Here is a 112,675-nt window from a genome sequence, read left to right as displayed (position 1 = left end):
GGATGAGGAGCTTCGTCGGCGCGGTCGCCCGCACGTCGGCGGAGCGCAACGTTTTGTGCAGAACGGCGATCTCGCCGAAGAACTGCCCTTCGCCGAGCGTGACGTTTTCATGCGCCAGCTCGACTTCAACCTCGCCCTCGGCGATGAAATACATCGAATGGGCGGGATCGCCCTTGCGCACGATCATTGCTCCCCGGGGTATGGACTGCGCCCGAAGGTAACGCATGATCTCGGCGATCCCGGCCGCGTCGAGACCGCGAAACAGCGGCACGCTGGCGACCATCGTCCAGGTGACGACGAATTCGCGGCGGTGAATCTCTTCGGCGAAGGCGGTGGCGAGAATGCCGACCGGCAGGCCCAGCAGCAGAAAGCCCGTCACCATGGCGAAGGAGGCGATGAGCTTGCCCGCCAGCGTGAGCGGGATGACTTCGCCATAGCCGACGGTCGTCACCGTTTCGATCGCCCACCACATGGCGTCGGGGATCGTGCCGAATTTTTCGGGCTGCGCCTCATGTTCGGCGATATGCATCGCCGTCGAAAAGAACAGCACCGCGCCAAACAGAATGATCAGCCAGGCGAGCAGCGCCTTGCGCTCAGCCTCGATCACCGCGAGCAAGGTGCGGATGCCGGGAGAATAGCGCGCGAATTTGAAGAATCGCAGCAGGCGCAGCATCAAAAAGACGCGCAAATCCGCTGAGAAGTAGAACGAAAGATAGAAGGGCAGGAAGGCGGCGAGGTCGATCAGCGCCCAGCCTGATGCGATGAAGGCGAGCCGCGCCGCCGTCGGCGAGCGGCCCGCGTAGAGCGCATGTTCGGGCGCGCACCAGACGCGCAAGACATATTCGAGCGTGAAGGCGGCGACGGCGACATATTCAATGAGGTTGAAGATGTCCTCATAGCGGTCGCTATATTCCGGCACCGATTCGAAGATCACCGAAACGACCGACAGCACGACGAGCCCAATCAGCCCGCGATGGACGACGCGCGCGAACCGATCATGACTGCCGCCGTCAAGGACGACGTGGACGCGCCGCCGCAACAAAGCCAGACCGCGCCGCCGGTCCGGCTCGTTCATGGCGCGGCTGCTTTTCCGCGCAACGCGTCCTCGACGGAAGCGAGCGCCTGATCGATGGCGGCGGCGTTGGGGCCGCCCGCCTGCGCAAGGTCGGGGCGGCCGCCGCCGCCCTTGCCGCCGAGCATGACGCTCGCGACGCGCACGAAATCCACGGCGCTGTATTTTTCCGTGAGATCGTCGGTGACGCCGACGACGATGCCGGCCTTGCCGTCGGGCGAGGCGCTGGCGAACGCGACGACGCCCGAGCCGATCGCCTTCTTGGCGTCATCGACCATCGACTTCAAATCCTTGGCCTCGATGCCTTCGACGGCGCGCGCCAGGAGCTTGACGCCGCCGATGTCGCGCGGCTTCTCGGCGGCGCCGTCGCCAGCGCCGCCGCCCATCGCCAGCTTGCGCTTGGCGTCCGCGAGTTCGCGCTCCAGCCGCTTGCGCTCGTCGAGAAGCGCGGCAAGCCGCGCCGGCGCGTCCTCGAGCGGCGCGCGCATCAGCGCCGCCATGTCGCGCAGCGCGCGCGACTGCGAGACGAGCTGGCTGCGCGCGCCCTCGGCGGTGCGCGCCTCGATGCGGCGCACGCCGGAGGCGACCGCGCCTTCCCCGACAATGGCGATGAGGCCGATATCGCCGGTGCGCGAAACATGCGTGCCGCCGCACAGCTCGACAGAGAAGGGATGCGCGGCGCCCGGACTCACCGGGCCCATCGAGACGACGCGCACTTCGTCGCCATATTTCTCGCCAAAGAGCGCGCGCGCGCCAGAGCGGATGGCGTCGTCCTGAGCCATCACCCGCGTCTCGACGGGCGCATTGTCCTGAATGATTTCATTGGCGAGGGTTTCGACGCGGGCCAACTCCTCATCGGTGAGCGGCTTGGGATGGGTGAAGTCGAAGCGCAGCCGTTCGGGCGCAACGAGCGACCCTCTTTGCGCCACATGCTCGCCGAGCACCTGCCGCAGCGCCTCATGCAGAATATGCGTGGCCGAATGGTTGGCGCGCGACTGGGTGCGGCGCTCGTGGTCAACGTCGAGTTCGAGCGCGAGACCGGGCGTGATCTCGCCCTCTTCGACGACGCCCTCGTGAACGATGAGGTCGCCGAGCTTTTTGACGGTATTTTCGACGCGAAAGCGCAGGCCGCGGGCGCGCATCACGCCGACGTCGCCGACCTGACCGCCCGATTCGCCGTAGAAGGGGGTCTGATTGAGGATCAGCGCCCCGCGCGCGCCTTCCTTCAGCGAAAAGGCCTCGCCGCCGTCATGAATAATGGCGGTGACGACGCCCTCGCTTCTTTCAGTTTCGTAGCCGAGGAATTCGGTCGCGCCGAGACGTTCCTTCAGCGCGAACCAGAGCGCTTCGGTCGCGGTTTCCCCGGAGCCGGCCCAGGCCTTGCGCGCGTCCGCTCGCTGGCGCTCCATCGCCGCGTTGAAAACCTCCTTGTCGACGCCGATGCCGCGCGGACGCAAGGCGTCCTCGGTGAGATCGAGCGGAAAGCCGTAGGTGTCGTAGAGCTTGAACGCGGTTTCGCCGGAAAGCTTGTCGCCCTGGCCGAGCGCCGCCGTCTCTTCGTCGAGGATCGCGAGGCCGCGCGCCAAGGTCGCGCGAAAGCGCGTCTCTTCGGAGAGCAGCGTGTCGGCGATGAGCGACTGCGCGCGCACCAGTTCCGGATAGGCCTGCCCCATCTCGGCGACGAGCGTCGGCGCCAGCCTCCACATCAGCGGCTCCTTCGCGCCGAGAAGCTGCGCGTGCCGCATGGCGCGGCGCATGATCCGGCGCAGCACATAGCCGCGGCCTTCGTTCGACGGCGTGACGCCATCGGCGACGAGGAAGGAGGAGGCGCGCAGATGGTCGGCGATGACGCGATGGCTCGCGCCCTGCGGGCCGTCGACCGGCGCGCCGGTGAAATCGGCGACCGCGCCGGTCAGCGCGCGGAAGAGATCGATGTCGTAATTGGAGGTCACGCCCTGCATCAGCGCGGCGATGCGCTCCAACCCCATGCCGGTGTCGATCGAGGGGCGCGGCAGCGGCGCGCGCTGCCCCGGCGCCACCTGCTCATATTGCATGAAGACGAGGTTCCAGAACTCCAGGAATCTGTCGCCGTCCTCGTCCGGGCTTCCGGGCGGGCCGCCTTTGAGCGTCTCGCCCTGATCGTAGAAGATCTCCGAGCAGGGGCCGCAGGGCCCCGTGTCGCCCATGCTCCAGAAATTGTCGGCGCTGGCGATGCGGATGATGCGGCTGTCATCGAAGCCGGCGATCTTTTTCCACAGATCATAGGCCTCGTCGTCATCGTGATAGACCGTGACGAGCAGCCGATCGACGTTGAGCCCGAATTCGCGCGTGATGAGGTTCCAGGCGAGCTCGATCGCGCCTTCCTTGAAATAGTCTCCGAAGGAGAAATTACCCAGCATTTCAAAGAAGGTGTGATGGCGCGCGGTATAGCCGACATTGTCGAGGTCGTTGTGCTTGCCGCCGGCGCGCACGCATTTTTGCGCCGATGCGGCGCGCGCATAGGCGCGCTTTTCGACGCCGGTGAAGACGTTCTTGAATGGCACCATGCCGGCGTTGGTGAACATCAACGTCGGATCATTGTGCGGCACAAGCGACGAGGAGGCGACTTTCTCGTGCCCATTATGCGCGAAATAGTCGAGGAAGGCGGTTCGGATCTGGTTGACGCCACTCATGCGGTCACGGCTCGCGAATGCGTCTCTGTCGCCGAAGCGGCTTTTGCGCCGATGCGGGAGACGCGTTTAAAACAATAACCTGGAGCGGCCTTTCGTTTCAACGAAACAGGCGACGGCCCGAGGTTGCGGCGAAGGCTGCGGCAGGCGGCGCCGTCGCGCGCTTCGTCATGCGCGATATGACAGTTTCGGGGGGAAACGGCAATGGCGAGGGGACCGCCAGGCAGGGCGATCGGGCGAAGGGCTTCCCCATCCTTGTAACTTAAACCGTGCCGGATCAGCTGACATTGCCGCTGCGGCGGCGGCGAGCCGACGACAGAGCGCGAGCCGCTCCTCTCAGTCGCCTCTGCGCCGAACGCGGGAAGACAGGAGGCCGCCAAGCGGTCGCCGCGCAGCCTCAACGATCAGCGCGCCGACGACGCCGAGCGCGCCCATCAGCAGGAAGAAATACACGCTGGCGACGCTCGACCACAAACTGCCGAGCCATCCCGCCAGGAGATTGCCGAGAAACATCGATGTGAACCACACGCCCATCAGCGCCGAGCGCGAACCTTCCGGCGCGACATGCGACACGAGCGACAGGGCGATCGGCGAGAAATGCAGCTCCGAGACGGTGATGACGGCAAAAAAGGCGAGGAGCCAAAGCCAGCTCGCCTTACCGCCGTCGCTCGTCCATGCCGCAAGCGCCATGACGCCGTAGCTCACGGCGACGCCGAGACAGCCGAGCGACATTTTACTGATCGTCGAGGGCTCGCGCCCTGCCCGAGAGAGCCGGCTCCAAAAGGAAACGAGCGGCGGCGTGAAGAGAAAGATCATCAGCGGATTGAAGGCCTGAAACCACGTCACCGGAATTTCGGCGCGCCATCCGAAAACATCGACGCCGCGGTCGGTGGATTGCGCCGCCCAGAGCGCGATCGTGTTGCCCTGCTGCTCGAAGGCCGCCCAGAACAGCGCGGAAGGCGCAAAGAGCAGCATGAGGATGATGAGCGACCGGCGAAACTGCGCGCGCGCCTGCGCCGTCGGGGCGCGCCTTACGCCGCGCATCGGCTCGGGCGGCAGACTCGGAAGGCCCATCACATACGCCGCGAGGCCGATCGCCATGCCGACGCCCGCGCAGGCGAAGCCATAATGCCAGCCGATCGTCTCCCCTAATGTTCCGCAAACCAGCGGCGCGAAGAACGCGCCGATATTGATCCCGACATAGAAGATCGAATAAGCGCGGTCGCGACGGGCGTCGGTCGGCGCATAAAGCTCCCCGACCTGGACGGAGATGTTCGGCTTGAAGCCGCCGCAGCCGAAGGCGATGCAAAGCAGCGCGATCAGAAAGAGGCGATCATAAGCCATCATGAAATGGCCGACGGCCATCAACGCCGCGCCGATGACGATCGTGCGCGCGCGCCCTAACCAACGATCGGCGATCGCCCCGCCCAGAATCGGCGCGAGATAAACGAGGCCGGTGTAGAGCCCGTAGATTTGCGAGGCGAAAGGTTGCGGACCGAGCGGGCCGGAAAGCGTCTCGAGCCCGCGCTTCAAGGCGTCTAGGCCGAGCGCCGCGTCCATGCGCGCCGGCGTCAGCAAGTAGTCGACCATGTAGAGGACGAGAAGCGCCCGCATGCCGTAATAGGAAAAGCGCTCCCACATTTCGGAAGCGAAGAGAAAGGCGAGCCCGCGCGGATGGCCGAGAAAATCGTCGCTTCGCTGCATTCGCCCTGCCGGACCATCGTTCGCGCCGGCCTGCGGCCCGCGCGGCTGCTATAGACGATGGCTTGATCGGCTCAAATCGCCCCCACGTCGAGGCCTGCCGCGACGAGCATGCCCAGTTCGCGGCATTCATCGACGAAGTCTTCCCGCCATTCGCCCCGGCAAATGAGCGGCTCGCGAATCGCGCGCCAGCGCAGGCCGGTCACGATCGTCTCGACGCCGCGCCGCGTTCCCGTTCCGTCATGGCCGGCGCGAATGTAGAGCGCGTATGGCAGGCCCTGCGTGCGCTCCAACAAGGGAGAGTAGCAACGATCGAAGAAGTCCTTGAGCGCTCCGCTCATGTAGCCGAGATTTTCGGTGGTTCCGAGAATGACCGCCTGCGCGGCGAGAACATGCTCGGGCGTCGCCGCGAAAGGGCTGAGCGTCTCAACCTCGACGCCTTCGATCTCGGGCGCCCGCGCGCCGGCGGCGACCGCGTCCCGCAGCCGCTCGGTATTGCGCGACGGCGCATGCGCGACGATGAGCAGGCGCTTTGGCAAAATGAGCGCGGCTACCAGGGATGAAATTCTGGCACGTAAATAATTTTCATGAAGATCGCCAGGCCGATGATCGCGAGCAGGACCAGCAGCCCGCTGTAGGCGATCACCGCATAGACCGAGGCGTTGTAGACCGAATCCACCAACCGCAGCGCATAGGCTCTCAGCGCGCCGTCTGTTTCCGTTACCTGCTTCGCCATAAGCTCTCCTCCTCAAGGAGGCGGTCAAAACTCATTTCGTATAAATCGATATAGAGCGCGCAATGTCGTCGTCACCACTATTCGCTCGACGCGATAAGAGGTTGGGGCTTGCTTTTGTCGCTGGCGCTCATCGCGCGCTTGCGCTTGTCCGCCCGCTCGACGACCTGGACTTTTTGCGCATCCGACATCGACATCCAGCCGGCGATCTCGGCGCGCGTGCGGCCGCAGCCGACGCACACGCCGTCCTGATCAAGTTCGCAGATCTTTATGCACGGACTGTCGACCATCGGCTCCACTTTTGACTGCGCGGCGCCCGGATGACGGCGGATGCGTCCCGCCGCGCTATAGGATGGCGCGCCGCGCGCGTCAAAAACCCCAGAGGTTCTTCGCGACAATCCTTTTTCTCCTTCGCCAAATCGACTAGATGCGGGCCATGACCACAAAAACGAAAATCTTCATCGACGGCGACGCCGGCACCACGGGGCTCGAAATCCGCGAGCGGCTCTCCGGGCGCGCGGACATTTCGATCCACGCGCTCCCACAGGAGACGCGCAAGGACGTCGCCGCGAAGCGCGACATTCTCGCTTCCGTCGACATCGCGATTTTGTGTCTGCCGGACGACGCGGCCAGAGAAACCGTCGCGCTCTGCGACGCGCTTGGCGACGAGAGCCCGCGATTGCTCGACGCCTCCACGGCGCATCGCGTGGCGGATGGTTGGGTCTATGGATTCGCAGAGCTTTGCAAGGGACAGGCGGCGGCGATCGCCCGCGGGCGCCGGATCGCGAACGTCGGCTGCTACGCCACGGGCGCGATCGCGCTCATCCGTCCGCTCGTCGACGCCGGGCTTATCCGGTCGGACCAGCCGCTGACGATCAACGCCATCTCCGGCTATTCGGGGGGCGGACGGCAGATGATCGAAGCCTATGAGCGCGGCGAAGCGCCGGCGTTCGAGCTCTATGCGCTCAGCCTCGAGCACAAACATGTGCCCGAGATCATGGCCTATTCGAAGCTTTCCGAGCGTCCGCTTTTTGTGCCCTCGGTCGGCAATTTCAGGCAGGGCATGCTGGTCTCGATGCCGCTCGCGCTCGACGCGTTGCCCGGTAAGCCCAAAGCCGGGGATTTCGAAGGCGCCTATGCGGGTCACTACGCCGAGGCGAAACATGTCCGGCTCGCGGCCGCGCCGACAAGCGGCAAGCTCGACCCGCTGGCGCTGAACGGAACCGACGATTTGGAACTCTTTGTCGTCGCAAACGAAGCGCGCCGCCACGCCCTGCTCGTCGCGCGGCTTGATAATCTCGGCAAAGGCGCGGCCGGCGCGGCGGTGCAAAATCTCGACCTGATGATGGGGAAGACCGCCGTCTCAGCCTAACGCCGGCGAAGCTTCGCACGCCTATTCGGCATAGGCGGTGGCGCCTCCCGGCAGTTTCGCCGCGACGTCCTCATAGCGGCTGGTGCGCTTGTCCATCATCGTCTCGAAGGCTTCATGCACCTCCTGGACCGAGCGAACTTTGAGCCGGCGGCCCTGCTGCTCGTAGAAGATCGGCTTATTGGCGCGCGCCGGCCTCGGCAGTAGCGACGCCGCCGACGTGTGCGGCGCCTCGTCCATGGTCCGCATGAAGCGTTCGGCGTCGTCCGGGCCCAGGAAGTGGATGAGGTAGGTTTCGCCGCGGGTCAGAGGACGGCCGATCTTCTCGGCGATCCTGGAACTGTCCTTCTTGAGCATTTCGGCGGCGAGAACTGCGGAAAGATAGGGATCGTTGCGCAGGCCCAGGATTTGCGCCCGCTTCTGTCCGCTGACGCGCGCCGAATCGTCGCTCGCGATCACCGCCGCCGTCTCGCCGTGACCATGGCGCCAACCGAAGGTTTTCATCGCCTTAAGCCAGGTCTTCTCGACGAATTGGAAGAGCCCGCTGGCGGAAGACGTCCGTGCTTTCGCCGTCGAGGAGAAATTCGACTCCTTGTCGGCGATGGCCATGAGCAGCGCCGGGTCCATTTCAGTCGTCTGCGCCGCTTTAACAACGCGCTCGACGATCGATTGCTGCACCTTGACGGACCCGAACCGCATCACGCCCGGCGCATCGAAGGCGTCGTCACTCCCGAGCCGATGCGACCAGGTGAGCGCCGCCTGGTCCAAAGAGAAATCCGAGTCGAGCGCCGTATCGTCATCGGCGGCGGATTGCGTCAGCGTCGTCAGCGGAGAGGCGGCGACGCGGACGCGTGCAGCGCGCGCGGTCCGCTCCGGACGACGAGTCTCGTCGCGCTCAGCCGTCATCGCCAGGACAGCCAGCACCGAAAGCAAGGTCGCGACGCAAAGCGCCCGCAACAAAGGAGAACAGGATTGATCAAGCAGTAAGCCCGGCAAGGTCGCGTGGGGCGACGCCTTGGACTGCCGGCCTGAGCGAGGCGACGCGACCTTCTCATCCTTCGAAGGCGGCGGGGCGTTCGTCAGCGTGACGGTCATGCTTCGCGGTTTCTCCACAATTACGCAAAGTTTGCGTAAACAGAAGGTTACCTGCGAGGCGGGGCGAAAGATCGACGGCCGGAGCCATGCTCGCGCCACAATTACGGCCGCGCCACAGACGCGCGGCAGCCGAAAACTCATGAGTTACAATAGATTACGCCGACAGGCACATCGCTGTCGCCACAATGACGCCACTAGTCGAGACGCGAACTTGCTGCGGCCGGCGTCTCGAAACGAGAGCGGGTGTCTCTAAAAGAGATTCGACACCTTGGAGAGCATGCCTTGGAGCAGATGATATTCGGGGCCGGCGGTCGGCGTCGTGCGGGTGATGAAGTCGATCGGCTTGCCGTCCTCCATGCCGTAATCGGCCACGCGCTGAACTTTCTTCGACTTGTCGAAGTAAACCGCATAGACGCGCTGATCGGTAATATTCTGTGGCATGAAGGCGAATTTGCGCTCAATACGCTGGCTGACGTAATACCAGGCGTCACCGCCGACCGTCGACGTTGTGGAGGGGGTGCCAAGGGTCGCCATCACCTGCTGCGCCGGCATGCCAGGCTTGATCTGCCCGGTGCTGCGCGAATCGAGCACGGCGCCGCGGTTGACGACGCCCTCGTACCCGAGACAAGCGGAAAGCGAAGCAGCGAGGCCGGCCACGGCCGCTATACGAGAAACGACGCGCAAAGCCTGCGCCATGAATGTCTCCGAAATCATCCGCCGCGGCGCGCCTGCGCCCGGTCGATAGTCCCTCGCCAAATCCGTAATCTTCGAACGCAGCGAATGCAAGACGCTCTTCTTGCACTGCGCAGCGCTGGCGTCCGTGCGCCGACGCACATATCTGGTTCTATGGAACGCCCGCGACATGGAGACAGCGACATGGAGACAGCGCCATGAACAACACTTTCGACTCGCATGCGCCGCTTTCGCGCCGTCTCGCCCTCTCTGAAGTGCCCCCTGAAGGTCTCGACGTCGACATCCGCGCGACGCCGCTCGAATGCGCCGCACTGGCGCAGCTCAATGCGCTGCCCGCCGTCCATTCGCTCCAAGCGAAACTGCGGGCGCGGCAACGGCGCGGCGACGGATTGGAGATCGAGGGCGAGTTGCGCGCGCGCATTCGGCAAATCTGCGTCACGACGCTCGAGGAGTTCGACTCGGAGCTCATCGAACCCATTCAGATGCGCTTTGCGCCGCCGCGGGACGAGGCGCCGCGCAACCGAAGGCGACATGAAGAGACGACTGAAATCACGTTGGATGAGGATCCGCCTGACCCGTTGATCGGCGGCGTCGTCGATCTCGGCGCCGTCGTTTCCGAGTTCTTCACGCTGGCTCTTGATCCCTATCCTCGCAAGCCAGGTGCGAATTTCGTCGAACCGCAACCTGGCGACGGAGCTCAGGCCGTCTCGGCTTTCGCCGCCCTGGGACGGCTCAAACCGCGCCGCGAGGCTTGAGGCGAGACAGAATAGGCACTTGCGCCTATGGCCAGCAAATGGCAAGTCGCCCGCAAGGGCGGGAGCGCGAACGCGCTTCTCGGACGCGTCACACGAAGGCCGGCCAAGAATTAAGGCGGCGGAACCAGGCGCGCAGTCGGGAGAAACGGGTTAAATGCCGCAAACTATTCGGATCGCGCTCGACGCGATGGGCGGCGATTTTGGTCCGAAGGTGACCATCGCGGGCGCCGCCAACGCGCTCGAACGGCGTCCCGAGAGCCGCTTTCTGTTGATCGGCGACGAGCCGGCGATCCGCGCGCAACTTCAACGCTATCCGCGCCTCGCCGAATGCGCCGACGTGCGCCACTCTTCGGTGTCGATCCGTATGGACGACAGGCCGAGTCAGGCGCTGCGCTACGGGCGGCGGGTCTCGTCGATGTGGCTCGCGATCGAAGCGGTCAAGAAAGGCGACGCCGACGTCGCGGTTTCGGCCGGCAACACCGGCGCGCTCATGGCCATGGCGAAAATCTGTCTGCACACGATGGCGCGCGTCGATCGTCCCGCGCTCGCCTGCCTTTGGCCGACGCTAAGGGGGCAGTCCGTGGTGCTCGACGTCGGCGCCTCGATCGGCGCCAACGCCAGCCATCTGGTCGATCTTGCGATCATGGGCGCGGCGATGGCGCGGGTCATCCTGGGTCTTGAGCGTCCGACCGTCGGCCTGCTCAACGTTGGCACCGAAGAAATCAAGGGCATAGAGCAGGTGAAGGCGGCGTCGACCCTGCTGCGCGACCTCAATCTGCCCGGTTTCGATTACCGCGGCTTTGTCGAGGGCGACGGAATCGGCAAAGGCGTCGTCGACGTCGTCGTGACCCCCGATGGCTTTACCGGCAACATCGCCCTCAAGACGGCCGAAGGGACTGCCGAGCAGATCTCGGCTTATCTTAAACAGGCGATGGCCGGATCGCTGCTCGCCAAGCTCGGCTATCTTCTGGCGCAGGGCGCCTTCCGCGAGCTTCGCGCCAAGGTGGACACGCGGGCGACAAATGGCGGCGTGTTCCTTGGGCTTGAGGGAATTGTCATGAAGAGCCACGGCGGCGCCGATCCAATCGGCTTTGCGCGCGCGATCGAGATCGGCCACGAGATGGCGGGCAGCGACCTTCTCAATCGTATTCGCGACACTGTCGCGCTGGCGCACCGCCTCGAGGGGCAGGACGGCGCCGATTCGACCAGTCCTCCCCGGGAAGCCGCTCAGTGACCACAAGCATGCCTCAACTGCGTTCCGTCGTTCTTGGCGTGGGCGCCTATTTGCCTGCGAAGACGCTCAGCAATGCCGAGCTGTCCAAGCTCGTCGACACGAGCGACGAGTGGATTGTGCAGCGAACGGGAATCAAGGAGCGCCATATCGCCGCGGAAGGCGAGACGACGTCGATGCTCGGGGAGATGGCCGCGCGCGATGCGCTCGCCAACGCGGGAATCGCCGCCGCCGACATCGACCTGATCATTGTGGCGACATCGACCCCCGACTGGACCTTCCCGTCAACAGCGACGCAGATTCAAGCGGCCCTCGGCATTACGCATGGCGTGGCGTTTGATCTGCAGGCCGTCTGCTCCGGATTCGTTTTCGCCATCGCCACGGCGGAAAAATTTCTACGCTCGGGCTCGCACAAGCGCGCGCTTGTTATCGGCGCCGAGACATTCTCCCGGATCATCGATTGGACCGACCGCACCACATGCGTGCTGTTTGGCGACGGCGCCGGCGCGATGGTGCTCGAGGCGCGGCCGTCGCAAGGCGAATCCGACGAGCGCGGCGTGCTGACGACTCATCTGCGCTCTGACGGACGCCATCGCGCGAAACTCCATGTCGACGGCGGCCCGTCCGCGACTCAAACCGTCGGTCATCTGCGCATGGAGGGGAAAGAGGTGTTCCGCTTCGCGGTCGGTCAAGTCACCGACGTCGTCAAGGACGCTTTCGCCGCGACGGGACTGACCCCCGAGGATCTCGACTGGTTCGTGCCGCATCAGGCCAATCGCCGAATCATCGATATGTCGGCGCAAAAGCTTGGGATTGCGCCGGAAAAGATCATCGCCACCGTGCATTTGCACGGCAACACCTCCGCCGCGTCGGTGCCCCTGGCCTTGGCGGTCGCCGCGGCGGACGGACGAATCAAACAAGGCGATCTCGTCATGCTTGAAGCTGTCGGGGGCGGCTTTACCTGGGGATCTGCGCTGATACGCTGGTAAGCTGGCGTAATACAACAACTATTTCAATGTAAGCAAATATTGGCAGGAAATATTACACGCGCGGTTAGAACCTGCGCTTGATTTCCGCATTCAATTCTGAAAAATTCTGACAATAGCCGGTGGCGAAGACCCGCTGTGGGCGGGTTTCGGAGCGCTAACGCGCCGCCCTGATCGCGCCCCGTCGTCCCTCCCGGCGCGCTCCGAACAGCCCACGACCGTCGTTTTTGATGAATTGTAAGGCAGAAGATGGCCAAGGGGGACGCGACCGCTAAGCCAAACGGCGAAGCGGCAGACGAGCGCATGGCGAGCGGGGGCACCGTGACCCGTTCGGACCTTGCAGACGCAATCCATCGGAAAGTCGGAGTGCCGCGGGCGGAGTCCGCGAAATACGTCGAAATGGTGCTGGAAGAGATCTTCGAGCGCATCATCGCGCGCGAAGACGTCAAGCTCTCTTCCTTTGGCGCCTTTGTTGTGCGCTCTAAGAAGGAGCGGCTGGGACGCAATCCGAAGACTGGCGCAGGCGCCAAGATTTCGGCGCGGCTGGTCGTCTCCTTCAAGCCGTCCAACATCATGCGCGCAAGAATCAACAGCGACGAGTGACGCTTGCGCCGTCCTGCGCGCTGACCCGCTTGACAAGCGTCGGCGCGCCATGCGCCAAGCAGTGATGGCCAAAAGCCGCGCAGTCTACGTCTGTCAGAACTGCGGCGCCGTCGCGTCGCGGTGGCAAGGTCGCTGTGACTCCTGCGGCGAGTGGAACAGCCTCGTTGAAGAGTCGGAGGCCGGCGCACCCGCCGTTTCCCGCCGCGCCGCGCGCGGCCGCGTCTTCGAACTCGAGGGGCTGGCTGGCGAAGGCCGGGCAGCGCCAAGAATTGCGACTGGAATCGACGAATTCGACCGCGTCACCGGCGGCGGCTTCGTGCCGGGCTCGGTGCTGCTGCTCGGCGGCGAGCCTGGCATTGGCAAATCCACTCTGCTCATCCAGGCCTGCGCGACTCTGGCGCGCCGCGGCGCGCGCGTCGTCTATATTTCGGGCGAAGAGGCCGTCGCCCAGGTGCGCCTGCGCGCAACCAGGCTCAATCTCGCCGATGCGCCGGTGGAGCTGGCCGCCGCAACTCAGGTCGAGGACATTCTCGCCACCTGTGCGACAGGCGCCCGCCCGGCGTTGATCGTGATCGATTCGATACAGACAATGCACACCAACATGGCGGAGTCGGCGCCTGGAACGGTGACGCAGGTGCGCGCAAGCGCCCAGGCGCTCCTGCGCCACGCCAAGACGACAGGCTCGACGATCGTTCTCGTCGGCCATGTCACCAAGGACGGGCAGGTCGCAGGTCCGCGCGTGGTCGAACACATGGTCGACGCCGTCCTGTCCTTCGAGGGCGACGGCGCGCATCATTTCCGCATGCTGCGCGCCTCCAAGAATCGATTTGGCGCGACCGGCGAAATCGGCGTCTTCGAGATGACCAGCCTCGGCCTCGCCGAAGTCGCCAATCCATCGGCGCTTTTTCTCGCCGGCCGAGACTCTGGCGCGCCGGGCGCCGCGGTCGTCGCCGGCATGGAGGGGCAGCGTCCGCTGCTGATCGAAATCCAGGCGCTCGTCGCGCCGAGCTCCCTCGGCACGCCGCGACGCGCCGTCGTCGGTTTCGACCAGAATCGGCTCTCCATGATCCTGGCCGTGCTCGAAGCGCATGGCGGGCTGAAGCTGGGCATGCACGACGTCTATCTGAATGTCGCGGGTGGATTTCGAGCCCACGAGCCGGCCGCCGATCTCGCCGCGGCCGCCGCCCTCGTCTCGTCGCTCACCGGCGCCGTCCTGCCGCCCGACATGTGCTTTTTTGGAGAAATCGGGCTCTCCGGCGCCGTGCGGCCCGTCATTCACGCCGGCATGCGATTGCGCGAGTCAGGGAAACTCGGGTTCCATCTCGCCGTCGTCCCGCAATCCCAACAAATCTCCGATGATGGGCGCGGCGCCGGCGTGACGATCCGTCCCTGCGCGGACGTCGGCGGCCTCGTCGCCGCCATCGCCCGCATATCGACGCGCGAAAGAACCATCGCGCGCGGCTAAAGAGGTCGCGCATTAGTGTTTCCGGCTGGCCTCAAGATGCGTTAGAAGGCTGCCAGTGCGAAAGCGAGACGCCTGCCGGACCGACGCTTGGCTGCCCGCGGCGGCGCAAAGTTGACACAGGTTCTGGAGAGGGTCGTGCGGATGCCGCCCGGAAGGCGGCCAACAGCCCATTCAGAAGCGTTCAGAGCTCGGGCGAACAAGCAAGGGGCTAGCGATGCCATCATATCTTGATTTGGCTGTGATTACCGTCGTTCTGATTTCGGGGATGCTCGCACTTTTGCGCGGCTTCACCCGCGAAGTCCTTGCAATCCTGTCCTGGGTTGCGGCGGCGGCGGCGGCGTATTTCTTTTATCCGCTCGCCCTGCCCTACATCAAACCATACGTCAGCAAGGACGAGATCGCTCTCGCGGCTTCCGTGGCCTCCGTGTTCTTCGTCGCTTTGATCGCTGTTTCTCTCATCACGGTGAAGCTCTCGGACGTCATCCTCGATTCGAAGGTCGGCGCCCTCGATCGCACGCTCGGCTTCCTGTTCGGCGCCGTTCGCGGCGCGCTGCTCGCCGTCGTCGCCTTCGTCTTTTACAGCTGGCTGGTGCCCGAAACGAATCAGCCAGAATGGATCAAGGACGCGCGCGCTAAACCGTTCCTGACGGCTGGCGGCGAGAAGCTGCGCGAAATGCTGCCCGACGACATCGACAGCCTCGTCGCCAAGATCAAGGCGAAGAAGGGCGCTCCGACGAATGAGGAGCCACCGGCCGACGTCGAGCCGGACAAGATTCAGCCTGCGCCGACCGACGCAAGCACAGAGGCTCCGGCCGAGGCGGCGCCTCAATCGGGCGACAAGCCTGAATGATGGTCTTGCGGTTGGGCCCCGCCGCTGGCACATATGACGGGAATGCGACGGCCGAGCGCTTGGGAGTGCTGAGCGGCGCGTCACGGGGGACGAAGCATGACGGAGGCCGCCGAGGATCTTCAACGATCCTCATCCCGCGAGATTGACGCGAGAGACGATCTCGACGGCGACAGGCTTCGCGAATATTGCGGCGTATTCGGCGTCTTCGATCTGCCGGACGCCGCAGCGATCGCCGCCTTGGGCTTGCACGCCCTGCAGCATCGCGGCCAAGAGGCGGCCGGCATCGTCAGCTTCGACGGCGGCCGCTTCCATGGCGAGCGCCGACTGGGCTTGGTCGGCGATCACTTTTCTCAGGAAAACACGATCAAGCGCCTGCCCGGCGCCACAGCGATCGGACATGTGCGCTACGCCACCACCGGCGAAACCATGCTGCGCAACGTGCAGCCGCTGTTCGCGGAACTGAACACGGGCGGCTTCGCGGTCGCCCACAACGGCAACCTCACCAATGCCCAGACGCTGCGCCGCGAACTGATCCGCGAAGGCGCGATTTTCCAGTCGACTTCGGACACCGAGGTCATCCTTCATCTCGTGGCGCGCAGCCGCAGGCCGCTGCTCATCGACCGTTTCATTGAAGCGCTTCGCTCGATCGAAGGCGCCTATTCGCTCGTCGCGCTCACCAACAAGAAGCTGATCGGCGCGCGCGATCCGCTCGGCATCCGGCCGCTCGTCATCGGCGAATTCAACGGAAAATATATTCTCGCGTCGGAAACTTGCGCGCTCGACATTATCGGCGCGCGCTTCGTGCGCGACGTGATGAACGGCGAGATCGTCATTATCTCCGAGGACGGAATTCAGAGCTTGCGGCCGTTTCCGCCGCAGCCGATGCGCCCCTGCATCTTCGAATATATCTATTTCGCCCGCCCCGATTCCATCGTCCATGGCCGTCCGGTCTATGAGGTGCGCAAGGCGATGGGCGCCGAGCTCGCGCGCGAGCGCCTGATCGAGGCGGACGTGGTGGTGCCCGTGCCGGACTCCGGCGTGCCGGCGGCGCTCGGCTATTCGCAGCAATCCGGCGTGCCGTTCGAGCTCGGCATTATCCGCAATCACTATGTCGGGCGCACCTTCATCGAGCCGACGCAAATCGCCCGCGATTTCGGCGTGCGCATGAAACACAGCGCCAACCGCTGCGTCGTCGCCGGGAAACGCGTGATCCTCATCGACGATTCCGTCGTGCGCGGCACGACGTCGGTGAAAATCGTGCAGATGATGCGCGACGCCGGCGCGACGGAAGTGCATTTCTTGATTTCGTCGCCGCCGATCACCAATCCGGACTACTACGGCATCGATACGCCGCAGAAGGAGAATCTGCTCGCCGCGACGCATACGCTCGATGAAATGCGCGAATATATCGGCTGCGACTCGCTGGGCTTCCTGTCGGTCGACGGCATCTATCGCGCCATGGGCTACGAGCGCCGCGATCCCATCCGGCCGCAGTTCACCGACCACTGCTTCACCGGGGAGTATCCCACGTCGCTGACCGACCTTGTCGGCGAAAACCGCGCGCAACTGTCGCTGCTGGCGGAGGCAAGCTGATAGGCGGCCGACGCGAGATCCGCGTGCTATGAGAGGCCACGCGATTATTTTCGGCTCGCGAGCGTCAAGCATTATCTCGTCGTGGACCTTAGCCGACGGCTGATCTTGCACTACCGCCGGCAAGTCGATCAGATCGTCGTCGGAATCGTCAAGGAAGGCCGCATGACGCTCGATCCTCCAGGCCTGAATGTCGCTGTTGACGAGATGATTCCCGAGATCCCTGCGTGAAGCCTCCCCGCATCGCCCTCGTCACCGGCGCGTCGCGCGGCATTGGACGCGCGCTCGCCTTGGAACTCGCCCGCGACGGCGCGCATGTCGTGGCCCTTGCGCGCACGCAGGGCGCGCTCGAAGAACTCGACGATGAAATCCGCGCGCAGGGCGGACAAGCGACGCTCGTTCCTTGCGATCTGGCCGACTTCGACGCGCTTGACCGTCTTGGCGCCGCATTGTTTGAACGCTGGGGCAAGCTCGACGCCTTCGTTGGCAACGCGGGAATTCTCGGACCTCTGTCGCCGCTCGCCCACGTCGATCCGAAGGACTGGAACCGCGTCATCGCGGTTAACGTCACCGCGAACTGGCGGCTGATCCGTTCCCTTGATCCGCTGTTGCGCGCGTCAGGCGCCGGACGCGTCCTCTTCATCACCTCGGGGGCGGCGCATCGCGAGACAATGAAGCCGTTCTGGGGCGCTTATGCGGTCTCGAAGGCGGCGCTCGAGGCGATGGCCCGCACCTATGCGTCTGAAAGCGCCGGCGATGGCGTGACCGTCATGCTCGCCAATCCGGGTCCGCTGCGCACGCGCATGCGCGCTCAGGCGATGCCGGGCGAAGATCCGATGACGCTCAAAACGCCTGAAGAATTCGCAAAAAAATGCCTCGCGCCGCTGGCGCCGGAATGGCGCGAGAGCGCGAGGCTTTATGATTTTCCCACCGACCGGCTGCTGAGGTTTACCGCGCCGGTCTGACGTGGCCACCCCTTAGTGGTGGTGATGGCTCGTGTGATGGTGGGTGTGGCCCTGATGCACGTGGTGATGATGGTGGACATGGCCGCGGCGCAGCGCGGGCGGCGGAGGCGGCGGGATATAGGCCAGCGTCAGGCTCTCGACGCCGGCCGTCCACCCCACTCCAGAGCCGGCCTGGACGTTAAAGGGCTGCAGCGAGAAGATGTTGTCGGATCCGCCGACGAGCGCCGCGCCCCCGCCCCCGACCCCGAACTTGGCTGAGACTCCCGGGCCGAAATAGGAGCCCGCGAGAGCGCCGGGTCCAAGGTGGTCTGTCGCCGCGACGACGCCCCAGGACAGTTGGCCAGGACCATTGATCGTCACATTTGCGCCGACCTTGGTGAGCGCGCCCACATAGTGGGCCGGAGCCGCGCCTTCGGCGTCATCGCGATAAATGCAGTCCATCTGCTGATTTTCGACTAGAACGCTGATGCCATTGCCTAGAAGCCGGCACTGCAACATCCCGACGCGGTCGCCCGCGAAGGCGCTCGCGGGCGCCAGTAGGGCCAGAGCGAAAACGCCGCTCAGCGCGCGACCCAAACCAAACTTCAGCATTCAGTGCTCCTCTTCCTAGTCTGTGGCCGCCGGCACAAAACGAAGCCGGCAACACCCGCCCTGCAGTACAGGACGAGCCCCGAAATGCAATAGCGCCGCTTCAGCCGTAGCCGAAGTTACTTCGCCTCGACGGGCGCGTCATGTGCGCCAGCGCACGAGCGAGCGTCGCGCATTTGCGTCTCGCCACACCTTTGCCGCGCTTGCAAAGACCTTGGAAGAGTCCGACTTTTAAAGGGTAATCAAAAATCCGAGGCGTCCGTGTCGCATTCCTATCCGCTGCCCGTTCTCGTGGACCAGGGCTTGTCTCAGTCCGATATCGAAGCGCTGCGCTCCGCCGTCGCGGCGTTGGAAAGACATAGCTTTGCGACGCGGCTGGCGGGATTGGCGAGCCGGCAGCTCAGTTTTGGCTCGCTGACGCTGCCGCCGCGACTGCAGGCGGCGGTCGCCGCCGCGACCCAAAAGGCGCTCGCCGCGGCGATGAAGATGGCCTTGGCGAGCCTCGACGCTCAGCCGGCGAAGGACTCCATACGGATTCACCGTCGTCTCGCGGCGCTCACCGGAGGCGTCGGCGGCGCCGTTGGCCTCGCGAGCCTGCCGCTGGAGCTGCCGGTGTCGACGACGATCATGCTGCGCTCGATCGCGGAAATCGCACAGGCGGAGGGAGAGGACCTGCGCCACCCGGGCGCCGCCCTCGCCTGCCTCGAAGTTTTCGCCCTGGGCGGCCATTCCGCCGAGGGAAATGTGCTGGAGGGCGGCTATCTTGCGCTGCGCGCCGTGCTCGCGAAATCCGTGTCCGACGCCGCACGCTTTATGACTGTCCGGCAGGTCTCCAATGAGGCTGCTCCGGCTCTGGCGCGTCTGATCGGCGCGATCGGAGCGCGTTTCGGCATGGTCGTTTCGCAAAAGACCGCGGCGCAGGCCGTCCCGATCATCGGCGCGATCAGCGGCGCGGCGATCAATGTCGCCTTTACGGAACACTTCCAAAGTCTCGCCCGCGGCCATTTCGTGGTTCGCCGATTGGAGCGGCTCTACAGCCCGGCCCTGGTGCATGCCGAATACGCGAGGATCGCCCGTTCCGAGGGATATTGGGATGATCCGCCGCAGGCGGCGTGAGCGGCCGCGAGCGTGCTTGATCACGCCGCATTTGAGTGATGTCTCAGTTTGAATTTCACCTTTGGGTGGAGCGCGGTAACATTTGGCTGGCAGGCGGGATGTTCGCTGCGCGCCAAAAAAAGCAAAGTTCCATAATGGCGAAATTATGCGAATAACGTGTGATACAGCATGGGGTAAATTCCTCACTCGGAAAACGACTTAGCTTCCGGAATTCGGGGCGGTTCTTGACGGCGCGACCGTCGATTTGATGTGGGTCGATAAATCCTCAGATATTTTCGCTCTCAGTGTCACGCCCGAACCGGGGTATCTCGAACGCATCGCCCCTGACCAAAGAGCATCCCATGCAAGGCAACCACTACCCCGATTTGCAGGATGGCTTGAGAGAGCAAGCTCCTAAGCAGTTGGCGCTCTACGAGAAATGGTTCCGCGCAAACGATTTACCTGAAGGGCGGTTCATCGCATTGCGTGACGCCATTGAGTTGTGCGCTTGGTATCGCGTGCCACCACCAAAGTGGGTTGCCGACGCGGTTACCGAACTCTGCTATTCGCAAATAGAAGCGGATCGTCGGCCTGGACGGTTAGGAAGTTATCATGCGCGGTTTCGGCAACATCGAATCCATCTGATTAGGTGGGCAGCAGTACGGCATTTGAGGTACAATTGTCGTGACCGCATTCGAACGTGGCATGATGCTTATGCGGAAGCTTCGCACGAACTACGGAAGACGATTGCGCGAGGCAGCGAGGAAGTTATGGCGACCAGCTATAAGCGACACAATAGGAATCCATTTTTGAAAATCCTGAAAGATAACGGCGGAGAGGAGGCATTGGCCGATACTGCTCGGAGTTACTTTGAGGAGCGGGAAATGTTGCTGGATGTTGACAGATTGTTTCGTAAGTAAGTGGACACGCCCGCGTGCAAAAAAAACTTTCGCAACAAACGCCGAAGCCCTGAAAATCAGGGTCTTGGCGCGTGCAAAAGGCTGTTGCAAAAGTTGAGCGGTATTTCATCCAAGATTGCGCGCTTAAGAATGACCGCTTCGGGTCAAATCGAGCCAATCATCATCCGCTCGGCGGGGCGACTGCTACGGGTCGTAAGCTGAAATTCAAACCGAGATACGACCGGCATTCGCACGAACTCGCACAAATGCTGATGACGCGATTGATCTCAAAAGCGTAGAGCGCGCTTTGCGCGAAAAACCGAGCTCCACTATTTCGTGAGCCGCGCGCTCTACGGCAGACGGCGCAGCGCCTCGGCGAGATGGCCGATCTGCTTCGTCGTGGCGACGCCCGCTTCGTTTTCTTCGAGCAGCACGAAATCGGCGCCGGCGAGATTTTCGTCGAGTTCTGCCGATGTCGCCGGCAGCCGTTCGCCGTTCGAGGCGTCGCCGGGCGCGCGCCGGTAATGACCGAGTTCGATATTGTTGTTCTCGGTTCGCATATAGAACCAATAGTCGATTTGCGGCGGACAGGGCGCGAGCGTCGCCGCCGCCAGCACTTGATGCAGAAAGCTGCCGCCAAGCGCGAGCAGCCGCGGCGAGCGCGCGCAATCGCCCTTCTCCCCGGCCCTTCCGATCGTCGCCGTCGGATAATGCGCGTCGGGCCACAGGAGATTCAAAAGGTCCAGCAGGTCGCGGTCGGTGCCGACGGCTTCGGGCGCCGGCGCTGAGGTAAAGTCGAGCACGCCGATCGGCGTCGCCGGCGGCGCGCGCGTCACGTCGCGCATGGCGAGCGCCCCACCGACGCTGTTCCAATGCGAGCCCCCGCGCGGAAAAAGCGCGATCGGCTGCTTGGATTTTTCCGCCGCAATGAGCGCCGCGCCGTCCACATAGCGCACATGCGATTCATCGAGCGCCGCGCGATAGGGCGCAAGCTTCTCCGGCATTATTGTCGCACGCGCCGCGCATGGTGCGGACTTCGGCAGATCTTCCGGGTAACGCGCCGCCTTGGACGGCGAAATCAGGAACACGAAGCTCTTTCCGCGCGCCTGCGCCATCTCCTGAATGTCGCGCAAGGTCGAGGACCAAGCGCTCAGGCGCGACGGATCGAAGCCGCCGTCACGCGCGCAAAATTTGTCGATATAGAGCTGCTCGAACAGCTGGCCGTCGCGGCCGATCGCGACTCCCGGCGCCGCCGAGCCGCCGAAAAGCGAAAAGACGAGCTGATTTTTCGCGCGCACGGAGATCGGAAAAACCGGCGACATTCGGCCAAGATTTATTGAAACCGCCTTTTGCGTTTCTCCTGAAAGAAAGGCGTCGAGAGTCCAGGGCGCGGGCTTTGGCTTCGCGACGCCGGCGAGCGGCGAGGCGCTGCGGATGCGCAGCTTCGGCCAATCGCGCTCGACGGCGAAATTCCACAAATTGGCGAGGAACAAAAACGCGATGAAGCCCGCGCAACCGAAAATCGGCAGACGCGCGAGCGTCAGCGACTTCAAAAAGGCGATGACGCCCTCGGCCTGACCGCGCGAGCGCGACGCCGCTCCAAATTCCGCCTCATGTTTCTCGATGCGCTTATCCATTTCGGCTAAAATCGCTCATCCGATTTAAAACCGGAAGTAGATGAACGGCTTGAAGGGATCGGCAAGTCCCTTCGCCAAAGCCGCAAGAAAGAGCATGGACAGCGCGCTGTTCGACGCCAATGCGTAGTGCTGCGCCGCGCGTCCCCAATTGAAGTCCTTGACATAAAGCGACAGGCGCTGCGCGACGCAGATTGCCGCGGCGGTCAGCGCCACGACCACATATTCGGGAGGAATGGCGACAGGCGCGCTGGCGTGCGCCCATGGATTCGCCATCAACGCCAGCAACGCGCCGGCCTGCGACAGAGAGGTTGCGCGAAAGAATGTCCAACCGACGATCACGATGATCATCGCAATGACGTTAGCGAGCCAGTCCGGCAACCGCTGCAGGCGGTTGACCAGGAATAGCCGGTCGAGCACGAGGAACACGCCGTTATAAGCGCCCCAAGCGATATAGGTCCAAGCCGCGCCGTGCCAGAGTCCCGAAGCGAAGAAGCAGATCCACAGATTGAGATAGGTGCGCGCTTCGCCGCGCCGATTCCCGCCGAGCGGGAAATATAAATATTCGCGAATCCAGCTCGTCAGCGAGATGTGCCAGCGCCGCCAGAAATCGGTGATGCTCGTCGCGACATAGGGCATGTTGAAATTTTCCAGAAGCCGGAAGCCGAACATGCGCGCGAGCCCAATCGCCATGTCGGAATAGCCGGAAAAATCGAAATAGATCTGGAAGGTGAAGAACAGCACGCCCGCCCAGGCCTCCGCGAAGCCAAGGGAGCTAACGTCATGCGCGAAGATCAGATCCGCGCCGCTGGCAAGCGTATCGGCGAAGAGCAGCTTCTTCACGACGCCGAGCATGAAGCGGGAAAAGCCCACGATAAAGTCGTCGACGTCGGCGTGCGGCATCGCCTCGAACTGACGCGCGATGTCATGGTATTTGATGATCGGGCCGGCGAGGAGCTTGGGAAAGAAAAAGACGTAAAGCCCGTAAAGCAGCGGACTGCGGGCCGGCGCCGTGACGCCGCGATAGACGTCGACGAGATAGGTGATCTTTTCGAAGACGATGAAGCTGACGCCGATCGGCAAGGCGATCTGAGGGATGTTGATCCCCGGCAGCGTCAACGCCTTGAGCAGCGCATCGAAATTGAGCGCCAGAAACCCCGTATATTTGTAATAGATAAGGATCGCGAGATTGCCGACGACGCCGAGCGCCAGCCAGAGCTTGCGTGCGTCATTCCCGGCAGGCCGAAGGCCTGATCGGGAATCCAGAGCAATCACAGCCTCGCTCGCAAGTCTGGATTCCCGATCGCTTCGCTTATGCGAAGCGTCGGGAATGACAGTGGGATCGCCGATGGATAACGCAGCGATCTTCTGCGCCACATAGAGGTCGAGCCCGACCGACGCGAAGACAAGGAAGATGAAGACCGGCTCGCTCCAGGCGTAAAAGGCCACGCTTGCCGCAAGAAGGATGACAGCCCGCCGCGCGCGGACTTCTCCAAAGTACAGATAAAGCAGGTAAACCGCCGGGCCGAACAAAAACAGGAACAGCGGCTCGTAGAAAAGCATGATTGTCCTGCGTTCGACGGCGCGCCGGCGCGAGCGCGAAAGCCTGCGGCTTCTACCAAAAGCGCTCCGGTGGAGCAAGAAACGGCCCGAAGGGGCGGCGCCGCTCTCCCTTCTCCCGCGTTAGCGGGGGAAGGCGACGCGAAACGCCGGAAGGGGGCTAGGCGCGTCCCGACGTGAGATGAAACGCCGGCCCCCTCCCCAATCCTCCCCCGCTTCGCGGGAGAGGGGGCAGGTTGCGCCTCTCATGAGAGTTTCGCCGCTCGCTTGGTAAATCGCGTGGAGGTTCGAGCCTGACCGCGGTCGTCCTGGGCGAGGTAGCGCACGAGGACATTTGTGTCGAGCGCGATCACTTTGGACAGGCTCGGCTTCTGATCGCCGCTTCCATCGCCTCAAGCGTGACTAGCGTCGCGGGCGCCGGAACAACGCCTTTAAGGCGTCGTACGAAGGCTCGACGTACCTTCGCGGGCAGAGTGATCTGGCCCTTGCTGGTTAGAGTCGCCTTCGACATTGAGGACCAGGCTCCATCTCCTTAGAACACCTTACATATCGTAAGGAGCTTCAAATTTTAACCGGAATTCTCGAGCCGGGCTCGCTTGCGCGGGCGCCGCGTTGCGCCTATCACCCCCGCCATGGCCACTGATTTTTCTCCCACGTCCGACTTCCTGCGCGCTCTGATCGAGCGCGGCTTCGTCCATCAATGCTCGGACTTTGCCGGACTTGACGAGAAGGCGCGCTCCGGGACGCTTTCCGCCTATATCGGCTTCGACTGCACGGCGCCCTCGCTCCATGTCGGATCGCTGCTGCCGATCATGATGCTCGCCTGGCTGCAGCGCGCCGGCGGCAAGCCGTTGCCGCTGATGGGCGGCGGCACGACGCGGGTCGGCGATCCTTCCGGCAAGGACGAGAGCCGCAAGCTTTTGACCGTCGAACAGATCGGCGCCAACAAGGCCTCGATCCGGACCGTCTTCGAACGCTTCCTCACCTTTGGCGACGGCGCGACCGACGCGCTGATGCTCGATAACGCCGACTGGCTGGCGGGTTTAAACTACATCGACTTCCTGCGCGACGTCGGCCGCCACTTCTCCGTCAACCGCATGCTGACGATGGATTCGGTGAAGCTGCGGCTCGAACGCGAGCACGAACTCTCCTTCATCGAGTTCAACTACATGTGCCTGCAGGCGTACGACTTCGTCGAGATCAACAGGCGTTACGGGGCGCTGCTGCAGATGGGCGGCTCGGATCAATGGGGCAATATCGTCACGGGCCTCGATCTCGGCCGCCGCATGGGCTGCCCGCAACTCTATGCGCTCACCTCGCCGCTGCTGACGACGGCGTCGGGCGCCAAGATGGGCAAGACCGCCGCCGGCGCCATCTGGCTCAACGCCGATATGCTGTCGCCCTATGACTATTGGCAGTATTGGCGCAATACGGAAGACGCGGACGTCGCCCGCTTCCTGAAGCTCTTCACCTTCCTGCCGATGGATGAGATCGCGCGCCTCGCCGCGCTGCAGGGCGCCGAAATCAACGAAGCCAAGAAGACTCTCGCGACGGAGGCGACGGCGCTCATTCACGGCCGCGCGGCGGCGGATGAGGCTGCGGCGACCGCGCGCACGACATTCGAAGAGGGCGCGCTCGCGCTGTCGCTCCCCAAGATCGCCGTTTCGGCTGAGGAAGTCGCCGAAGGCCTCGGCGTGCTGACGGCCTTCGTCAAAGCCGGTCTCGTCGCGTCGACCGGCGAAGCGCGACGCCAGATCAAGGGCGGCGGGCTGCGCGTCAATGATGCGCCGGTGACGGACGAACGCAGCATTATCGGCGAAGCGGAGTTTGCGAGCGACGGCGTCGTCAAACTCTCGCTCGGCAAGAAGAAGCACGTATTGCTTGAGCGCGCTTAGCGCCCCTGCGGCCGCGAAAACCTACCGCTGCTGCGGCATCCGCGCGGTGCCGTCGATGACGCCCATGATCTTGCGCATCAACCCGGGAGCGATCGCCGAGAGGGGATTGACGTTGATCGAGGGCGATGAGAGCGCGCCATAGAGGCGATAGCTCAGCGCAAAGACGCCTTCATGCTGTCCGCCGGCGAGCACGACGCCGACCACCGGAATATTCGACAACAGATTGTTCAACGCATAGGCGGGCACATATGAGCCCACGAGGTCCAGCCGCTCGCGCGGGAAGTCGATGTAGCCGTCGAAGGTGAGGCCGATCTCGGGACCCGACAGCACGCCTTCGCGCACGGTAAGCTGTCCGGCCGACCAGCTGAAGTCGCTCTCCAATCTGCCGACGCGAACGAGGTCGGGGTCGAAGCGGTAATTGCCGCGATCGTCCGCGCGCGCCGTTCCGCTTTGCGCCATCAGCTGGCGCACGGTCGGTTCGCCGCGCACGAAGAAGTCGCGAATGCGCAAAGCGCCATCGGCGCGGTTTTGACTAAGCTGTACGGTCGCGGTCAGGGCGCCGCTGTCCATCTTCCGATAGATGTCAAAGAAGGAGAGCAGCGAGCCGCCGTCGTTTGTCGCAATTTCGATTTGCGGCTGGTTATCCTGACCGCGCCCCATGCCGACTGTGAGCTGCTCGCGGCCGAAAAAGCCTTTAAGCGCCACCCCGCGGGGCTTGCCGCCGCGACGCTCCAATTTCAGTTCGACGTTTGTGAGAATTTGCTTGCCGTAGCCGGTGACGATCGGCGATTTGAAGTCGAGATCGAGGTCATCAACGCTGCCCTTGCCGCGATCGGCGCGCAGCAACCCCTGCATAATCGGGCGGGCGTCGAAATTCGCGCCGCGCGCGACGATCTTCACCAGTTCGCCGCTACGCTGCACGTCGACGCGCATATCGTCTCCGGGCGAGAGTCGCGCCTGCGCGAGACGGGCCGCGCGGAATGCGCCATCTTTGCCGAATTCGATGACGCCCTGCGCTTGCGTCGGTCCCGCGTCGAACACGAATTGTTCGAGCGACATCGCCTCGCCGTGGCGCGTCAGCGTGAACGAAGACTTTGCCGGCTTTCCCGCCGGCTTCACCAGGCCCGGGAGCGGATTGTCGAAATTCGTCCGGGTGAGATCGAGATCGATCTGCGTGTCGACGTTCTCAACCGGGATTGGCGTGCGTATCGTCGCCAGAATCGGGCCGCTGACGCCGGCGATGGCGTAGCCGGCGCGCTGGCGCGCCGCATCGTCAAAAGTGAATGCGACCTGCGCCTGTGCGGGACCCTTGTCGCCAAAGCCGCGGCGCACGTCGAGGGTCGCCGGCGCGCCAAAGAGTCGGCCGGTTCCGCTCACGCGCAGGCCGGCTCGGTCAGCGATAATATGCAGCGCGCCGTTCTCGAGCTTTTCCCTGCCGATCAGCTTCTCGATCACAAGGTTCGACGTCGTCGCGTCGATGGCGAAAGTCGTGGCCGCGTCGCGCGCGGTCGCCCCTGTCTCGAAATCGACGCGCAGTCGACCCTCGATGGTTCCTTTCAGCGCGCCCGCTTCGACGGGGACAGACGCGTGGTCGGCGATCGCCGGCAATGAAAGCAGGTCAGAGACGGCCTCGACGTCGCCGCCAACAGTGACCTCGACCATCGCGGGCGTCGGGCGCAGCGCGCTGTCGGCGACCAGGAAGCGGCCGGACGACAGTGCAAGGCCTCGACCCGGCCCGGTCTCCATGGCGCCTGAGGTCGCGTCGAAAGACGCCGTCTGTCCGGTGATCCGCAGTCGCCCGTTGATGCCGGTCAGCGGCGCCATGCCCGGCAGGATGTCGGAGACTGTCGCGTCGACGATGTCGCCCTCGGCGAACAGCGAGCGATCCGGCGGCGCCTGCTCGTAGCGCATCGCGTTCAGCGCCGCGCCGTCGAAGTCGGCGGCATATTGGGCGCGCTTCAAGACGCCGACCGGCACATGATCGACGAACCAGGTGCGCACGGACGGCGCGACATGGGTAGGCCACAGGCGCGCGAGCGCGCGTATCTGCGTCTCTTCGATTCCCATCTTGAGTATGACGCGAATGTCGTCGCGCCAACTCACTGCGCCGTTGAGGTCGATGTGCGTGTCGGGACCGTCGAACGCGAATTTGTCGAAGACGATCTGGCGTTCGTCTCGAAACAGGCGCGCATTGAGCAGTCCGTCGTCAATGCGGACATTTTTCTCTCCTGCGCGCTCAGGCGCGACCACGGTTGGCGCTTTCAGGCGCAACGCGATCGTCCATGGCCCATCCAGGCGCGCCGCATCGGCTAAAGTCCTAGCGCCGTCAGGCGGGCGGGCGTCGCCGACGACGGTCATGTCGAAACCGCCGGCCTTGAACACAAGCGGCGCGATTGCGACCTTGCGCGCGGCCCTGTCCCAAACCGCGACGCCGGCGATCTTTTCGATCATCACCGGCTCGTGATCCGGCTCGTCGAAGCGGAAATAGCCCCGGCCGATCTCCATTTGACCCGACGCTTCGAGAACCTCGTCGCCCGGACCGAGCGCGAATCTCAGGTCGAAGGAGAGCGGCGCGTCAGTGTCGAAGCGGGTCGTGCGGAAGCCGCCGGCAAGCGAAATCTCGTCGATCGAAAAATTGCGAAACTGCGCGTGGAAATCGCGTCGTCCTCCCGGCGCGCCCTTTGCGATGGCGACGGCCGTCCAACGCCCCGAGGGGCCATTGGCCGCCGCGGAGAAGCGCATGCCGGCGCCGCCCTTGTCGAGGCTGAGCGTCACGTCTTCATAGCGGATGGCGCGATCGATCGTGCGGTCGTCGATGGTGAGCCGGCCGTGCGCCACGCCGAGGCGATCGAGCGCGGCGATTGGACTGTTCGGGCTCGTGGCCAAGTCCATGAGCCCGCGCAGGGCCCCCGCCGCGTCGCGCAGCAGAGTCACGCGCTCCGACCCGGCGCCGTTCGCCGGCGCGCCGGGCGCAATCGCTGGCGCCGCCGCAGGAACGGGTTGAGCGCCGGCTGAAATCACGACGGCGCCGTCCGGGTTGACCGACAGGCGCAAGTCCAGATCGAGAACCTCGAGCCGGCGCAGCTTGATGCGGCCGATCAACAAGGAGCGAAGGTCGAGCGACAGCTCCGCGCGCGGCGCCGCGACGATGGGACGACCGTCTTTCTTGACAATGAAATTGTCCACGGACAGCGTCGGGCCGTGATCGCCATTGCCGATCGCGGCGGCGCCCAGCGAAAATTCGTACCGGCCGCCCGCGAGTTCGTCGAGCGATTCGACGATGCGCGGCGCGAGCCAAGCAAAGGTGATGGAGCCCTGCGAAAGCAGCAGGAAGAAGCCGCCAAACGTCAGCGCGCACAGCAGCGTTGCGGCAAGTCCGCTGAGCATGAGCAGGCGGGAAAGTCCGCGGCGCGGCGCCCAAAAAAACGGCGGCCGCAACGCCGCGCGACAGGCCCGCTGCATCGCGCGCCGCCCCCTATCGACGACGACTCCGGCGCCGCTAGGCTTGCGCCCCGTCCTGTCGGTCAATTGGCCTCGCTCTCGGCTCGATCGCAGCGCGGACGCGGGCAATTACGCCGGTCTTGCCGGCTGGCGCGCAGTCTGCATTCTACGGACTGATTTTAGCTGCAGATGCGACGAAAGGAAGGCGCCATGAGCACGACCGCTAGCAAGGCCGAAGCTACACTCAAGGAGGGGAAGAAGGAGGGAGGCTTAAAGGAAGGAAGCTTGGCGCCCGCCTTCGATCTCCCAGGGGCCGGCGGCGAACAGATCTCGCTTGCCGCGCTGAAGGGAAAAAAAGTCGTGCTCTACTTCTACCCAAAGGACGACACGTCGGGCTGCACGAAGGAAGCAATCGAATTCAATGCCTTACGCGAGAGTTTCGCGAAGGCCAAAGCCGTGGTCGTCGGCATGTCGCCGGACCCGATCAAGAACCACGACAAATTTCGCGCGAAATACGAATTGTCGCTGCCCCTCGCGTCAGATGAGGGAAAGGACACGCTCGGCGCCTATGGCGTCTGGGTCGAGAAAAGCATGTATGGCCGCAAATATATGGGCGTCGAGCGCACGACGGTGCTCATCGGTCCCGACGGCCGCATCGCCAAGATTTGGCGGAAGGTGAAGGTTCCGGGCCACGCCGACGAGGTTCTGGCGGCGGCCAAGGCGCTGTAACGCGCCTTTCCGCCGCCCGGGGCTTCAGTTGTGGTCGTGTACGGCTTCGGGAGGGGCGGAATCGGCCGGCGTCGCCGCGCCCGAACCCTTCTTGGCGATGAGCCTGGCCATGTCGTCCGATCCCTTCTTCGCCGCGGCCAGATCAGGCTTGGCCGCCAGCGCGGCGTCGTAATCGGCCTTGGCGCGGGCGAAGTCCTTCTTGGCCCGCCAAGCGTTGGCGCGGTTGACAAGCGCGCCGACGTAGCTGGCGTCGATTTTCAGCGCCGCGTCGAAGTCGGCGATCGCCTTATCGAATTCGCCCTTGGCGTAGTGGCAGGCCCCGCGTCCATTGCGCGCCGCGACGAGTTTGGGATCGCGCTTCGCCGCCTCGGAAAACGCCGCGATAGCGCGGTCATGATCGCCTTTTCCGTGATAGAGCGCGCCCGCGGCGACGTCCGGCGCCGTTGATTTTGGGTCGGCTTTCGCGGCGTCCCCGAGATCGGCGAGCGCCTTCTCGACATCGCCTTTGGCGCGCCAAACATAGGCGCGCGCCAGAAGCGCGGCGGCGTTCTTTTTGTCGGCGGCGATCGCCTGATTGTAGTCGGCGAGCGCGCTGTCGAGGTCGCCCTTGGCATGATGCGCGGCGCCGCGTGCGGCCAGAATCACCGATGATTTGGGTTCAAACTCCAGCGCCTTGCCGAAGTCCTCGAGCGCGTGCGCGTAGTCGCCCTTCGCCTGATAAGCGCCGGCGCGATTGACATAGGCCGCCACCTTGTTGTGCGGGGTCTCCTTGTCGATCTCCTGAATGACTTGCGTGCAGCCTGCGATGCGCGCGTCGGGGTCAGGCGCGCGGCACTGACTCCACGCGGGGCTGACGCCGCCCTTATGCGCAGCCATGGCGGGCGCGCTGACGACGAGAAGTGAAGCGGCGATGACGGCCGCCGGAAACCGCGCCCGCGCGGCCGCGCGCGCAGCGAGAGTGAGACGCTCATGCATGAGTTGGACGTGGCTCCCAGGATAGAGTGGCGGCGGCATGCTACCCCATCGGGCATCGGCCGCAACTTGGAAATCATGGAATTCCAGAGGCCGGGGCTGTCTTTTTGCGACAGTTGAGCGGTCCACGCGCATACCCTGCTGAACTGCGTCGCCGCCATGTTGCAGCTTTTCGTTCAGTCCAGCGCGGACGTGGCGTCCGATGGTCTGCGAATTTTCGGCAAAACCGTGTATTTTGGCGGGGCCGAAGCCGGCCGAGCGTGGCTGAAACGTCCAAAGTCGCTCCTTTGGACTTCAGACCGAGACCAAAAACGTTTAGAACCAATTCAAATGAGTCTTCTTACCACCAATCCCGAACTGACGGCGGTCTGCGACCGTTTCGCTCAGCATCCCTTCGTCACGGTCGACACCGAATTTTTGCGCGAAACCACGTTCTGGCCGCAGGTCTGCGTGATCCAGCTGGCGTCGCCGGAAGAGGCTGTGGCGATCGACGCCCTTGCCGGTGATCTTGATCTTTCGCCGTTTTTTGGCCTCATGGCCAATCCCGACGTCGTCAAGGTGTTCCACGCCGCGCGCCAGGATCTCGAGATCATCTGGCGCCTCGCCCGACTCATACCCGCGCCGATCTTTGATACGCAGGTCGCGGCCATGGTCTGCGGATTCGGCGAACAAGCGTCTTATCTCGAGCTGGTGAAGGCGATCACGCGCGCCAGTCTCGACAAATCGTCGCGATTCACCGACTGGTCGCGCCGACCGCTGTCAAACGCCCAAATCGAATACGCCATCGCCGACGTCACGCATCTGCGCGACATTTACATGGCCCTGCGGGCGCGGCTCGAACGTTCCAACCGCCTCGAGTGGCTCGTGGACGAGATGCAGACGCTCACCTCGCCCGCGACCTATGAGCAGCATCCCGAAAACGCTTGGGAACGGCTGCGCCATCGCGCGCGCAAGCCGCGCGATCTCGCCGTTCTGATGGAACTGGCCGCCTGGCGCGAGTTCGAAGCGCAAGCGCGCGACGTGCCGCGTTCGCGCGTCCTGAAGGACGACTTGCTCATCGAGATTGCTCAGGCCGCGCCGCGCTCCGTCGAAGCGCTCGGCAATTTGCGGTCCTTTCCAAAGGGTATGGAGCGCTCCCGCGCGGGAACCGACATCATCGCCGCTGTGGAGCGCGGGCTCGCGCGCGATCCCGCCACAATGCCGCGCATCGAACGCGACCGACGCAACTCAAACGGCGCGACGGTCGAGTTGCTCAAGGTTTTGCTGCGTCAGGTGTCGGAGGAGACGGGCGTCGCCGCCAAGATGATCGCGACGGTCGAAGATCTCGAATCCGTCGCGCATGACGATCATGCCGACGTTCAGGCGCTGAAGGGATGGCGCCGCGCGATCTTCGGCGAGAAGGCGTTGGAGTTGAAGCGGGGCCGCCTGGCGCTCTCAGTGGAAAACGGCCGGGTCGTCACCTTTGACTGGCAGGCGGCGGACGAACCCGCGAACGCCGAATAAGCCTCACGCTTGCGCTGCAGCGCAGCAATGCCGCTGCGCCATTTTTGCGCGCAAGCAAGCGGCTGACGAATATTTGTGCGCCATAAAATACCGTTGAATATCTTATAGATAACGCGACATTACGATAAGTTATTGCACTGCGATATTGTCCTGCTGCAACGCAGCAACTACCTTCCATCCCGAGCGGGGCGCAGTTCGCTGCGACGGTCGTGCGTTACGCCGGCCCTGCTCCGAAACGGAAGGATAAGATATGACTACAGGAAATCGAATTGTCGCGGCGGCGTTCGGCGGAGCGCTGTGTCTTGCAGCAAGCTCGGGCCTGTCCGCAGCTGATGCTTCCCTGACGATGAAGCCGCTTATGGCGGCGAGCTTTGACGCTGGCTCAAAACATGTCGTGAGCTATTTCGTCGGCGGCGCGAACGGCTGCCGTCTCACCATGATGGTCATCGATTCCGCGCTGGAGGAGGATCCGACGCCGGCGACCCAGGCGACGCGTCTCGTCGTCACCGTCACGGACGGAAAAGCGGCGTTTTTCGACTCTGCCGTCGGCACATCCCTGCGCTTCAATTGCGCCGCTGGCGCGCAGACCATGCGCGTGGACAAGATCAATCGAGTCGCGCACGCTCCAGCGGAGTAGCATCAGAAAGCGGCGCGTCCTATGACGCGCCGCGTTGCTCGAAAGGCCCGGAACGCCCGCGCGTCAGTGCGACAGGAATTTGAACGGCTCGGCGGGAACGAATTTGTCTGAAACTTCGCCCGCCAGAATCGGGCTGCCCGCAAGGTCGAGCTTCGCGGGCTTGGCGCCCGGCTCGAGCTTCAATTTCGTCAGCTCGACCCAGAAAATCGAAGGGTTCAGCGTCGGCTCGAAATAATAGAGCCGATCCTTGATGTCGGTGACCGAACGCCACCGCGTCGAGGCGATGTTCGGCTCCTGCGGCGTGGATATCCCAAGCGGCACCGAGACGTTTCGAATGATCGAAAAGACGCTGGCGATCGCCACGCGCTTGTCGTCGACTTTCGGCGTCGCGTTCAAGTTCCAGCTGGCGCGGGCGAAGCGATCGGACGCGCGATGCGTGCCCGGAAGGAAATTCGACCCGCCGATCTCGACCCAATAGGTGTTGAGCGCAAGCTGCTGATCGAAAGGCGGGGAGTTGGTCATCACCGTGTATTTAGGGTTGTGATGAATGACGAGCTTGCCGCCGAGATATTCGAGTATCGCGCTGTCGCCAGATTGATCGGCCAGCGCCATATGGCTCGCCGCTTTGACGCCGCCGGGAAGATCGGGCGCGACGATCGCGAAGGGCTCCTTTTGCAGCGCCTTCACCGCATCAGCGACGTTCGCGTAGTTGTCGAGAACATATTGCGCCCAGCCGCCGACGGACAGCAGCGGCTTCTTGGAGGCTTTCGGGTCTCCGTAATCCGCCTCGGCGAGATAGAGAAGATTCACCGCGAGCCCTGCGTCGTTCATGCCTTCAGCCGTGGCCGCGTCGTAAAAGTCGGCGATGAGCGAACCATGTTTTGAGGTCCATTTGATCGACCCCGGACCGACGCCGCCGTCGCGCGCCATGCCGCGCGGGAAGGACCACAAGTTTGTTCGCGGATCGACGTCCCAGTCCATCGTCCGGCCCACAAGATAGTCCTTGTCGCTGGTCCCATAGAGCACGCGCGTGCAGGCTTCGGCGCTCGCGCTCATCAATGCGATCGCAACGGCGGTCGCCAGAAGCCCTTTTGCGAATTGCCTGTCCATATCGAATTCCTTTCAAATAAGTCCGTTTGGCGAGTGAACCGCTTTTGTGTTCAGGGCGCCACCTCGATCTGCGCGTCGGCGCCCATGAGCTTGCCGAGCGCCTTCAGGCGATTGAGCACGCGCTCGCTCGCGAGGTCGGCGTAAGCGGCAGGCAAAGTGAGCGTCGCCGCGCGATCGCAGACCCGCAAGCGCGTGCGCGGCAGCACGCCGGGCATCGACGCTGACAACAAATAGGCGACCCGCATGAGCGCCCCGAGAATGCGCGCGCGCGCGAAAAGACGTGTCGTCAACAACGTGCGCAGATCCGCAAGGCCTTCCGCCCCGTCGAGCCCTTCGTGACGGAAGACGATCGCAAGCGACAGGAAGGCGCGGCCCGGATGATCAATGGCGACGAACGGCCCCTGCGTGACGATGTTCATGGCGCGCTGCGCGCGATATTCCGGATGGGCGCGCCAAGCGATGTCCGAGAGCAGACAGGCGGCGTGGCGCAGCCGGCGCTCCTCGTCGGTTTCATCAATGCCGCTCTTTTCCATATAGGCGTCCGTCCAATCGATGAGATCGTCGCCATATCCCGGCGCGCGCGCGAAAGTCACTTCCAATTCCCGCGTCGCCGCGAGCAAGGGATCGACGCGACGCTCGGCCGACGACAGGCGCTCATACAACATGCCTTCGCGCACGCCCGCGGCTGAAATGACGATCTCGCGAGGCTTGGCGCGGCGGATGATCTCGTCAAGCACGATCGCGCCATAGGCGAGCAGAGGCCGGCGCGCCGCGGAAACGAAGTCGATGTCTTCGAGCGCCTCGCTGTCGATATGTTCGACAAGCTCAGCGAAGTCGGCGGCTTCGCTCGTCTGGATGCGGTAATGATGCATGACGCCGAGCGCATAGTTGCGCTGACGCATATGGAGTTTTGCGAGCGATCGCCAGGTGCCGCCGACCGCGTAAAAGGTGCGGCCCTTGAGATGATCGAGCGGCTTCGCGTCGGCGATCGCCTTGCGGGCGATGCGCGTCGCCTCGCGCATCGAGCGCCGCGAGGCGTCCATCAAGGCGAGTCCGCCGAGCGGCAGGGTGATCCCCTTGCCGAGCGTCTCCTTGTGGACATCGATCAGTTCGAGCGAGCCGCCGCCGAGATCGCCCACGACGCCGTCCGGCTCATGAATCGCCGAAATGACGCCAAGCGCGGAAAGCTCCGCCTCGCGGCGGCCCGAAAGCAGCGAAATGTCGCGCTGAATGGCGTCGCGCGCCGCGTCCAGAAAAACGTCGCCATTTTTGGCTCCGCGCACCGCCGCGGTGGCGATCACCTCGATGTCGTCGACGCCCATCGTTTCGCAAAGCGTTCGATAGCGGCGCAGCGCCTTCATCGCCTTGTCGACGCCCTCATCAGGAAGTCGGCCTGTGGTGACGACGCCCTTGCCGAGACCGCACATCGCCTTTTCGTTGAAGATCGGGGTCAGCGCGCGCGCGAGCGCCTGATAGGCGACGAGCCGCACCGAATTCGAGCCGATGTCGACGATCGCGACGGGTTTCGGCGCGGAATCGGAGCGCTGCGTCGCGCCACGCGCCGCCGCCTCAAGCATTTTGGCCGCGCTTTAAGAGCGAGCGCGGCCGCCAGTCCTTGAGCGACTTGCCGCGACCCGATAGCGAGGGATTGGTCATGAAATATTTGTGCGCGTTGAACCGCTCCTCGCCTTCGGGCGGAACGATGCGCAGCGACGAGCCGTCCGGCAGGACGCGATAGCTCTGCTCATTGTCAATGAGATTGGCGAGCATGATCTGATCGAGCACCTGCTGATGCACCGTCGGATTGACGATCGGCATCATCACCTCGACCCTTCGATCGAGATTGCGCTGCATCAGGTCGGCGGAAGAAATGTAGACGTGCGCGCGCGGATGCGGCAGCACATAGCCGCCGCCGAAGGCGTAAACACGCGCATGTTCGAGAAAGCGGCCGACGATCGACTTCACGCGAATGTTATCGGACAGTCCGGGAACGCCGGGCCGCAGACAGCAGATGCCGCGCACGATGAGTTCGATCGAGACGCCCGCTTGCGACGCCGCATAAAGGGCGTCGATGATTTCAGGATCAACAAGCGCGTTGCATTTGCCCCAGATCACGCCAGGCTTGCCGGCCTTCACGAAGGCGATTTCCTGGTCGATATGCTCGAGAAGTTTCTTCTTGAGCGAAATCGGCGACACCGACATGCGCTCAAGCCCGGCCGGCTCGGCATAGCCGGTGATGTAATTGAAGATGCGCGAGATGTCCCGTCCGATCACCGGATCGGCGGTGAACACCGAAATGTCCGTATAGATGCGCGCCGTCACAGGGTGATAATTGCCGGTGCCGACATGGCAGTAGGTGACGAGGCCGCCGCCTTCCCGGCGCACGACGAGCGACAATTTGGCGTGCGTCTTGAGTTCGATGAAGCCGAAGACGACTTGCGCGCCGGCGCGTTCGAGATCGCGCGCCCAGCGAATATTCGCTTCCTCGTCGAAGCGCGCCTTCAATTCGACGAGCGCGGTGACGGATTTGCCCGCCTCCGCAGCCTCCACGAGCGCGCGCACGATCGGACTGTTGTTGGAGGTGCGATAGAGCGTCTGCTTGATGGCGATGACATTGGGATCGCGCGCCGCCTGTTGCAGGAACTGCACGACGACGTCGAAAGATTCGTACGGATGATGGACCGCGAGATCCTTCTGCTTGATCGCGAGGAAACAGTCGCCGCCATTGTCGCGCACCCGTTCCGGAAAGCGCGGGTTGTAGGGCTTGAATTTCAGTTCCGGCCGGTCGAGCGCGACGAGTTCGGAAAGATCGTTGAGGGCCAACATGCCGTCGATCTCGAAAGTTTCCGGCTCGTTGACGTCGAGCTCCTCGGCCACGAGCGCGCGCAAGGTCGCCGGCATATCCGCCGCCACTTCGAGCCGGATCACCGAACCGCGCCGACGCCGCTTCAACGCGGTCTCAAAAAGCAGCACGAGATCTTCGGCTTCTTCCTCGACTTCGAGATCGCTGTCGCGGATGACCCGGAACAGCCCCTGCGCCCGCAGCAAATAGCCAGGAAACAGCCGCTGCGCGTTCATCGCGATCAGCGTTTCGAGCAGCATGAAGCGTTCACGGCCGGCGACGCCCGCCGTCGCCGGCAAGCGCACGAAGCGCTCGATCTTCGGCGGCAGGCGAATCAGCGCCTTCAGCGTCTTGCGATCGCCGGGGCGCACGAGTTCGAGCGCCAATGTGAAGCCGAGATTGGGGATGAAAGGAAACGGATGCGCCGGATCGACCGCGAGCGGCGTCAGCACCGGAAACACGCGGCTGAGGAAATATTCCTCAAGCCACTCGCGGTCGGCCTTGGAGACGTCCGCAGGCTCGACGATAACAATGCCGACGTCTTCAATCTCGGCGCGAAGCTCGCGCCAGCGCCGCAATTGCTCGCTCGTCAGCAGCGTGACGCGCTCGGTGATCTTCGTCAGCTGCTCGGCGGGCGTCAGGCCGTCCTCGGAGCGCGCCGTCACGCCGGAGCGCACCTGCCCGCGAAGGCCGGCGACGCGCACCATGAAGAATTCGTCGAGATTATTGGCGGAGATCGACAGGAAACGCAGTTGCTCAAGCAACGGGTGATTGCGGTTGGAGGCCTCCTCCAGAACCCGTCGATTGAATTCCAGCCAGGACAGCTCTCGATTGATGAAGCGCTGTGGAGAGGCCGCGAGCTTGGCGGGATCCTCCACGAGAATCGCGTCGGCGCAATCCATTACGGCGATATCGGCGCCCGTGCGCTGGGCTGCGAGTTTATCCTGAATATGCAGCTTCATTTCCACTTCCCGTCCCGGCCATCATGCCACAGGCCTGTGCGGCGGCGAAATCCTTCGGCCAAATCCTTAAGTAAACTTCTCAATAACCTTAGCCGCGAGCGCCCGTGTGACAGGCCGCCCCTGCGCCAAAGCCTCGCGGTCGAGAGCGGCGACAAAGGCGCGGGCGGCGGCGAGAGAGCGCTCCAGCCTCAGCGCGGCGAAGGCCAGCGCCGGCGGTTCGACGAGGAGCTGCCGATCCGCGAAGAGCTTCACCAGAACCGCGCGCATCAACGTCTCGTCCGGCGCGCCGATTTCGACGATCGGGGCGCGGCGCAAACGCGACAACAGGTCGGGAAGCCGCGTGTCTTCCGCCCGCGGCGGGCGGGCCGCGCTCATCAGCAGGAAGGCGCCGCTTTCGTTCACGAAATTCAGGAGATGGAACAACGTGGTTTCGTCCGCGACGCGCTCTACGTCGTCGATGACGATGGCTCGCGGCGCCTGCGCGACCAGCCCTTCCAGCGTCGGCAGGGCGTCGGGCGCAACGACAAGCGCGTCCGCCCGCGCCGCCCAAATGGCGCAGAGGTGGGACTTGCCCGCGCCGGCGGGCCCGATCAGCGCGAGAACCCGATCCGGCCAATCCGGCCAGCGTTCGATCATTTCGAGCGCCGCCCGGTTCGATGCGGCGGGCAGAAACTCTTCACGTCCGAAGCGCGGCGTCGTCGGCAGGTCGAGCGGCAACTGACGTCCTGGCTCGCGTTTCCCCGGCGCGCCGGCCTTTGTCATGCGCGGTCGGGGATCGGGTGCTGATAGAGCGCGCTCCCACGGTAGCGTTTTGCAAGAAAGCGCATGAAGGCGCCGAGCGCCGCCGCGACAGGCACGGCGACGATAAGGCCCGTAAATCCGAAAAGCGCGCCGAAGGCCAGCAAGGCGAACATGATCCAGACCGGATGCAGCCCGACGGAGGCGCCGACGAGCCGCGGCGACAGCACATAGCCGTCCATGATCAGTCCGGTCGTCACGATCGCCACCGCCTCGATCGGCAGATGGACGTGCGGCCAGCCCTGAACGACCGCGACGATGATCGATAGAACGAAGGCGGTGACGGAGCCGACGTAGGGGATGAAGCTCAGAAAACCCGCGATGACGCCGATGAGGAACCCGAAATTCAGCCCGATCGCCGAAAGCCCGCCCGCATACCAGACGCCAAGGAACAGGCAGACAAGCGACTGTCCGCGCACGAAGCCGGCAAGCGCGCGATCGATGTCGCGGGCGAGCGAGCGCACATCCTCGCGATGGCGCGGCGGGATCAGATCGTCGATGATGGCGACCATGTGATCCCAATCTACCAGCATATAGAAGGCGACGACCGGCGTGATCACGATCAGCGAGATCACGTTGATGAGCGCATAGCCCCGCCACAGCAGCGATTTCACGAAATCGCCGAGCAACGTCGCGCCCTGGCTCGTGAGGTCGTTTATATATTTTTGCGCATCGAAAGACGCCGCAGCGCCGCCGAGCCCGAATTGCTGCAACCAGCCATTAATGGAATCGCTGGTGACGCGCTCGCTCCATTGCGCCAGGAGGCCATGCAGCGTCTGCAAATAGCCCGGCAGCGAGGTGATGAAGCCCGCAAGCTGATGCGAAAGAATCGGAACCAGAATAACGGCCGCAGTCCCCACGACCAGAAGAAAGACGACGAGCAGGAGACCCGCAGCGCCCAATCTCGACAGGCCCAGCCGCTGCAGCCGGTCAGCCACGGGGTCGAGCAGATAGCCGAGCGCGGTTCCGGCGACAAAGGGCGCAAGCACCGGGCTCAAGAAATAAAGCGACAGGCCTAGCGCCAAAAGCGTCAAGCCCCAGAGCCCGAGCTGCCGTTCGAGGCTCAGTCCCGCCCATTGCAGCTGCTGCATCTCGGCGTCGTCGCCAGCGTCGAGAGGCGGCGGAATGACCGCCGGCTGCGCAGTATCGTAGCCGAGCGTCGGTGTTCTCTGTGACATGTCACAGCCTCATATGCTGGACCCAAAGCCACAGATAGACGCAGGCGGAAGCAACGGTCAATGCGGCGACGAGGGCGATGAGCGTTACGTTTAACAGCGGAATATGAAGGCCGTATGCCTGAACGGCCAGAACGACGCCCGCGAACACCAGTTGCGCGGCGGTGGTCGCCTTGGAAGAAAAGTGTGGATGCACCTTCATCGGCCGGCCCATGAGCCAGGACAGCGACACCGCCCCAGTGATCATGACATCGCGAAACACCACCATGATTGTGAGCCACGCCGGCAGCGCGTCGACAATGGCGAGCGTCACGTACATCGAAACGATCAGCGCCTTGTCGGCGATGGGATCGAGAATCGCGCCGAGTTCCGATTGGAGGTGGTAGGTCCGGGCCAGCCAACCGTCGAGGGCGTCGGACAGGCCGGCGACGGCGAATAGCAGGAAGGCGGCGGTCCATTGCCGCTCGACGATCAAGATGATCGCCGCCGGCGTCAGCACGAGACGACCAATGGTGATGAAATTCGGAAGAGAAGCGAACCAATTTTGAGTCATGATGCATTATCTGGCGCGCGCGCCAAGCTTGTCACCACTTGGCTATCGCGCCGCGCGCGCCTGGAAGAAACAAGCGCCGCGAGTCCGAGCGCGACGGCGACGAGCGCCAGAAGCAGCGTCGAAATGGCGTTGATCTGCGGCGAAACGCCCAACCGCACTTGTGAGTAGATGCGCATCGGCAGCGTCGTCGCGCCGGGTCCCGTCGCAAAACTGGCGATGACAAGGTCGTCGAGAGAAAGAGTGAACGCCAGGAGATAAGCGGTGACGATCGCGGGCGCGATCTGCGGCAACGCGACGCGGACAAAGGCCCCGAAAGGCGTCGCCCCCAGATCCATCGCCGCTTCTTCGAGCGCCGGATCGCTATCGCGCAGCGCCGCGAGAATCGCGACCGTCGTGAAACACATTGTCAATGTAACATGACCGATGACCAGTGTGATGAAGCCTCGTCCGACCCCGAACGCGACGAAACACGTCAGCAGCGCGAGGCCGAGCACGACCTCCGGCAGAACCAGCGGGGCATGAACGGCGCCGAAAAACAGCATGCGCGTGCGAAAGCGTCCAAAACGCGCGAGCGATATGGCGGCCAGAAGGCCCAGCAGAGTCGCGATGGTGGCGGAGGCCAGCGCGGCCGCGAGGCTGATCTTCGCGGAATGTAGAAGCTGCTCATTCTCCAGGAGCGCCGCATACCATTTCGTCGAAAACCCGCCCCACACGGAAACGAGACGCGACGCGTTGAAACTCATGACCGCGAGAATGACGATCGGGGCGTAAAGGAAGACAAAGCCTATAAAAAGGGTCGCGCGACGCGCCCATGAGGCTGCCGCGCTCATCGGGCGTCGTCCTCATCTGCAAGCCGCGCCCGTTCCCACAGCAGCAGCGGAATCATCAACACAGCGACGAGCGCGATCGCCGCGGCGGAGGCCGCCGGCCAGTCGTGGTTGGAGAAGAAGTCGTTCCACAAGGTTCGCCCGATCATCAGCGTCTCGGATCCGCCGAGGAGATCCGGAATGACGAATTCACCGACCGCCGGAATGAAGACCAGAAGCACGCCGGCAACGACGCCTTCACGCGAGAGCGGCAGCGTCACGCGCAAGAAAATTTGCGCCGGCGACGCCCCCAGATCCGCCGCCGCCTCGCGAAGGCTGGGGTCCTGGCGCTCCAGCGCCGCGTAGAGCGGCAACAGCATGAAGGGCAGATAGGAGTATACGATGCCGACGACGACGGCGCCGGTTGTCGCAAACATTTGCATCGGCGCGCTAATGAGCCCAAGCGCCATCAGCGCGTTATTGATCAATCCCTCGTCCTTCAAAAGCGCGATCCAGGCGTAGACGCGGATGAGAAAGCTCGTCCAAAACGGGGCCGCGGCAAGGCCGATGAGCATGGGACGCAGGCGCTCGGGCGCGCGCGCCATGGCGAGCGCGAAAGGATAGGCGATAATCAGCGTGATCAGCGTCGAGACCGCGGCGATGGTGAGCGAGGACAGATAGGATTCGAGATAAAGCGTGTCGCTCATCAACGCGCGATAGGCGTCGAACGAAAAGGTCTGCGCCTTGGCCCAGATGGCGGCCAAACTGTCGGAAGGCTCGAAAATCGGCCGATAGGGCGGGCGCGCAAGCACCGACTGCGAAACGGAAATCTTGGCGATGAGCAACATCGGCGCAAGGAAAAAGGCGCCGATCCACAAATAGGGCGCCGCGATCACGAGCCGCTCGCCCAGCGAGAGTCTGCGGCGCGCGCTCATGCCTCGGCGCCGCCGTAAGCGCCCTCATCCTGAGGAGCTTGCGCAGCAGGCGTCTCGAAGGACGAGGGCGCGGCTTCTCGCGCGACTGGATTTCCTCGTCCTTCGAGACGGCCTCTCCGAGGCCTCCTCAGGATGAGGAAGTCCGCATTGCGCCGCGCATTCATTGTTAACCTCACCCTATCTCTCCTCCCTGAGAAGCGTGCCGGCGCCAGGCGGGAAGCTGAGCCTCACTGCGTCGCCGATTGCGTGGCGTTCGCCATGGCCCGCCGCCGCCCGCAAAACGATGTTGCTGGCGACGCGCACCCGCAGCAGCGTCGTTTCGCCGCGAAAGACGAAGTTCTCGACGACGCCTGCGATCCCCTCGCCTTCGCGGGCGACGCCAATGCGCTCGGGGCGCACGCTGAGCGTCGCCTGCGCGCCGTCAGGAAAATGTCCAGGCTCGCAGGGGATTCGTCCAAACTCAGTGATCAGCGCCGCACCGCCTTTGCGGTCCAGGCGCCCCTCGATGAAATTCGTTTCGCCGACGAAGCCGGCGACGAAGCGCGTCGCGGGCCGGTCGTAAATCTCCATCGGCCCGGCGACCTGCTCCACCCTGCCCGCCCGCATCACCGCGATGCGGTCGGCGAGCGCCAGCGCTTCGTCCTGATCATGCGTGACGATCAGAAAACTCGTCTGCGTCAGCCGCTGGATTTCCTTGAGCTGAAACTGCGTCTCTTCGCGCAGCTTGCGATCGAGCGCGGCCAGCGGCTCGTCGAGCAACAGCATTTTCGGACGCGGCGCGAGCGCCCGCGCCAGCGCGACGCGCTGCTTCTGTCCGCCTGACAGCTCGGCGATTCTCCGAGGGCCAAAAGCCGAAAGCTGCGTCATCGCAAGCAATTCATTGACGCGCGCGTCGATGGCGCCTCGCGTCCCGCCTTGCCGGCGCAGACCGAAGGCGATGTTCTCAAAGACATTGAGATACGGAAACAGCGCATAGGACTGGAACATCATATTCACGGGTCGCCGATAGGGCGGCACGCCGGAAAGATCGTCGCCATTCAACGCGATCGTTCCGGCGTCCGGCCACTCGAAACCCGCGATGCAACGCATCAGCGTGGTTTTGCCGCAGCCCGACGGGCCGAGCAGCGCGAAGAATTCGCCGGCGCCCACGTCGAGCGACACGTTCTCGAGCGCAATGACGGCGCCGAACTTTTTGCTGACGCCTTTAATCGACAGCAGTGGCGCGCTCACCCCCCAGCCTCGTCGCGACGAAACTCGGCGCGCCAATGGCGCGCGAGGCCGCCGCTTGCCGGAATATCCTCCAGCGCAACCAGCCGAAGACCGTCGACGGCGAGCGACTCGATGGTGGCTCGCGCGAGCGGCCATGGCGGGCCCCCAAGGTCTTCGCCATTGTCGCGCGCCCGCGAAATGACGAGCAGCGTTCCCCCCGGCGCGACAAAGGAAGCGAGCGCCCGCGCGGCGTCGGGCAGAAGCGTCTCGGGAAGCGCCTGCAGCGTATAAAGCTCGTGCACGAGATCGAAGGCGCCGCGCCATTCCGATGGCGCATTGAAGAGATCGGCGACACGATAGTCGACCTTGGTCTCCGGAAAGCGCTCGCGCGCCCATTGCACGGCGCGCTCGACGAGATCGAAGGCGGTAACGCGCGCGCCGGCTCGCGCTAGCGCTTCGGCGTTGTCACCCAGTCCGCAGCCGACGTCGAGCGCGCGAAGGCCGACGAGCGAGCGCGCGGCCAGCCAATCCTCAAGCAGCGGGCGCGGCTCAAGATGCGCCCAGGGCACGGCCGCCGGATCGTCCTCGGCGAGAGCGTAGACCGCCTCGAACCATTCCTGACGCTTGGGATCGGCCTCGATCCCGCCGCGACGCTTATGCGGATCAACGGCGTCGAGCCTTTCGCGCGCCTTGGCGCGGCGCTCGGCGAAATCTTCGCTTAGAGCGCGCTGCGAAAAAGTGGAATCCGGTTTTTCGCCTGGAGCGCGCTCTTTGCCTTTGGAATCGATCACGTCATCCGCATCTGGGCGATCCCGCCCCGATGCGGCGTGGTCTACGCTTTCGGTTCGCGCGCCTTCTCTTCCCATCCGCCGCTCTCGCTCTGCTGGTGATAGACGAGGCTATAGCCCAGATCGCGCAGTTCTTTCCATTGCGCGCGCGCGTCCGCAAGTTCGGCGTCGTCTCGCCCGTCGAAAAGCAGCGCGGCGCGTTCGCGCGGCGCGCCAGCGCCGGCGAGCGCCGGGGCGATGCGTGCGCCTTCCACGAAGAATCGCACATCGGCGTCATTGGGATTGTCGTTCTCGCAGGTGAGATAGATCGGCTGCGCCTGTGGCGCGCTGTCCGCTTTCCTCCCATGCGGGAGAAAGCTTTCCGGACGGTACGACCAGAGATCGGCGTCAAGTTTCGCAAGGCGCGCATCGCTCATCGCCTGCACGATGGCGCGCCAGCCGCGCGCGCGTGAGCGCTCGAGGAGCGTTGGCAGCGTCTGCTCCACCGTGGCGCGAGTGAGATGGTAGAAGGCGATCTCTGGCATGGCGGGCGCCTTTCGCCCCCGCCTATGTCGGAACTCTCCGCCTCGCGCAAGTTTTATGGCTGGCCGCTCTCCCTACAGGGCGCCTGTCAGCCCGGCGTCCAGGAGGGTGGATCGCTTGCCGGAAAAGATTCGAGGCCGGCCTGGTAGACGTCGTCCTTCGGCGCCTCCCAAATCACGCTGATGGTCAGGGCGTTTTTGACTTTGAGGGGCGAAGAGGCCGTTGAAGCGGCGTATTCCGCCTCCATCCATTCAGCCGCCGAGGCGACGGAGCCCTTCAACACGACTTCTCCCTCAACGATCTCGACCGAGATCGACTTGGCGTCCGCCAGAGGGCTTCTATCGAGGGCCTCGCGGACGGCGTCGCGAAGCCCTACTGTGTCCATACCGGTCATCGCAGCCTCGGCCAAAAGCGCCTCGGCCCGAAGGCTGAGGCGCGCGCTTTGCAGCTCTACATATGGGCTGTGGTGACCGAACGTTCCATGGGCTTCGTAAAGCCGATCGCGAGCAGGACGACAGCGAGAACCGCATGCAGCCAGTGGTCGGCGTGGTTCATCGCGACCAGCCCGCCGAACTCGGCGACGTTCGGCGCAATGAAGCCCAGGATGGCGATCGCTGCATAGAGGATGGCCACTGTGCGAATCATGAGGACCGGGACGCCGAAATAGGGGCTGATCAGCAAGAGCGCTCCGGTGATGAGGTGCACGAAGTTATGGGCTGCATTCACGTGGAAGTAGCCGCCGTCATAGACGATCGGATTGGGGACGAACCCCAGCAGGCCGACCGCCACGAACACGACGCCGAGTATGGTCGCGATGAAATCGGCGTTCCATCGAGATTCGATCATGATGCGTTCCTTTCAGTCCAGGACCAACTGAACTGAGCATCAGATTGGGCGGCGCCAAAGCATTTCCATTAAAAAGCGGACAGAATAACGTATTTACGCATGTATGCTGGAGCTATAGCAGCGCCTCCCGGCGTTAAGGTGGCAAGATTTACTAAATCTCTCGCCCACCTGTTTCTTGACGCTATTTATAAGAAGGCGCGCCTGTCCTGCGGCAGCGTCCAATCTTCTGCTCTGCAGCACAGAATCGAGAGCCAAACAACAGAAGAACTCTCGAGTTTGGGCTGAACTGACTGACAGAGCCTATTGCACCCGCCCAGACCGAGCGCAAAACCCCGCCCCCTCGCCACTACCCCTCATAATAGTCGCGCACCAGCCGGTCGAGCAGCCGCACGCCCCAGCCGGCGCCCCAGCTCTGGTTGGTGTCGCTCATCGGCGAACCCATGCCCGTGCCCGCGATGTCGAGATGAGCCCATGGCGTCTTGCCGACGAAACGCTGCAGGAAATGCGCGGCGGTGATCGAGCCGGCGTGCCGGCCGCCGGTGTTCTTCATATCGGCGAACTTCGAGTCGATCAGCTTGTCGTAAGCCGGACCCATCGGCATGCGCCACAGCTTCTCGCCGATGTGGTTCCCGGCTTTGGTCAGGCGATCGGCAAGCTCGTCATTGTTCGAGAACAACCCGCCATATTCCTGTCCCAGGGCGACGAGAATGGCGCCGGTGAGCGTCGCCAGATCGATGACGGCGGCGGGCTTATGATTCTCGATGACGTAAGTCAGCGCGTCGGCGAGGACGAGCCGACCTTCGGCGTCGGTGTTCACGATCTCGATCGTCTGGCCGGACATGGATTTGACGATGTCGCCCGGCCGCTGCGCCTTGCCGTCCGGCATGTTCTCGACGAGGCCGAGCACGCCGACGACATTGGCCTTCGCCTTGCGCGCGGCGATCGCGTACATGGCGCCGGTCACGGCGGCGGCGCCGGCCATGTCGCCCTTCATATCCTCCATCGAGGCGGCCGGCTTGATGGAAATGCCGCCCGAGTCGAAAACGACGCCCTTGCCGACGAAGGCGATCGGCGCCGCGCCCGCGGCGCCGCCGCTCCAGCGCAGCACGACGAGCCGGATTCCCGCCTCGGACCCCTGCCCGACGCCGAGCAGCGCCCGCATCCCGAGTGCTGACATCGCCTTCTCGTCGAGGACCTCGACCTCGACGCCAAGCTTCATCAGCTCCGACGCGCGGCGGGCGAATTCCGGCGGAGTCAGGACGTTCGCCGGCTCATTGACGAGAGTTCTTGCGAGCATTACGGCTTCCGCCAAATGGCCGCCATCCGACATCGCGGCGCTATGGCTTTCGGGATCGGCCAGGGCGACGACGACCTCCATCGGCGCTTCGCGCTCGGCCTCGTCCTTCTTCTTTGTCTTGTAATGGTCGAATTTGTAAGCGCGCAGCCAGCCGCCGAGCGCGAATTGGCCGACCGAGTCGTGAGCGGCGGAAACCCCTTCCGGCAGGTCGAACAGCACGACCGCCCGCGCCCCCGGACCCATTTTCGCCGCGGTTTGTCCACCAAGCGCCAAGAAGTCTTCGAAGGGCTTGGCGGCTTCGCCGCCCTCTCCCCCGGTCTCGTCCCCGGCGCCGACGCCCATCAGTATCACTCTGCTGGCGGGCGCGCCGGGCGCCGCCAGAATCTCGAGCGACGTTCCCGACTTACCCTTGAATTTCGCCGCTGCGGCGGCGCGCGAAAGATGCGCGGCCGCATCCTTGAGCACGCTGGCGGCGCGCTCGCCCATCGCGAGATCGCGGCCCACGAAAACGACGAGCGTTCGCGGATGCCCGGCGTCCTCGGGCTGGCGCAGCAGCGCTTCGGCGGCGTCGAATGGCTGGAGTTCATATTTGGCGTTGACGAGCATCAGGGCCTCTTGCCTCCTCCGCCGAAGCGGAAGCCGTTCCGGCGCGAATGCGTCGGTTTTTGAGAAAGTTAGCGCCGGCGGCGCGCCAGACGCGCGATTTGACGGGAGCGGCCCGTAATATCTTCCGGCGGGCGGCGGCGGTCAATCGCGGCTACGGTCATTTTTTGAACTATTCCAGATTCTCGTCCCGCCGCGGAATCGCCGCGATCTTTGCGCAGAAATCCGAAGTGGCGCAAAAGCAACGCTCGCGAATTGAATATGTCGGGGCGGCTCGGAGGAGCCGCGCAACGCTTGCGCGCAAAGATGCGAGCGTCTAGCGATCCGTTAACAGGGCCCTTAACTGCTCCCGCCTCGGGCGGCGCGCCAAAACACAAAGGAGGACAGCCGCAGCCATGATCGGGGCGACGATCACGCGCTATTTTGCGCTGCGGTTTATGCGCACGATTCTGGCGATCTTTTTTACGATTTTCTGCCTGATGTTCGTCGTGGTTTTCGTCGAGATGCTGCGGCGCGCCAGCGACAATCCGCAGGCCGGCGCGGCGACCGTCGCGCTGATGACGGCGATGCGGGTTCCGGCGGCCGCCGAGATGATCCTGCCCTTCGCCGTTCTCTTCGGATCGATGGCGACCTTCGTTGACCTCACCAGGAAGCTCGAATTGATCGTCGCCCGCGCCGCCGGCATGTCGGTTTGGCAGTTCATTGCGCCGCCGGCGCTCACTGCTCTGCTCATCGGGGTTGTGTCCGTGGCGATTTACAACCCGCTCTCGGCTTCGATGAAACAGCGCTCCGAACAAATGGAGTGGGATCTTTTCGGCGTGCCCGGCAGTTTGCGCATCGACCATGGCGTTTGGCTGCGCCAGCACGGCGTCGACGGCCTCGCCATCATGCACGCCATGAACTCCTCGAATGGAGGCTCGGAGCTCGCGGGGGTCAGCGTCAACATTTACGCGGCGCGCGGCGGTTTCCTGGAGCGGGTCGAAGCGCATCACGCGCGACTCGAGCCCGGTGTCTGGGTGCTCGAAAACGCGCAGGTCAGCCTGCCCGGAGAGCCGGCGCGCAGCGTCGGTTCTTACATGCTGGCCACCGACCTGACGCCCGAGCAGGTGGCGGCGGCGACGACGCCGCCACAAGGCACGCCGTTCTGGTCGCTGCCGGAAATGACGGCGCGCACCGCCGAAGCAGGTCTCGACGCGACCGGCTATCGGCTGCAGTTTCAGACGCTTCTTGCGCGACCGCTGCTGCTCGTCGCGATGGTTCTCGTCGCCGCTTCCTTTTCGTTAAGATTCTTTCGATTTGGCGGGGTCGCAAAAGCCCTTTCGGGTGGCGTGGCCGCAGGCTTCGTGCTTTACATCGTTACTAAAGTCCTCTCGGATCTCGGCGGCGCAGGCATGATCAGTCCTGTAGTGGCCGCATGGTCGCCTGCGCTTGTCGGGAGCATGTTGGGCACGGTCATTTTGCTCTATTCGGAGGACGGCTGATGGCGCTCACCAGCTCCTCCCGGCGCCTATCCATTCTTGCGGCTGCGCTCGCGCTCGCCGAGGCGGCCTTCGCCGCTCACTCCGCCGCTGCGGCGCCGCCGGCCGCGGGCGCCGATGCGCGCATGGTCGTCGAGGCCAAGGAGCTCGTCTACGACGAGAAAAGCAACACCGTCACGGCGCGCGGGGCCGTCCAGATCTATTACAAGGGCCGGCTGCTCGAAGCCGACCGCGTCACCTATGACCGCAACACCTCGCGCGTCTTCGCCGAGGGCCACGCCACGCTGACCGAAACCGACGGCTCGATCGCCAGGGCCGAGCGTTTCGACTTCACCGACGATTTCAAGAACGGGTTCATCGACAGCCTGCAGGTCGACACCGTCAACAACACGCATTTCACCTCGCCGCGCGCCGAGCGGGCCGGCGAGACGACGACCTTCGAAATGGGCACCTACACCGCCTGCGAGGCCTGTCGAGACGACCCCGCAAAGCCGCGCACGTGGTCGGTCCGCGCCAAACGGATCATTCACGACAACGTCGAGAAGATGATCTATTACGAGGATGCGTCCTTCGAACTTCTTGGCGTGCCGGTCGCCTATGTGCCGTTCTGGTCGTCGGCAGACCCATCGGTGAAGCGCAAGTCCGGTTTTCTATCGCCGGTTTTCATCTATCGCCAGCAGCTCGGCGCCGGCGTGGGCGTGCCTTACTTCTGGGCGATTGCGCCGGATTACGACCTGACCGTAACGCCGATTTATTTTTCCCGGCAGGGCCCGTTCGTCACGGCCGAATTCCGTCAGCGCTTTGACAATGGCGGCTATACGATCCGCGGTCAGGGCACGCATGTGGGAGACACGAGCGCCTTCGCGCAAGCTCCGTACGGCGCCGGCGGCAAGCAGTGGCGCGGCGCCATCCAGTCTATGGGCGAATTCTGGCTCAACGACCGTTGGCGCGCTGGCTGGGACATCACGGCGCTGTCCGATCGTTACTTCCTGCAGGACTATCAGCAATACAATTATCTCCTGCAGAACTATTTCTTCCGCGAAGCGTCGTCGACGATCTATCTGACCGGCCAAGGACCGCGCAGCTATTTCGACATGCGCGGCTACTATTTCCAGCTGCTGTCGCCCAATGACGTGCAGGCGCAGCAGCCCGTCGTCCATCCGGTGATCGACTATAACCGCGTCTTCGACATTGATCCTGCGGCGACGGCAGGCGTTGGCGGACAGGTTGAACTCGACGCCAATGTGACGAGCACTTCCGCCAACGTCGCGAACTTCGAGTCCATCCAGCCGCGAACGCTCGACCGCATCTATAGCCTGTATAACGTTTGCCAGATTTACGGGCGGGCGACCGACCCGGCGCAGAGCGGCTGTCTGTTGCGCGGCGTCGGCGGCGATTACCAGCACGCGACGATCAGCGGCGCCTGGAAGCGTAAAATCATCGACCCGGTCGGCGGCGTGTGGACCCCGTTCGCGTTCGCGCGTTTCGTCGGAAGCTATCTCGATTACGACCGGCAAGGCTTGTTCCCGATCTATAACCAAAGTCTGTCGCCGATCCCCAATGCCGCGCAGGGCCAGTTCTTCAACGGCGCCGACAACCGCTTCCGCGGCCAGGCGCTCCCGGGCTTCGGCGCCGAATGGCGCTACCCGATCCTTGCCAGAAGCTTTATCGGCGACATCGTCTTCGAACCGATCGCGCAGGTCGTCGCGCGCCCCAATCAGACTTCGATTCCGTCGCTGGTGAACATCGACGCGCAAAGCCTCGTCTTCGACGATTCGACGTTGTTCGAATGGAGCAAATTCTCCGGCTATGACCGGTTCGAGACGGGCACGCGCCTCAACTATGGCGGCCAGGCCACCCTGTCGCTGTCCAATGGCGGCTTCATCAACGCGATGATCGGCCAGTCGCGCCAGATCGCCGGCGCCAACTCCTATGCGCAGGCTGACGCGGCGAATGTCGGCCTCGATTCCGGCCTAGACTCGCGCGCGTCGGACATCGTCGGGCGCTTCGCGTTTGCGCCTTCGTCCGTTCTCAGCCTCACCGCCAAGGGCCGCTTTGACAAGGGGAGCTTGCGCGCGCGGCGAGTCGACGTGTTCGCGACAATGAATCTGGATCCGATCTCGCTCCAGCTCCAATACGCGAATTACGCCTCACAGCCGGCGATCGGCTTTGACGTGCGTCGCCAGGGACTCTCCGCGTCCGGAAAATACGACATCACCAAAAACTATTTCCTGACGGGCACCGTCACCTTCGATATGAGCCGCTATCTCTATAACTCCCTCACCAATCCGACGTCCGTCTATTATGCGACGACGCTTACGGGCTCAAATCTCATCGGCTCGGCGCCCCTGTTCTCGGTCGCAACGCTTGGCGGCGGCATCGGCTATCAGGACGAATGCACGACGCTGTCGATCAATTATTCGCAGATCTATCAGCCGCAGTCCTACACGGGCCTGCCGGCCCGCAGCCAGACGGTAATGGTCACGCTCCAGCTGCGCACCCTGGGCGAAGCGAAGTTCAACTACGGCGTCGGTTCGGTGCTGGTGAACGACGGCGTTCGGGCCAATCAGTCGCGCTAAGCCATTCGCGTGAAATGTGCCAACCTCGTGAAAGGCGCCAACCTTACGTCAGGAGGACGCCCGCCGCCCCCTGTGCTAAAAGCGCCGCGACGAAGGGATCCCGACACGAATGCGCTGTCGCGCAAAGGAGAATGCAATGAACTTTTTTATCTCGCTCGCCGCCGGCGCATGTCTCGCTCTAGGCGTCGCGACGCCGCTCTTCGCCGAGGAGCTTTCAGGCAAGCAGAAGGTCGAGATCGAGAAGGTCGTGCACGACTATCTCATTGCGAACCCGGAAGTGGTCCGGCAAGCAATCGACGAACTTGGAAAGCGCGAGAAGGTCGCCGAGGCCGCCACGCGGGAAAAGGCCGTCGGCCAGCACGGCGACAAAATCGTGAACTCGCCCAACCAGGCCGTCGTGGGCAATCCGAGCGGCGACGTCACGCTCGTCGAATTCTTCGACTATAACTGCGGCTACTGCAAGCAGGCGATGGCTTCGGTCGCCAAGTTGATCGAGGCCGATCCCAAGCTGCGGGTGGTGCTCAAGGACTTCCCGATTCTGGGGCCCGACTCCGTCGAGGCGGCGCAGATCGCGACCGCTGCGCGCATGCAGCTCGACAGCCAGAAGTTCTGGGATTTCCATCGCAAGCTGCTCTCGACTCGCGGCCACATCGGCAAGCAGCAGGCGCTGGCGGCGGCGAAGGAGGTGGGCGCCGATATGCCCCGTCTCGAGAAGGACATGTCGAGCGCGGAGACAAAGGCCGCGCTGAAGGAAGTCGCTACGCTGGCCGATGAGCTGCGGTTCGATGGAACGCCCGCCTGGGTGATTGGCAAAGAGGCGATCATCGGCGGCGTGCCCTACGCGCAACTGAAAGCCAAGATCGAAAACATGCGCAAATGCGGCAAGACCGCCTGCTAGCGCGGCGGCGGGCTTTCTTTGCGGCGACAACACGGCTAAGACAGACAGCCTGTCGCCTTTGAGATTTTTCGGGGAACGTTTTCGGAAGCGCTATGTCAGCCGTCCACGTGCTTAACGGTCCCAATCTCAATCTTCTCGGCAAGCGGGAGCCCGCGATATACGGAACGACGTCGCTCGACGATATCCGCGCGACGCTGGAGAAGCGTTGCGCCGAACGCGGCGTATCGCTGGTTTTCCGGCAGTCCAACCACGAGGGCGATCTCGTCGACTGGATCCAGGAAGCCGGCGGCGCGGGCGCGCCGGTCATTTTGAACGCCGGCGCGCTGACGCACACATCCATCGCGCTCTATGACGCGATCAAGGGCGCGGAAGCTGTCGTCATCGAAGTGCATCTGTCCAATGTGCACGCACGCGAAAGCTTTCGGAGCCATTCCTTCATCTCGCCCGCGGCGCGCGGCGTGATCGCGGGATTCGGCCCGCTCTCCTACATTCTCGCCCTTGACGCTGTCTTTGAAAACGAACTGAGAAAGAGCTGAGACACTTATGGCGCGCAAAGCTCAACCGCCTCGCACCGCTTCCTCCCGCAAACCGGCGTCGGTCAAAGCGCCCGCGCCCGCCATCGACGCGGATCTGCTGCGCACGATTGCGGAACTCGTCGCAAACAGCAATTTGACCGAATTTGAGGTGGAGAAGGGCGATTTGCGTATCCGCGCGGCGCGCGCGCCTGCCGCAGCGATCGCGAGCGTCGGCGCCGCGCCGCCTGTCCAGCCCCTGCCGCCGCCGATGGCAAAGCCGGCCACGTCCCCCACTCCCGTCATGGAGCCCGCCGAATACCTGGACGCGGTGAAGTCGCCCATGGTCGGCACCGCTTATCTTCGGCCGAACCCCGACGCAAAGCCCTTCGTCGAGATCGGCGCGCGCGTTTCGCTCGGCGACAAGCTCTTGCTGATCGAAGCGATGAAGACCTTCAACGACATCGTGGCCACCAAATCCGGCATTGTGACGGCCATACTGGTCGAGGACGGCCAGCCTGTGGAATACGGCGAACCTCTCCTCGTGATCGAGTAGGCGGCGGTAAGAGATGTTCGACAAGATCCTTATCGCCAACCGCGGCGAAATCGCGCTGCGCATCCTGCGCGCGGCCAAGGAATTAGGCGTCGCGACAGTCGCCGTGCATTCGACCGCCGACGCCGACGCCATGCATGTCAAGCTCGCCGACGAGTCCGTCTGCATCGGGCCGGCGCCCGCCCGCGATTCCTATCTTAATATTCCAGCCCTGCTCTCCGCCTGCGAAATCACCGGCGCGGACGCCGTGCATCCGGGCTACGGTTTCCTTTCCGAGAACGCGCGCTTCGCCGAGATTCTCGAAGAACATAACATCACCTTCATCGGCCCGAAATCCGAGCACATCCGCCTGATGGGCGACAAGATTGAAGCCAAGGCGACCGCAAGGAAGCTCGGCATTCCTTGCGTGCCTGGCTCCGACGGGCCGATCCTGAGCGAAAAGGAAGCGCTGAAGGTCGCCGAGAGGATCGGCTTTCCGGTTCTGGTGAAGGCGGCGTCCGGCGGCGGCGGCCGCGGCATGAAGGTCGCGCGCGACGCGTATGACCTTCCCATCGCGATCGCCACCGCGCGCACCGAAGCAAAGGCCGCGTTCGGCGACGATACGGTCTACCTCGAGAAATTTCTCGAAAAGCCGCGCCATATCGAGTTTCAGATTTTCGGCGACGGCAAGGGCCAGGCGGTTCACCTCGGCGAGCGCGACTGCTCGCTCCAGCGCCGACACCAGAAGATCTGGGAAGAAAGCCCCTCGCCCGCGCTCAACGACGCCCAGCGTATGGAGATCGGCGAGATCTGCTCGCGCGCCATGCGGGACATGCAATATGCCGGCGCCGGCACGATCGAATTTCTCTACGAAAACGGCGAATTCTATTTCATCGAGATGAATACGCGCATTCAGGTCGAGCATCCGGTGACGGAGGCGATCACCGGCGTCGATCTCGTCTGCGAACAGATCCGGGTCGCGGCGGGCTCGCCGCTCTCCCTGCGACAGGAAGACATGTGGTTCTACGGCCACGCCATCGAATGCCGCGTAAACGCCGAGCACCCCACGAGCTTCAGGCCCTCGCCCGGGCGCATCGCTTATTACCATCCGCCCGGCGGCGTCGGGGTTCGCGTCGATTCAGCGGTCTATCAGGGCTATACGATCCCGTCCAACTACGACTCGCTCATCGGAAAGCTGATCGTTCATGGGCGCAACCGAACGGAAGCGCTGATGCGACTGCGCCGCGCGCTCGACGAATTTATCGTCGACGGCATCGATACGACGCTTCCGCTGTTTCGCACGCTCGTGCGCAACGCCGACGTTCAAAACGGTATTTACGACATTCATTGGCTGGAGCATTTTTTGGCGACGGGCGGCATCGAACCCGATTTTTAGAGCGAAGGGTGGAAAGAAGATGAACCGATCCCTGGTCATCATCGCAGCGGTTCTGGCGGCAGCTGCGCCGCTCTCAACCGCTCACGCAAAAGCCACCGTGCGCGGTCCCTTCGTCTTCACATGTTCGGGCGATCCCAACGCCGCTCTGACGGTCACTTTCCTGGGCGCGAACGCCAATCGCGCCAAACTTGTCTTTAAAGGCGAGACCGTGATGGCCAAACAGGCCATGGCCGCGAGCGGCGCGCGCTACGTCGCAAAGAATATCGAGTTCTGGAACAAGGGCGACGACGCCATGGTCGAGTGGCGCAGCAAGAAGCTCAACTGCACGACGCGCAATTAATTCAACTTTCTTTAAAGAAACTCGCCGCCCGAGGGTGGCGCGGCGTTCTCGCGCCGCTATCCTTGAATAGATGTCTCGCCTCAACGCCCCCTATGCGATCACCCCGCATCTTCTGCTCCGGGCCTATTCCATCGGGCTTTTCCCGATGGCCGAGAGCGCCGACGACGATCAGCTTTACTGGGTCGATCCGGAGCGGCGCGCGATCTTTCCCCTCGATGACTTCGTCGTGTCGCGCTCCCTGGCCAAGACGGTAAGGTCCGATCGGTTCGAGGTCGTCGTCGATCGCGATTTCGACGCGGTGATCGACGCCTGCGCCGCTCCCGCGTTTCGACGTGAGCGGACCTGGATCAACGCCGAAATCCATCGGCTTTATCGCGAGTTGTTCGATATTGGCTTCGCCCATACGGTCGAATGCCGCCTTGATGGGCGTCTCGTCGGGGGGCTCTACGGCGTCGCTCTCGGGAGCGCGTTTTTCGGCGAGAGCATGTTCCATCTGGAGCGCGACGCCTCAAAGGTCGCGCTTGTCCACCTGATGGGGCGGTTACGGGCGGGCGGCTTCCAGCTGCTCGACACGCAATTCATTACGCCGCATCTCGCCTCGCTCGGCGCGATCGAGGTTTCGCGCGAGGAATATCATCGCGCGCTCGAACGGGCGCTCCCAGAAAAGGCCAACTTCAGCGTCTGGCCAAAGAACGCGCCGGTGCGCGGCGCTCAGGCGCTGGCCGCGCTGGCCGATTAGAAGGGGAAAAGCGGGTTGCTGGCCGGAGGCGCCGCAGCGGGGTTGACCTGTTCGGCGCGCCGCTTCTTCTTCTTGCGCCCGCCTGTCGGCGAGGCGGCAGGATCTTCTGCTGGCGCAGGAGCCGCCTCAGGCTCGACGGGCGCCGGGGCCGCCTGATCGGTGGGGCCGATCGGCTGATTTTCCATCGGCGGCGGCGCCGTCGGCTCGACTCTGCGCGAGCGGCGCTTCTTACCGCTGGTCCCTTCTGACGGGGCCGTCGCCTCGGCCTCGGCAGGTGGAGCCGCCGGCGCGGCCGCCTCGGCGGGCGGCGCGATCGTCTCCTTGCCGCCTTTGCAGTCGACCAGCCAGACGTCATAGACGGGATGCTCGACCCCGTGGAGACCGGGACTTGCGGCGAACATCCAGCCCGAGAAGATGCGCTTCGCCTCCTGTTTGGAGTCGGTCTTGACCGTTTCGGGCTTGGCGTCGCCCCGATGTTCCGGCTTGAGGATGAGTTCGTCCACCTCGACGAAGCTCGTCGTCTGCGGCGTTTCGGTCTGCGGTCGCGTATTACACACGCGCGGCGTCACCTGAAGGGCGCCGAACTGCACGGTTTCGTCGATCGCGACGTCGAAATTGATGATGCGGCCAGTGGTCTTGTCGAGGCCGGCGAAGATCGCGGTTGGATGGCGGATCGGCTCGGCGGACGCGGCGACGGCAAAAAAAGCCCACGCGCCGACAGCCGCTGGCGTCAGGGATAAGGGCAACTTCATCCGATCACCGCAGGATTCTCCGCCAGCCTCGAAAACAGGCCGGGGACGAAAGCAGGCAAGAAAGGCCTTTCCAAGGAGAGCGCCGCTCAGCCTTCAGGCCGCCAAGGGGCGTAGTCGCCGCCGGCGGGCGGCCGCTCGCCCAGCGCGAGCTGAGAACCCGGCGGCCGATAGGCCTGCGGCGTTCCGGTCAAATTGGCCTGGTGCGGAAGCTCCCAGGCGCGCGGCCGATAGGTCTCGTCGGTCGGCGGCGTGTCCACCGTGTGGTGCAGCCAGCCGTACCATCCGGGCGGCGTCGCAGAGCCCTCGCAATAGCCGTTATAAATCACCCAGCGCCGTTCAAACCCGAGCGCCGCATCGATCTTGCCGCCGCGCCGACGGTAATAGACATTGCCGAATTCATCTTCGCCGACGCGCTCGCCGTACAGCAGCGTCCACAGGCCGGTGCTCAGCGTCGCGCGGTTCCACCAGGTGAAGAAGCGAACGATATAGGACATGTATCTGGCGTCCTCGATTCTGTGGCCCCTTATTGCGTCTGATGGCGCCAATGTCCAGCCTTGCCGCAACCCGCAATCGAAGCCGCTCGCGCTTCCGCTTGCGACGCCCCCAGACGGAGGACTGCATGTCCGCGACACTATCGACCCAATGCTGCGTCGTCGGCGGCGGCCCTGCCGGGCTCATGGCCGGATTTCTGCTGGCGCGCGCCGGCGTCGATGTGATCGTCCTCGAAAAACACGCCGACTTTCTGCGTGACTTTCGCGGCGACACGATTCACCCATCGACGCTGCGCATCATGGACGAACTCGGCATGCTCGATGAATTCCTGCGGCTTCCCCACCACAAGGCCTATGCGCTTTCGGCTTGGATCGGGGAGCGTCAATATAAGGTCGCCGACTTTTCGAGCCTCCCCGGCAAGTGCAATTTCATCGCCTTCATGCCGCAGTGGGATTTTCTCGACTTTATCGCCGAACATGCGCGCGCGCTGCCCAACTTCCGGCTGTTGATGCAGACTGCGGGCGAGCGCCTCTTGTTCGACGGCGAGCGCGTCTGCGGCGTTTCGGCGAAAGGGCCGGAAGGAGAGCTGAAGATCGAGGCCAAGCTCGTCATCGCCGCCGACGGGCGGAGCTCGCGGATGCGCGAGGAAACGAAGCTCCCCGTCGAGGATTTCGGCGCGCCGATGGACGTGCTCTGGTTCAAGCTGCCGCGCAAGGAGAGCGATCCCGACGAAAGCTTCGGCCGCGTCGCGCCTGGGCGCATGCTGGCGATGATCGATCGCGGCTCCTACTGGCAGTGCGGCTGCGTCATCCCCAAGGGCGACGCCGAAAATTTGCGCGAGAAAGGCATCGAGACGTTTCGCGATTCGATCGCCGGCTTAACGCCGTTCCTTGCCGATCGCGTCGATACGCTCAAGGATTGGACCGACGTGAGCCTGCTGACCGTTCAGGTCAACCGCCTCAAGATTTGGAGCCGGCCCGGATTGCTGTGCATCGGCGACGCCGCGCACGCCATGTCGCCTGTTGGCGGAGTCGGCGTGAACCTGGCGATCCAGGACGCCGTCGCCGCCGCCAATCTCCTTTCCGCGAAGCTGCGCGACAATGCGCTCAGCGATGAGGACGTGCGCGCCGTGCAGCGCCGGCGGGAGTTTCCGACCCGCGTGACGCAGGCCATTCAGCTCGCGATCCAAAATCGCGTGGTGCGTAGCGTCCTCTCGGCAGAGAAGCCTTTTGACGCGCCGCTTGCGCTGCGTCTGCTCAACGCCGTGCCGCTGCTGCGCCGACTGCCGGCGCGGCTCATCGGGCTTGGCGTGCGGCCCGAGCACATCGAAACGTGACCGCGATGCCAATTCCGCCTGATCCATCGGGCATGTCATTCCCGGCGGGCCGAAGGCCTGACCGGGAATCTAGAGCCGATCCAAGAATGCTGGCTTTACTCTGGATTCCCGATCGCGCTTCGCGCGTCGGGAATGACATCCTAACCGTTCAAACGAATGCTGTATGGCTGCGAGATCACTCGGCTTCGCGAATAAAGGCGCCGAAAGCGCGCGGGCCGTCGCCGGTCTCCGCTTTTCCCAGAACTTTCAGCGTCTGCGCGTCGACCGCCCAGAGTTCGTTCGAGAACCAATTGGCGACATAGACGCGCGCGCCGTCGCCGCTGACCGAGAGGCCTTCCGGATATTCGCCGACCTTTATCGTTTCGAGCGGCGCCAAGCTCTCAGCGTCGAAAACGCTGACGCTGTCGGCATGCTGATTGGCGACGAAGACGCGGCCCTTGGCGAGCGCCACCGTGTAAGGCCGGCTGCCGCATTTGAGCGTCGCGACGACTGTGCGGGAAGCGAGGTCGACGACGCTGACATCGTCGGATTCGACATTGGCCGAATAGGCGCGCGCGCTGGACGCGTCGATCGTCACGCCGAAGGGATGCTTGCCGACAGGTATGGTCGCCGCGCGCGAAAACGTCGCCGCGTCGATGAGGGACAGCGCATTGTCGTCGCGGTCGGCGACGATGATCGTCTTGCCGTCTGGCGCCACCGCGACGCCCGACGCCATTGCGCCGACGCCGACGCTGCGCTGCGCGCCGCCTGCGAGGACAATCTCGACGAGGCGCCGGCCATAGAGATCGGCGACATAGACGCGCTTGCCGTCCGGGCTCGCGGCGACGCCGAGCGGCCCGCCTTCGACCGGAATGCGCTTCTCGATCGTGCGGCTCGCCGCGTCGATGACGGTGAGATACTTGCCTTCGGGGCTGGTGATGAAGGCGCGCGCGCCGTCGCGCGACACCGCGACTCCCGCCGGCTTGCCGCCAATGGGCAGCGTCGCGACGGTCTGCATTTTCGCGAGATCGACGATCGAGAGCGCGTCGGCGCCTTGCGCGGTGACGAAGGCCTCGTCTGCGAGGGCGGGCGCGGCGAGAATGGCAAAGGAGAGAAACACGCTCGCCGTCATGGCCGGGCTTGTCCCGGCCATCCACGCGCGCGCAAAGCGCTTGGACGCTTTTCCTTCGACGCATCGCATCGTCTTGGCGTGGATGCCCGCGACAAGCGCGGGCATGACGGATTGAAGCCTCACTTCGCTTCCACCTTCGTCTTCAACGCCGCAAGAAAAGCGCGCTGCAGCCCCGTCACCGCGGCGATGGCGACGTCGTCGTTCAATTCCGGCGGCGGGTCGTTGTTGGGATAGCCGCGGTAGAAGCGCGCCTTCCATTCGACCTGCGTCTTGCCGCCTTCGGCTGGCCGCAGCGTAATCAGCGCGGTGTAATTCGTCGCCGGCAGCCGCTTCACATCATCGCCTTCGCGATGCACGCCAAGCAGCATCCGCTCGGCGTCGCGCTTCGTCAGCAGTTCATCGATGACGCCGCCGTCGGCCATGATCAGCCTGCGCCGCGCCTGATCGGGAATATCGTCGCCCGACGCTTCGACGCGGGCGACGCCCGGCAGCCAGTCGGCGTGAGCGAAGTCAGAGACGACCGCCCAGACTTTGCCCGGCGGCGCATCCACGATCGTCGTCTCGACGACTTTCAGCGGCGAAGCGCCATGCGCCGCGAATGCGGCGATCGGCAGAAACACAGCGAGCCCCGCCGCAGCGCCAAGGATGAGCCGACGCATTGCGGCGATATCGACCCAGGGCGATCGGGTGAAGGGCTTCCTCATCCTGAGGAGCGTGCGCAGCACGCGTCTCGAAGGACGAGGAAGCCCGCTTTCGCGTGTGTTTTCCTCACCCTCATCCTGAGGAGCCGCCGCAGGCGGCGTCTCGAAGGACGAGGGTGAGGAAAACAATTCTTCATCCGATTCCCCTGGATATCGACCGGCGCAATGTTGACCAGTGCTTGGTGCTTTGCGCATGGCGCGGCGCTTACTTGCTCTCCGCCTTGGCCTTCAATGCGGCGAGACCGGATTTGTATATGTCGCTCACCGCCTTCAGCCCCGCCTCGTCGGAAAGTTCCGGCGGCGGATCATTGTTCATGAAGCCGCGATAAAACGCGCCCTTCCATTCGACGACGCTCTTGCCGCCCTCTTCCTTCACGCTGATCGTCGAAGCATAGTTATTGACCGGCAGGACTTTCACGTCGACGGCGTCGATCTTGTAGCTCAGCGACTTGCCGTCGGCGTCATATTTGGTCAGCGACTCGTCGATTGTGCCGCCGTTCTTGAGGGTCAGCTTGCGCTTGGCGTCGACGGCGTTTCCGCCCGTCCCTTCGGTCTTTGCAATAGCGGGATGCCAGTTCCAATCCTGGAAATTGCCGACGATCTCCCAGACCTTTGCGGCCGGGGCGTCGATTTCGATCTTTTCGACGACCTTCTGGCGCGACGGGCCGTGGGCCAACGCTGGCCCGGCAGCGAGCAGCCCGGCGGAAAGAAGCGACAGGGCCGCAACGACACATGCGCGGCGCGCAAGCACAATCGTCATTTAGGATCTCCCAGAAAGCCTGAACTGGCCGCCAACGTGGGCGGGCAGGCGCACATAACGGCGCCCAAAGCGGCGGCGTCAAGAGTAGCGAAGAACTCGACCGCGGAGGAAGTCGTCAGGTCGACTATGGCCACAAAGGTCTTGCGCGCCACTTGCGCCCAAACCCGTGACCATCCATATACCATCCAGACAGATGGTGAGAGGATGGCCATGGCGGACCTGCACAAATTACGGGAAAGGCCGCCAGAGGCTGAGAAAATCACGATCAATGTCGGATATGTCGATCTCGGCCATATCGATCTCCTGGTGCGCGAGGGCTTCTACTCCAACCGCACCGACTTCATTCGCACCGCGATCCGCAATCAGCTCGGCGCGCATGCGGACGCGGTCAAACAATCCATCGTGCGAAATACGCTGGAACTCGGCTTGCGCCACTACAGCCGCGAAGACCTCGAGGCCGTGAAGGCGGCCGGCCGAAGATTGCGCATCCATGTCCTGGGACTGGCGTCCATCGCCGAAGACGTCACGCCGGAACTCGCGCGCGAGACCGTCGAATCCATCACCGTGCTCGGCGCGCTGCAAGCGAGCAAGTCCGTCAAGGCGGCGCTCCAGGACCGCATCAGTTGAACTTTTCTCCCTTCTGTGAGGCGTAGACAAAATGAAAAACTTCCTGACGAGCGCCTTCAACAGGGCGACGCAACTGACGCGCGAGCAAAATCTCAACGAAGCGACGCGCGTGCTGATGCGCGCGCTGACGAGCGGCGCCGCGGCGCCAGCGCCACAGCCGGCCGCGCATGCCGAGCCGCATCCCCCGACGTTTCGTCTGCGCCGCCCGCTCGGCGAGACGGTGGAGTTGCTGCGTCACGCCGGCCTTCCGGGCCTCGATCAAAGCGGCGCGCCGCTCGTCGCCCTGCGAAAAGCCCCGAAAATCGACGTTCCGCCGGGCGCCGCCTATCTCTCGCGCAGCTATGTCGGCCCGGCCGGCGCCCGCGACTACAAGGTCTATGCGCCCAGTGGCGTTGGAGACGGCAAACGGCCGTTAATCGTGATGCTTCACGGCTGCGCGCAGAACCCCGAGGACTTCGCCGTCGGCTCGCGAATGAATGAGCTGGCTGAAGAACATGGTTTCATCGTCGCCTATCCGGCGCAGTCAACCACGGCCAATCAGATGGGTTGCTGGAACTGGTTCAACCCGGCGGATCAGACCCGCGAGAAGGGCGAACCCAGCCTCATCGCCGGCATGACGCGCGCCGTCATGGCGGAGTGGCGCGTCGATGAGTCGCGCGTTTATGTGGCCGGGTTGTCGGCCGGCGGCGCCATGGCCGCGACAATGGCCGCGACCTATCCGGAACTCTACGCCGCAGTGGGCATACATTCTGGCCTCGCGCATGGCTCGGCGAGCGACGTCGCCTCCGCCTTCGCGGCGATGGGCGGTAGATTCGAGCTCGGCGCGGCGCGCAGGCAGCTGACTGACGGCGTGCGGACGATCGTTTTCCACGGCGAAGCCGACCAGAAGGTGCATCCGACCAACGGGGAAACGATCATCGCAGGGGCTCGGCTCGATCTTGCCGATGCGCTCGCGCGCGAAACGCGCGAGACCGGATCGGCGGGCGGCCGCAATTACAGCCGCACCGTCATTGCGGACGCGCGCGGCGTGCCGCAGCTGGAGCATTGGGCTGTCGAGGGGCTCGGCCACGCCTGGTCGGGCGGCAATCCCGACGGCTCCTTCGCCGATCGCCATGGTCCCGAGGCTTCGCGCGAGATGGTGCGGTTTTTCCTGGCGGACGCATCGGCGGCGCGGTAGCGCAGGCGCTGTCATGCGCCTGTCTTACAGGCGCGCCATCTGCGCGCCATGGCCTATCTGCGCGCGCTCGCCTTCGTCCTCACGCTGGCGGGCGCTTTCATCTTCCTTGTTCCGCTCCAAGCGCTGGCGCGCCGGCGCGGCTGGCCGATTCAGCATGCGGTTCAGACGCGCTTCTGCCGCGTGGTCTGCGCCGTCATTGGCGTAAAGGTCGACGCGCGCGGCGCCCTGCCCTCACCCGCGCCGCGCTTTGTCGTCGCCAACCATGTCTCATGGACCGACATCATCGCGCTTGCGAGCCTTTATCCCTTCGTGTTCCTGGCGAAGAGCGAAGTCGCACGCTGGCCTGTGCTCGGACTGCTGGCGCGGCTGCAAGGCACGGTCTTCGTCAAACGCGGCGCGAGGCAGGATGTCTCGCGGGTCAATGACGCGCTCGCTGACGTGCTGCGCGCGGGCGGCGATCTCGTCGTCTTTGCCGAAGGCACGTCAAGCGACGGCGCCGCGGTTTTGCCTTTTCGTTCGGCGCATTTCGCGCCGCTGGAGGCGATGGCCGCGCGCGGCGAAGCGCCGACGCTCGCGCCCGCCGCGATCTCTTACTCCGATGGGGCAAACAAGATTGACGTGGGTTGGTATGGCGACATGAGCTTCCTGCCGCATCTGTGGAGCCTGATGAAGCGCGGCCGCACGCAGTGCCACATTGTTTTCGGCGAGGAAATTGAGACGAGCGACAAGGACCGCAAGACGCTCGCGGCAGAGACGCATGCGCGGGTGCAGAAACTGCTCGCGTCGCACGGGCGCAACCGGGAATCGCCGCAGACCTCGTGCTTCGAGACGGTTGCTACGCAACCTCCTCAGCATGAGGACTGCTTATTGTCCTGACGAGACATGGCGCGCGAAGCCCAAGGCTGCTCAGCAGTGCTTCGAGACAGCGGCTCCGCACGTCTTCAGCATGAGGACTGCTTGCAGCGGTATCAGCAAGTTCCATTTGCGCAAACCAAGGCGCCTCATCCTGAGGAGCGCGCGCAGCGCGCGTCTCGAAGGACGAGGGGCCGCATTCATTGGCGCGCGGTCAGTCCCGGCAGGCTTTTCGGCGTCAGGAGTGACGGAAGCGCTAAGCGGCGCGGTGGTGCGGCGCGGCGCCGAAAAATTCGAGATAGCGCGCGTCGATTTCAGCGACGGGCATGACGACGAAGACATCCGTCGTGTTGAATTTGCGGTCGACGACGGCGCCATCACCAAAACGCGCGCCGAGCCGCAGATAGCCTTTGATCAGCGGCGAGAGCGCGTCGCGCGCCTTGCGCGGATCGAACGCGTCGCGCGCCAGCATCCGCATCGGCGTGTGCAGCTCGTCTCGCGCGCTGACGCGCCACGCCTCTTCCACCGGGGCGTAATGCGCCAGATAGCTCAAGGCCTGCGCATGGGCGAGCGGATTGGCGCCGTGCAGGCTTGCGCAGCCGAACATCACGTCGATGTCATGCGCCCGCACATAAGCGAGCAGCCCGCGCCACAGAAGTTCAATGGTGCGCTTGCCGCGATAGGGCGCGAGCACGCAGGAGCGCCCGAGCTCCAGCGCACGCTTGCCGGCATGACGGGCGAGGAGCGGCGCGACGTCATATTCGCTTTCGGAATAGAAGCCGCCGGCCTTCTTCGCGATATCGTCGCGCATCAGCCGATAGGCGCCGACGATCTTCGGCCTGATCTTGCCGCGCCGTGTCTGCGCCGCGTGATCGATGACGATGAGATGATCGCAATATTTGTCGAAACGGTCGGCGTCGCGGCGGGTGAAGGCCGTGCGCGCGTCGGGAATGGCGCCGCCTTCCTTGTAGAAGACGTCGTAACGCAGGCGCTGCGCCTTGCGCACTTCCCTCTTGCCGCGCGCGAGCCGCACTTCCAGCGCGCCGAGACGGCCGAGCGTTTCACTTAGCGTTTTCTTCGCCGCTTTCGGCTTTTTTGCATCCGCTTGCGGAAAATTGACGAGGGCGAAGATCGTCTGACCGAAATCCGCGTTGACCGTCCACATGTGCGACTCGCTCCGCTGCGATCTCCCCGCTTGAAGATCACGGGGAGGCGAAGCTTTTGTGACGCGGGAATCGCTCATGCGCCGCTTAAGTTGCGATTCGCGCGCGAACTCGCGAACTTCTACAAGGCGGCGGATCGAACCGCCTTTAGGGGACCGAATGATCAAATCTCATCTCATCTTCAGCGCTGCGATCTGCGCTTTTGTTTTCGCAACAGTCGCGGCGCGGGCGGAACCGCTCCCCTCGCTCGGATGTTACGCGCGCGCCTATGACAAGGCGCATCTTTCCGCCCATAAAAGCCAGATCGTCGACAAGGCGTGGCTGTCGATCGAAACGCGGAAGGACACGCCGCCCTATCCGTTTTTGGCGACGCTGCAATTTTCGACGAAGGGGCGCGGCAAGGCGACCTTCTCCACCTTCGGCGCCTGCAAGGAGGACCGCGGCGCCCTCTTATGCAACGCTTCGGTCTCCGCCGAGGAAACCGACCCCTGCAAGACCAAGAACGACGGCGTGCATCATTGCCGGATCGGCTACGACAAATCCGGCGCGTTCCGCATCGCCGCGCAGCCCGAGGGCGTGCTCGTGAGCGTCGTCGAGCGGTTGGAAATGCCGGGGCCCGATGCGGGCGGGCGCTCCAGCTATCTCTATCTCAGCCCGGACAATGCGGAGAACCACGCCTTTCTGCTCCAGCCGGCGGACGCGAAAGCCTGCAAGTAGCGGCGGCGAGGCTTTGTAGTTTTAAGAGAGTATGCCCGTAGTGCGCATCCTCATCCTGAGGAGCCGCGAAGCGGCGTCTCGAAGGATGCTGCAGAGTGCGAAAACCCCTCGCCCTCGTGCTTCGAGACGCGCCTTTCAGGCGCTCCTCAGCATGAGGGCCAGGGTTCGCCAGCGCCCGCAAACGTCCCGCTTGCCGAATCTGCGCAGATGCCGGACGCTCATTCCTGCCCGGCCGGAATTTTCCCCTTTATCCACCAACTTATCCACATGTTGTCGCTTTTTTAATTTTCATCACTATATCTTGACGTCGTCGCAAGACTCACGCAGTCTGGAGGCAACACGCAATGGCGACGCGGCGAACGATCTTTAAGACGTTCGGCGGCTCTCGGCGACAGCCGGACGTGAGCGTTGCTTTGCGTGGGCGTGATCCTCGTTTTCGGCGTGCTTTCAATCGCGGCGTATCCATCCGCCAGCGCGGGGCGCGCGTCTTTCGAGTTCAGAATTGGCAAGAAATTGCGTCGCGGGCCAGCGAACGGCTGCGTGCGGGCGGACGCCTGCGCATTGAGGGGATGAGACGATGAAAATTGAGCGGCGCTACACCAAGGCGGGCGAATCTCCTTATGCGAACATTCCGTTCCGCACGACGAAGAGCGAGATCCGCAACCCCGACGGCTCGATTGTCTTTTCCCTCGACAATATCGACGTCCCCAACCAGTGGAGCCAGGTCGCCGCCGACGTTCTGGCGCAGAAATATTTCCGCAAGGCCGGCGTGCCGGCGCGCTTGAAGCGCGTCGAGGAGAACGCCGTCCCGTCCTTCCTGTGGCGCTCGGTCGCCGACGCGGAAGCGCTCAGCGAACTCCCCAAGGACCAGCGCAACGGCTCCGAAATCTCGGCCAAGCAGGTCTTCGACCGTCTCGCCGGCGCCTGGGCCTATTGGGGCTGGAAGGGCGGCTATTTCGATACCGAGGAAGACGCCCAGGCGTTCAGCGACGAGCTTCGCTACATGCTCGCCATGCAGATGGCGGCGCCCAATTCCCCCCAATGGTTCAACACCGGCCTGCACTGGGCGTATGGCGTCGACGGGCCGAGCCAGGGGCACTTCTATGTCGACTACGCCAACGGCAAGATGGTGAAGTCGAAATCGGCCTATGAGCATCCGCAGCCGCACGCCTGCTTCATCCAGTCGATCGCCGACGATCTCGTCAATGACGGCGGCATCATGGATCTCTGGGTGCGCGAGGCGCGGCTGTTCAAATACGGCTCCGGCACCGGCACCAATTTCTCCAAGCTGCGGGGCGAGAAGGAGAAGCTTTCCGGCGGCGGCTCGTCCTCGGGCCTGATGTCCTTCCTCAAGATCGGCGACCGCGCGGCGGGCGCGATCAAATCCGGCGGCACGACGCGGCGCGCGGCGAAAATGGTCGTCGTCGACATCGATCATCCCGACGTCGAAGCCTTCATCGACTGGAAGGTGAAGGAGGAGGAGAAGGTCGCCTCGCTGGTCACCGGCTCGAAGATCGTCAAGAAGCATCTGAAGGCGATCATGCGCGCCTGCATGAACTGCGAAGGGCCTGGCGACGACTGTTTCAACCCCGAGATCAATCCGGCGCTGAAACGCGAGATCAAGCTCGCGCGCAAAAACGACGTGCCGGACAATTACATCAAGCGCGTCATTCAATTCGCCAAGCAGGGCTACAAGGACATTCACTTCGACACTTATGACACGGACTGGGACAGCGAAGCCTATCTGACCGTCTCGGGTCAGAACTCCAACAACTCCGTGCGCGTCACGGATGAGTTCCTGCAGGCGGTCGAGAAGGACGGCGACTGGACCCTCATCAAGCGCCTCGACGGCAAGCCGGCGAAGACGCTGAAAGCCCGCGATCTATGGGAGAAGATCGGCTACGCCGCCTGGGCGTCCGCCGATCCGGGAATCCAGTTCCACACGACGATCAACGACTGGCACACCTGCCCGGCGGGCGGCGCCATTCGCGCGTCGAATCCGTGTTCGGAATATATGTTCCTTGACGACACGGCCTGTAACCTCGCCTCGCTCAATCTGCTGCAGTTCCGCGATCTCGAGACCAAGCGCATCGACGTCGAGTCCTATGAGCACGCCGTGCGGCTGTGGACCGTCGTGCTCGAAATCTCGGTGCTGATGGCGCAGTTTCCCTCAAAGGAAATCGCGCAGCTGTCCTATGACTACCGCACGCTGGGCCTCGGCTTCGCCAATGTCGGCGGCCTGTTGATGTCGTCTGGCGTCGCTTATGACAGCGACGCCGGCCGCGCCATCGCCGGCGCGCTTTCGGCGATCATGACGGGCGTGTGCTACGCGACCTCCGCCGAAATGGCCAAGGAGCGCGGCCCCTTCGCGCGCTTCATGGAAAATCGCGAAGCGATGCTGCGGGTCATCCGCAATCATCGCCGCGCCGCGCATGGCGAACGCGTCGGCTATGAGCAACTGGCGATCACGCCGGTGCCGCTTGACGTCGCCTCCTGCCCCGATCAGCTCTTGGTCGAACACGCCGCCGCCGCCTGGGACAGAGCGCTCGCGCAAGGCGAGCTCTACGGCTATCGCAATGCGCAAGTCACCGTCGTCGCGCCGACCGGCACCATCGGCCTCGTGATGGATTGCGACACGACCGGCATCGAGCCCGATTTCGCGCTCGTCAAATTCAAGAAGCTCGCCGGCGGCGGCTATCTCAAGATCGTCAACCGCGCCGTGCCGGAAGGGCTGCGTTCGCTCGGCTATCGCGAGAGCGAGATCGCCGAGATCGAGGCCTATGCCGTCGGCCACGCCTCGCTCTCCAACGCGCCCGCGATCAACACCACGAGCCTGCGGGCGAAGGGTTTCACGGACGAGAAGATCGCGGCGGTGGAAGGAGCGCTGCGCAGCGCCTTCGACATCAAATTCGTCTTCAACAAATGGACGCTCGGGCAGGATTTTCTCACCGGCGTGTTGAAAGTTCCAGCGGCCGCGCTCGACGACAAGAACTTCGATCTGCTGACCCATCTGGGGTTCTCGCGCGCCGACATCGACGCCGCGAATGTCCATATCTGCGGCGCGATGACTCTGGAGGGCGCGCCGCATTTGAAGCGCGAGCATTATCCGGTGTTCGATTGCGCCAATCCCTGCGGGCGCACCGGCAAGCGCTATCTTCTGGTCGACTCGCATATCCGCATGATGGCGGCGGCGCAGCCCTTCATCTCGGGCGCGATCAGCAAGACCATTAATATGCCGAATGACGCCTCGATCGAGGATTGCGAACAGGCCTATCTGCTGTCGTGGCGCCTCGGGCTCAAGGCCAATGCGCTCTATCGCGACGGCTCCAAGCTCTCGCAGCCGCTCTCGGCGCAGCTCATCGCCGGCGACGACGACATCGACGCGATGGACGTCGTCGAGGAACTCGTGACCGCCAATATGCCGGCGCGCGCGGCGGCCATCGCCGAACGCATCGTCGAGCGCGTCGTGCATCAGGTGATCCGCGAGCGCGAGAAGCTGCCGAACCGGCGCAAGAGCTACATTCAGAAGGCGACGGTCGGCGGCCACAAGGTCTATCTGCACACGGGCGAATATGAAGACGGGCGGCTGGGCGAAATCTTCATCGACATGCACAAGGAAGGCGCGGCCTTCCGAAGCCTGATGAATAATTTCGCCATCGCGATTTCGCTCGGCCTGCAATATGGCGTGCCGCTCGAGGAATATGTCGACGCCTTCACCTTCACCCGCTTCGAGCCCGCGGGTCCGGTGCAGGGCAATGACGCGATCAAATACGCGACCTCGATCCTCGACTATGTGTTCCGCGAGCTTGCCGTCTCCTATCTCGGCCGCAACGATCTCGCGCATGTCTCGCCCGAAGACATCGGCCATGACGTGCTCGGCAAGGGCCAGCATGAGGGCAAGGCGCCGGAGACGAATTCCGTCGTCTCGCGCGGTCTGCTGCGCTCCAAGACCGACCGGCTGATGGTGGTGCAAGGCGGCGAAGCTTTTGGCACCGCTCGAAACATCGGCGGCGCGGTCGCCCTGCGCGAGACGCCGGACGCGGCGCATGAGGCGGACGACCCGACCTCGACGCTGGGCTGGACCGAGCCGACGAAGAGCGTCACCGGCGTCGCCGAAAAACGCGCCGAAGCGCGCATGAAAGGCTATGTCGGCGAAGCCTGCCCCGAGTGCGCGAACTTCACGCTGGTGCGCAACGGCACGTGTTTGAAGTGCGAGACCTGCGGCGCGACGACGGGGTGTTCGTGAGGGGACGAACACCATGGCAACTGATTGCAAAGTTAAACACCGCCGATACGAGACGGTAGGGGAAGAAGCACGCAAACTTCGTCGGTGGCTTGGGATCGATGCTTACTATACATTCGACATTACAAAACAGATCGAATGCCTCGTTGGTAGAACGATAGGACAGTTAGGTGTCCTCCATCTCGATCTGTTTAAGTATGACGCTGAGGATCTGGCGTGGGTTTCCTTCAAACCGCGGTTAACGTTGCACGTTCATCAGGAAATTTGGATGGATGCTCGCTTAGGAGAACCAAAGTCGCGCTTCATACTGGCGCACGAACTTGGGCATATCTTTCTGCACGGTCATTATCGGCAAGCCTTTTCGGAAGACAACAGGGAACATCTCAAGGCTTGGCCCGAGGAAGAACGCGCGGAACCACAAGCAAACTGGTTCGCGGATCAGTTCTTGGCACCCGATCATCTTGCGGGCAGGTGCAAAGACCAAGTGAGCCTGTGTCACCAATTCGATTTTCCCGAAATGTACGCCGCAGACAGAATGTCTCGTCTCAAGAGTCGCCGTGTAAGTTGTGTTGGCGAGGCCTGTCCCGAGTGCGGCAATTTCGCCGTCGTGGGCAATGGCACGAATTTGAAGTGCGAGACCTGCGGCACCGCTATTGGGCGCAGCTGAAGTTGGAGGCAAGAATGGCAAAGAACACGGGAGATGATTTCCGACGCGGCGCTGTGAGCGGACGCACGCAGTTCAAGCGTCCGGATGGACTCTGGCAAAAACGTGATGAGCACAATGGGCGTGTTATGGAAGTGAAGCAAACGCCGGGACCTTTCAAAGGCGTCGCAAAGGAGCCCGACGGGCGCGACACTCCGAAGTCGCCTGAGAACTGGGACAAGTGAAAGTCATCGCGTGCGTAAACTAAAAGGGCGCAGTCCTCGTCCTTCGAGACGCGCCCTACGGGCGCTCCTCGGGATGAGGACTGCTTTGTTGGCGCTCTGTGGTCGCGAGCGGAAAGCGTCGACAACACCTTGCACGCTACGCAACCCAAGGCCCCTCATGACGAGCGCCGAAGCTCGCGTCTCAAAGGCCGAAGGGCAACCGTCGGCGCGTCTGGCCACCAGCTTTTCCCCCTCCCAACAATTTTCCCTGCCCGACGCCTCTTGAAGACCGGGCGCGCCGCTCTGTTTAATCAAGAGCGCGGCCGCGCGCCAAATCGCCGCGCAGGAGCAAGAAACATGGACGCGAAGAGAGCCACCACCCCTGAAGAACGCCATGAGCTGCGCGAGGTCGTCGGCCTGTTCGACACCGTCGACACGCTGCAGTCGGCGATCGACGATCTTCTCACCGGCGGTTTCGACCGCTCGGAGATCAGCCTTCTCGCCGAAGAGGACAAAGTGCGCGAAAAGCTCGGCGACACGGACGTGAGCGCCGACTCGCTTGAAGACAGCCCCAGAGCGCCGCGCACGCCTTACATCGACAGCGAGTCGCTCAATATCGGCAAGGCCTCGATCGTCGGCGTGCTGTTCTACGTCGGCGCCTTCATCGGCGCAGGAGTAACGCTTGCCTGGGGCCTGTCGCTGACCAGCGCCATCGCGGTTGGACTGCTGACCGGCGGCGCAGCCGGCATTTTGGGCCTGCTGGCTTCGAAGCTCGTCGGCGACCGCCAGACCAAATGGGCGCAGTCACAGTTGAAGCATGGCGGACTGCTGCTTTGGGCCCGCGTCTGGAACGACGAGCGCGAACGCGCGGCGATGGAAATCATGCAGCGTCACGGCGGCCGCGACGTGCATGCGCATGTGGGAGCATAAGCGCAGCCGTCGATTGTCAACAGCGCGCATCGCTTTTATCATTGCATTGTAAGGCCCGCGGCCGATCGGCGGCGGTCGGGTTCCTGTGCGTGACGCCATGCGTGACGCCATGCGTGTCTCCATGCGTGTCTCCATGCGTGCCTTGGCGATTTTCATTTTTTTTTGCTTTTGGGCCATTGCGGCGCGGTCGGCCTTCGCTGGCGCTTGGCTCATGCCGCCCGGCGCAGGACAGGCGATCGTCACCACGACCTTCGCCGACGCGCGCAAAGCCTATGACGCCAAGGGCCGACTGATCCAGACGCCCTCCTATCGCAAGTTCGAGACGCGCGTATATATCGAGCACGGCCTCTTCGACTGGCTGACGATCGTCGCCGAAGGCGGCTATATGAATTTCCGTGGCGCCGCGGCGCCCTACGACCACCTCAACCTGCTCGTCGAGGAAGCCAAGGCCGGCCTGCCGCTGTCGCTCCAAGGACCGCCGGGCGCACGCTATGAAGGCCTGGGGTTAGGCGCTCTCGGCGCGCGGACGCTGCTCTTCACCTGGGGCGATTACATCGTCTCGCTGCAGGCGGGCGTGCGGGCGGCCTCGCCGGCGGCGCGGCGGTTCCTCGATATGCGCGATCCCGTGCAGGCCGACCTGCGGCTGCTTGTTGGCCGGCCCTTCGAGCTTTTCGGCTTTCCCGGCTTTGTCGACGCGCAGCTGGGGTATCGGTCGCGCGGACAGAATGGCGATGAGATCCGCGCCGACCTCACCGCCGGCCTGCGCCCCCTGCCCCCGATCCTGCTACTCGCCCAAAGCTTCTCCGGCTTTGCGCCGAGAGGCGGCCCGGCGGGCGTCGTCGCCGCGCAGAAATTTCAGCTGAGCGCGGTCTACGACGTGACCGCGTCGCTTTCGTTGCAGATCGGCGCGATCGCCGCGATCGGGGGCGTCAACTCGCCCGCCGAGCGCGGTCTGATCAGCGCATTCTGGTGGCGATATTAGTCCGCGACCTGCTCCACCCTGACATGCGCGACGCCCGCCGATCTGAATCCGAGGCTGTCAGCCGCCGCGACGGAGACATCAATAACCCGGCCGCGCGTAAACGGTCCGCGATCGTTCACCGTGACGACGATCGAACGATTGTTGTGTAAATTGGTCACCCGCACCTTCGATCCGAACGGCAATGTCCGATGGGCGGCCGTAAGGGCGCCGACATGCGCGCCGCTCGCCGTGCGCCCCCTGTGCGCGTAATAGGACGCTTGGCCGACCCACTCACCCGCTTTCGTCGCCGTGGACGCGAATAGGCTGACGGCGCCAAGGGCCAGAACTCCGGACACAAACTTTTTCACAACATTCTCCTTGCAAAGGCCGCAAGCGACTCCGCAGATCTGTCGCCAATAGAAATCGCTCGTGACCAAACAATGGCGAGATCAAAAGCGCCACGCGGCCCGTCACTGAGCACTTCAGAGAATGATGAAACCGAACTTAAACTAACATTGTTCCATTACTGCTTATTCTTGTCTTTGACCGACATGACTACTCTGCGTAAACACGTCTTTTAGGCCTGTGACATAAGCGCAACACTTCAGAACTATTTTCAGCAGGAGACTCTTCCCCCTGCTCAAGCGTCGAAGGCAGAGCTTCTTGAAGTGCGTGCGCCGCGCGCGATTTAGTGACGTTGGCGGGGTTGGCGGCGAATATTCAGCGCGCCAGGACCGCGCATGGATTTTCGCCCGCCAGCGCAACTGTTGAGACCACGATCAGGAGCTGGAAATGTCTCAATCGGTCAAAACGGCGGTCGCGACGGCCGCGCTGGTTATCGGGTTGCTGGCCCATACGGACATCGCTGAGGCGCAAAGGGGCGGCTTTGGCGGCCGAGGCGGCGGGTTCGGCGGCGGCGGTTTCGGCGGGTTCAGGGGCGGCGGCTTCGGCGGCGGACACGGCGGCGGACTTGGCGGCGGATTTGGCGGCTTCAGGGGCGGCGGTTTCGGCGGCGGCTTCCGTGGCGCGGTTCTGCCCGGCGGGGGCTTTAGAGGCGGCTGGGGCGGCGGCGGCTGGCGCGGCCCCGGCTGGGGCGGCGGATGGCGCCGCGCCGGCTGGGGCGGCGGCTGGGGCAGGCCTGTGATCGGCGGTTGGGGCGGCGGATGGGGCTGGCGACGTCCGTGGGCGCGCTCCTATTGGCCGTGGTATGGCGCGGGCCTGATCGGCGCCGGATATGGCTTGGGTTGGGGTTCGCCCTATTATTCCAACATCGGCTACGGCGGCTGCTACCAGCTTCGCAGCGTGTGGACCAATTGGGGTTGGCGGCCCCAGTGGGTGAACGTCTGCTCCGGCTGGGGCGGCGGTTGGGGCGGCTGGAACACCGGTTGGGGCTGGTAAGCCGATCGCTTCGCGTCGGCATTTGAAACACACGCGCCCTCCCGGTCTGGGAGGGCGTTTTTGCATCGGGAGAGGAGCTGAAGATGTCTAAAGTAATCAAAGCGTCGGCCGCGACCGGCGCTCTGCTCATTGGCTTGATGGCCCATTCCGGCGCCTCGCAGGCGCAGCGATGGGACGGATGGCGCGGCTTCGGCTGGGGCGGCGGCGGCTTCCAAGGCGCGATACTGCCCGGCGTCCACTGGGCCGGCCGTTGGGGCGGCCGTGCCGGCCCAGGCCGGCCGGTGGGCTGGGGCCAGCCTTGGGGCTGGAGCTATTACCGCACAGACCTGCCCGCCTATTCGCCGGGATACGGCGCGGGCGTTGGTTGGGGCTGGCCCAGCTACGCCACTGCCGGCTATGGCGACTGCTATCAGATCCGCAGGGTGTGGACCCATTGGGGCTGGCGACGCCAATGGATGAACGTCTGCCCGGGCTGGGGCGGCGACGGCGGTTGGGGCTGGTAAGCCGGACTTCCACGCGGCGGCCGGCCAAGCGGTTGCGGCGACGCTGATAATGGCTAGATTGCGGGCGTCTTCACTCGCGAGGCCACCTCATGCCGCAGCATGCGCGCGTCATCATCATCGGCTCCGGTCCGGCCGGCTATACGGCGGCGATCTACGCCGCCCGTGCGCTGCTCGAGCCGATGCTCATCGCCGGCTTCGATCAGGGCGGCCAGCTCATGATCACGACCGAGGTCGAAAATTATCCCGGTTTCGCCGAGCCGATCCAAGGGCCCTGGCTCATGGAGCAGATGCGCCTGCAAGCCGAACATGTCGGGACGAAGCTCGTCTCCGATCACATTGTCGAGGCGCATCTCGACGAGCGGCCGTTCAGGCTCACCGGAGATTCGGGCAAGTCATACACCTGCGAATCGCTGATCATCGCCACTGGCGCCAAGGCGAAGTGGCTGGGTCTGCCGAGCGAGGAAAGGTTCAAGGGCTTCGGCGTCTCCGCCTGCGCGACCTGTGACGGATTTTTCTTTCGCGGCAAGAAAGTGCTTGTCGTCGGCGGCGGCAACAGCGCGGTCGAAGAGGCGCTGTATCTTTCAAATCTCGCGTCGCATGTGACGATCATCCACCGGCGCGATGAATTCCGCAGCGAGCGCGTCTTGGTGAAGCGTCTGCTGGCGCAGGAAAACGTTTCGATTCTCTTCAATCACGTCATCGACGAAATCGTCGGCGACGAGAACCCGCTGAGCGTCACCGGGGCGCGCGTCAAGAATGTCGCAACCGGCGCGATTCACACGCTTGCGGCGGACGGCGTCTTCGTCGCCATCGGTCATTCTCCCGCGTCCGAGCTTTTCCGCGGCCAGTTGACGATCAAACCGTCGGGCTACGTCGCCGTCGAGCCCGGATCGACGCGCACCAGCATGCCGGGCGTCTACGCCGCCGGCGACGTCGCCGACGAAGTCTATCGTCAGGCCGTCACCGCGGCGGGCCTCGGCTGCATGGCGGCGCTCGAAGTCGAGAAGTTTCTGCTCGACGCGCCGAAGCCGGCGGTCAAGGAAATCGCCTGAGATATTGTCGCACTGGGCGTTTGCATTCCCCTCCCCCCGCTTGCGGCGGGGAGGGGCTAGGGGGGGGGGGGCGCGCAGTTCAGACCCTCGAACGCCCCGCGCCCGAAAATTGCGCCGCGAAGCGACGCCGGCAGAACGCAGGCTTTGGACACAGCTCCGACAGCTCGAAATCAACAACGTTCATTTCCGCCGACAGGCGCCGATCGGCCCCTATTTCGCGGATTTCGCATGTCATCGCACGCGCATCGTCGTCGAGCTAGACGGCGAGCAGCATGGCTTCGACGCTGAAGCGCTGCGCGATGAAAAGCGCACGCGATTTCTTGAGATAAGCGGCTACCGCGTGTTGCGGTTTTGGAATCACGAGGTTTTGCGCAATCTCGAAAGCGTTGTGGACACGATCTGCGCAGCGCTCTACCAAACGATAGAGTCCCCCACCCCTAACCCCTCCCCGCCGCAAGCGGGGGGAGGGGAATAGACTGCGCAGATGTCCGATCTCCTTCTCGAACTCTTCTCCGAAGAAATTCCGGCGCGCATGCAGCGGCAGGCGGCTGACGATCTGAAGCGGCTCGTCACCAACGCGCTGGTCGATCGCGGCCTGACCTATGAGGGCGCCGCCGCCTACGCCACGCCGCGCCGCCTCGCGCTGCAGGTGGTCGGCCTGCCTTCGCGCCAGCCGGATCTGCGCGAGGAGCGCAAAGGTCCGCGCGTCGGCGCGCCTCAGGCGGCGATCGCCGGGTTTCTGAAAAGCGCCGGCCTCGCCTCGCTCGATCAGGCGAAGATCGCGAAGGACCCGAAGAAGGGTGAGTTCTACGTCGCCGTGATCGAACGCGCGGGCGCCGAAACCATCGACGTGCTCGCCGAGATTCTGCCGGCGATCATCAAAAACTTTCCCTGGCCGAAATCGATGCGCTGGGGCGCGGCGTCCGAGCGCGGAGATTCGCTGCGCTGGGTGCGCCCGCTTCATTCGATCGTGGCGACCTTCGGACCGGAGACGGAATCTCCCGAAATCGTCCGCTTCGAGGTCGACGGAATCGCGTCTAGCAATGTGACCCACGGCCATCGCTTCCTGGCGCCGCAACCCATTCGCGTGAAGCGCTTTGAGGATTATGCGCTCTCGCTGGAGCGCGCCAAGGTCGTCATCGATGCGGCGCGCCGGCGCGACATCATCCTGCACGACGCGAAGGATCTCGCCTTCGCGCAAGGGCTGGAGCTTGTCGAAGACGCTGGCCTGCTCGAAGAAGTCGCGGGACTCGTCGAATGGCCGGTGACGCTCATGGGCAAGTTCGACGAGAGCTTCCTCGCCATTCCGCCGGAAGTCATCCGCGCGACGATCCGCGTGAACCAGAAATGTTTCGTGCTGCGCAAGGACGACGCGCTCACCAATCGCTTCATCCTCGTCTCGAACATAGAAGCCTCCGACGGTGGCGCGACGGTCGTCGCCGGCAATGAGCGCGTCATCGCCGCGCGGCTGTCGGACGCAAAATTCTTCTACGAGACCGACCTCAAAACCAAACTCGAAGAGCGTCTGCCGAAGCTCGACGCTATCGTCTTTCACGAAAAGCTCGGGACGCAGGGCGAACGCGTCAAGCGCATCGCGGCGCTGGCGAAGGCGCTTGCGCCGAGCGTCGGCGCCGACGCTTTTCTCGCCGAACTCGCGGCAACGCTTTGCAAGGCCGATCTCGTTTCCGAAATGGTCGGCGAGTTTCCCGAACTGCAGGGGCTGATGGGCCGCTATTACGCGAGCGCGCAAGGCGAGGACGCCAGCGTCGCAGCGGCGATCGAGGAGCATTACAAGCCGCAGGGGCCGAACGACCGCATTCCGACCGATCCGGTGTCGATTGCGGTGGCGCTCGCCGACAAGCTCGACACGCTCGTCGGTTTCTGGGCGATCGACGAGAAGCCGACAGGGAGCAAGGACCCCTACGCGCTACGCAGAGCTGCGCTGGGCGTCATCAGGATCGTGTTGGAGAATGAGCTGCGCATTCGCCTTGCGGATGCATTTGAAACGAGCATCGCTTGGCACCTTTCCGAGCCCGACCCGGAAAGCGATTTGGAAGCAGCGTTTCGGTACGTCGCCTCTACCAGAAAATTGGAGCGCGCGATCGTCAAGGCTAAGGCTACAAAAAGCGAGAAAATTTCAACGAGCACTAGCCTTCTCTCCGTGCTCAGCGTCGATAATGACCTTCTCGAATTTTTCATCGATCGGCTGAAGGTCTACTTGCGCGACAAGGGGGCCAGACACGATCTGATAGATGCGGCGCTTGGCGCCGTCGCTTTCGCCGACTCCGATGAGGAGCAGGCGACAGGCGCGCCGCTACAGGACGATCTGCTCATGATCACCCGCAAAGTCGAGGCGCTCGACACATTCCTTGCGACCGACGACGGAAAAAACCTGCTCGCCGGCTACAAGCGCGCCAGCAACATCCTGAAAGCCGAAGAAAAGAAGGACGGGCCGGACGCCTATGCGCATCGCCATGCGCCGAACCTGCGCATCGAGCCGCAGGAGCATAAGCTTGCCGCCGCCATCGCCCGCGCGCGCGAAGAGACCGCCGAACATCTTACGAAGGAAGATTTCGCCGGCGCCATGCGCGCGCTGTCAAAACTTCGCGAGCCGGTCGACGTCTTCTTCGACGATGTGACGGTCAACGCCGACAACGCCGATCTGCGGCTGAATCGGTTGCGGCTGCTTGCCGAACTGCGCCGCGTGATGATGGGCGTCGCCGATTTCGGCAAGATCGCGGGAGAGACGGGAGCGGCGTAACCGCGCAACCCACCCTCCCCTTGAGGGGGAGGGTCGCATTGCGAAGCAATGCGGGGTGGGGTGACAGCCCGGATGAATCCGTCAGAAGGCGCGCCGAACCGCGCGGCTTCACAGCAATGATTTGCGGACGCGGCTCCACCCCACCCCGGCGCTGCGCGCCGACCCTCCCCCTCAAGGGGAGGGTGGAGTCGCGCATGCGGGAAAAAGAAGCAATGCGGGGTGGGTGTTCACCCCCACCCGGTCGCCTTCGGCGACCGACCTCCCCCCTCAAGGGGGAGGTGGAGATGCCGCCCTGCCCTACGCGCCATTCCCGGTGAAATTGCGCGGCGCGGGCGAGATGATCTTCGCCGAACCGCCGCCGATCTCGAGCACCGACAATCCGCGTTCATTGCCGCCGTCCGGCTTGAAGCGGAAGACGCCGTCGGCGCCGTTGAAGCCGGAAGGATTGGTCAGCACGCTTTCCGAATAGCGTTGCGATCCTTGCGAACGCGACAGCGCGATGGCGAGCGACACCGCGTCATAGGCGAGCGTCGCGACGCGCGCCGGGTCGGACCCGTATTTCGCCTTGTAGCGCTGCGCGAACGCGTTGAATCCGGCGTTCTCCGGGGCCGTGAACCAGGCGCCCTGCAGCGCCGGCAGGCTCAGCGTGCGCGCGTCGTTCCACAGGCCCGTGCCGAAAATCTGCACCTTCTTGGAATCGATGCCATTCGCCACGAGCTCTTTCGACACCGCCTGCATCGCCTCGGCCTGCTCGGGAATGAACAGCGCGTCGAACTGATCGCGCACGGCGGCCAGACGCTTCACAGAGTCGCCGGGCGAGCCCGGCTTGTAGCGCTCGATGACCGGCACGCGGATGCCGTAAGTCGCGGCGCTCTGCTGGAACTGCGCCATGGCCAGCGTGCCGTAATCGTTTTCGGGCACCAGCGCCGCGATCGATTTCTTGCCGTGCTGCGACGCGAAGCTGACGCCCCGGTCGACATAGCCCTCGACCGGGAAGGACAGCAGATAGCTGCCGCGGCCTGCGGCCGATGAGTCCGTCGAGAAGGCGATCATCGGCTTGTTGGCGGAACGCGCGACCCGGCTGGCCTCCTTGACGCCGGCGCCAAACACCGGACCTAAGACCACTTCGGCGCCCTCGTTGATCGCGGCCTGAGTCGCCGCGGCGGCGCCCGACGGCGTCGAGCGATCGTCCTTGACGAGGATGGTCACGTCATTGGCGCCGCTGTCGGCATAGGCGAGCTTTGCGGCGTTGAGCAGCGACGCGCCGACGGAGGACGGACCCGAAGGGCCCGTCAGCGGCACGATCAGCGCGATTTTCACCGCGCCGGTTCCGATCGTCTCGCTTTCCGCGGGGGCGGTCTGGGTCGCGCCACTGAGCTTTAGATCGCGCACGCCAGGCGCCCACGGCCCGCTCGTGGGACTGCAGGCGGCGAGCGTGGCCGCAAGGCCGACGAGCGCAGCGCGCTTCGTCACGGCCGCGCCGCGCGTGAACGCGCAGGCGCGCGCGCGAGAAGACGATGTCGACATGAAAACCCCCTGCGGCGCCCGGGGCTCCCGCCATGGCGCGGCTATTCTGCGCTAAGGGTCCGAGTCCCTAGCCGAAAGTCAATAGACGGTCCATTTGGAGGAATTGCGGCTGGCGTGCAGTTGGCGCTTGTCCTCTTAAACGAACATCTAGTATCTTAAAACGAACAAAGAGCGACGCGCATGACCATCGAGGCCATTTCTCCGCCTGCTGCGAGTTATACCGCCTTCGGCCTGCGCGCCGAAGCCGAGAGAATCGAGCCGGGACTGCACCTTGTCGCGACTCCGATCGGCAATCTGAAGGACGTTTCGTTTCGCGCGCTCTCCACCCTCGCAGCGGCGGACGCGGTGGTCGCCGAGGACACAAGGGTCACAAAAACGCTCCTTGCGCATTACGGGATTTCGACGCCGCTCGTCGCCTATCATGAGCATAACGCCAGGGTCATCCGCCCTCACCTTCTGGCGCGCCTCGAGGCGGGGGCGAAGCTCGCGCTCGTCTCCGACGCCGGCACGCCGCTCGTCTCGGATCCCGGCTTCAGGCTCGTACAGGAGGCGCTCGAGAAAGGCGTGCATGTGACGTCGGTGCCCGGCCCTTCCGCCGTGCTGGCGGCGCTGGTCGTCGCCGGACTGCCGACCGACCGCTTCTTTTTCGAGGGCTTTCTGCCGCATAAGAGCGGGCCGCGGCGGGCGCGGCTCGCCGAACTCGCGCCTATTCCCGGAACGCTGGTGTTTTTCGAAAGCCCGCGCCGGCTGGCCGAAACGCTCGCCGATTGCGCGGCGATTCTCGGCAAGCGCAATGCTGCGATCGCCCGCGAACTGACAAAAATGTTCGAATCGGTGCGGCGCGGCGCGCTCGACGAACTCGCGGCGACGCTCGCCGAAGAGGAGCCGCCACGGGGCGAGATCGTGCTGCTCGTCGCCCCGCCCGGAGCCGACGCGGCGCAGACCGCGGCTGCCGATCTCGACGCCAAAATCGAAGAGGCGCTCACGGCGCATTCGGTGAAGGACGCGGCAAGCGTGGTTTCAGCGGCGACCGGCCAGCCGCGCCGCCAGGTTTACGCGCGGGCGCTAGAGCTGGCGGCTGCGAAGCAACATAGCGAAGGCTAAGGGCTTTCCGAACTGCGCGAAAAATATCCCGACAATCCCGAACTTCGCTGGAATGGAAGTCTCGTGCTTTACCCACTAAGGGGCTGCAAGGACACTCCTGTTGCCAATACTCACAGCATTGCCGATCTGAGAAGCTAAATGCGTATTTGCCGTTGCGACCCCCGACGGACCAATTGTAACTATTAAGTCATGTATACGTGTGCGCCCTATCCCAAAAAAGGGCGCTGCGGTATTGCCTGACACACGAACAAGACGCCACGTAGGCGTAACGTCGCCGTTCGTTACGATGACGAATTTGATTTCCAATGTAACGGTATCCGGCTTGCCGCCTCCGCCTCCTCTTTTTGGGGCGTTGGATGCCATAATTTGGGTAATTTCGCCAGGCGAGTAACCTTGCTTGAGAAGCTTTGCGCGTTCATCCCGGAGCGATGTTGGGGTGGGAGGAGGCAGAGGCGTTTGCTGAACGGACGGGATATGTCTGTTCGTGAACATGGCGCCCACGAGCCATTCCGTAATTCCGAGGTCGCTTTTGATCAGCGGTGAACTCGATGCCGGTAGAACTCCAATCGCGACAAAGGGATCATTTTCCGGAAAAGCGTCGTTACAGACGCTTTTTGGTCCTATGGGCGTCATCAACTCTGCGACTGAATAATAGGGATCGAACTTGTCAATTCGCGTTGCGGTGGAAGAAAGCTTGCCGCCGAGGGCGAACGCATAGCTCTGAGGAACACTGAGAAAGGAATAGGTCGCCGCTGATGTCGCTGCTGAGGTTAAAGGACTCGCCTGTCCCAGGTATTCGCCTGCGAAATTGACTGTTGCGTTGTGCATAGGAGTATTTAAAGAAACACCCGGGTTAAGGGTTGAGGATTCGTCAACTTCGAGAGTCAAGCTTACCTGAGCTCCCCAGTCACTCGGAATAAGACTACTGCTTTTTGTTTTATTACCATCTATCTCTTTTACGCTATATTGATTGGCCGTCTGAACGGCGCGTCGCAAATCACAATAGATTCTTTTTTTGATCTCAAATTCGATTTGAGCTGTGCCCGAGACCGGGGGCGTGTTCGTCGCTATGTCTCCAGGATAATCCTGGTCCCAAAATTCTTTGATTTGGGGAACCGCCAAGCCGCAGCCTGCAAGCCCACTTGAAACAACCATCATCGCAAGTAAAAACATGCGTGTCGACAACATAATTTTGACCATGTCAATCACCTAAAGACGATTACTCTGGTGAATTTCCTGCGCCAGGGACCTTAGTCGCCTTGTATTGTTCAATTTCGTTTTTGCTCGGTGTGCGCGCGTTTCTAAGTGCTTCGATCTGTTCCGTGGAAAAAACAACGTCTGGCACCATTTTACAGGTGCACAGTTTTCCAGTACAAGTGCACCCGCTTGGGCTAAATACGGCCACTTCTCCGGCAGTAACGTGATGAGCTTGAGCCAAGGCAAGTAAGGCACCCGCAATTATTGATGTCAAAAGTTTCATAACCAATCTCCGCAAGGTGATAGATAGTGTAACTGTAATTGACTATGAGCATAGTAGTCTAACCCGCACCGGATGTATGTGGCCGATATGCAACACAAGCCAAATAAATATCGAGGTGGTTGCGTTGAACGGTGACTCCAACGCCCGACGCGCCGCCTATGTCTACGGCCTTCGCGCCGAGACGGCGGCGACGCTGTGGCTGCGGGCGCGGCTCTATCAAATTCTGGCGCGCAATTTTCGCGCGCATGGCGGCGAAATCGACATTATCGCGAAGCGCGGCCGCACGATTGTCTTCGTCGAAGTGAAGGCGCGCGGCGATCTCGATGACGCCGCCATCGCCATCACGCCGCAAAAACACCGCCGCTTCTCGCAGGCGGTAGGGCGCTGGCTCGCCGCGAACCCTTGGGCGATGAATTATACGCTGCGCGCCGACGCGATCTTCGTTGCGCCGGGGCGGCTGCCGCGTCACCTCGAAAACGCCTTCGAGCTGCGCGTCGGATGACGCCTCACGCGGTCTGAATAAACCGCCGCTCGGAACCGTCCAGCGCCACCGCAGTCAATACGCCGGTCTTGAACGCGTGCGTGTCGAGATTGATCCGGTTGGGCAAATCCTCGACGTTATTATGCGGCGTATGCCCATGCACGATCACCTTGCCGAACGATTCGCCGCAGTCGAGAAACCCCTCGCGGATGTTCATCAGATCGTGGGGAGCCTGCAAATGCAGCGGCGCGCTGCGCCGTATGCCGGCATGGCAGAAGAAATAGCCCCCATATTCCGCCCACAGCCGCGATTCTTCGATAAAGCGGCGATGTTCATCTGGGAAATGCGCGAGAAATTTGACGCGCACCTGTGAGGCTCCGCCTTTCGCCACCTCCTCGCCGGCGTCCACGCCATAGGAATGCAGCGTCGTCAGCGCGCCGTTTTCGACCCAGTCGTCGAGCGCTGCGGCGTCGTTGAGGAAGCGCAGCAGCGCTTCTTCATGGTTGCCGCGCAGCGCGACGATGGGCGTTGGGAAATCCCCGGTGGACAAGCGCTTTAAAACGCCGTTCGAGCCAAGTCCACGGTCGACATAGTCCCCGACGAAGACGGTGACCGCCTGTTCGCAGCGGCGCGCCGCAAGATCTTCGACGATCGCTTCGGCGAGAACGTGCAGAAGATCGGCGCGGCCATGAATGTCGCCGATCGCATAGATGCGCATGCCGGGCGGCGCCTCGGCGGTTTTCAAAGCGGAGGGGAACCAACGCGTTGTCATGGCTTCTCCCGAAGTCATCATTTATCGTCTGCAAGCGTTTTGACGAGCCAGAGGGCGCCTGAGGGGGTGGCCTCATCGGCGGGGAAGCCTGTGGTCCTTTCCTCTGGCCGCCTCGGCCCCGACAATGCAGCCAGACGCAGAAGGGGCGAGGGAGAGCATGCTGAATTCACAAAGGGTTTCTCATTACGCGGCTCGCCTCGCGCTGATCTTCGCGTTCGCCGTGACCTTTGTCCTCTGCGCGCCGGCCCTTGCGGACACGCCGGATGAAACCTTCAAGGCGCTGGGTCTTGCCAAGACCGCCTCGCCCAAGGAGCTCTACGATGCGCTGACCAAGCGCTACTACGACGAATCACTAGGCGCAGGAAAAGGCTCGTTCTCGAAATATTGGGAGCCGATCCCGATCTCGAAATATCTCAATCCGCATGATTTCTATAAGCCGCCGCAGACGATCGACGTCGACGCGCAGCGCGCGCAATGCGTCGAATGCCACAGCCAAGTGACGCCCGGCTGGACGCATAGCTGGAAGGGCAGCGTGCATGGCAATCTCGACGCGATCCGCAATCTGCCGGACTCGGATGCGCGCGCCTATAAGAAGGCGATGATCACGGAGGTCGAGAACAACCTCCGCTCGATGGGAACGCTCAAGAATGGCGAACCGCTGAAGGAGGTCGGCTGCATCGACTGCCATATGGGAGTCGGCAAGGATCACGGCCAGCATAAAACCGAATTGCGGATGCCCGACGCCGCCGCCTGCGGACAATGCCATGTGCAGCAGTTCGCCGAACGCGAGTCCGAGCGCGACACCTTCACCTGGCCGCAAGATCAGTGGAAGCCCGGCCATCCCTCACACGCGCTGTCAATGAAAGCCAATGTCGAGAACGCGGTGTGGGCGGCGATGGAGCAGCGCGAAGTCGCGGAGGGCTGCACCTTCTGCCACACGCCGCAGACGACCTGTAACTCCTGCCACACGCGGCACGAATTCTCAGCCGTGCAGGCGCGTAAGCCGCAGGCCTGCGCCATCTGCCACAATGGCGTCGATCACAATGAATTCGAGGGCTACATGCTCTCGAAGCACGGCACGATCTATCAGACGCGCGGCGACACATGGGACTGGAACGTCCGCCTCGCCGACGCGATGGAAAAGGGCAATATGAACGCCCCGACCTGCGCCTTCTGCCACATGGAGTATCAGGGCAAGTTCACGCACAACATGGTGCGCAAGTCGCGCTGGGCCTTCGTGCCGATGCCGAAGATCGCGGAAAACCTCAACCACCCCTGGTTCACGCAGCGCAAGGAGTCGTGGGTTTCGACCTGCTCCAACTGTCACTCCGACAGATTCGCGCGCGCCTATCTCGACGGCATGGACAAGGGGATCGTCTCCGGCCTCGAAATCACCGAGACGGCGCGCAGCGTGTTGGTGAAGCTCTACAACGACAAACTGCTGCCGGGTCAGACGACGAACCGGCCGGCGCCGCCTCCGCCCGAGAAGGACGACGCGGGCGGCTTCTTCCAGCTGTTCTGGCAGAAGGGCAATAATCCGAGCGCGATCGAATATGTCTTCGCCGACATGTGGGAGCACCATCAGATCAAGCACTATAAGGGGCTCGCGCATATGAACCCCGGCGGCTACACCTATACGGAGGGCTGGTCGCAGCTCATCGGCGCGGCGGCGAAGATCAACGACGAGGATACGAAGCTGCGCGAAGCCGCCGAAATCCGCGCCGAGCTGAAGCGCATCTCCGGCCAGAAGCACGGCGACCTCGATCTCGACTCGACGACGCGCCGCGCCATCGCGGGCGGTCTGGGCATCCTCGCCATGCTTGCCGGCGCCGGTCTGCTCATGCGCCGCAAGGCTTCGTGAACGCCACCGTTAACGCCGTCATTGCGAGCGAAGCGAAGCAATCCAGCGTCGCGAAGCAGCTCTGGATTGCTTCGTCGCTACGCTCCTCGCAATGACGGCGCTGTTATCGCCGAGAACCCGCAATGTCATTCCCGACGCGCGCAGCGCGATCGGGAATCCAGGGGCGTTCTGCGATAGAATCGGCTGCTGCTCTGGATTCCCGCTTTCGCGGGAATGACATTTGGGTGCGGAAACAATCGGAACTCTATTAGTTAGGCTCGCATGACTCCCCGCATTCGGCTCATCGCCGGCGTCGCCCTCATCGTCTCCGGCTTCGCCCTGCTCGGCTGGGCGATCTACGCCGGACTCAATCCAACCGCGCCGTTTGAAACCCGGCTCGCGCCGATCTCGGCGGAAGCGGCGAAGGATGTCGAAGGCCTTGGACTTACGCCCGAGCGCCTTCAGCAGATCGAGGTCTCGGCGAAGGACGAGCGCCGCCCTCTCGCCACCGGCGTCGTCGCGCGCGATGAAGCCGGCCGGCTGACGCCGCTCACGTGGCGCAATCAGGTGACGGAGCCGATCTTCTTCGCCGAAGTTTCCGCGGCCGATGCGGCGAAGGTTCTTGCCGCAATCCGCGAACATACGCCGCAGGACGCCGTCGTGCTGGCGTGGTGGGATTTCTCGCGCGCGATTCGGCTTGTCGCTGGCCGCGCCGCGCCGCTCGACGACGCAGAGGCGCGCGGACTTTTGTTGCCCGCCGCCTGGTCGGCGGCGGGGGCGGCAGAGCGCGCGCGATGGGGCGCGGGAGTCCCGACCTCGTCAGCGAATAGTTTCACGCGTTTCATGGACGCGCTGCTCGACTCCGATGAGGCGCGCGCGAGCGAGGCGTTGAAAAAACTTGCCGACGGCAAGCCCGCCTATGTCGCCGTGCGCATTTCGGACGCGTGGATGCTCGCCGCCGCACGGCCGCAACAGCTCTCCATCGCCTATAAGGATTTCGCCGCGACCGGCGTTTCGCACGGTCTCATCAAATCCGCGCAACAATGGATGCGCGATCAAAAGATCGAAGGCGGCTTCGCCGTCGAACCGATGGGCGGCGCCACGCGGCTGCATTATTTCCAGCGCAAGAGCGACGGCGACAGGCTGATTGCGCGGCTGTTGCCGTTCTCCACCTCCCTGCCCTCCCCCCTCACGCGATTTTCCCTCGTGTACCAACTCAAGGGATGGTGGATTTACCAGCTCAACGATTAGTCGGTCAGCAACTGCAGCGCGATGTCCGTCCATCCATCTTTCTGCTGAGGCATGCCTTGGGGCTATTCCGCCATGCGCGACGCCCGGCGATGAACGCCGCGCATATCGCGCTGAGGTCTACTACCGAAAGACTCGACCTCCTTCTCAAACAGCTTCTCTACGCACGCCATGCGACGCCAAATTAGTGAGCCATATCTGGTTTAAAATTGACTTTACCAATATTGTTTACAGTAGATAAAAACAACAATGTTTACATTGCCAATCTAAATTTCATTGTACTGTAGCAATGTTTACATTCTCTTTCATTTTAGAATGCGTTAGCCTCGAATGTGTTCTCGTTGGAGTAACACTGATGTCGAACTGTAATTGCAAGGAGGCTTCTACTATGGCGAATGATCCCTCATCCAATCAAGTTCCTGATTTCACGGTCTCAGGCTTCGCCGCGCAGGGCGGCGCGTCGGAGTTTCAGGCGCTCCTGCCCAATGCTCTGGCGCTGGCCATAAAGTTCTGCGTGAAGGGAAGTTACAATCAGCAGACGCACCAGCTTTGCGTCGATATTCCTGTGATTGGAACAAAGTGCATCACGATCCCGCTGAGCATTCCGATCAGCGCCAGCATAAAGGTCTGCGGCGAGACCTGCGGGAGCTTTATCCCGCATGGCGTGAAAGTTTCAGTGTATATCGACAGTAACCCCAACCCCATCTGGTCGGGCGTTATTTGGGGAACCTGCCCCTAACGATCACGCCTGGCGCCTTCGCTCGAAGGTGGAGGCGTCGGGCTCTGTTGCGAATAGCACTTTAAACGGTGCGGATTTTCCGCCCAATAGTTAATCGTCGGCCGACGAAATCTCATTGACCGCCTTGGAATTCACTCGGCAAGCCATCGCAAGCGCGAGGCGGGCCCGTCTGGCCCCCAAACCTCGCTTAGGCCTTACGGCTTGTTAATGCCCCAGCCCTATGATTTGTTGTGCGCCGCATCGCAGCCCCACAAATGGCGAAATTGCGGGCGATAGACCGGGCGTCGCAGCCAAAGCCGCAGTAGAACGCCTGCCGACTCAAGGACAAATCATGAATCCAGCCGAGATCGCCGCGAGCCCTCTCGCCGCTCCCGCCGCCGACATCACGATTTGGAGCATGTTCTGGGGCGCGCATATCGTCGTCAAGATCGTCATGGTCGGACTGCTCGCCGCCTCGGTGTGGTGCTGGGCGATCATCATCGACAAGACGCTGCTTTTCGCGCGCATGCGCCGCGCAATGGACCGCTTCGAAGAAAGCTTCTGGTCAGGCAATTCGCTCGATGAGCTGTACAGCAAGCTCTCCGAGCGGCCGCAGACCGGCACGGCGACGCTTTTCGTCGCGGCGATGCGGGAATGGAAACGCTCCTTCCAGGCGGGCGCTAGCGCCTCCTTCATGGGCCTGCAGGCGCGTATCGAGAAGGTGCTCGACGTCTCCATCGCCCGCGAGGTGGAGAAACTTGAATCCAATCTGCTCGTGCTCGCGACGGTGGCGTCGGCCGGGCCCTTCGTCGGCCTGTTCGGCACGGTCTGGGGCATCATGACGTCGTTCCGCTCGATCGCGGCCTCGAAGAACACTTCGCTCGCCGTCGTCGCGCCCGGCATCGCCGAGGCGCTGCTCGCCACCGCGATCGGTCTCTTCGCCGCCATTCCCGCGCTCATCGCCTACAACAAGATGCAGGGCGACGTCGCCAAGGCGCAGGCGCGCATGGAAAGCTTCGCCGACGAGTTCTCCGCGATCCTGTCGCGGCAGATCGACCAGCACACGGCCTCCTCGAACCGCGATCGCGCGGCGTAAGGAGCGAGCATGGGCGCTTCCCTCTCGACCCCGGGACGCAAGGGCGGCAGGCGACGGCGCGGCGTGCCGCGCTACGGCGCCATGGCCGAAATCAACATGACGCCGTTCATCGACGTCATGTTGGTGCTGCTCATCATCTTCATGGTGGCGGCGCCGCTGCTCGCTACCGGCGTCGCCGTCGATCTTCCGCAGACCAAGGCCGGCGCGCTCAACATCGATCAGAAGCCGGTCTCTATCGCCATCGACGAGAAGGGACAGGTCTTCCTGATGGATCAGCCGGTCGAAACGACGCAGCTGCTCGACAGGCTGAAGGATACCGTGAAGCAGGGATTTGACGAACGCATCTATGTGCGCGGCTCCAAGGCGGTCAACTACGGCCGCGTCGCCGAAGTGATGTCGCTTGTCATAAGCGCCGGCTACAAGAAGGTCGCGCTGGTGACGGAGCAGGAGAAGAAGTGAGCTGAGCGGAAGTGAAAATTTCGCGCTCCGAACCCGGTTTTCCTCTCTCCTCGGCAATCCACGCGGGATTGCTTCTGGCGGCGTTCGTCCTGTTTTCCGACGCCAAGAAATTCGATGACGCGGTGGAGATGGTTCCGGTCGACCTCGTCACCGACAGCGAACTCACGCAGATCATGAAGGGCGAGAAGACCGCGCGCGCGATCAAGCCCACGCCGCGCGTCGACAAGGTCGCGCCCGAAGCTGAGACGAAGCCCGAGCCGCCGCTCGCACAGGCCAAGAAGGACATTGCGACGCCGCCCCCCATAGCGCGTCCGCTGCCGCAGCCGACCGCCGACGATGCGCCGCCGACGCCGCCCAAGCGAGTCGCCGCGCTGCCGCCCAAGCCGGAGCCGCCGCCAAAGCCCGTCGAAAAGCAGCCAGAACCGAAACCGGCGGCAAAGCCTAAAGCCGCCGCCCCGGAACCCGATAAAAAAGAGCCCGAGCAGAAAGACCCTGAAGAAGCCGAAGTCGTGAAGCCAAAGCCGCCCGCCCGCACGAAGCCGGACAACGCGGCAAAGGACGCGGCTGCGACGGAGAAACCGAAAGAGCGGCTTAAGATCGACGAGGTGGCGAAGCTCCTCGATAGCAAGAAGCAGCAAGACAAGCCTGAGCCCGAGACATCGATCGGCGAACTCGCCGAAAAGGCCGTCAAGGAGTCGAAGCCGAAGTCAGGCGAGGAGAATGCGCCGAAGTCGAAATTCGACGCCGCGAGCATCTCGAAATTGCTGAGCCGCGAAGCGCCGCAACGCAAGGCCGCGACCGGCCGAGCGACGCAGGCGGCGGCGCTCGGCGCGCCAACGGGAGCGGCCGCCAGCATGTCGGCTTCGATGGAGGCGCGCATCGCCGCCTATATCCACGACCACTACTATCCCTGCTGGGCGTCTGGATTGTCGCTCGGCGGGCAGAGCTATACGCCGATCGTCGAGTTCCATCTTTCGCGCGAAGGCGAACTTGAAGGGCGTCCGAAACTGCTGAACGCCTCTGCGAGCCCGACCGAACACGCCCGCGGCGAGCAAGCGATGCAGGCGGTGCGCCGCTGCAGCCCGATGCGCATTCCACCCGAGTTCCTGCCCTATTATGAAGAGGCGCTACACGACGTCACCATTCGCTTCCAGGACGCGAATTAGTGAACTGGTTCGCTCGTGGCGAAAGGCTTCACCCCCTCCCCAGCCCTCCCCCGCTCTCGCGGGAGAGGGAGCAAACACTGTGCTTCATCGGCCTCGCGCAAACGCCGATCGTGAGCGTCCCCTCTCCCGCAAGCGAAGCGAAGCGGGGGAGGGACAGGGAGGGGGCTGAAACGCCGCATCCAACAACCTCGTCCATCGCGGCAAAGCGCTACGCTTTCTTCACGCCGATGCTTGAAAGATATCGCCTATGACACTCTGCATCACCCGCCGCGCCGCCGCCGGCCTCATCGCCGGCGCCGCGCTCGCCCCTTTCCTTCCCGCTTCTCTGGCGCGCGCCGGACGCATCATCGATCTCAAGGGCGGCGGCTTTCAGCCGGTCAATATCGCCGTCGCGCCTTTCGTCGGCGACGACGCCGCGCGCACCGTGACCTCGGTGACGCTCAATAACTTCAAACGCTCGGTGTTCTTGAATCCGATCGACCCGGGCGCCCTGCCCGCGAACGCCGCGCCGCCGGACGCCGCGCCGCATCTGGCCGCTTTCAAGGCGGTGAACGCGCAATTTGTCCTCACGGGTCGTTCCCAACGCGCCGGCGACGGCAGGCTGAAAACGGAGTTCCGACTCTTCGACGTGACCACGGGCGAACAAGTCGCGGGCCAGCAATATGTCACCGAGGCCGCCAATATGCGGCGCGTCGCGCATCTCCTCTCCGACGCGGTTTTTTCCCGCATCACCGGCGAGAAGGGATTTTTCGACACGCGGGTCGTCTTCGTCGACGAAACCGGCTCCAAGGAGAGGCGCCGCAAGCGCCTCGCCATGATGGATCAGGACGGCGCGAATGTGCGCTATTTGACGCGCGGCGACGAACTCGTCGTCACGCCGCGATTTTCGCCCAATTCGCTCGACGTCACCTACATGTCGTTTGGCGCCGACGGCGACCCCAAAGTCCTGTTGATGAATATTGAGAACAGCCAGCGCGAAGTGGTCGGCAATTTTCCGGGCATGACCTTCTCGCCGCGGTTCTCGCCCGACGGACAGAAGATCATCATGTCGCTGGCGCAGGGCTCGACGACCAATCTTTATACGATGGATCTGCGCTCGCGCACGACGATGCGTCTGACCGACACCGGCGCCATCGACACCGCGCCCTCCTATTCGCCCGACGGCGCGCGCATCGTCTTCGAGAGCGATCGCGGCGGTTCGCAGCAGATATATGTCATGGGCGCGCATGGCGGTGAGGCGAAGCGCATTTCATTCGGCGGCGGCCGCTATTCGACTCCCGTCTGGTCGCCGAAGGGCGATTACATCGCCTTCACCAAGCAGAACGGCGGCAATTTCGCGATCGGCGTCATGAAGATTGATGGCTCGGGCGAGCGCATTCTTACCGAGGGCTTTCACAATGAAGGGCCGACCTGGGCGCCCAACGGTCTCTTCCTGATGTTCTTTCGCGACTCCTCCGGCGGCGGCGGACCAAAAATCTACATGGTCGACGTTTTCGGGCGTTCGGAGACTCAGGTGCCGACGCCAGGCTATGCGAGCGATCCCGCCTGGGGCCCGCTGCAGGATTGAGCAAACGCGCGCTTTTCGATTAGACTGCCTTTATGAAACGTGTCGAAGCCATCACGCGACTGCAGGAATACGCGCCGGCCATCAAGGCTCGCGGCGCGACATCGTTGTTCCTCTTTGGCTCCGCCGCACGCGATGAAGCGGCGGCGGACAGCGATCTCGATCTTTTCATCGACTATGATCCCGCCAGCCGATTCAACGCATTTGATCTTGTCGGCATTAAACTTTTTCTCGATGATGAGTTGAAGACCGCGGTGGATTTGACCACTCGGGACGGCCTGCATCCTCGCCTGCGCCATGCGATCGAGAAATCGGCGGTCCGCGTTTTTTAATGGCTCGCGAATTCCTCCACGCCGTCGACGATATTTTGGACGCCATAGCCGGCTCGACTACGCACATTCGGAATAAATTCGATACGACCGGCCCTTCAATATGACCAAACCCGTCCGCCTCGAAGAAAGCTGGCGCAAACATCTCGCTGCGGAATTCGACCAGCCCTATTTCCGCGCGCTGCGGGAATTTGTTCGCGGCGAATATGTCGCAGGCCGGATCTATCCGCCGGCGTCGCAGATTTTTCGCGCCTTCGACGAATGTCCGTTCCACAAGGTGAAAGTCGTCATTCTCGGGCAAGACCCCTATCACGGCGCCGGGCAGGCCTGCGGCCTTTGCTTCGCCGTCGGCGCGACTACGCCGCCGCCGCCCTCGCTGCAAAATATCTTCAAGGAAATCCAAGCCGATCTCGGCCGACCGGTTTCGCGCGATCCCGATCTCTCGCGTTGGGCGCGACAAGGCGTGCTGCTCCTCAACGCCACGCTCACCGTGCGCGAGAACGCCGCCGGCTCACACCAGAACAAGGGCTGGGAGCAATTCACCGACGCCGCCATTCATGCGCTATCGCGCGAACGCGAAGCCGTCGTCTTCATGCTGTGGGGCGCTTACGCCCGGCGCAAGGGCGCGAGAATCGATCGGCGCAAACATCTTGTGCTCGAATGCGCGCATCCCTCGCCGCTTTCGGCCAACAATGGTTTTTTTGGCTGCAAGCATTTCTCGAAGGCGAACGATTACCTGATCGCACACGGTGAAACGCCGATCGATTGGTGAAGTTCGAGAGCGCAAAAGTCGTGCGCGAATCCTTCTCCCCTTGGGAGAAGGTGGCGCGCGAAGCGCGACGGATGAGGAGTATTGAGCATATGGATCCGCGCTCCCCCTCCCCCGACCCGGCCAAAAGCCCCTCGTTTACGACGGCCGTCTATACAGACGCCCTTTGGCCGGGCCACCCTCTCCCGATGGGAGAGGGAAGACGCCTCATTTGCCCGCCGCCGCCGCTTCATGAATCTTGAGCAGCACTTCGTCGGTCTGCGCGACGCGCGCAAAGCATGGACGCGACGTCACGCGCTCGACATAGGCGGAGATGTGCTCGCTTTCGGGAACAAGGCCAAAACCGACTGTCCACCGCAAGGCAGCTCCCCACAAAATGTCGGCGGCGGTGAAGCGCTCGCCGAACAGATAGGGGCCTTGCGTCAATTGCGCGTTAATCAGCGCCATGACGCCATCGAAATCGCCGTAGGGACTTCTGCTTGCAGGCGCCGGCTCGCGGTTCATCGAACGATCGACGATCGCAGGCTCGAACGCCGATCCGTAGAACACGAGCCAGCGCAGATAAGGCCCGCGTAAGGCGTCGCCAATAGCTGGCGCGAGACCTTTCTGCGGAAATGCGTCGGCAAGATAGATGAAAATCGCGCCAAGCTCGGTCACGAGCGCGCCCTTGTGAAGGATGGCCGGCACTTTGCCGAGCGGATTGACGGCGAGATATTCCGGCTTGCGTTGTTCGCCAAGCTGGAAATTCAACACGCGCAGCTCGTAGGGAACGTCGAGTTCCTCAAGCAGGGTCAGCACGCTAGAGGCGCGCGTGCGCGGCGCGTAATACAAGATCGGATTGTCGTCGTTCATTGGCGCTCCACGCGTGAAGATCAGGGCACGAACAAAAGAAAAATATATGTCGCGAAAACGACGAGATGCACCAGCCCGGTCATGAGATTCGTGCGCCCGGCGCCGAAGCTTACAACGCTCAGCAGCAATGTCAGCAGCAGCAAGACGGTGTCGCGTTTTTCGAGACCGAAGACGATCTCCCGGTTCGTCGCGACGCTCAGCAGCGCCACGGCGGGAACGGTGAGCCCGATCGTCGCGACGACAGAACCGAGCGCGCCGTTGAGGCTTGTCTGAAGCGCGTTGCGCGTCGCCGCGCGGATCGAGTTCAGCGATTCGGGGAGCAGGACCAGCATCGCCACGGCCGCGCCGGTCACCCGGTTCACGTCGTCGACGCCTCCCCTGCGAAGCGCCTCTTCAAGACCGGGTATGACGCGCTCCGCGAGAAGCGAGACGCCAAGCAGGCTGGCGCCCAGTCCCACAACTGCGAATATCGCCACCGCGCGCGAAGGCTTCGCCTCGCCATGGCCCACGGCGGCGACATGCACGTCGATAAAGTAGGATCGATGCCGCACCGTCTGAATGAAGAGAAACGCGCTGTAGAGCAGCACCGAAAGAATGCTGACGAAAATGAGCTGAGTTGACGACAGGGTGGGTCCGTAGCTCGACGTCGTATAATCGGGCAGAATGAGCGTAAGAACGGAAAGCGCGATGAGGATGGCCAGATAGGCGCTCGTCGCCATCGGCTGGATTTCCTGCTCGTGGTGACGTAAGCCGCCGAGCAGAAGGCAGAGGCCGACAAGGCCGTTGCAAACGATGATGATTGCGGAGAAAACCGCCTCGCGCGCTTCGGTCGGATCCTCGTCGCCATGTTCGATCATCGAGGCCATGATCGCGACTTCGATAATTGTCACGGCGATGGTGAGCACAAGCGTCCCATAGGGTTCGCCGGTCTTGGCGCCGAGAATTTCGGCGTGCTGCAAGGCGGCGAAGACGGCCCCGATCAACAATACCGCTGCGAGAGTCGGCGGAACGAAATCGATGGACGCCGGAATTTGCGAGATCCAGCGCTCGCCAAATAGAAAAACGCCGGCCAGCCCCAGCGCCAGCGCCGGAAACAGGACCGCGCCAACGGTGATCCTCGCCGCCTGCATGCCGTCCCCTGATCGTCGCAGCCCAAGCTTTGCGGGACTGTGGCCAGACGGTCAGGCGGGCGCAAGGCGGCGCGCCGGGGAAATGCGCGGCGGGTCGAGGTTCTACACAGCTCTTTGGTCCGGGCGGTCGCGTCCAGCGACTCTTTCCATCGCGGCCGGCGGCGAATAGATCTAGGTGAATGACTGCTCACGCAAATCCGCGCGATCTTCCCCCTGAAGAAGACGACGTTTTTGACGCGCCCGACGCCACGGCCGAGGCAGAGGCGGAGCCGTGCGATACGGGAGCCGAGGCGCCCGAGACGCCCGAAAGCGTCAAGCGCGGCGTCGACGTCATCAAGAAGCATTGGCGGCACGCGCCGAACGGGCCCGGCGTCTATCGCATGATCGCCGAAAGTGGCGAGGTGCTCTACGTCGGCAAGGCGAAAAACGTGCGCAAGCGCGTCGCGAGCTATACGCGCCTCGCAGGTCATGTGAACCGCATTGCGCGGATGATCTCGGCGACGACGACGATGGTGTTCATCTCGGTCGAGACCGAAACCGACGCGCTGCTCTTGGAAGCCAATCTCATCAAGCAGATGAAGCCGCGCTTCAACGTGCTGATGCGCGACGACAAGTCCTTCCCTTATATTCTGATCGCCATGGATCACACTGCGCCGCAGATCCTGAAGCACCGGGGCGCCCGCGCGCGAAAAGGAGACTATTTTGGTCCCTTCGCCAGCGTCTGGGCGGTCAATCGGGCGCTGAATGCGCTGGAGCGCGCCTTTCTTCTGCGGTCCTGCACGCAGAGCTTCTATGACAATCGCACGCGTCCATGCCTGCTCTATCAGATCAAACGCTGTTCGGGCCCGTGCACCGGCGAAATCTCCACGGAAGATTACGCCGAGCTCGTGCGAGAGGCGCGGGATTTCCTCTCTGGCAAAAGTCGCAACGTCCGCGAACAGCTGGCGCGCGAAATGACCGAAGCCTCCGAGCGACTCGAGTTTGAGCGCGCGGCGCGACTGCGCGACCGCATCTCGGCGCTCTCGGCGGTTCAAGGCGCACAGGGGATCAATCCGCGCAGCGTTGAAGAAGCCGACGTCTTCGCCATCGCCAAGGACGCCGGACGCTTCTGCGTCGAAGCGTTCTTCTTTCGCGCCTATCAGAACTGGGGCAATCGCTCCTACTTCCCCCGCGCCGACGCGACGCTGTCCGAATCCGAAGTCCTCGACGCCTTTCTTGCGCAGTTCTATCAGGAGCACCCTTCGGCGCGCTGCGTCTTTCTCTCCCATCCGATCGAGGACGGCGCGCTGCTTGAAGAAGCCTTAACCGTGCGGCTTGGCCGCCGCGTCGAAGTGCTCGCGCCGCAGCGCGGCGAGAAGCGCGAACTCGTGAACCACGCGCTTCAGAACGCGCGGCAGGCGCTCGGGCGCAAGCTCGCCGAGGACGCAAGCCAGCAGCGCCTGCTCGCGGCGCTCGGCCAGGCCTTCGGTCTCGGCTCGGCGCCGCGGCGTATCGAGGTCTACGACAATTCCCACATCGGCGGCGCGCAGGCGATCGGCGCGATGATCGTCGCGGGCCCTGCAGGATTCATGAAAGCCCACTACCGCACCTTCAACATCAGAAGCGCGGAGATCACGCCGGGGGACGACTTCGGCATGATGCGCGAGGTGCTGACGCGACGGTTTGCGCGGCTCGCCAAGGAAGGCGAAAAGGACCAGGAGTGCGATGCTTTTCCGGCGAAGCCCGATCTCATTTTGATCGACGGCGGACGCGGCCAATTCGACGTGGCGCGCAACGTCTTGCGCGAACTCGGAGTCGAAGGGGTGGCGATCGCGTCGATCGCCAAGGGCGCCGACCGCAACGCCGGGCGCGAAACATTCTTCGTCGAAGGTCGCGAGCCGTTTCGCCTGCCGCCGCACGATCCGGCGCTCTACTTTGTGCAGCGCCTGCGCGACGAAGCGCATCGTTTCGCGATCGGAACGCATCGCGCACGGCGCAAGAAGGAATTCACCAAGAATCCGCTCGACGAGATCGCCGGCGTCGGACCATCGCGCAAACGCGCGCTGCTCCTGGCGTTCGGGTCGGCGAAGGCTGTCTCGAAAGCCGCGCTTTCAGACCTCGAGAAGGTCCCCGGCGTCAACAAGACGACGGCGCGGCTCGTCTATGAGCATTTTCAGCGCGAGTAGCGCCGGTCGAACGCCCGTGAACAGCGCGCTACTGACCGCCGCAGGAGACGTCGCCTTCTTCGCAGGTGAGCTGATGCTGCAACCTCTTCGTCTGCTGCTCGGTCACATCCGTGAGACATTGCGCCACGACCATGCTGTGGATGCTGCCGTCGATCGTCCCCAGAGTCTCAAAGGCGCATTGCGCATCCCGGTAGGCGATCCAGGATTTTTGCGCCTCCCGTAATTTTGACTGCCCCGCCGCGCTGATCTTTTTCAGCAACTTGGCGTAGACGGCGTTGAGTTTCGCGTCGGCCTGTTTGAAACTCTCTCCCGCGCACAGATTGAGGTCAGTCTGAGAGCCGCGACCGTCGCAGTCCTTCGCGAGCGCCCAGCTCGTCGAATGCGCCAGAACGACAAAAGCCGCGCTGATGGCGGCGGCGCGCGGTAAACGAAAGCTTCTCATCGACGGATTTACTCCCCTGCGCCATCGCCATTCCCGGTCGGCACGCTATCATGGGCTGGCATGCGAAAGCTTTTTCGAATTTTTTATCACGCCTATCTCAAGTTTGACCGCGACGACGGTTGGGCGGTCACGAGCTATATCGCGCTCGCAATCCTCACTTCGCTGTTTCCGTTCCTCATCTTTCTGACGGCGCTCGCCGGCTTTTTCGGCTTGGGTCAGGAAGCGGACGCGGCGAGAGAGCTGCTCTTCGACACCTGGCCCCCGAATGTCGCCGGTCCGATTGCCCGGGAGATTGGCAATGTGCTGACGCAGCCGCGCGGCGGGCTGCTGACGCTGGGCGCAATCTTCGCCATATATTTCGCCTCGACCGGCGTGGAAGCGTTGCGGGTCGCCCTGAACCGCGCCTATGACGTCAAGGACAAGCGCTCCTGGTGGCTGACGCGCCTCGAATCGATTCTTTACGTCTTTCTCGGCGCGGCCGCGCTCCTCGCCGTCGCCATCCTGCTCGTGCTGGGGCCTCTGGCGCACGCGATCGCCGAACGCTACATTCCCGCTATTGTTCAAGATCTTCAGCCGCTTTACGCGCCGGTGCGCTATGGCGTCACCACCGCCCTGCTGGCCATTGCCCTGTATGCGGCTCATAAATTTTTGCCCGCGGAACGGCGGGACCTGACCTTCATCGGGCCGGGCATCGCGCTGACGCTGATCGCGTCGCTCGCGCTCGGCGCCGGCTTTGGCGCCTATCTCGCGAGATTCGCCGGCAGCTATGTTTCGACCTACGCCGGCCTCGCCTCCATCGTGATCGCCATCGTTTTTCTTCAGATGCTGGCGGCGATCTTCATTTATGGCGCCGAGCTCAATCAGACAGTCGCGGCGGGCGGCAAGAACCCGGAGAACCGGGCTTAAGCGCACCTTAACCGAGATTTTTTACGCTGCCCGCATCCGCGCGCCGTTGGCGGCGCTGCGATCAAGCGAGGCTTCTCCTCATATGCGTAGCCATGCAAGGGGCCATTTTACCGAGCAGCTTCGCGAGTTTGCGGCGCGCAGGCTGGCGGAAATCCTGGGCGCCGCCTTGCTCGTGGGCGCCGGCGCGCTCACACTGGCGCTCGTCAGCTGGTCCGCCCGCGATCCTTCGCTCAACCACGCGACCTCGGGCCACGTCCGCAATCTGCTCGGCGGACCGGGCGCGATCGTCTCCGATCTGTTGATGCAACTCGTCGGCTTCGGCGCCATCGCCGCCATCGTGCCGATCGCGACCCAGGGAGTGCGTCTCATGCGACGTCGCCGGATCGGCCGCGTGATGCTGCGCGTCGGACTTTGTGTCCTCGGCGTTTTCGCAACCGCCGCGACCGCGTCGCTTCTGCCCGCGACCGAGCGCTGGCCGTTGCCCACCGGCCTCGGCGGCGTCGCCGGCGACGCCATCCTTACTGTTCCGCGGTTGATCTTTGCCGGCTCGGGCGTCCTGACCGCGCTCTTCGGCGTCGGCGCCGCTCTCGTCGCGATCCTCGCCGTGACCGGCGCAGCCGGGCTGGGCTTCGAGTCCGAAGCGGATATGCGCAGCCGGTCCTCTGAAGATGACGCGAAGATTCGTCCGGGCGCCGATGATGACGACGACGCCGGCGGCGAGCCTGGCGTCGCGTTGATCTCGCTCGGCGCGCTCATTCATCTTGGACTGGCGTCGAAAGCCTGGATGCTGCGCGCCGCCGGGAGGCTCAGGCGCCGCACCGCGACGACGGACCGGCCGCCGCCGCCGCGCTATCCGCGCGTCGAGCCGACCTTCGAGGACCTGGATCTTTACCCTGCCTTCGCGTCGCCGGGACCCCAAGATCTCGACGAGGCGCCCTTTGAACCCGCGGCCGCTCCCCCTGCGCCCCGCAGGACGCGTGCGCCCGCCCGCGCCGCGCAGCCCCGCTTCAATACGCGCTACGAAACGCCGCCCCTTGTCCTTCTTGCCGAGCCGAAGAAACAGCCGAGCGGCGTCAAGCTCCCGCAGGAGGCGCTCGAGCACAACGCGCGTCTGCTCGAGGGCGTGCTCGAGGATTTTTCCGTCAAGGGCGACATCATCAATGTCCGCCCCGGGCCCGTGGTCACGCTCTATGAACTGGAGCCCGCGCCCGGCATCAAGAGTTCACGGGTCATCGGCCTCGCCGACGACATCGCCCGCTCGATGTCCGCCATCTCCGCCCGCGTCGCCGTCGTGTCAGGGCGCAACGCCATCGGCATCGAACTGCCGAACCAGCGTCGCGAGATGGTCTATCTGCGCGAACTCATCGCCTGCGAGGATTTCGTCCGCTCCAACCACAAGCTCGCCATCGCGCTGGGCAAGACGATCGGCGGCGAGCCGGTGATCGTCGATCTCGCCCGAATGCCACATCTTTTGGTCGCCGGCACCACCGGCTCCGGCAAGTCGGTCGCGATCAACACCATGATCCTGTCGCTGCTTTATCGGCTGAAGCCCGAAGAGTGCCGGCTCATCATGGTCGACCCGAAGATGCTGGAGCTCTCTGTCTACGACAACATTCCGCATCTGCTGACGCCCGTCGTCACCGACCCGAAAAAGGCGGTCGTGGCGCTCAAATGGGCGGTGCGCGAGATGGAGGATCGCTACAAGAAAATGTCGAAGCTCGGCGTGCGCAACATCGACGGCTACAACGCCCGCGTCGCCGACGCGCAGGCCAAAGGCGAGACGATCACCCGCACGGTGCAGACCGGTTTCGACCGCGAGACCGGCGAGGCGATCTTCGAGCATGAGGAGATGACGCTCTCCACGCTGCCTTATATCGTCGTGATCGTCGACGAGATGGCGGATCTCATGCTCGTCGCCGGGAAGGACATCGAGGGCGCGATCCAGAGACTGGCGCAGATGGCGCGCGCCGCCGGCATCCATCTGATCATGGCGACGCAACGCCCCTCCGTCGATGTCATCACCGGCACGATCAAGGCGAATTTCCCGACGCGCATCTCCTTCCAGGTGACCTCCAAGATCGACAGCCGCACGATTCTGGGCGAACAGGGCGCCGAGCAGCTGCTCGGCCAAGGCGACATGCTCTACATGGCCGGCGGCGGCCGCATTTCGCGCGTGCATGGGCCTTTCGTGTCCGACCGCGAAGTTGAAGACATCGTCGCCCATGTGAAGACGCAAGGCGCGCCGCAATATCTCGACGCGATCACCGCCGAGGACGATGTTGGCGAAGACGGCGAAGCGCCCCTACCCGGCTCGATGGACGCCGAGGAAGGCGGCGACCTTTACGACCGTGCCGTCAATATCGTGCTGCGCGACAAGAAGTGCTCGACGAGCTACATCCAGCGCCGCCTCTCGGTCGGCTACAACAAAGCCGCTTCGCTCGTCGAACGCATGGAGCAGGAAGGCGTCGTCTCCGCGCCTAACCACGCAGGAAAGCGCGAAATTCTCGTCGGCGGCGGCGTCGATCGCGGCGCCTTCGACATCGAGGCGGCGGAGTAAGGCTTCGCCCCCAATTCCGCCAACTTATGCTAGGAAGACGGCGACACCTTCCCAGAATCGGAACCCACCGTGACATACGTTCACTTTGCCGCCCTGCTCGCCGCGCTTTCATTCGCCGTCCCGGCCGCCGCTGCGACTATCGCGCGCACCCCGCAGCCGTCGCAGGAAAGCGTTGCGGCGCCCGTTGAGAGCAAAGCAGCGGAGACGAAGCCCGCCGGAGCGAATCCCGCGGAAGCAAGGTCCAAATCGGCTGAGGTCAAGCCTGAGGACGAGAAGAGCGTCGACGCCAAGCCCGTGACGGTCAATCCCATGACCGTCAAGCCCGCGCCCGCCAAGCCCGCGCCCGCCAAGCCCGGCGAGGCGAAGCCTGCAGCCCCCCCATCAGCCGGGAAGAAGAGCGCCAAGCCAGCCGCGCAGGGGCCGGCCTCTGCCGCCGCCACGATCGCGCCTGCGCCCGCGCCGGAGCCGGAGAAGCCGCTCACCCGCGCTGAGGCGGTCAAGCGCGCCAACGCCTTTTTCAACGCCTCGCCGGTGATGACGGCCGATTTTGTGCAGATCGGCGGCGACGGCAAACGTTCGGAAGGCAGGCTACACGTTCAGCGCGCCGGACGCGTGCGCTTCGAATATGCCCAGCCGGCGACGATGGAGGTCGTCGCCGATGGCGCCCAGGTCGCGGTGCGCGACCGCAAGCTCAACACGCAGGATCTCTACTTCATCACCCAGACGCCGCTCAAATTCCTGATGAAGGACAAGATCGACCTCGAAAAGGACGTCACCCTCGAGGACGTGAAGATCGATGATTCCGGCGTCACCATCGCCATCGAGGACAAGGCGACCTTTGGCGGCACGTCGCACGTGCGTTTGATCTTCGACCCCAAGACCTTCAAATTGAAGCAGTGGCAGGTGAAGGACCCGCAAGGCTATGAGACCTTGATCTCGGTCTTTAATATCGATCAGGCGAAAGTGCCGGATCCGACGCTGTTCAAGATCAACAAATAAGCCGTTGCCGTCGGCGGATTCGATTTCGACCGCGATCCCCTATCTGGCGCTGGCGCTGGGTCTGCTCTGCGCCACGGGCGGCGGCGAGCTGTTCGTGCGCGGCACAGTCGGGATCGCCTGCGCCGCCCGCGTTGCGCCGAGCGTCATCGCCGCGACCGTCGCCGCTTTCGCCACATCAAGCCCGGAGCTGACCGTCGCCATCCAGTCGGCGCTGGCGGGAGAGCCGGAAATCTCCTTGGGCGACGCGCTCGGCAGCAATGTCGCCAATTTGGCGCTGATCTTCGGCGTCGCGTTGCTGTTCGGGCCGCTCGCCATAATCCGCGCCGAGGTGACGCGGAATTTCGCCGTCGCCGTTGCGGCGCCTGTGGCGCTCAGCGTCATGCTGATCGATGGATCACTGTCTCGTCTGGACGCCGCAATCCTCTTGGGCGGTTTCGCGCTGTGGTTCGTGAGAGTCACACTGGGGGCGCTCGAGGAACGGCGCTTAGCCCCGGCGCTGCAGGAGACGTCTTCAGGCTTCATGCGCGCTCTTGTCGAGACCTCCATCGGACTCGGACTACTGATTGCCGCCGGAAGTCTCATTGTCTTTGGCGCAAGTGAAATCGCCAGGCGATTTGGGCTGAGCGATTTCATCGTCGGCGCGACTCTGGTCGCGGTGGGCACCTCGACGCCCGAACTCGCCACCGCGCTGATGGCGCGCATTCGCCGACAAGACGACGTCGGCTTTGGCGCCCTGCTCGGGAGCAATATCTTCAACGGGCTGTTCATCATCGGGGTGGCCAGCGCGATTGCGCCGATCCAAACATCCGAATTGGAGGCGGCGCCGGCTCTCATCGCCGGCTTGATCGCGCTCGCGCTGGTTTATCCGCCGCGCAGCGGCGTCTACCGTCCGTGGCGCGGCGTAGCGCTGCTCGCCGTCTACGCAGGCTATTTGGCGGCGGTGATCGCCTCTTGAGGCTAGGCCGCCTTTTTCTTTGGCGCGAGCAGCTTGCGGTTCAGCAGGACTTCGGCGATCTGAATGGCATTGAGCGCCGCGCCCTTGCGCAGATTGTCGGAAACGCACCATAGAACGAGCCCGTTATCGACGGTCGGGTCGGTACGGATGCGCGAGACATAGGTGGCGTCCTCGCCGGCCGCTTCATGCGGCGTGATGTAGCCCCCGGCTTCGTGCTTGTCGATCACCAGCACGCCGGGCGCCGCGCGCAAAATATTACGCGCCTCGTCCGCCGAGATCGGCTTTTCGAATTCGATGTTCACCGCCTCCGAATGGCCGATGAACACCGGCACGCGCACGCAGGTGGCGACAAGCTTGATCTTGGGGTCGAGAATCTTCTTTGTCTCCGCGACCATCTTCCACTCTTCCTTGGTGAAGCCGTCCTCCATGAAGACGTCGATCTGCGGAATCAGATTGAAGGCGATGCGCTTGGGAAATTTCTTCGCTTCGACGGGGTTGGCGACGAACACCGAACGGGTCTGCGCGAAGAGTTCGTCCATGCCCTCCTTGCCCGCGCCGGAGACCGACTGATAGGTCGAGACGACGACGCGCTTGATCGTCGCTGCGTCGTGCAAAGGCTTCAGCGCGACAACGAGCTGCGCCGTCGAGCAGTTCGGATTGGCGATGATGTTCTTTTTGGAAAATCCCGCCGCGGCGCCGGCGTTCACCTCCGGGACAACCAAGGGCACGTCGGGGTCCATGCGCCAGGCCGAAGAATTGTCGATGACGACGCAGCCCTGCGCGCCGATCCTGGGCGCCCATTCCTTCGCGACGGAGCCGCCCGCCGACATGAGACAGATGTCGACGTCGGAGAAATCGTAGGAGTCGAGCGCCTTGCACTTCAGCGTCCTGTCGCCGAAGGAGACTTCCGTGCCGATCGAGCGCGATGACGCCAGCGCGACGACTTCCGAAACCGGGAAGCGGCGCTCAGCGAGAATATCGAGCATCTCGCGGCCTACGTTGCCCGTAGCGCCGACGACCGCGACCTTATACGCCATGATCAACTCCAGCCGGCGATCCCGGCGCTGAGATTTTTAGAAGGGGAGGCCGACGGACATATTCCCCGAGGGCGATACGCCAATGGGCAATCCGCCCTTTGGCTGGCTCGACTTCTCTTCTTCCTTCTGCTTTCCACCGGGCGGCGCCTTGCCCGGCGACCATCCTTCCAGCTCGCCGAACTGGCGATTGCCGGCGCCTCCCTGCTGCTGCTGCTGGCCGGCGCTGGCGCCGGCGTTGGCGCGCGGGGATTGCTGCGCCTTCGCTCTCTTGGCTTTCGGTTGGGTCGTTACAGAGCCGGAAGCGTCGAGCGCTCCGGGATCGGCTTGAAGCTGCTGCGCCAAGGCGCCTAGAGGGCCGCCGGCGATCAGATAGGCGGCGATGAGAAGCGAGGCGCAACTACGACGAGCGCGGGTCGACATGGCGCAGATCTCCGAAGACGTTTGTTCCGTCCTAAACCGGCGGCGCGGCGGGATCAAGGCATGGCGACGGCGCTCAGCGCGACTCCGCCTCGTCCTGGGCGATCGCCATGTTTTTCAGCTCCGCGATCGCCTTCGCCGGCGACAGGCCCTTGGGACAAACCTTTGTGCAATTCATGATCGTATGGCAGCGGTAGAGGCGGAAGACGTCGTCCACATAGGAGACGCGATCCGTCGTCGCTTCATCGCGAGAGTCTTGCACCCAACGGAACGCCTGCAGCAGCGCCGCCGGGCCCAGGAAACGATCGGCGTTCCACCAATAGCTCGGACAGGCGGTCGAGCAGCAGGCGCACAGGATGCATTCGTAGAGCCCGTCGAGCTTGGCGCGCTGCTCCGGCGATTGCAGCCGCTCCTTCTCGGGGGCGGGTCCGCCGCGCAGCCAGGGCTGGATCGCCGCGTATTGCTCATAGAAGATCGTCAGATCCGGCACCAAATCCTTCACCACCGCCATATGCGGCAGCGGATAGATTTTGATCGCGCCGTCGATCTCATCCATGCCCTTGGTGCAGGCGAGCGTGTTCAGACCGCCGATATTCATCGAACAGGAGCCGCAAATGCCCTCGCGGCAGGAGCGACGAAAAGTCAAAGTCGGATCGATCTTGTTCTTGATCCAGATCAGCGCGTCGAGAACCATCGGTCCGCAGTCGTCGGCGTCGATGAAATAGGTGTCGAGGCGCGGATTGGCGCCGTCGTCAGGGTCCCATCGATAGATGCGCAATTCGCGCAGGCGCTCGGCCCCTTCGGGCCTGGGCCAGGTTTTGCCTTCGGCGACGACAGAGTTCTTGGGAAGGGTGAATTCGACCATCTTAATACACCCGCGCCTTTGGCTCTACGTAAGCCACCTCGTTCGTCATCGTGTAGCTGTGCACCGGGCGATAATCGATTGAGGTGGTCTTCCTCTCGCGATCGATCGTCGCGAGCGTATGCTTCATCCAGTTCTTGTCGTCGCGGTTCGGGAAATCCTCGCGCGCATGCGCGCCGCGCGATTCCGTGCGGTTGGCGGCGCTTTCCATCGTCGTGACCGCCTGCACGATGAGATTGTCGTATTCCAGCGTCTCGATGAGATCGGAGTTCCAGATCAGCGAGCGATCGGTGATCTTGACGTCGGCGCCGTCACGCCAGACGGCGTTGATCTGTTCGACGCCTTCGGCGAGGACCTCGCCGGTGCGATAAACGGCGCAGTGCGATTGCATCGTGCGCTGCATCCTGTCGCGCAAGACCGCGGTGGGCGCGGAGCCATTGGCGTTGCGGAAAAAATCGAGCCGCGATAGCGCGAGATCGGCCGAACCCGCAGGGAGTTCCGGCTGCGTATCGTTCGGCTTGATGAGCTCGGCGGCGCGCAGCGCCGCGGCGCGCCCAAAGACGACGAGATCAATAAGCGAGTTGGACCCCAGCCGATTGGCGCCATGCACCGAGACGCAGGCCCCTTCGCCGAGCGCCATCAGGCCCGGAACCACCTCGTCGGGATTGCCGTTACGCTTGCGCAGCGCCTCGCCGTGAAAATTCGTCGGTATGCCGCCCATGTTGTAATGCGCGGTCGGTATGATCGGAATCGGCTGGCGCGTGACGTCGACGCCGGCGAAAACCATCGAGCTTTCGGAAATGCCCGGCAGGCGCTCATGCAGGATCGCCGGATCGAGATGCTCGAGATGCAGATAGGCGTGATCCCTCTCCTTGCCGACGCCCCTACCCTCGCGCACCTCCATCGTGATCGCGCGCGAGACCATGTCGCGCGGCGCGAGATCCTTCACCGAGGGCGCGTAGCGCTCCATGAAGCGCTCGCCTTCGCTGTTCGTCAGATAGCCGCCCTCGCCGCGCGCGCCTTCGGTAATCAGGCAGCCCGCGCCATAGATGCCCGTCGGATGAAACTGCACGAACTCCATGTCCTGCAGCGGGAGCCCCGCGCGCAGCACCATGGCGTTGCCGTCGCCGGTGCAGGTGTGCGCCGATGTTGCTGACAAATAGGCCCGGCCATAGCCGCCGGTCGCGAGCACGGTGAGCGCGGCGCGAAAACGATGAATCGTGCCGTCATCGATCTTCAGGCACACGACGCCCCGGCAGGCGCCGTCCTGATCCAGGATGAGATCGAGCGCGAAAAATTCGACGAAGAACTTCGTGTCGAGCTTCAGCGCCTGTCCGTACATCGTATGGAGCATCGCGTGGCCGGTGCGATCGGCGGCCGCGCATGTGCGCTGCGCCGGCGGGCCCTTGCCGAAATCCGTCGTCATCCCGCCGAACGGACGCTGGTAGATCGTTCCTTCGCTCGTGCGCGAGAAGGGGACGCCCCAATGCTCCAGCTCATAAACGGCGGGCGGGGCGTTGCGGCACATATATTCGATGGCGTCCTGGTCGCCGAGCCAGTCGGAGCCCTTGACGGTGTCGTACATGTGCCATTTCCAATTGTCCGGCCCCATGTTGCCGAGCGCGGCGGCGATGCCGCCCTGCGCCGCCACGGTGTGCGAGCGGGTTGGAAAGACCTTGGTGACGCAGGCGACGTTCAGTCCCGCCTCGGCGCAGCCGACGACGGCGCGAAGTCCCGAACCGCCTGCGCCGACGACGACGACGTCAAAGGTGTGATCGACGATCGCATAGGCCCGACCGCCCACCGACACATTTGATGCAGGACCCTTTGCAATCATCGATTAAGCCTTCTCGAATCTCAATTGCGCCGCGCGCGGCGTAGCTGCGTCGTTACAAGACGGGATCATTGAGATCAAAGCAGCGATGTCGCGCTGCTTCCTGCTCTCGCCTGTCACGTCGACGTCCGTCGATCGCATCGCCCGACTACTTCGGCGCGGCGATGAGGAGGATCGCGAGGACCCAGATCGCTGCGATGACGCGCGACGCCCAAGTGTTGGCGACGGTCGCCTGCGCCTTCAACACTTTGTCATGCACGTAATCTTCGATGATGTCGTCCATGCCGCGTCGCGCATGGATCATGCCGACGACGCCAAACGCAAGAAGCACTAGCGCGGGAATCGGTCTGCCGATCTCGGCGCGCACGCCTTCGAGCGACTTGCCGGCAAGTCCGAGAATCCACCAGGCGCTCAACATCCCAAGCGGGACCAGCGCATAAGACGTCAGCCGCATGAAGCGCGCATGGGGCGAACCGCTATGGTCGGAGACATAGGCGTCGCCGAGTCCGGTTCGACCGCTCTTGAATCTAGTCGCAACCGTCATGAGTTCGCTCCGCTCAGTTCGCCAGCGTCTTGAAGATGAAGACGAGCAGCGTCAGCAGGATGCCGCCGGCGAGCGTCCCCTGCGCCAGCAGTTCCCGCCCCTTCGCGTCCATGTAAAGGCCGCGATCCCAGAGCGCGTGACGCACGCCGCCGAGCAGATGATGAAAAATCGCCCAAACCACCATCAGCACAAGCAGATTGCCGATAAAGCCTGACGCGATCCAGGACACGGCGGAGAATGCGCCGCCGCCGACCGCGGCGCCGAGCAGAAACAGCGCCAGAAGCGCCATGCCGACGTAAAGCCCCGCGCCGGTGATTCGATGCGCGATCGACATCGTCATCGTCAGGATGGGCTTGAAAACCGTCAGATGCGGCGACAGCGGCCGCCGCGCGGCGAGCCTGTCTGTGTCGGCGTCGGCCATGTAGAACCCTCTCGCTGCGGCCGATTTCTTTCTCGGAACGCTTCCAAGCAGATAATTCAATTGTTGCGGCGCCGCAACCAAAAGCGATCAAACAGGCGCGCCGCAAAACGCAAAAGCCCCGTCTTCGGGGCTCTTGCCACGCGCGTTCATAGCATTTGGATTCAGTAGTTCGCCATGGCCGGTCCGGGAGGCGCAAGCATCCAGTTGAACCGGTAGTTGACGCCGGCGCGAACAGTATTGAGATGCGCGCGCTGCTGGGTTTCGACGATGAAAGGCGCAACGTAGATCGGGTCGTAATTCGCGCCGATGTTTGTGTAGAGATATTCGACCTTCGCCGACCAGTTCGGCAGGAAAGCGTATTCGATCCCGCCGCCCGCTGTCCAACCGGCTCCCGCGCGGGCCTGAGAGCCAAGCCATCCGTAGTTGAGACTCAGGTCGCCGTAGGCGAAGCCGCCCGTGCCGTAAAGGAGCAGCTGCGCGTTCAGCATCGACACGCCCGCCCGCCCGCGCACCGTGCCGAACCAGTCGACGCTGCGCGTCACGCCCCACCCTTGATTGCCGCCGCCGACGCTCGATCCTTGAAAATCCGTTTCGAGGCCGACGACGAAGAGCGGCGTGACTTGGTAATTATAGCCGATCTGGGCGCCGCCGATGACGCCGCCCGTATTCGACTGGCTCGAAGGCGCCAGCCAATGTCCATCGTCGTATCGATCGAGCCAGCCGCCGCCGAGATTGAGGCCGACGTAGAATCCGGTCCAGGTGAAGACTGGCGGCGGCGGAAGATAGACCGGCGGCGGCTCCCTGCGGGAAGGCAGGTCTGCGGCCGAGGCCGACAGGGCGGCCAGGGACGCCGCGACGGCGAGGCCGAAAGCTCGTTTTTTCATTAGAACCTCAATGGTGCGTTGTTCGAAACGCCAGCGCCCCCGCCGGGGTTGAAATGAATGATCAACAATGGCGCAATTGCGAAAATTTATCGTTCATTTTCAATGCTTAATCGACATGCTTAGCCATCCGTTAACCGGCCTGAATTCCGCCGTGAAGCTCTTAACGCGCCGGCTCAAACCGGCCTGTGGGGCCGCCCGATCCGACGGCCGCCCGCCGCGAATCCGGCGAGCGCCAGCGACGCGCAAAGCGCGCCCGCCCAGAAGGCGGCCTGGGGACCAAACGCGTCCCAGAGCGCTCCGGCGCCCGCGCTCGCGACAAGCAGCGCGACGCCGCTCGCCAAGTTGAACACTCCAAACGCCGAGCCGCGTAACGCCGCCGGCGCGACGTCGGCGACAAGCGCGGCGAGCAGACCTTGGGTGAGGCCCATATGCAGGCCCCAAAGCGCCACGCCCAGCCAAACGAGCGGCATATGATCGGCGACCGCCAAGACGGCGTCGGCGGCGATCAGCGCGACAAGGCCCGCCATGAGGGGCGTCTTCCGATCGCCGCGATCGGAGAAGGCGCCGACGGGATAGGAGGCGCCGGCGTAGACGACATTCATCGCGACGAGCGCCAGCGGCGCGAGCGCCTCGGGCAATCCCACGTCGCGCGCCTTCAGAATGAGGAAAGCTTCCGAGAAACGCGCCAAACTGAAGACGACGCCGATCGCCACAACGATCCAGAAGGGGCCGCCGAGCCGGCGGACTTCATCGATGTGCAACGGAAAACGCGCCGGCCGCGGCGGGCGGGAGGCTTCCGGCTCGCGCACGCCGAGCGCCAGGACCACAACGGCGAGAGCCGCCGGAATCGTCGCGATCCAGAACACGAAAGGGATGCTGTTGGCCGAGAACCACATCGCGGCCACCGCGACAGCAGGCCCGAGAAAGGCGCCGATCGTGTCGAGCGACTGGCGAAGCCCGAAGGCCGCGCCGCGAATGGAGGCCGGCGCGATATCGGCGACAAGCGCGTCGCGCGGCGCCCCGCGTATGCCCTTGCCGACTCGATCGAGGAAGCGGGCGGCCATGATCCAGGCGATATTCGGCGCAAGCGGAAACATCGGCTTGGTCAGCGCGGCAAGCCCATAGCCGATGATCGCCAGCTGCTTGCGGCGGCCAAACCAGTCCGACAGCGCGCCAGAAAAGATCTTGACGACCGAGGCGGTCGCCTCGGCGACGCCTTCGATGACGCCGACTTCGGCCATCGAGGCGCCCATCGCGCCGACGAGATAAATCGGCAGCAGCGCATGGATCATCTCGGAAGAAAAATCCATGAGCAGCGACACGAGCCCGAGCGCCCAGACGCCGGACGGTATGGCGCGCAGACGCGAGCGGGCGCTGAAATCGTTCATGAATTGATTCGGCTCGCGCGAAACCCTCTCCCAGAGGGAGAGGGTCGGTCCCCGAAGGACCGGGGTGAGGGTTACGATCTCGCAACTATAGACACGACGGCTCCACCGCAGCGAAACCAAAATTCGAGCGGGGAAACCCCTCACCCGGCTGCTCCGCAGCCACCCTCTCCCGATGGGAGAGGGTTGGCGCGCGCTGTATTAAAGCGCGCGTTAAGCGCTACGCCTTCAGCGCCTGCGCCAGCCTGGCGATCCCGGTCTCGATCTCTTTTTCGGTGAGCGCGACGAAGCCGAGCATCAGCAGCCGATCGCCGCCGTTGATGTCGTCGAAGCGCAGCGCCGAGCCCGTCGCCAGCGAACAGACGCCAACGCCCGCGGCGACGCCTCTCCTCTCCACCTCGGCCGCGTCCGGAAAACCGTCCGGCAGCTTCCAGACGAGATGCATGCCGGCTTGGTCGCCGTAGATCTCGCAGGCTCCGAAATGATTCCGCAGCGCGCCCAGCAGCGCGTCGCGCCGATCGCGATAGAGCTGGCGGATGCGTCGCAAATGGCGCCCGAATTCGCCGCTCGACATGAAATCCGCCATCGCCGCCTGTTCCAGCCAGCTTTGGCCGTTGTTCATCAACATTTTCATGCGCCGGCCGGCTTCGGCGAGACGGCGGGGCAGCACGACATAGCCGAGCCGCAGTCCGGGTCCCATGCACTTGGAAAAGGTGCCGAGATAGATGACGCGCTCGTTGCGATCGAGTCCCTTCAGCGCCGTCAGCGGCGAACCGATAAAACGGAAGTCGCTGTCATAGTCGTCTTCCATAATATAGGCGTCGTACTGCGTCGCCCAGGCGAGAAGCTCGAGCCGCCGCTGCAGGCTCATGGTCACGCCGATCGGATATTGATGCGACGGCGTCACATAGGCGACGGCGCCCCTGGTTTTCGGCAGTCGCGACACGTCGAGCCCGTCCTGGTCCACGGGCACGGGATAAAGCGTCGCCCCAAGGCTTTCGAGCACGAAGGCGGCGCCCTGATAGCAGGGCGACTCGACGACGGCGGTGGACCCGGGGGTCACGAGCAGGCGCCCGACCAGATTGAAGCCGTCCTGGCAGCCGCCGACGATGATGATCTGCTCCGGATCGGCGATGACGCCGCGCGCCGGCGCAAGATGTTTGGCGATCGCGCGCCGCAGCTCCATCAATCCGGCGGGATCGTTATAGCTCGTGAGATTGGCGCCGACCGCCTTCAGCCGATTCTTGATGTGGTGCGACCAGGCCTTGAGTGGAAATGATCGCGCGTCCGGCCGGCCCACCCAGAAATCGGCGGCCAGACGACGGCGCTCCGGGTCGGCGAGGCGATGGGTGCGCAACACGCCGCAGGCCGCCGGAACTTCAATCGCGGCCCCCTGCTCTTCCGTCTGCGGCGTGCGCTGATCGGCCGACAGAAACGCCGTGTCCGGCAGATCCGGCGAGACGAAGGTGCCCACATAGGGCTTCGTGCGGATATAGCCTTCCGCGATCAGCCGCTCATAGGCCAACACGGCCGTGTTGCGCGAGACGCCAAGCTGGCTGCTCAGCTCGCGGGTGGTCGGCATCGGATCGTCGCACTTGAGCTGACCGTTGAGGATCATCGAGCGGATCTGATCGAAGATCTGGTTCTGCAGAGTGTTCTTGTCTGACTCAGCCAGAATGATCGACAGTTGCACATGCCCGCTCTTGACGATGGGCGCTGGACGATCCGTGGTCGTGAAGGTCATCGCTGCAATCTCCCCTGGGCGCAGGCTAATGCGCTTTCAACCGTGCCGCATAGGTCCACAGGCAAGGTAAGCATTGGCGCCACCTTTGGCAGGCCTGCAGGCGAAGACGCCAGCCAGAGAGGAGAACTGTTTTGATCTGGCGCCATCAGGTTGCTTGCTCCTGGCGCTTTTACTTGGACGCACATTGGGGAAAGCTGCGATCGTCCCAATTGGAAACGCCCTGAACATCAAGGGAGACCCAGATGCCGTTTTCGAAGTCGCGCTTCGTGCCCCTGGCGTTTTGGGTGGGCTTTCTGGCGTTAGGTCTCGCGACCAACGTCAGTCATGAGCAAAAGGCGCGCGGTTTCGCGCGCGACAAGCAGGAGATGAGCGTCGCCAGCGCCTCCGCCAAGCGCCTGCCCCTGCTGATCCAGGATCGCAATCAGGTCCTTCGCGATTAAGCGCGCGGACAATTTACTCCTCTGCGCCGCGCGAGCGGCGTTTTTTTTTGCGCGCAATTCTTAAGGTTTGCGCACGGGCACGAGGCGGTTCAGCACTGTGATGGACAAGAAGCCGCCGACCCAGGCGCCCACCGCCGCGAAGGCCACATAGGCCCAGTTCGACGTATAGCTGATCACCGCGAAGGCCGAGAGCAGATACCAGATGCTGCTCCAGCTCGCGGCGGCCACGCGCCGACGCTCCGACACGGCGGCGTTGAAAAACACATAGACCGCGTCGGTGATGGCGGTCGAGACGGCGACGCCAATCCCAATCAGCGGGTCAATCGCAGGCAGGTCCATGGTCTTCTCCGCTTTCGCCCGGTCGGGGCGGACGGGAGCAGCTATGGACGTCGCATTAGAGCGAGGCAATCGAGATGGCGAACGCGCCTTAGCCACGAACATTTATTCAGCGCCGCCATCGTGGGGGGGGGGGGGGGGGCCTTCCCCACCCCCAAA

The 112,675-nt window shown here is 63.5% G+C and carries 106 protein-coding genes (1 of these 106 running past the window's edge); 56 read left to right on the top strand and 50 right to left on the bottom strand.

Translation table 11 applies throughout. The annotated features are described in order from the left end of the window. The 6 genes from IYW40_RS19005 to IYW40_RS18980 all read right to left on the bottom strand — a co-directional run. Positions 1–1,075, bottom strand: the 5' portion of a protein-coding gene (locus tag IYW40_RS19005; protein WP_196401808.1) for a cyclic nucleotide-gated ion channel. Its footprint begins 164 nt before the window's first position; only the first 1,075 of its 1,239 coding nucleotides appear in the window; the start codon lies at positions 1,073–1,075; the stop codon falls past the left edge of the window. After that, positions 1,072–3,744: an alanine--tRNA ligase gene (gene alaS / locus IYW40_RS19000; RefSeq protein WP_196401807.1), complete on the bottom strand. Its 2,673-nt coding sequence runs from the start codon at positions 3,742–3,744 to the stop codon at positions 1,072–1,074. Before alaS ends, IYW40_RS19005 begins: the two co-directional genes overlap by 4 nt. Positions 3,745–4,077: 333 nt before the next feature. Beyond that, positions 4,078–5,445, bottom strand: a complete 1,368-nt coding sequence (locus IYW40_RS18995; RefSeq protein WP_196401806.1) for a peptide MFS transporter — start codon at positions 5,443–5,445, stop codon at positions 4,078–4,080. Positions 5,446–5,516: 71 nt separating this feature from the next. Beyond that, a complete protein-coding gene (locus IYW40_RS18990; protein ID WP_210327367.1) occupies positions 5,517–5,981 on the bottom strand; it encodes a flavodoxin family protein in 465 nt (154 codons plus the stop codon). An 11-nt stretch (positions 5,982–5,992) separates the two neighbouring features. After that, entirely contained in the window at positions 5,993–6,178 is a 186-nt protein-coding gene (locus tag IYW40_RS18985) for a hypothetical protein (RefSeq protein WP_196401805.1), read from the bottom strand. 77 nt (positions 6,179–6,255) lie between these two features. Further along, on the bottom strand, positions 6,256–6,573 hold the full coding sequence (locus IYW40_RS18980; RefSeq protein ID WP_246720912.1) for a DUF1289 domain-containing protein: 318 nt from the start codon (positions 6,571–6,573) through the stop codon (positions 6,256–6,258). Positions 6,574–6,611: 38 nt separating this feature from the next. On the opposite strand from IYW40_RS18980, the gene argC reads away from it, so the two are divergent. Then, the gene (gene argC / locus IYW40_RS18975) at positions 6,612–7,547 is read left to right on the top strand and encodes an N-acetyl-gamma-glutamyl-phosphate reductase (RefSeq protein ID WP_196401804.1); all 936 of its coding nucleotides are present in this window, start codon (positions 6,612–6,614) and stop codon (positions 7,545–7,547) included. Between the two features lie 21 nt (positions 7,548–7,568). Here argC and IYW40_RS18970 read toward each other — a convergent pair whose 3' ends face one another. Both IYW40_RS18970 and IYW40_RS18965 read right to left on the bottom strand, forming a co-directional pair. After that, positions 7,569–8,639 (bottom strand): transglycosylase SLT domain-containing protein, encoded by a 1,071-nt coding sequence (locus IYW40_RS18970; RefSeq protein WP_196401803.1) that lies wholly within the window; start codon positions 8,637–8,639, stop codon positions 7,569–7,571. 249 nt (positions 8,640–8,888) lie between these two features. Beyond that, positions 8,889–9,335, bottom strand: a complete 447-nt coding sequence (locus tag IYW40_RS18965; RefSeq protein WP_246720911.1) for an outer membrane protein assembly factor BamE — start codon at positions 9,333–9,335, stop codon at positions 8,889–8,891. A gap of 194 nt (positions 9,336–9,529) precedes the next feature. Between IYW40_RS18965 and IYW40_RS18960 the strand changes: the two genes are divergently transcribed. The 9 genes from IYW40_RS18960 to IYW40_RS18920 all read left to right on the top strand — a co-directional run bounded on the left by IYW40_RS18960 (position 9,530) and on the right by IYW40_RS18920 (position 17,777). Further along, the gene (locus IYW40_RS18960; protein ID WP_196401801.1) at positions 9,530–10,087 is read left to right on the top strand and encodes a DUF177 domain-containing protein; all 558 of its coding nucleotides are present in this window, start codon (positions 9,530–9,532) and stop codon (positions 10,085–10,087) included. 154 nt (positions 10,088–10,241) lie between these two features. Continuing rightward, on the top strand, positions 10,242–11,321 hold the full coding sequence (gene plsX, locus IYW40_RS18955; RefSeq protein ID WP_196401800.1) for a phosphate acyltransferase PlsX: 1,080 nt from the start codon (positions 10,242–10,244) through the stop codon (positions 11,319–11,321). A gap of 8 nt (positions 11,322–11,329) precedes the next feature. Then, positions 11,330–12,307, top strand: a complete 978-nt coding sequence (locus IYW40_RS18950) for a beta-ketoacyl-ACP synthase III (RefSeq protein WP_196402223.1) — start codon at positions 11,330–11,332, stop codon at positions 12,305–12,307. Between the two features lie 246 nt (positions 12,308–12,553). After that, entirely contained in the window at positions 12,554–12,907 is a 354-nt protein-coding gene (locus tag IYW40_RS18945) for an integration host factor subunit alpha (RefSeq protein ID WP_196401799.1), read from the top strand. Positions 12,908–12,971: 64 nt separating this feature from the next. After that, positions 12,972–14,372 (top strand): DNA repair protein RadA, encoded by a 1,401-nt coding sequence (gene radA, locus IYW40_RS18940; RefSeq protein ID WP_196401798.1) that lies wholly within the window; start codon positions 12,972–12,974, stop codon positions 14,370–14,372. A 214-nt stretch (positions 14,373–14,586) separates the two neighbouring features. After that, positions 14,587–15,222, top strand: a complete 636-nt coding sequence (locus IYW40_RS18935; protein ID WP_196401797.1) for a CvpA family protein — start codon at positions 14,587–14,589, stop codon at positions 15,220–15,222. Between the two features lie 96 nt (positions 15,223–15,318). Beyond that, positions 15,319–16,815: an amidophosphoribosyltransferase gene (gene purF / locus IYW40_RS18930; protein ID WP_196401796.1), complete on the top strand. Its 1,497-nt coding sequence runs from the start codon at positions 15,319–15,321 to the stop codon at positions 16,813–16,815. Between the two features lie 81 nt (positions 16,816–16,896). Continuing rightward, positions 16,897–17,043, top strand: a complete 147-nt coding sequence (locus tag IYW40_RS18925; protein WP_196401795.1) for a hypothetical protein — start codon at positions 16,897–16,899, stop codon at positions 17,041–17,043. After that, positions 17,040–17,777 (top strand): SDR family NAD(P)-dependent oxidoreductase, encoded by a 738-nt coding sequence (locus IYW40_RS18920; protein WP_196401794.1) that lies wholly within the window; start codon positions 17,040–17,042, stop codon positions 17,775–17,777. The genes IYW40_RS18925 and IYW40_RS18920 overlap by 4 nt, the downstream gene beginning before the upstream one ends. A 12-nt stretch (positions 17,778–17,789) precedes the next feature. Here IYW40_RS18920 and IYW40_RS18915 read toward each other — a convergent pair whose 3' ends face one another. Then, the gene (locus IYW40_RS18915) at positions 17,790–18,368 is read right to left on the bottom strand and encodes a DUF992 domain-containing protein (protein ID WP_196401793.1); all 579 of its coding nucleotides are present in this window, start codon (positions 18,366–18,368) and stop codon (positions 17,790–17,792) included. A 258-nt stretch (positions 18,369–18,626) separates the two neighbouring features. Here IYW40_RS18915 and IYW40_RS18910 point away from each other — a divergent pair, with 258 nt between their 5' ends. Together IYW40_RS18910 and IYW40_RS18905 are read left to right on the top strand one after the other, a co-directional pair. Then, positions 18,627–19,481, top strand: coding sequence for an EcsC family protein (locus IYW40_RS18910; protein WP_196401792.1), 855 nt, complete (start codon positions 18,627–18,629; stop codon positions 19,479–19,481). A 341-nt stretch (positions 19,482–19,822) separates the two neighbouring features. Next, positions 19,823–20,380 carry a hypothetical protein gene (locus tag IYW40_RS18905; protein WP_196401791.1) on the top strand — a complete coding sequence of 186 codons (558 nt, stop codon included), beginning with the start codon at positions 19,823–19,825 and terminating at the stop codon, positions 20,378–20,380. A 329-nt stretch (positions 20,381–20,709) separates the two neighbouring features. Here the strand turns inward: IYW40_RS18905 and IYW40_RS18900 are convergent, their stop codons facing one another. Both IYW40_RS18900 and IYW40_RS18895 read right to left on the bottom strand, forming a co-directional pair. Next, on the bottom strand, positions 20,710–21,996 hold the full coding sequence (locus tag IYW40_RS18900; protein ID WP_196401790.1) for an alginate O-acetyltransferase: 1,287 nt from the start codon (positions 21,994–21,996) through the stop codon (positions 20,710–20,712). A 24-nt stretch (positions 21,997–22,020) separates the two neighbouring features. Continuing rightward, positions 22,021–23,556 carry an MBOAT family O-acyltransferase gene (locus IYW40_RS18895; protein WP_196401789.1) on the bottom strand — a complete coding sequence of 512 codons (1,536 nt, stop codon included), beginning with the start codon at positions 23,554–23,556 and terminating at the stop codon, positions 22,021–22,023. Positions 23,557–24,185: 629 nt separating this feature from the next. On the opposite strand from IYW40_RS18895, the gene tyrS reads away from it, so the two are divergent. Further along, entirely contained in the window at positions 24,186–25,448 is a 1,263-nt protein-coding gene (tyrS, locus tag IYW40_RS18890) for a tyrosine--tRNA ligase (RefSeq protein ID WP_196401788.1), read from the top strand. A 21-nt stretch (positions 25,449–25,469) separates the two neighbouring features. Here the strand turns inward: tyrS and IYW40_RS18885 are convergent, their stop codons facing one another. Continuing rightward, entirely contained in the window at positions 25,470–28,976 is a 3,507-nt protein-coding gene (locus IYW40_RS18885) for an AsmA-like C-terminal region-containing protein (RefSeq protein WP_196401787.1), read from the bottom strand. A 123-nt stretch (positions 28,977–29,099) separates the two neighbouring features. Here IYW40_RS18885 and IYW40_RS18880 point away from each other — a divergent pair, with 123 nt between their 5' ends. Further along, a complete protein-coding gene (locus tag IYW40_RS18880) occupies positions 29,100–29,618 on the top strand; it encodes a peroxiredoxin (protein WP_196401786.1) in 519 nt (172 codons plus the stop codon). Between the two features lie 24 nt (positions 29,619–29,642). On the opposite strand, the gene IYW40_RS18875 is transcribed toward IYW40_RS18880, so the two are convergent. After that, positions 29,643–30,593 (bottom strand): tetratricopeptide repeat protein, encoded by a 951-nt coding sequence (locus IYW40_RS18875; RefSeq protein ID WP_196401785.1) that lies wholly within the window; start codon positions 30,591–30,593, stop codon positions 29,643–29,645. Between the two features lie 327 nt (positions 30,594–30,920). Here IYW40_RS18875 and rnd point away from each other — a divergent pair, with 327 nt between their 5' ends. Together rnd and IYW40_RS18865 are read left to right on the top strand one after the other, a co-directional pair. Continuing rightward, positions 30,921–32,093: a ribonuclease D gene (gene rnd / locus IYW40_RS18870; RefSeq protein ID WP_196401784.1), complete on the top strand. Its 1,173-nt coding sequence runs from the start codon at positions 30,921–30,923 to the stop codon at positions 32,091–32,093. A 250-nt stretch (positions 32,094–32,343) separates the two neighbouring features. Beyond that, on the top strand, positions 32,344–32,730 hold the full coding sequence (locus IYW40_RS18865; protein WP_196401783.1) for a hypothetical protein: 387 nt from the start codon (positions 32,344–32,346) through the stop codon (positions 32,728–32,730). A 63-nt stretch (positions 32,731–32,793) separates the two neighbouring features. On the opposite strand, the gene IYW40_RS18860 is transcribed toward IYW40_RS18865, so the two are convergent. The 14 genes from IYW40_RS18860 to IYW40_RS18795 all read right to left on the bottom strand — a co-directional run bounded on the left by IYW40_RS18860 (position 32,794) and on the right by IYW40_RS18795 (position 47,179). Next, positions 32,794–33,840 (bottom strand): linear amide C-N hydrolase, encoded by a 1,047-nt coding sequence (locus IYW40_RS18860; RefSeq protein WP_196401782.1) that lies wholly within the window; start codon positions 33,838–33,840, stop codon positions 32,794–32,796. 50 nt (positions 33,841–33,890) lie between these two features. After that, complete coding sequence (gene ppx, locus IYW40_RS18855) at positions 33,891–35,417, bottom strand: exopolyphosphatase (RefSeq protein ID WP_196401781.1); 1,527 nt, start codon at positions 35,415–35,417, stop codon at positions 33,891–33,893. Further along, positions 35,410–37,644 carry an RNA degradosome polyphosphate kinase gene (locus IYW40_RS18850; protein WP_196401780.1) on the bottom strand — a complete coding sequence of 745 codons (2,235 nt, stop codon included), beginning with the start codon at positions 37,642–37,644 and terminating at the stop codon, positions 35,410–35,412. Before IYW40_RS18850 ends, ppx begins: the two co-directional genes overlap by 8 nt. Positions 37,645–37,710: 66 nt before the next feature. Then, a complete protein-coding gene (locus IYW40_RS18845) occupies positions 37,711–38,406 on the bottom strand; it encodes a DnaA/Hda family protein (protein WP_175094973.1) in 696 nt (231 codons plus the stop codon). After that, positions 38,403–39,620 (bottom strand): AI-2E family transporter, encoded by a 1,218-nt coding sequence (locus tag IYW40_RS18840; protein ID WP_196401779.1) that lies wholly within the window; start codon positions 39,618–39,620, stop codon positions 38,403–38,405. Before IYW40_RS18840 ends, IYW40_RS18845 begins: the two co-directional genes overlap by 4 nt. A gap of 1 nt (position 39,621) precedes the next feature. Continuing rightward, entirely contained in the window at positions 39,622–40,170 is a 549-nt protein-coding gene (locus IYW40_RS18835) for a CDP-alcohol phosphatidyltransferase family protein (RefSeq protein ID WP_196401778.1), read from the bottom strand. Beyond that, on the bottom strand, positions 40,167–41,000 hold the full coding sequence (locus tag IYW40_RS18830; RefSeq protein WP_196401777.1) for an ABC transporter permease: 834 nt from the start codon (positions 40,998–41,000) through the stop codon (positions 40,167–40,169). The genes IYW40_RS18835 and IYW40_RS18830 overlap by 4 nt, the downstream gene beginning before the upstream one ends. After that, entirely contained in the window at positions 40,997–41,911 is a 915-nt protein-coding gene (locus IYW40_RS18825) for an ABC transporter permease subunit (RefSeq protein ID WP_196401776.1), read from the bottom strand. The genes IYW40_RS18830 and IYW40_RS18825 overlap by 4 nt, the downstream gene beginning before the upstream one ends. 177 nt (positions 41,912–42,088) lie before the next feature. Beyond that, positions 42,089–43,141, bottom strand: coding sequence for an ABC transporter ATP-binding protein (locus IYW40_RS18820; RefSeq protein ID WP_196401775.1), 1,053 nt, complete (start codon positions 43,139–43,141; stop codon positions 42,089–42,091). Next, positions 43,138–43,911, bottom strand: coding sequence for a class I SAM-dependent methyltransferase (locus IYW40_RS18815; RefSeq protein ID WP_196401774.1), 774 nt, complete (start codon positions 43,909–43,911; stop codon positions 43,138–43,140). Before IYW40_RS18815 ends, IYW40_RS18820 begins: the two co-directional genes overlap by 4 nt. 41 nt (positions 43,912–43,952) lie before the next feature. Further along, positions 43,953–44,432 carry a DNA polymerase III subunit chi gene (locus IYW40_RS18810; RefSeq protein WP_196401773.1) on the bottom strand — a complete coding sequence of 160 codons (480 nt, stop codon included), beginning with the start codon at positions 44,430–44,432 and terminating at the stop codon, positions 43,953–43,955. Positions 44,433–44,518: 86 nt separating this feature from the next. Next, complete coding sequence (locus IYW40_RS18805; RefSeq protein WP_196401772.1) at positions 44,519–44,824, bottom strand: BON domain-containing protein; 306 nt, start codon at positions 44,822–44,824, stop codon at positions 44,519–44,521. Positions 44,825–44,880: 56 nt separating this feature from the next. Further along, complete coding sequence (locus IYW40_RS18800) at positions 44,881–45,276, bottom strand: DUF4383 domain-containing protein (protein ID WP_196401771.1); 396 nt, start codon at positions 45,274–45,276, stop codon at positions 44,881–44,883. 346 nt (positions 45,277–45,622) lie between these two features. After that, positions 45,623–47,179, bottom strand: coding sequence for a leucyl aminopeptidase (locus IYW40_RS18795; RefSeq protein ID WP_196401770.1), 1,557 nt, complete (start codon positions 47,177–47,179; stop codon positions 45,623–45,625). Between the two features lie 392 nt (positions 47,180–47,571). On the opposite strand from IYW40_RS18795, the gene lptG reads away from it, so the two are divergent. The 8 genes from lptG to aat all read left to right on the top strand — a co-directional run bounded on the left by lptG (position 47,572) and on the right by aat (position 55,650). Beyond that, positions 47,572–48,657: an LPS export ABC transporter permease LptG gene (gene lptG, locus IYW40_RS18790; protein ID WP_175094957.1), complete on the top strand. Its 1,086-nt coding sequence runs from the start codon at positions 47,572–47,574 to the stop codon at positions 48,655–48,657. Beyond that, positions 48,657–51,233 (top strand): LPS assembly protein LptD, encoded by a 2,577-nt coding sequence (gene lptD / locus IYW40_RS18785; RefSeq protein ID WP_196401769.1) that lies wholly within the window; start codon positions 48,657–48,659, stop codon positions 51,231–51,233. The genes lptG and lptD overlap by 1 nt, the downstream gene beginning before the upstream one ends. Positions 51,234–51,342: 109 nt before the next feature. Continuing rightward, positions 51,343–52,131, top strand: coding sequence for a DsbA family protein (locus IYW40_RS18780; protein ID WP_196401768.1), 789 nt, complete (start codon positions 51,343–51,345; stop codon positions 52,129–52,131). A 92-nt stretch (positions 52,132–52,223) separates the two neighbouring features. Next, positions 52,224–52,667, top strand: a complete 444-nt coding sequence (gene aroQ, locus IYW40_RS18775; RefSeq protein ID WP_196401767.1) for a type II 3-dehydroquinate dehydratase — start codon at positions 52,224–52,226, stop codon at positions 52,665–52,667. A 7-nt stretch (positions 52,668–52,674) separates the two neighbouring features. Further along, positions 52,675–53,199, top strand: a complete 525-nt coding sequence (gene accB / locus IYW40_RS18770) for an acetyl-CoA carboxylase biotin carboxyl carrier protein (RefSeq protein ID WP_196401766.1) — start codon at positions 52,675–52,677, stop codon at positions 53,197–53,199. Positions 53,200–53,212: 13 nt separating this feature from the next. Then, a complete protein-coding gene (accC, locus tag IYW40_RS18765; protein ID WP_196401765.1) occupies positions 53,213–54,571 on the top strand; it encodes an acetyl-CoA carboxylase biotin carboxylase subunit in 1,359 nt (452 codons plus the stop codon). A 19-nt stretch (positions 54,572–54,590) separates the two neighbouring features. Next, the gene (locus tag IYW40_RS18760) at positions 54,591–54,911 is read left to right on the top strand and encodes an MliC family protein (protein WP_196401764.1); all 321 of its coding nucleotides are present in this window, start codon (positions 54,591–54,593) and stop codon (positions 54,909–54,911) included. A gap of 70 nt (positions 54,912–54,981) precedes the next feature. Continuing rightward, positions 54,982–55,650 (top strand): leucyl/phenylalanyl-tRNA--protein transferase, encoded by a 669-nt coding sequence (aat, locus tag IYW40_RS18755; protein ID WP_196401763.1) that lies wholly within the window; start codon positions 54,982–54,984, stop codon positions 55,648–55,650. Here the strand turns inward: aat and IYW40_RS18750 are convergent. Both IYW40_RS18750 and IYW40_RS18745 read right to left on the bottom strand, forming a co-directional pair. Next, positions 55,647–56,402 carry a DUF2155 domain-containing protein gene (locus tag IYW40_RS18750; protein WP_196401762.1) on the bottom strand — a complete coding sequence of 252 codons (756 nt, stop codon included), beginning with the start codon at positions 56,400–56,402 and terminating at the stop codon, positions 55,647–55,649. The two genes, aat and IYW40_RS18750, sit on opposite strands and share 4 nt — an antisense overlap. An 86-nt stretch (positions 56,403–56,488) precedes the next feature. Next, a complete protein-coding gene (locus IYW40_RS18745; protein WP_196401761.1) occupies positions 56,489–56,896 on the bottom strand; it encodes an NADH:ubiquinone oxidoreductase subunit NDUFA12 in 408 nt (135 codons plus the stop codon). Positions 56,897–57,021: 125 nt separating this feature from the next. Between IYW40_RS18745 and IYW40_RS18740 the strand changes: the two genes are divergently transcribed. After that, positions 57,022–58,230 (top strand): FAD-dependent oxidoreductase, encoded by a 1,209-nt coding sequence (locus tag IYW40_RS18740; RefSeq protein WP_196401760.1) that lies wholly within the window; start codon positions 57,022–57,024, stop codon positions 58,228–58,230. A gap of 175 nt (positions 58,231–58,405) precedes the next feature. Here the strand turns inward: IYW40_RS18740 and IYW40_RS18735 are convergent, their stop codons facing one another. The 3 genes from IYW40_RS18735 to IYW40_RS18725 form a co-directional block, all read right to left on the bottom strand. Further along, positions 58,406–59,341, bottom strand: coding sequence for a YncE family protein (locus IYW40_RS18735; RefSeq protein ID WP_196402222.1), 936 nt, complete (start codon positions 59,339–59,341; stop codon positions 58,406–58,408). Between the two features lie 119 nt (positions 59,342–59,460). Continuing rightward, positions 59,461–60,045 carry an SRPBCC family protein gene (locus IYW40_RS18730; protein WP_196401759.1) on the bottom strand — a complete coding sequence of 195 codons (585 nt, stop codon included), beginning with the start codon at positions 60,043–60,045 and terminating at the stop codon, positions 59,461–59,463. A gap of 202 nt (positions 60,046–60,247) precedes the next feature. Beyond that, a complete protein-coding gene (locus IYW40_RS18725; protein ID WP_196401758.1) occupies positions 60,248–60,802 on the bottom strand; it encodes an SRPBCC family protein in 555 nt (184 codons plus the stop codon). Positions 60,803–61,012: 210 nt separating this feature from the next. Here IYW40_RS18725 and IYW40_RS18720 point away from each other — a divergent pair, with 210 nt between their 5' ends. Genes IYW40_RS18720 through IYW40_RS18710 form a run of 3 tightly spaced genes read left to right on the top strand, consistent with a single transcriptional unit; the run spans position 61,013 to position 63,482 of the window. After that, entirely contained in the window at positions 61,013–61,429 is a 417-nt protein-coding gene (locus IYW40_RS18720) for a CopG family transcriptional regulator (RefSeq protein ID WP_175094944.1), read from the top strand. Between the two features lie 31 nt (positions 61,430–61,460). Further along, positions 61,461–62,606 (top strand): PHB depolymerase family esterase, encoded by a 1,146-nt coding sequence (locus IYW40_RS18715; protein ID WP_196401757.1) that lies wholly within the window; start codon positions 61,461–61,463, stop codon positions 62,604–62,606. Positions 62,607–62,654: 48 nt separating this feature from the next. Beyond that, positions 62,655–63,482 (top strand): lysophospholipid acyltransferase family protein, encoded by an 828-nt coding sequence (locus IYW40_RS18710; protein WP_196401756.1) that lies wholly within the window; start codon positions 62,655–62,657, stop codon positions 63,480–63,482. Positions 63,483–63,714: 232 nt separating this feature from the next. On the opposite strand, the gene IYW40_RS18705 is transcribed toward IYW40_RS18710, so the two are convergent. Beyond that, on the bottom strand, positions 63,715–64,623 hold the full coding sequence (locus IYW40_RS18705; protein WP_196401755.1) for a GNAT family N-acyltransferase: 909 nt from the start codon (positions 64,621–64,623) through the stop codon (positions 63,715–63,717). 157 nt (positions 64,624–64,780) lie between these two features. On the opposite strand from IYW40_RS18705, the gene IYW40_RS18700 reads away from it, so the two are divergent. The 6 genes from IYW40_RS18700 (at position 64,781) to IYW40_RS18675 (ending at position 72,360) form a co-directional block, all read left to right on the top strand. Further along, positions 64,781–65,338, top strand: coding sequence for a hypothetical protein (locus IYW40_RS18700; protein WP_196401754.1), 558 nt, complete (start codon positions 64,781–64,783; stop codon positions 65,336–65,338). A gap of 577 nt (positions 65,339–65,915) precedes the next feature. After that, positions 65,916–69,584: a vitamin B12-dependent ribonucleotide reductase gene (locus IYW40_RS18695; protein ID WP_196401753.1), complete on the top strand. Its 3,669-nt coding sequence runs from the start codon at positions 65,916–65,918 to the stop codon at positions 69,582–69,584. 13 nt (positions 69,585–69,597) lie between these two features. Then, positions 69,598–70,248: an ImmA/IrrE family metallo-endopeptidase gene (locus IYW40_RS18690; protein WP_196401752.1), complete on the top strand. Its 651-nt coding sequence runs from the start codon at positions 69,598–69,600 to the stop codon at positions 70,246–70,248. A gap of 14 nt (positions 70,249–70,262) precedes the next feature. Beyond that, a complete protein-coding gene (locus IYW40_RS18685) occupies positions 70,263–70,469 on the top strand; it encodes a hypothetical protein (protein ID WP_196401751.1) in 207 nt (68 codons plus the stop codon). A 336-nt stretch (positions 70,470–70,805) separates the two neighbouring features. Beyond that, entirely contained in the window at positions 70,806–71,378 is a 573-nt protein-coding gene (locus IYW40_RS18680) for a hypothetical protein (RefSeq protein WP_175094938.1), read from the top strand. 211 nt (positions 71,379–71,589) lie between these two features. Then, positions 71,590–72,360 carry a hypothetical protein gene (locus IYW40_RS18675; protein WP_246720910.1) on the top strand — a complete coding sequence of 257 codons (771 nt, stop codon included), beginning with the start codon at positions 71,590–71,592 and terminating at the stop codon, positions 72,358–72,360. On the opposite strand, the gene IYW40_RS18670 is transcribed toward IYW40_RS18675, so the two are convergent. Further along, positions 72,357–72,707, bottom strand: coding sequence for a septal ring lytic transglycosylase RlpA family protein (locus tag IYW40_RS18670; protein ID WP_196401749.1), 351 nt, complete (start codon positions 72,705–72,707; stop codon positions 72,357–72,359). The genes IYW40_RS18675 and IYW40_RS18670 overlap by 4 nt on opposite strands. Before the next feature lie 424 nt (positions 72,708–73,131). Between IYW40_RS18670 and IYW40_RS18665 the strand changes: the two genes are divergently transcribed. From IYW40_RS18665 to glyS, 5 genes are all read left to right on the top strand, one after another. Next, the gene (locus tag IYW40_RS18665) at positions 73,132–73,737 is read left to right on the top strand and encodes a hypothetical protein (protein ID WP_196401748.1); all 606 of its coding nucleotides are present in this window, start codon (positions 73,132–73,134) and stop codon (positions 73,735–73,737) included. 83 nt (positions 73,738–73,820) lie between these two features. Beyond that, the gene (locus tag IYW40_RS18660; RefSeq protein WP_196401747.1) at positions 73,821–74,240 is read left to right on the top strand and encodes a hypothetical protein; all 420 of its coding nucleotides are present in this window, start codon (positions 73,821–73,823) and stop codon (positions 74,238–74,240) included. Positions 74,241–74,329: 89 nt separating this feature from the next. Next, positions 74,330–75,292 (top strand): thioredoxin-disulfide reductase, encoded by a 963-nt coding sequence (trxB, locus tag IYW40_RS18655; RefSeq protein WP_196401746.1) that lies wholly within the window; start codon positions 74,330–74,332, stop codon positions 75,290–75,292. A gap of 109 nt (positions 75,293–75,401) precedes the next feature. Then, complete coding sequence (locus tag IYW40_RS18650; RefSeq protein ID WP_246720909.1) at positions 75,402–75,767, top strand: DUF559 domain-containing protein; 366 nt, start codon at positions 75,402–75,404, stop codon at positions 75,765–75,767. 9 nt (positions 75,768–75,776) lie between these two features. Further along, positions 75,777–78,053 (top strand): glycine--tRNA ligase subunit beta, encoded by a 2,277-nt coding sequence (gene glyS, locus IYW40_RS18645; RefSeq protein WP_196401745.1) that lies wholly within the window; start codon positions 75,777–75,779, stop codon positions 78,051–78,053. A 297-nt stretch (positions 78,054–78,350) separates the two neighbouring features. Here glyS and IYW40_RS18640 read toward each other — a convergent pair whose 3' ends face one another. Further along, on the bottom strand, positions 78,351–79,580 hold the full coding sequence (locus IYW40_RS18640; RefSeq protein WP_196401744.1) for a penicillin-binding protein activator: 1,230 nt from the start codon (positions 79,578–79,580) through the stop codon (positions 78,351–78,353). Positions 79,581–79,760: 180 nt separating this feature from the next. Between IYW40_RS18640 and rsmI the strand changes: the two genes are divergently transcribed. Beyond that, entirely contained in the window at positions 79,761–80,684 is a 924-nt protein-coding gene (rsmI, locus tag IYW40_RS18635; RefSeq protein WP_196401743.1) for a 16S rRNA (cytidine(1402)-2'-O)-methyltransferase, read from the top strand. 75 nt (positions 80,685–80,759) lie between these two features. On the opposite strand, the gene IYW40_RS18630 is transcribed toward rsmI, so the two are convergent. Then, a complete protein-coding gene (locus IYW40_RS18630; RefSeq protein WP_196401742.1) occupies positions 80,760–81,884 on the bottom strand; it encodes a hypothetical protein in 1,125 nt (374 codons plus the stop codon). 404 nt (positions 81,885–82,288) lie between these two features. Between IYW40_RS18630 and IYW40_RS18625 the strand changes: the two genes are divergently transcribed. After that, positions 82,289–82,666, top strand: coding sequence for a YraN family protein (locus tag IYW40_RS18625; protein ID WP_196401741.1), 378 nt, complete (start codon positions 82,289–82,291; stop codon positions 82,664–82,666). 4 nt (positions 82,667–82,670) lie between these two features. Here the strand turns inward: IYW40_RS18625 and IYW40_RS18620 are convergent, their stop codons facing one another. Then, a complete protein-coding gene (locus tag IYW40_RS18620) occupies positions 82,671–83,417 on the bottom strand; it encodes a metallophosphoesterase (RefSeq protein WP_196401740.1) in 747 nt (248 codons plus the stop codon). 157 nt (positions 83,418–83,574) lie between these two features. On the opposite strand from IYW40_RS18620, the gene IYW40_RS18615 reads away from it, so the two are divergent. The 9 genes from IYW40_RS18615 (at position 83,575) to ung (ending at position 92,609) form a co-directional block, all read left to right on the top strand. After that, positions 83,575–85,278, top strand: a complete 1,704-nt coding sequence (locus tag IYW40_RS18615; RefSeq protein ID WP_196401739.1) for a multiheme c-type cytochrome — start codon at positions 83,575–83,577, stop codon at positions 85,276–85,278. Between the two features lie 261 nt (positions 85,279–85,539). Next, on the top strand, positions 85,540–86,508 hold the full coding sequence (gene haoB, locus IYW40_RS18610; RefSeq protein WP_196401738.1) for a hydroxylamine oxidation protein HaoB: 969 nt from the start codon (positions 85,540–85,542) through the stop codon (positions 86,506–86,508). Positions 86,509–86,893: 385 nt separating this feature from the next. Continuing rightward, positions 86,894–87,244, top strand: a complete 351-nt coding sequence (locus tag IYW40_RS18605; protein ID WP_123175468.1) for a hypothetical protein — start codon at positions 86,894–86,896, stop codon at positions 87,242–87,244. 331 nt (positions 87,245–87,575) lie between these two features. Beyond that, positions 87,576–88,319: a protein TolQ gene (tolQ, locus tag IYW40_RS18600; protein ID WP_196401737.1), complete on the top strand. Its 744-nt coding sequence runs from the start codon at positions 87,576–87,578 to the stop codon at positions 88,317–88,319. Positions 88,320–88,328: 9 nt separating this feature from the next. Next, positions 88,329–88,778 carry a biopolymer transporter ExbD gene (locus tag IYW40_RS18595; protein ID WP_014892715.1) on the top strand — a complete coding sequence of 150 codons (450 nt, stop codon included), beginning with the start codon at positions 88,329–88,331 and terminating at the stop codon, positions 88,776–88,778. A gap of 11 nt (positions 88,779–88,789) precedes the next feature. Beyond that, positions 88,790–89,944: a cell envelope biogenesis protein TolA gene (locus IYW40_RS18590; RefSeq protein ID WP_196401736.1), complete on the top strand. Its 1,155-nt coding sequence runs from the start codon at positions 88,790–88,792 to the stop codon at positions 89,942–89,944. A gap of 247 nt (positions 89,945–90,191) precedes the next feature. Beyond that, positions 90,192–91,511 (top strand): Tol-Pal system beta propeller repeat protein TolB, encoded by a 1,320-nt coding sequence (gene tolB / locus IYW40_RS18585; protein ID WP_196401735.1) that lies wholly within the window; start codon positions 90,192–90,194, stop codon positions 91,509–91,511. Positions 91,512–91,543: 32 nt separating this feature from the next. After that, entirely contained in the window at positions 91,544–91,840 is a 297-nt protein-coding gene (locus IYW40_RS18580) for a nucleotidyltransferase domain-containing protein (protein WP_196401734.1), read from the top strand. A 100-nt stretch (positions 91,841–91,940) separates the two neighbouring features. After that, positions 91,941–92,609, top strand: coding sequence for a uracil-DNA glycosylase (ung, locus tag IYW40_RS18575; protein ID WP_196401733.1), 669 nt, complete (start codon positions 91,941–91,943; stop codon positions 92,607–92,609). Between the two features lie 204 nt (positions 92,610–92,813). Here the strand turns inward: ung and IYW40_RS18570 are convergent, their stop codons facing one another. Then, complete coding sequence (locus IYW40_RS18570) at positions 92,814–93,458, bottom strand: glutathione S-transferase family protein (RefSeq protein ID WP_196401732.1); 645 nt, start codon at positions 93,456–93,458, stop codon at positions 92,814–92,816. A gap of 20 nt (positions 93,459–93,478) precedes the next feature. Then, on the bottom strand, positions 93,479–94,588 hold the full coding sequence (locus IYW40_RS18565) for an ionic transporter (protein WP_196401731.1): 1,110 nt from the start codon (positions 94,586–94,588) through the stop codon (positions 93,479–93,481). 179 nt (positions 94,589–94,767) lie between these two features. Between IYW40_RS18565 and uvrC the strand changes: the two genes are divergently transcribed. Further along, positions 94,768–96,753 (top strand): excinuclease ABC subunit UvrC, encoded by a 1,986-nt coding sequence (gene uvrC, locus IYW40_RS18560; RefSeq protein ID WP_196401730.1) that lies wholly within the window; start codon positions 94,768–94,770, stop codon positions 96,751–96,753. 28 nt (positions 96,754–96,781) lie between these two features. On the opposite strand, the gene IYW40_RS18555 is transcribed toward uvrC, so the two are convergent. Next, positions 96,782–97,195, bottom strand: coding sequence for a lysozyme inhibitor LprI family protein (locus IYW40_RS18555; protein WP_196401729.1), 414 nt, complete (start codon positions 97,193–97,195; stop codon positions 96,782–96,784). A 60-nt stretch (positions 97,196–97,255) separates the two neighbouring features. On the opposite strand from IYW40_RS18555, the gene IYW40_RS18550 reads away from it, so the two are divergent. The 4 genes from IYW40_RS18550 (at position 97,256) to IYW40_RS18535 (ending at position 102,612) form a co-directional block, all read left to right on the top strand. Continuing rightward, entirely contained in the window at positions 97,256–98,101 is an 846-nt protein-coding gene (locus IYW40_RS18550) for a YihY/virulence factor BrkB family protein (RefSeq protein WP_196401728.1), read from the top strand. A gap of 82 nt (positions 98,102–98,183) precedes the next feature. Then, entirely contained in the window at positions 98,184–100,658 is a 2,475-nt protein-coding gene (locus tag IYW40_RS18545) for a DNA translocase FtsK (protein ID WP_196401727.1), read from the top strand. Between the two features lie 69 nt (positions 100,659–100,727). Continuing rightward, complete coding sequence (locus IYW40_RS18540; RefSeq protein WP_196401726.1) at positions 100,728–101,657, top strand: outer-membrane lipoprotein carrier protein LolA; 930 nt, start codon at positions 100,728–100,730, stop codon at positions 101,655–101,657. A 4-nt stretch (positions 101,658–101,661) separates the two neighbouring features. Beyond that, positions 101,662–102,612, top strand: coding sequence for a sodium:calcium antiporter (locus IYW40_RS18535; RefSeq protein ID WP_210327364.1), 951 nt, complete (start codon positions 101,662–101,664; stop codon positions 102,610–102,612). Between the two features lie 2 nt (positions 102,613–102,614). Here IYW40_RS18535 and IYW40_RS18530 read toward each other — a convergent pair whose 3' ends face one another. From IYW40_RS18530 to IYW40_RS18490, 9 genes are all read right to left on the bottom strand, one after another. After that, positions 102,615–103,649: an aspartate-semialdehyde dehydrogenase gene (locus tag IYW40_RS18530; protein ID WP_175094914.1), complete on the bottom strand. Its 1,035-nt coding sequence runs from the start codon at positions 103,647–103,649 to the stop codon at positions 102,615–102,617. 36 nt (positions 103,650–103,685) lie between these two features. After that, complete coding sequence (locus IYW40_RS18525; protein ID WP_196401725.1) at positions 103,686–104,069, bottom strand: hypothetical protein; 384 nt, start codon at positions 104,067–104,069, stop codon at positions 103,686–103,688. A gap of 73 nt (positions 104,070–104,142) precedes the next feature. Then, positions 104,143–104,931: a succinate dehydrogenase iron-sulfur subunit gene (locus IYW40_RS18520; RefSeq protein ID WP_210327362.1), complete on the bottom strand. Its 789-nt coding sequence runs from the start codon at positions 104,929–104,931 to the stop codon at positions 104,143–104,145. Between the two features lies 1 nt (position 104,932). Further along, complete coding sequence (gene sdhA, locus IYW40_RS18515; RefSeq protein ID WP_196401724.1) at positions 104,933–106,765, bottom strand: succinate dehydrogenase flavoprotein subunit; 1,833 nt, start codon at positions 106,763–106,765, stop codon at positions 104,933–104,935. A gap of 145 nt (positions 106,766–106,910) precedes the next feature. After that, entirely contained in the window at positions 106,911–107,306 is a 396-nt protein-coding gene (gene sdhD / locus IYW40_RS18510) for a succinate dehydrogenase, hydrophobic membrane anchor protein (RefSeq protein ID WP_196401723.1), read from the bottom strand. 13 nt (positions 107,307–107,319) lie between these two features. Continuing rightward, positions 107,320–107,727: a succinate dehydrogenase, cytochrome b556 subunit gene (gene sdhC / locus IYW40_RS18505; RefSeq protein ID WP_196401722.1), complete on the bottom strand. Its 408-nt coding sequence runs from the start codon at positions 107,725–107,727 to the stop codon at positions 107,320–107,322. Between the two features lie 161 nt (positions 107,728–107,888). Beyond that, on the bottom strand, positions 107,889–108,611 hold the full coding sequence (locus IYW40_RS18500; RefSeq protein WP_196401721.1) for an outer membrane beta-barrel protein: 723 nt from the start codon (positions 108,609–108,611) through the stop codon (positions 107,889–107,891). 173 nt (positions 108,612–108,784) lie between these two features. Next, positions 108,785–109,999, bottom strand: coding sequence for an MFS transporter (locus IYW40_RS18495; protein WP_196401720.1), 1,215 nt, complete (start codon positions 109,997–109,999; stop codon positions 108,785–108,787). A 217-nt stretch (positions 110,000–110,216) separates the two neighbouring features. Further along, positions 110,217–111,740: a PLP-dependent aminotransferase family protein gene (locus IYW40_RS18490; RefSeq protein WP_196401719.1), complete on the bottom strand. Its 1,524-nt coding sequence runs from the start codon at positions 111,738–111,740 to the stop codon at positions 110,217–110,219. A gap of 242 nt (positions 111,741–111,982) precedes the next feature. Here IYW40_RS18490 and IYW40_RS18485 point away from each other — a divergent pair, with 242 nt between their 5' ends. Next, positions 111,983–112,180 carry a hypothetical protein gene (locus IYW40_RS18485; RefSeq protein WP_175094906.1) on the top strand — a complete coding sequence of 66 codons (198 nt, stop codon included), beginning with the start codon at positions 111,983–111,985 and terminating at the stop codon, positions 112,178–112,180. A 60-nt stretch (positions 112,181–112,240) separates the two neighbouring features. Here IYW40_RS18485 and IYW40_RS18480 read toward each other — a convergent pair whose 3' ends face one another. Continuing rightward, positions 112,241–112,519 carry a hypothetical protein gene (locus IYW40_RS18480; protein ID WP_196401718.1) on the bottom strand — a complete coding sequence of 93 codons (279 nt, stop codon included), beginning with the start codon at positions 112,517–112,519 and terminating at the stop codon, positions 112,241–112,243. Positions 112,520–112,675 lie beyond the last annotated feature (156 nt).

Origin of the sequence: Methylocystis sp. H4A, assembly GCF_015709545.1 — a bacterium.
GTDB classification, from domain to species: domain Bacteria; phylum Pseudomonadota; class Alphaproteobacteria; order Rhizobiales; family Beijerinckiaceae; genus Methylocystis; species Methylocystis silviterrae.
The sequence above is the reverse complement of the archived record's forward strand: the minus strand, read 5'-3'. Positions and strand labels throughout refer to the sequence as shown.

What these genes read in the sequence shown, in the direction of transcription:
- IYW40_RS18865 (WP_196401783.1), top strand. Translation starts at nt 32,344, where the DNA reads ATGACTACAGGAAATCGAATTGTCGCGGCGGCGTTCGGCGGAGCGCTG.
- IYW40_RS18900 (WP_196401790.1), bottom strand. Translation starts at nt 21,996, where the DNA reads ATGGATAAGCGCATCGAGAAACATGAGGCGGAATTTGGAGCGGCGTCG.
- IYW40_RS18965 (WP_246720911.1), bottom strand. Translation starts at nt 9,335, where the DNA reads ATGGCGCAGGCTTTGCGCGTCGTTTCTCGTATAGCGGCCGTGGCCGGC.
- IYW40_RS18805 (WP_196401772.1), bottom strand. Translation starts at nt 44,824, where the DNA reads ATGACCGGTATGGACACAGTAGGGCTTCGCGACGCCGTCCGCGAGGCC.
- IYW40_RS18565 (WP_196401731.1), bottom strand. Translation starts at nt 94,588, where the DNA reads ATGCAGGCGGCGAGGATCACCGTTGGCGCGGTCCTGTTTCCGGCGCTG.
- tolQ (WP_196401737.1), top strand. Translation starts at nt 87,576, where the DNA reads ATGAATCCAGCCGAGATCGCCGCGAGCCCTCTCGCCGCTCCCGCCGCC.
- IYW40_RS18810 (WP_196401773.1), bottom strand. Translation starts at nt 44,432, where the DNA reads ATGCCAGAGATCGCCTTCTACCATCTCACTCGCGCCACGGTGGAGCAG.
- IYW40_RS18760 (WP_196401764.1), top strand. Translation starts at nt 54,591, where the DNA reads ATGAACCGATCCCTGGTCATCATCGCAGCGGTTCTGGCGGCAGCTGCG.
- IYW40_RS18615 (WP_196401739.1), top strand. Translation starts at nt 83,575, where the DNA reads ATGCTGAATTCACAAAGGGTTTCTCATTACGCGGCTCGCCTCGCGCTG.
- IYW40_RS18960 (WP_196401801.1), top strand. Translation starts at nt 9,530, where the DNA reads ATGAACAACACTTTCGACTCGCATGCGCCGCTTTCGCGCCGTCTCGCC.
- IYW40_RS18740 (WP_196401760.1), top strand. Translation starts at nt 57,022, where the DNA reads ATGTCCGCGACACTATCGACCCAATGCTGCGTCGTCGGCGGCGGCCCT.
- IYW40_RS18550 (WP_196401728.1), top strand. Translation starts at nt 97,256, where the DNA reads ATGCGAAAGCTTTTTCGAATTTTTTATCACGCCTATCTCAAGTTTGAC.
- IYW40_RS18750 (WP_196401762.1), bottom strand. Translation starts at nt 56,402, where the DNA reads ATGAAGTTGCCCTTATCCCTGACGCCAGCGGCTGTCGGCGCGTGGGCT.
- IYW40_RS18945 (WP_196401799.1), top strand. Translation starts at nt 12,554, where the DNA reads ATGGCCAAGGGGGACGCGACCGCTAAGCCAAACGGCGAAGCGGCAGAC.
- IYW40_RS18700 (WP_196401754.1), top strand. Translation starts at nt 64,781, where the DNA reads ATGATCAAATCTCATCTCATCTTCAGCGCTGCGATCTGCGCTTTTGTT.
- sdhA (WP_196401724.1), bottom strand. Translation starts at nt 106,765, where the DNA reads ATGATTGCAAAGGGTCCTGCATCAAATGTGTCGGTGGGCGGTCGGGCC.
- trxB (WP_196401746.1), top strand. Translation starts at nt 74,330, where the DNA reads ATGCCGCAGCATGCGCGCGTCATCATCATCGGCTCCGGTCCGGCCGGC.
- haoB (WP_196401738.1), top strand. Translation starts at nt 85,540, where the DNA reads ATGACTCCCCGCATTCGGCTCATCGCCGGCGTCGCCCTCATCGTCTCC.
- IYW40_RS18730 (WP_196401759.1), bottom strand. Translation starts at nt 60,045, where the DNA reads ATGAGGAAGCCCTTCACCCGATCGCCCTGGGTCGATATCGCCGCAATG.
- IYW40_RS18915 (WP_196401793.1), bottom strand. Translation starts at nt 18,368, where the DNA reads ATGCTGAAGTTTGGTTTGGGTCGCGCGCTGAGCGGCGTTTTCGCTCTG.
- IYW40_RS18685 (WP_196401751.1), top strand. Translation starts at nt 70,263, where the DNA reads ATGGCAAAGAACACGGGAGATGATTTCCGACGCGGCGCTGTGAGCGGA.
- IYW40_RS18485 (WP_175094906.1), top strand. Translation starts at nt 111,983, where the DNA reads ATGCCGTTTTCGAAGTCGCGCTTCGTGCCCCTGGCGTTTTGGGTGGGC.
- sdhD (WP_196401723.1), bottom strand. Translation starts at nt 107,306, where the DNA reads ATGACGGTTGCGACTAGATTCAAGAGCGGTCGAACCGGACTCGGCGAC.
- IYW40_RS18620 (WP_196401740.1), bottom strand. Translation starts at nt 83,417, where the DNA reads ATGACAACGCGTTGGTTCCCCTCCGCTTTGAAAACCGCCGAGGCGCCG.
- IYW40_RS18660 (WP_196401747.1), top strand. Translation starts at nt 73,821, where the DNA reads ATGTCTAAAGTAATCAAAGCGTCGGCCGCGACCGGCGCTCTGCTCATT.
- IYW40_RS18525 (WP_196401725.1), bottom strand. Translation starts at nt 104,069, where the DNA reads ATGTCGACCCGCGCTCGTCGTAGTTGCGCCTCGCTTCTCATCGCCGCC.
- ppx (WP_196401781.1), bottom strand. Translation starts at nt 35,417, where the DNA reads ATGCTTGAGGCGGCGGCGCGTGGCGCGACGCAGCGCTCCGATTCCGCG.
- IYW40_RS18570 (WP_196401732.1), bottom strand. Translation starts at nt 93,458, where the DNA reads ATGAACGACGACAATCCGATCTTGTATTACGCGCCGCGCACGCGCGCC.
- purF (WP_196401796.1), top strand. Translation starts at nt 15,319, where the DNA reads ATGACGGAGGCCGCCGAGGATCTTCAACGATCCTCATCCCGCGAGATT.
- aat (WP_196401763.1), top strand. Translation starts at nt 54,982, where the DNA reads ATGTCTCGCCTCAACGCCCCCTATGCGATCACCCCGCATCTTCTGCTC.
- radA (WP_196401798.1), top strand. Translation starts at nt 12,972, where the DNA reads ATGGCCAAAAGCCGCGCAGTCTACGTCTGTCAGAACTGCGGCGCCGTC.
- IYW40_RS18715 (WP_196401757.1), top strand. Translation starts at nt 61,461, where the DNA reads ATGAAAAACTTCCTGACGAGCGCCTTCAACAGGGCGACGCAACTGACG.
- IYW40_RS18480 (WP_196401718.1), bottom strand. Translation starts at nt 112,519, where the DNA reads ATGGACCTGCCTGCGATTGACCCGCTGATTGGGATTGGCGTCGCCGTC.
- IYW40_RS18745 (WP_196401761.1), bottom strand. Translation starts at nt 56,896, where the DNA reads ATGTCCTATATCGTTCGCTTCTTCACCTGGTGGAACCGCGCGACGCTG.
- IYW40_RS18520 (WP_210327362.1), bottom strand. Translation starts at nt 104,931, where the DNA reads ATGGTCGAATTCACCCTTCCCAAGAACTCTGTCGTCGCCGAAGGCAAA.
- IYW40_RS18500 (WP_196401721.1), bottom strand. Translation starts at nt 108,611, where the DNA reads ATGAAAAAACGAGCTTTCGGCCTCGCCGTCGCGGCGTCCCTGGCCGCC.
- IYW40_RS18895 (WP_196401789.1), bottom strand. Translation starts at nt 23,556, where the DNA reads ATGCTTTTCTACGAGCCGCTGTTCCTGTTTTTGTTCGGCCCGGCGGTT.
- IYW40_RS18845 (WP_175094973.1), bottom strand. Translation starts at nt 38,406, where the DNA reads ATGACAAAGGCCGGCGCGCCGGGGAAACGCGAGCCAGGACGTCAGTTG.
- tyrS (WP_196401788.1), top strand. Translation starts at nt 24,186, where the DNA reads ATGGCCACTGATTTTTCTCCCACGTCCGACTTCCTGCGCGCTCTGATC.
- IYW40_RS18825 (WP_196401776.1), bottom strand. Translation starts at nt 41,911, where the DNA reads ATGAGCGCGCGCCGCAGACTCTCGCTGGGCGAGCGGCTCGTGATCGCG.
- IYW40_RS18860 (WP_196401782.1), bottom strand. Translation starts at nt 33,840, where the DNA reads ATGGACAGGCAATTCGCAAAAGGGCTTCTGGCGACCGCCGTTGCGATC.
- tolB (WP_196401735.1), top strand. Translation starts at nt 90,192, where the DNA reads ATGACACTCTGCATCACCCGCCGCGCCGCCGCCGGCCTCATCGCCGGC.
- sdhC (WP_196401722.1), bottom strand. Translation starts at nt 107,727, where the DNA reads ATGGCCGACGCCGACACAGACAGGCTCGCCGCGCGGCGGCCGCTGTCG.
- IYW40_RS18690 (WP_196401752.1), top strand. Translation starts at nt 69,598, where the DNA reads ATGGCAACTGATTGCAAAGTTAAACACCGCCGATACGAGACGGTAGGG.
- accC (WP_196401765.1), top strand. Translation starts at nt 53,213, where the DNA reads ATGTTCGACAAGATCCTTATCGCCAACCGCGGCGAAATCGCGCTGCGC.
- IYW40_RS18680 (WP_175094938.1), top strand. Translation starts at nt 70,806, where the DNA reads ATGGACGCGAAGAGAGCCACCACCCCTGAAGAACGCCATGAGCTGCGC.
- IYW40_RS18665 (WP_196401748.1), top strand. Translation starts at nt 73,132, where the DNA reads ATGTCTCAATCGGTCAAAACGGCGGTCGCGACGGCCGCGCTGGTTATC.
- IYW40_RS18950 (WP_196402223.1), top strand. Translation starts at nt 11,330, where the DNA reads ATGCCTCAACTGCGTTCCGTCGTTCTTGGCGTGGGCGCCTATTTGCCT.
- uvrC (WP_196401730.1), top strand. Translation starts at nt 94,768, where the DNA reads ATGACTGCTCACGCAAATCCGCGCGATCTTCCCCCTGAAGAAGACGAC.
- IYW40_RS18630 (WP_196401742.1), bottom strand. Translation starts at nt 81,884, where the DNA reads ATGGTCAAAATTATGTTGTCGACACGCATGTTTTTACTTGCGATGATG.
- IYW40_RS18595 (WP_014892715.1), top strand. Translation starts at nt 88,329, where the DNA reads ATGGGCGCTTCCCTCTCGACCCCGGGACGCAAGGGCGGCAGGCGACGG.
- IYW40_RS18935 (WP_196401797.1), top strand. Translation starts at nt 14,587, where the DNA reads ATGCCATCATATCTTGATTTGGCTGTGATTACCGTCGTTCTGATTTCG.
- IYW40_RS18640 (WP_196401744.1), bottom strand. Translation starts at nt 79,580, where the DNA reads ATGTCGACATCGTCTTCTCGCGCGCGCGCCTGCGCGTTCACGCGCGGC.
- IYW40_RS18490 (WP_196401719.1), bottom strand. Translation starts at nt 111,740, where the DNA reads ATGACCTTCACGACCACGGATCGTCCAGCGCCCATCGTCAAGAGCGGG.
- IYW40_RS18695 (WP_196401753.1), top strand. Translation starts at nt 65,916, where the DNA reads ATGAAAATTGAGCGGCGCTACACCAAGGCGGGCGAATCTCCTTATGCG.
- IYW40_RS18795 (WP_196401770.1), bottom strand. Translation starts at nt 47,179, where the DNA reads ATGCTCGTCAACGCCAAATATGAACTCCAGCCATTCGACGCCGCCGAA.
- IYW40_RS18995 (WP_196401806.1), bottom strand. Translation starts at nt 5,445, where the DNA reads ATGCAGCGAAGCGACGATTTTCTCGGCCATCCGCGCGGGCTCGCCTTT.
- aroQ (WP_196401767.1), top strand. Translation starts at nt 52,224, where the DNA reads ATGTCAGCCGTCCACGTGCTTAACGGTCCCAATCTCAATCTTCTCGGC.
- IYW40_RS18835 (WP_196401778.1), bottom strand. Translation starts at nt 40,170, where the DNA reads ATGACTCAAAATTGGTTCGCTTCTCTTCCGAATTTCATCACCATTGGT.
- IYW40_RS18545 (WP_196401727.1), top strand. Translation starts at nt 98,184, where the DNA reads ATGCGTAGCCATGCAAGGGGCCATTTTACCGAGCAGCTTCGCGAGTTT.
- ung (WP_196401733.1), top strand. Translation starts at nt 91,941, where the DNA reads ATGACCAAACCCGTCCGCCTCGAAGAAAGCTGGCGCAAACATCTCGCT.
- IYW40_RS18495 (WP_196401720.1), bottom strand. Translation starts at nt 109,999, where the DNA reads ATGAACGATTTCAGCGCCCGCTCGCGTCTGCGCGCCATACCGTCCGGC.
- IYW40_RS18580 (WP_196401734.1), top strand. Translation starts at nt 91,544, where the DNA reads ATGAAACGTGTCGAAGCCATCACGCGACTGCAGGAATACGCGCCGGCC.
- IYW40_RS18735 (WP_196402222.1), bottom strand. Translation starts at nt 59,341, where the DNA reads ATGACGGCGAGCGTGTTTCTCTCCTTTGCCATTCTCGCCGCGCCCGCC.
- IYW40_RS18985 (WP_196401805.1), bottom strand. Translation starts at nt 6,178, where the DNA reads ATGGCGAAGCAGGTAACGGAAACAGACGGCGCGCTGAGAGCCTATGCG.
- IYW40_RS18850 (WP_196401780.1), bottom strand. Translation starts at nt 37,644, where the DNA reads ATGAAGCTGCATATTCAGGATAAACTCGCAGCCCAGCGCACGGGCGCC.
- IYW40_RS18970 (WP_196401803.1), bottom strand. Translation starts at nt 8,639, where the DNA reads ATGACCGTCACGCTGACGAACGCCCCGCCGCCTTCGAAGGATGAGAAG.
- IYW40_RS18605 (WP_123175468.1), top strand. Translation starts at nt 86,894, where the DNA reads ATGGCGAATGATCCCTCATCCAATCAAGTTCCTGATTTCACGGTCTCA.
- IYW40_RS18905 (WP_196401791.1), top strand. Translation starts at nt 19,823, where the DNA reads ATGCAAGGCAACCACTACCCCGATTTGCAGGATGGCTTGAGAGAGCAA.
- IYW40_RS18705 (WP_196401755.1), bottom strand. Translation starts at nt 64,623, where the DNA reads ATGTGGACGGTCAACGCGGATTTCGGTCAGACGATCTTCGCCCTCGTC.
- alaS (WP_196401807.1), bottom strand. Translation starts at nt 3,744, where the DNA reads ATGAGTGGCGTCAACCAGATCCGAACCGCCTTCCTCGACTATTTCGCG.
- IYW40_RS18780 (WP_196401768.1), top strand. Translation starts at nt 51,343, where the DNA reads ATGCGCTGTCGCGCAAAGGAGAATGCAATGAACTTTTTTATCTCGCTC.
- IYW40_RS18725 (WP_196401758.1), bottom strand. Translation starts at nt 60,802, where the DNA reads ATGACGATTGTGCTTGCGCGCCGCGCATGTGTCGTTGCGGCCCTGTCG.
- IYW40_RS18530 (WP_175094914.1), bottom strand. Translation starts at nt 103,649, where the DNA reads ATGGCGTATAAGGTCGCGGTCGTCGGCGCTACGGGCAACGTAGGCCGC.
- IYW40_RS18880 (WP_196401786.1), top strand. Translation starts at nt 29,100, where the DNA reads ATGAGCACGACCGCTAGCAAGGCCGAAGCTACACTCAAGGAGGGGAAG.
- IYW40_RS18875 (WP_196401785.1), bottom strand. Translation starts at nt 30,593, where the DNA reads ATGCATGAGCGTCTCACTCTCGCTGCGCGCGCGGCCGCGCGGGCGCGG.
- IYW40_RS18840 (WP_196401779.1), bottom strand. Translation starts at nt 39,620, where the DNA reads ATGTCACAGAGAACACCGACGCTCGGCTACGATACTGCGCAGCCGGCG.
- IYW40_RS18675 (WP_246720910.1), top strand. Translation starts at nt 71,590, where the DNA reads ATGCCGCCCGGCGCAGGACAGGCGATCGTCACCACGACCTTCGCCGAC.
- IYW40_RS18720 (WP_175094944.1), top strand. Translation starts at nt 61,013, where the DNA reads ATGGCGGACCTGCACAAATTACGGGAAAGGCCGCCAGAGGCTGAGAAA.
- rnd (WP_196401784.1), top strand. Translation starts at nt 30,921, where the DNA reads ATGAGTCTTCTTACCACCAATCCCGAACTGACGGCGGTCTGCGACCGT.
- plsX (WP_196401800.1), top strand. Translation starts at nt 10,242, where the DNA reads ATGCCGCAAACTATTCGGATCGCGCTCGACGCGATGGGCGGCGATTTT.
- accB (WP_196401766.1), top strand. Translation starts at nt 52,675, where the DNA reads ATGGCGCGCAAAGCTCAACCGCCTCGCACCGCTTCCTCCCGCAAACCG.
- glyS (WP_196401745.1), top strand. Translation starts at nt 75,777, where the DNA reads ATGTCCGATCTCCTTCTCGAACTCTTCTCCGAAGAAATTCCGGCGCGC.
- IYW40_RS18830 (WP_196401777.1), bottom strand. Translation starts at nt 41,000, where the DNA reads ATGAGCGCGGCAGCCTCATGGGCGCGTCGCGCGACCCTTTTTATAGGC.
- IYW40_RS18800 (WP_196401771.1), bottom strand. Translation starts at nt 45,276, where the DNA reads ATGATCGAATCTCGATGGAACGCCGATTTCATCGCGACCATACTCGGC.
- IYW40_RS18710 (WP_196401756.1), top strand. Translation starts at nt 62,655, where the DNA reads ATGGCCTATCTGCGCGCGCTCGCCTTCGTCCTCACGCTGGCGGGCGCT.
- argC (WP_196401804.1), top strand. Translation starts at nt 6,612, where the DNA reads ATGACCACAAAAACGAAAATCTTCATCGACGGCGACGCCGGCACCACG.
- IYW40_RS18555 (WP_196401729.1), bottom strand. Translation starts at nt 97,195, where the DNA reads ATGAGAAGCTTTCGTTTACCGCGCGCCGCCGCCATCAGCGCGGCTTTT.
- rsmI (WP_196401743.1), top strand. Translation starts at nt 79,761, where the DNA reads ATGACCATCGAGGCCATTTCTCCGCCTGCTGCGAGTTATACCGCCTTC.
- lptG (WP_175094957.1), top strand. Translation starts at nt 47,572, where the DNA reads ATGATCGGGGCGACGATCACGCGCTATTTTGCGCTGCGGTTTATGCGC.
- lptD (WP_196401769.1), top strand. Translation starts at nt 48,657, where the DNA reads ATGGCGCTCACCAGCTCCTCCCGGCGCCTATCCATTCTTGCGGCTGCG.